This window comes from Methanogenium cariaci JCM 10550 (assembly GCF_001315945.1).
In the GTDB taxonomy this organism is placed as follows: Archaea; Halobacteriota; Methanomicrobia; order Methanomicrobiales; family Methanomicrobiaceae; genus Methanogenium; species Methanogenium cariaci.
Genome location: NZ_BBBG01000007.1, coordinates 1 through 103,086, shown reverse-complemented (window position 1 = coordinate 103,086; position 103,086 = coordinate 1). Strand labels below are relative to the sequence as shown.

General features: G+C 53.0%; 97 protein-coding genes, 6 tRNA genes and 38 pseudogenes. 80 read left to right on the top strand and 61 right to left on the bottom strand.

Going from position 1 to position 103,086, the window contains the following annotated elements; translation table 11 throughout:
• Both JCM10550_RS22575 and JCM10550_RS08145 read right to left on the bottom strand, forming a co-directional pair.
• On the bottom strand, nucleotides 1-55 hold a 55-nt coding region (locus JCM10550_RS22575), incomplete at its 3' end, for an aldehyde ferredoxin oxidoreductase C-terminal domain-containing protein (RefSeq protein WP_245618898.1).
• A 182-nt stretch (nucleotides 56-237) separates the two neighbouring features.
• Entirely contained in the window at nucleotides 238-423 is a 186-nt protein-coding gene (locus tag JCM10550_RS08145) for a hypothetical protein (protein ID WP_157200075.1), read from the bottom strand.
• 165 nt (nucleotides 424-588) lie between these two features.
• On the opposite strand from JCM10550_RS08145, the gene JCM10550_RS08140 reads away from it, so the two are divergent.
• Both JCM10550_RS08140 and JCM10550_RS08135 read left to right on the top strand, forming a co-directional pair.
• Nucleotides 589-1,386 (top strand): hypothetical protein, encoded by a 798-nt coding sequence (locus JCM10550_RS08140; RefSeq protein WP_062398336.1) that lies wholly within the window; start codon nucleotides 589-591, stop codon nucleotides 1,384-1,386.
• Between the two features lie 178 nt (nucleotides 1,387-1,564).
• Nucleotides 1,565-2,074, top strand: a complete 510-nt coding sequence (locus tag JCM10550_RS08135) for a GNAT family N-acetyltransferase (RefSeq protein ID WP_083475384.1) — start codon at nucleotides 1,565-1,567, stop codon at nucleotides 2,072-2,074.
• Between the two features lie 100 nt (nucleotides 2,075-2,174).
• On the opposite strand, the gene JCM10550_RS08130 is transcribed toward JCM10550_RS08135, so the two are convergent.
• Entirely contained in the window at nucleotides 2,175-2,507 is a 333-nt protein-coding gene (locus JCM10550_RS08130) for a type II toxin-antitoxin system PemK/MazF family toxin (protein ID WP_157200074.1), read from the bottom strand.
• Nucleotides 2,508-2,691: 184 nt separating this feature from the next.
• On the opposite strand from JCM10550_RS08130, the gene JCM10550_RS08125 reads away from it, so the two are divergent.
• From JCM10550_RS08125 to JCM10550_RS08115, 3 genes are all read left to right on the top strand, one after another.
• Nucleotides 2,692-3,564: a GNAT family N-acetyltransferase gene (locus JCM10550_RS08125; RefSeq protein WP_062398349.1), complete on the top strand. Its 873-nt coding sequence runs from the start codon at nucleotides 2,692-2,694 to the stop codon at nucleotides 3,562-3,564.
• A 196-nt stretch (nucleotides 3,565-3,760) separates the two neighbouring features.
• On the top strand, nucleotides 3,761-4,891 hold the full coding sequence (locus JCM10550_RS08120; protein WP_157200073.1) for a hypothetical protein: 1,131 nt from the start codon (nucleotides 3,761-3,763) through the stop codon (nucleotides 4,889-4,891).
• Nucleotides 4,809-5,273, top strand: a complete 465-nt coding sequence (locus JCM10550_RS08115) for a hypothetical protein (protein ID WP_157200072.1) — start codon at nucleotides 4,809-4,811, stop codon at nucleotides 5,271-5,273. Before JCM10550_RS08120 ends, JCM10550_RS08115 begins: the two co-directional genes overlap by 83 nt.
• Before the next feature lie 6 nt (nucleotides 5,274-5,279).
• Here the strand turns inward: JCM10550_RS08115 and JCM10550_RS08110 are convergent, their stop codons facing one another.
• From JCM10550_RS08110 to JCM10550_RS24755, 3 genes are read right to left on the bottom strand one after another with little or no spacing between them, the layout of a single operon-like run.
• The gene (locus JCM10550_RS08110) at nucleotides 5,280-6,527 is read right to left on the bottom strand and encodes a GntP family permease (RefSeq protein ID WP_062398328.1); all 1,248 of its coding nucleotides are present in this window, start codon (nucleotides 6,525-6,527) and stop codon (nucleotides 5,280-5,282) included.
• Nucleotides 6,528-7,145: a site-specific DNA-methyltransferase gene (locus JCM10550_RS08105; RefSeq protein WP_281175327.1), complete on the bottom strand. Its 618-nt coding sequence runs from the start codon at nucleotides 7,143-7,145 to the stop codon at nucleotides 6,528-6,530.
• On the bottom strand, nucleotides 7,142-7,228 hold the full coding sequence (locus JCM10550_RS24755) for a hypothetical protein (protein ID WP_281175329.1): 87 nt from the start codon (nucleotides 7,226-7,228) through the stop codon (nucleotides 7,142-7,144). The genes JCM10550_RS08105 and JCM10550_RS24755 overlap by 4 nt, the downstream gene beginning before the upstream one ends.
• A 305-nt stretch (nucleotides 7,229-7,533) precedes the next feature.
• Here JCM10550_RS24755 and JCM10550_RS08100 point away from each other — a divergent pair, with 305 nt between their 5' ends.
• Nucleotides 7,534-8,217: a YkgJ family cysteine cluster protein gene (locus JCM10550_RS08100; RefSeq protein WP_245618894.1), complete on the top strand. Its 684-nt coding sequence runs from the start codon at nucleotides 7,534-7,536 to the stop codon at nucleotides 8,215-8,217.
• Nucleotides 8,218-8,728: 511 nt separating this feature from the next.
• Here JCM10550_RS08100 and JCM10550_RS08095 read toward each other — a convergent pair.
• From JCM10550_RS08095 to JCM10550_RS18590, 8 genes and pseudogenes are all read right to left on the bottom strand, one after another.
• Complete coding sequence (locus JCM10550_RS08095) at nucleotides 8,729-9,142, bottom strand: S-adenosylmethionine decarboxylase (RefSeq protein ID WP_062398326.1); 414 nt, start codon at nucleotides 9,140-9,142, stop codon at nucleotides 8,729-8,731.
• 469 nt (nucleotides 9,143-9,611) lie between these two features.
• A pseudogene (locus tag JCM10550_RS08090) lies at nucleotides 9,612-10,636 on the bottom strand (ATP-binding cassette domain-containing protein).
• 14 nt (nucleotides 10,637-10,650) lie between these two features.
• Nucleotides 10,651-11,456: pseudogene (locus JCM10550_RS08085) on the bottom strand (ABC transporter permease).
• Nucleotides 11,446-11,973: a tRNA (N6-threonylcarbamoyladenosine(37)-N6)-methyltransferase TrmO gene (tsaA, locus tag JCM10550_RS08080; protein WP_062398324.1), complete on the bottom strand. Its 528-nt coding sequence runs from the start codon at nucleotides 11,971-11,973 to the stop codon at nucleotides 11,446-11,448. The pseudogene JCM10550_RS08085 and the gene tsaA overlap by 11 nt, the downstream one beginning before the upstream one ends.
• Nucleotides 11,974-12,163: 190 nt before the next feature.
• A complete protein-coding gene (locus JCM10550_RS24750; protein WP_281175326.1) occupies nucleotides 12,164-12,301 on the bottom strand; it encodes a substrate-binding domain-containing protein in 138 nt (45 codons plus the stop codon).
• 122 nt (nucleotides 12,302-12,423) lie between these two features.
• Nucleotides 12,424-12,822: pseudogene (locus JCM10550_RS24745) on the bottom strand (substrate-binding domain-containing protein); the annotation flags it as partial.
• Between the two features lie 398 nt (nucleotides 12,823-13,220).
• The gene (gene modA, locus JCM10550_RS08070; RefSeq protein WP_062398320.1) at nucleotides 13,221-14,045 is read right to left on the bottom strand and encodes a molybdate ABC transporter substrate-binding protein; all 825 of its coding nucleotides are present in this window, start codon (nucleotides 14,043-14,045) and stop codon (nucleotides 13,221-13,223) included.
• 481 nt (nucleotides 14,046-14,526) lie between these two features.
• Entirely contained in the window at nucleotides 14,527-14,853 is a 327-nt protein-coding gene (locus JCM10550_RS18590) for a hypothetical protein (protein ID WP_157200071.1), read from the bottom strand.
• Nucleotides 14,854-15,074: 221 nt separating this feature from the next.
• Between JCM10550_RS18590 and JCM10550_RS08065 the strand changes: the two genes are divergently transcribed.
• Complete coding sequence (locus JCM10550_RS08065) at nucleotides 15,075-15,929, top strand: TrmB family transcriptional regulator (RefSeq protein ID WP_062398318.1); 855 nt, start codon at nucleotides 15,075-15,077, stop codon at nucleotides 15,927-15,929.
• A 202-nt stretch (nucleotides 15,930-16,131) separates the two neighbouring features.
• Nucleotides 16,132-16,497 (top strand): class I SAM-dependent methyltransferase, encoded by a 366-nt coding sequence (locus JCM10550_RS22565; protein WP_245618892.1) that lies wholly within the window; start codon nucleotides 16,132-16,134, stop codon nucleotides 16,495-16,497.
• Nucleotides 16,498-17,466: 969 nt separating this feature from the next.
• Here JCM10550_RS22565 and JCM10550_RS08055 read toward each other — a convergent pair.
• Nucleotides 17,467-17,544: transfer RNA gene (locus JCM10550_RS08055), tRNA-Glu, on the bottom strand.
• Between the two features lie 200 nt (nucleotides 17,545-17,744).
• Between JCM10550_RS08055 and JCM10550_RS08050 the strand changes: the two genes are divergently transcribed.
• Together JCM10550_RS08050 and JCM10550_RS08045 are read left to right on the top strand one after the other, a co-directional pair.
• Entirely contained in the window at nucleotides 17,745-18,083 is a 339-nt protein-coding gene (locus JCM10550_RS08050) for a hypothetical protein (protein ID WP_062398315.1), read from the top strand.
• Nucleotides 18,080-18,355: a hypothetical protein gene (locus JCM10550_RS08045; protein ID WP_062398313.1), complete on the top strand. Its 276-nt coding sequence runs from the start codon at nucleotides 18,080-18,082 to the stop codon at nucleotides 18,353-18,355. Before JCM10550_RS08050 ends, JCM10550_RS08045 begins: the two co-directional genes overlap by 4 nt.
• Before the next feature lie 44 nt (nucleotides 18,356-18,399).
• Here JCM10550_RS08045 and JCM10550_RS08040 read toward each other — a convergent pair whose 3' ends face one another.
• Nucleotides 18,400-18,696 (bottom strand): hypothetical protein, encoded by a 297-nt coding sequence (locus tag JCM10550_RS08040; protein WP_157200070.1) that lies wholly within the window; start codon nucleotides 18,694-18,696, stop codon nucleotides 18,400-18,402.
• Between the two features lie 27 nt (nucleotides 18,697-18,723).
• Here JCM10550_RS08040 and JCM10550_RS08035 point away from each other — a divergent pair, with 27 nt between their 5' ends.
• The 12 genes and pseudogenes from JCM10550_RS08035 (at nucleotide 18,724) to JCM10550_RS07970 (ending at nucleotide 29,543) form a co-directional block, all read left to right on the top strand.
• Complete coding sequence (locus JCM10550_RS08035; RefSeq protein ID WP_218185154.1) at nucleotides 18,724-19,002, top strand: hypothetical protein; 279 nt, start codon at nucleotides 18,724-18,726, stop codon at nucleotides 19,000-19,002.
• Nucleotides 18,999-20,381, top strand: a complete 1,383-nt coding sequence (locus JCM10550_RS22560) for a hypothetical protein (RefSeq protein WP_157200069.1) — start codon at nucleotides 18,999-19,001, stop codon at nucleotides 20,379-20,381. The genes JCM10550_RS08035 and JCM10550_RS22560 overlap by 4 nt, the downstream gene beginning before the upstream one ends.
• A gap of 57 nt (nucleotides 20,382-20,438) precedes the next feature.
• The gene (locus JCM10550_RS19655; protein ID WP_245618890.1) at nucleotides 20,439-21,614 is read left to right on the top strand and encodes a hypothetical protein; all 1,176 of its coding nucleotides are present in this window, start codon (nucleotides 20,439-20,441) and stop codon (nucleotides 21,612-21,614) included.
• A complete protein-coding gene (locus JCM10550_RS08015; protein ID WP_172673813.1) occupies nucleotides 21,517-22,110 on the top strand; it encodes a V-type ATP synthase subunit E in 594 nt (197 codons plus the stop codon). Before JCM10550_RS19655 ends, JCM10550_RS08015 begins: the two co-directional genes overlap by 98 nt.
• Complete coding sequence (locus JCM10550_RS08010; RefSeq protein ID WP_062398300.1) at nucleotides 22,107-22,628, top strand: hypothetical protein; 522 nt, start codon at nucleotides 22,107-22,109, stop codon at nucleotides 22,626-22,628. Before JCM10550_RS08015 ends, JCM10550_RS08010 begins: the two co-directional genes overlap by 4 nt.
• Nucleotides 22,562-23,304: pseudogene (locus tag JCM10550_RS08005) on the top strand (V-type ATPase subunit). The gene JCM10550_RS08010 and the pseudogene JCM10550_RS08005 overlap by 67 nt, the downstream one beginning before the upstream one ends.
• Complete coding sequence (locus JCM10550_RS07995) at nucleotides 23,301-23,612, top strand: V-type ATP synthase subunit F (RefSeq protein WP_062398294.1); 312 nt, start codon at nucleotides 23,301-23,303, stop codon at nucleotides 23,610-23,612. The pseudogene JCM10550_RS08005 and the gene JCM10550_RS07995 overlap by 4 nt, the downstream one beginning before the upstream one ends.
• Nucleotides 23,609-25,398 (top strand): annotated as a pseudogene (locus JCM10550_RS20540) (V-type ATP synthase subunit A). The gene JCM10550_RS07995 and the pseudogene JCM10550_RS20540 overlap by 4 nt, the downstream one beginning before the upstream one ends.
• Nucleotides 25,395-26,783: pseudogene (locus JCM10550_RS07985) on the top strand (V-type ATP synthase subunit B). The pseudogenes JCM10550_RS20540 and JCM10550_RS07985 overlap by 4 nt, the downstream one beginning before the upstream one ends.
• Before the next feature lie 28 nt (nucleotides 26,784-26,811).
• Nucleotides 26,812-27,471 (top strand): V-type ATP synthase subunit D, encoded by a 660-nt coding sequence (locus tag JCM10550_RS07980; protein WP_157200062.1) that lies wholly within the window; start codon nucleotides 26,812-26,814, stop codon nucleotides 27,469-27,471.
• Between the two features lie 146 nt (nucleotides 27,472-27,617).
• The gene (locus JCM10550_RS07975; protein ID WP_245618888.1) at nucleotides 27,618-28,232 is read left to right on the top strand and encodes a LysE family transporter; all 615 of its coding nucleotides are present in this window, start codon (nucleotides 27,618-27,620) and stop codon (nucleotides 28,230-28,232) included.
• A gap of 183 nt (nucleotides 28,233-28,415) precedes the next feature.
• Complete coding sequence (locus tag JCM10550_RS07970) at nucleotides 28,416-29,543, top strand: GTP-binding protein (RefSeq protein ID WP_062398290.1); 1,128 nt, start codon at nucleotides 28,416-28,418, stop codon at nucleotides 29,541-29,543.
• On the opposite strand, the pseudogene JCM10550_RS07965 reads toward JCM10550_RS07970, so the two are convergent.
• Nucleotides 29,530-30,665: pseudogene (locus JCM10550_RS07965) on the bottom strand (tRNA (guanine(10)-N(2))-dimethyltransferase). The gene JCM10550_RS07970 and the pseudogene JCM10550_RS07965 sit on opposite strands and share 14 nt — an antisense overlap.
• Nucleotides 30,666-30,730: 65 nt before the next feature.
• Here JCM10550_RS07965 and JCM10550_RS07960 point away from each other — a divergent pair.
• From JCM10550_RS07960 to JCM10550_RS22555, 4 genes are all read left to right on the top strand, one after another.
• Nucleotides 30,731-30,808 (top strand) — tRNA-Arg (locus tag JCM10550_RS07960).
• Between the two features lie 54 nt (nucleotides 30,809-30,862).
• Nucleotides 30,863-31,612, top strand: a complete 750-nt coding sequence (locus tag JCM10550_RS07955) for a UbiA family prenyltransferase (RefSeq protein ID WP_245618886.1) — start codon at nucleotides 30,863-30,865, stop codon at nucleotides 31,610-31,612.
• A complete protein-coding gene (locus tag JCM10550_RS24740) occupies nucleotides 31,590-31,712 on the top strand; it encodes a hypothetical protein (protein ID WP_281175324.1) in 123 nt (40 codons plus the stop codon). Before JCM10550_RS07955 ends, JCM10550_RS24740 begins: the two co-directional genes overlap by 23 nt.
• 221 nt (nucleotides 31,713-31,933) lie before the next feature.
• The gene (locus JCM10550_RS22555) at nucleotides 31,934-32,194 is read left to right on the top strand and encodes a hypothetical protein (protein WP_245618884.1); all 261 of its coding nucleotides are present in this window, start codon (nucleotides 31,934-31,936) and stop codon (nucleotides 32,192-32,194) included.
• Here JCM10550_RS22555 and JCM10550_RS07945 read toward each other — a convergent pair.
• The 4 genes and pseudogenes from JCM10550_RS07945 to JCM10550_RS07925 form a co-directional block, all read right to left on the bottom strand.
• Nucleotides 32,191-32,798: pseudogene (locus JCM10550_RS07945) on the bottom strand (DUF116 domain-containing protein). The gene JCM10550_RS22555 and the pseudogene JCM10550_RS07945 sit on opposite strands and share 4 nt — an antisense overlap.
• A 100-nt stretch (nucleotides 32,799-32,898) precedes the next feature.
• A complete protein-coding gene (locus tag JCM10550_RS07940; protein WP_083475378.1) occupies nucleotides 32,899-33,963 on the bottom strand; it encodes an S-methyl-5-thioribose-1-phosphate isomerase in 1,065 nt (354 codons plus the stop codon).
• Between the two features lie 10 nt (nucleotides 33,964-33,973).
• A pseudogene (locus JCM10550_RS17070) lies at nucleotides 33,974-35,265 on the bottom strand (CoB--CoM heterodisulfide reductase iron-sulfur subunit A family protein).
• A pseudogene (locus JCM10550_RS07925) lies at nucleotides 35,258-35,750 on the bottom strand (gamma carbonic anhydrase family protein). The pseudogenes JCM10550_RS17070 and JCM10550_RS07925 overlap by 8 nt, the downstream one beginning before the upstream one ends.
• A 30-nt stretch (nucleotides 35,751-35,780) precedes the next feature.
• Between JCM10550_RS07925 and JCM10550_RS17065 the strand changes: the two are divergent.
• Nucleotides 35,781-36,244: pseudogene (locus JCM10550_RS17065) on the top strand (phosphopantetheine adenylyltransferase).
• Here the strand turns inward: JCM10550_RS17065 and pyrI are convergent.
• The 7 genes and pseudogenes from pyrI to JCM10550_RS07890 form a co-directional block, all read right to left on the bottom strand.
• Nucleotides 36,237-36,714: pseudogene (gene pyrI / locus JCM10550_RS07915) on the bottom strand (aspartate carbamoyltransferase regulatory subunit). The pseudogenes JCM10550_RS17065 and pyrI overlap by 8 nt on opposite strands.
• A gap of 3 nt (nucleotides 36,715-36,717) precedes the next feature.
• Nucleotides 36,718-37,621, bottom strand: a pseudogene (gene pyrB, locus JCM10550_RS07910) (aspartate carbamoyltransferase).
• 173 nt (nucleotides 37,622-37,794) lie between these two features.
• A pseudogene (locus JCM10550_RS07905) lies at nucleotides 37,795-38,524 on the bottom strand (rRNA adenine N-6-methyltransferase family protein).
• A complete protein-coding gene (locus tag JCM10550_RS07900) occupies nucleotides 38,521-38,865 on the bottom strand; it encodes a nascent polypeptide-associated complex protein (RefSeq protein WP_062398282.1) in 345 nt (114 codons plus the stop codon). Before JCM10550_RS07900 ends, JCM10550_RS07905 begins: the two are co-directional and overlap by 4 nt.
• Nucleotides 38,866-39,111, bottom strand: a complete 246-nt coding sequence (locus tag JCM10550_RS22550) for a PUA domain-containing protein (protein ID WP_245618896.1) — start codon at nucleotides 39,109-39,111, stop codon at nucleotides 38,866-38,868.
• Between the two features lie 48 nt (nucleotides 39,112-39,159).
• Nucleotides 39,160-39,257: pseudogene (locus JCM10550_RS22545) on the bottom strand (pseudouridine synthase); the annotation flags it as partial.
• Nucleotides 39,258-39,315: 58 nt separating this feature from the next.
• Complete coding sequence (locus JCM10550_RS07890) at nucleotides 39,316-40,722, bottom strand: DHH family phosphoesterase (protein ID WP_062398280.1); 1,407 nt, start codon at nucleotides 40,720-40,722, stop codon at nucleotides 39,316-39,318.
• Nucleotides 40,723-40,997: 275 nt separating this feature from the next.
• Between JCM10550_RS07890 and JCM10550_RS24735 the strand changes: the two are divergent.
• The 12 genes and pseudogenes from JCM10550_RS24735 to JCM10550_RS07845 all read left to right on the top strand — a co-directional run.
• Nucleotides 40,998-41,117 (top strand): annotated as a pseudogene (locus JCM10550_RS24735) (NAD(P)H-hydrate epimerase); the annotation flags it as partial.
• Nucleotides 41,118-41,169: 52 nt separating this feature from the next.
• Nucleotides 41,170-41,685, top strand: coding sequence for an NAD(P)H-hydrate epimerase (locus JCM10550_RS22540; protein WP_281175323.1), 516 nt, complete (start codon nucleotides 41,170-41,172; stop codon nucleotides 41,683-41,685).
• A pseudogene (locus JCM10550_RS22535) lies at nucleotides 41,586-42,185 on the top strand (NAD(P)H-hydrate dehydratase). Before JCM10550_RS22540 ends, JCM10550_RS22535 begins: the two are co-directional and overlap by 100 nt.
• A 180-nt stretch (nucleotides 42,186-42,365) precedes the next feature.
• Nucleotides 42,366-42,829 (top strand): annotated as a pseudogene (gene moaC / locus JCM10550_RS07880) (cyclic pyranopterin monophosphate synthase MoaC).
• A gap of 126 nt (nucleotides 42,830-42,955) precedes the next feature.
• The gene (locus JCM10550_RS07875) at nucleotides 42,956-43,546 is read left to right on the top strand and encodes a 50S ribosomal protein L15e (protein WP_062398278.1); all 591 of its coding nucleotides are present in this window, start codon (nucleotides 42,956-42,958) and stop codon (nucleotides 43,544-43,546) included.
• 158 nt (nucleotides 43,547-43,704) lie between these two features.
• Nucleotides 43,705-44,781, top strand: coding sequence for an RNase P subunit p30 family protein (locus JCM10550_RS17060; RefSeq protein ID WP_083475377.1), 1,077 nt, complete (start codon nucleotides 43,705-43,707; stop codon nucleotides 44,779-44,781).
• Nucleotides 44,781-45,526 (top strand): annotated as a pseudogene (psmA, locus tag JCM10550_RS07865) (archaeal proteasome endopeptidase complex subunit alpha). The gene JCM10550_RS17060 and the pseudogene psmA overlap by 1 nt, the downstream one beginning before the upstream one ends.
• Nucleotides 45,527-45,546: 20 nt before the next feature.
• Nucleotides 45,547-46,253, top strand: a pseudogene (locus JCM10550_RS07860) (ribosome assembly factor SBDS).
• Between the two features lie 50 nt (nucleotides 46,254-46,303).
• On the top strand, nucleotides 46,304-46,594 hold the full coding sequence (locus tag JCM10550_RS07855; RefSeq protein WP_062398276.1) for a 50S ribosomal protein L37ae: 291 nt from the start codon (nucleotides 46,304-46,306) through the stop codon (nucleotides 46,592-46,594).
• A 10-nt stretch (nucleotides 46,595-46,604) separates the two neighbouring features.
• Nucleotides 46,605-46,739 carry a DNA-directed RNA polymerase subunit P gene (locus JCM10550_RS17055; RefSeq protein WP_083475376.1) on the top strand — a complete coding sequence of 45 codons (135 nt, stop codon included), beginning with the start codon at nucleotides 46,605-46,607 and terminating at the stop codon, nucleotides 46,737-46,739.
• Between the two features lie 489 nt (nucleotides 46,740-47,228).
• The gene (locus JCM10550_RS18560; protein WP_157200061.1) at nucleotides 47,229-47,384 is read left to right on the top strand and encodes a KEOPS complex subunit Pcc1; all 156 of its coding nucleotides are present in this window, start codon (nucleotides 47,229-47,231) and stop codon (nucleotides 47,382-47,384) included.
• Nucleotides 47,381-47,746, top strand: a complete 366-nt coding sequence (locus tag JCM10550_RS07845) for a prefoldin subunit beta (RefSeq protein ID WP_062398272.1) — start codon at nucleotides 47,381-47,383, stop codon at nucleotides 47,744-47,746. Before JCM10550_RS18560 ends, JCM10550_RS07845 begins: the two co-directional genes overlap by 4 nt.
• Here JCM10550_RS07845 and JCM10550_RS07840 read toward each other — a convergent pair.
• Nucleotides 47,747-49,284 (bottom strand): annotated as a pseudogene (locus JCM10550_RS07840) (2-isopropylmalate synthase).
• A 162-nt stretch (nucleotides 49,285-49,446) separates the two neighbouring features.
• Here JCM10550_RS07840 and JCM10550_RS07835 point away from each other — a divergent pair.
• The 6 genes and pseudogenes from JCM10550_RS07835 (at nucleotide 49,447) to leuS (ending at nucleotide 55,948) form a co-directional block, all read left to right on the top strand.
• A tRNA-Tyr gene (locus JCM10550_RS07835) sits at nucleotides 49,447-49,556 on the top strand.
• 23 nt (nucleotides 49,557-49,579) lie between these two features.
• A tRNA-Asp gene (locus JCM10550_RS07830) sits at nucleotides 49,580-49,652 on the top strand.
• Nucleotides 49,653-49,880: 228 nt separating this feature from the next.
• Nucleotides 49,881-50,690, top strand: coding sequence for an A24 family peptidase C-terminal domain-containing protein (locus JCM10550_RS07825; protein WP_062398270.1), 810 nt, complete (start codon nucleotides 49,881-49,883; stop codon nucleotides 50,688-50,690).
• A 3-nt stretch (nucleotides 50,691-50,693) separates the two neighbouring features.
• Nucleotides 50,694-51,061: pseudogene (hisI, locus tag JCM10550_RS18555) on the top strand (phosphoribosyl-AMP cyclohydrolase).
• Between the two features lie 26 nt (nucleotides 51,062-51,087).
• A pseudogene (locus tag JCM10550_RS07815) lies at nucleotides 51,088-53,101 on the top strand (PINc/VapC family ATPase).
• A 70-nt stretch (nucleotides 53,102-53,171) separates the two neighbouring features.
• Nucleotides 53,172-55,948, top strand: a pseudogene (gene leuS / locus JCM10550_RS07810) (leucine--tRNA ligase).
• An 18-nt stretch (nucleotides 55,949-55,966) separates the two neighbouring features.
• Here the strand turns inward: leuS and JCM10550_RS07805 are convergent.
• Complete coding sequence (locus JCM10550_RS07805) at nucleotides 55,967-56,314, bottom strand: DUF5611 family protein (protein WP_062398268.1); 348 nt, start codon at nucleotides 56,312-56,314, stop codon at nucleotides 55,967-55,969.
• Nucleotides 56,315-56,462: 148 nt separating this feature from the next.
• On the opposite strand from JCM10550_RS07805, the gene JCM10550_RS22530 reads away from it, so the two are divergent.
• From JCM10550_RS22530 to JCM10550_RS07790, 4 genes and pseudogenes are all read left to right on the top strand, one after another.
• Nucleotides 56,463-56,711 carry a PAC2 family protein gene (locus JCM10550_RS22530; RefSeq protein WP_245618882.1) on the top strand — a complete coding sequence of 83 codons (249 nt, stop codon included), beginning with the start codon at nucleotides 56,463-56,465 and terminating at the stop codon, nucleotides 56,709-56,711.
• Nucleotides 56,712-56,821: 110 nt separating this feature from the next.
• A complete protein-coding gene (locus tag JCM10550_RS22525; RefSeq protein ID WP_245618880.1) occupies nucleotides 56,822-57,187 on the top strand; it encodes a proteasome assembly chaperone family protein in 366 nt (121 codons plus the stop codon).
• A 5-nt stretch (nucleotides 57,188-57,192) separates the two neighbouring features.
• Nucleotides 57,193-57,495 (top strand): annotated as a pseudogene (locus tag JCM10550_RS07795) (DUF473 domain-containing protein); the annotation flags it as partial.
• Nucleotides 57,496-57,655: 160 nt separating this feature from the next.
• Nucleotides 57,656-57,729, top strand: a tRNA-Arg gene (locus JCM10550_RS07790).
• Nucleotides 57,730-58,221: 492 nt separating this feature from the next.
• On the opposite strand, the pseudogene metG reads toward JCM10550_RS07790, so the two are convergent.
• A pseudogene (metG, locus tag JCM10550_RS07780) lies at nucleotides 58,222-60,246 on the bottom strand (methionine--tRNA ligase).
• A 145-nt stretch (nucleotides 60,247-60,391) separates the two neighbouring features.
• On the opposite strand from metG, the gene JCM10550_RS07775 reads away from it, so the two are divergent.
• Nucleotides 60,392-60,856 carry a hypothetical protein gene (locus JCM10550_RS07775; RefSeq protein ID WP_062398264.1) on the top strand — a complete coding sequence of 155 codons (465 nt, stop codon included), beginning with the start codon at nucleotides 60,392-60,394 and terminating at the stop codon, nucleotides 60,854-60,856.
• Nucleotides 60,783-61,082 carry a hypothetical protein gene (locus JCM10550_RS07770; RefSeq protein WP_062398261.1) on the top strand — a complete coding sequence of 100 codons (300 nt, stop codon included), beginning with the start codon at nucleotides 60,783-60,785 and terminating at the stop codon, nucleotides 61,080-61,082. The genes JCM10550_RS07775 and JCM10550_RS07770 overlap by 74 nt, the downstream gene beginning before the upstream one ends.
• Nucleotides 61,083-61,093: 11 nt before the next feature.
• On the opposite strand, the gene JCM10550_RS07765 is transcribed toward JCM10550_RS07770, so the two are convergent.
• The 6 genes and pseudogenes from JCM10550_RS07765 to JCM10550_RS22515 form a co-directional block, all read right to left on the bottom strand.
• The gene (locus JCM10550_RS07765) at nucleotides 61,094-61,792 is read right to left on the bottom strand and encodes an amino acid ABC transporter permease (RefSeq protein ID WP_062398259.1); all 699 of its coding nucleotides are present in this window, start codon (nucleotides 61,790-61,792) and stop codon (nucleotides 61,094-61,096) included.
• 3 nt (nucleotides 61,793-61,795) lie between these two features.
• Nucleotides 61,796-62,554: pseudogene (locus tag JCM10550_RS07760) on the bottom strand (amino acid ABC transporter ATP-binding protein).
• Nucleotide 62,555: 1 nt separating this feature from the next.
• Nucleotides 62,556-63,237: pseudogene (locus JCM10550_RS07755) on the bottom strand (ABC transporter permease subunit).
• A 152-nt stretch (nucleotides 63,238-63,389) separates the two neighbouring features.
• A pseudogene (locus JCM10550_RS07750) lies at nucleotides 63,390-64,194 on the bottom strand (ABC transporter substrate-binding protein).
• A 156-nt stretch (nucleotides 64,195-64,350) separates the two neighbouring features.
• Nucleotides 64,351-64,734 (bottom strand): hypothetical protein, encoded by a 384-nt coding sequence (locus JCM10550_RS22520; RefSeq protein ID WP_245618878.1) that lies wholly within the window; start codon nucleotides 64,732-64,734, stop codon nucleotides 64,351-64,353.
• Nucleotides 64,698-65,117: a hypothetical protein gene (locus JCM10550_RS22515; protein WP_245618877.1), complete on the bottom strand. Its 420-nt coding sequence runs from the start codon at nucleotides 65,115-65,117 to the stop codon at nucleotides 64,698-64,700. Before JCM10550_RS22515 ends, JCM10550_RS22520 begins: the two co-directional genes overlap by 37 nt.
• A gap of 237 nt (nucleotides 65,118-65,354) precedes the next feature.
• On the opposite strand from JCM10550_RS22515, the gene JCM10550_RS07740 reads away from it, so the two are divergent.
• A tRNA-Phe gene (locus tag JCM10550_RS07740) sits at nucleotides 65,355-65,428 on the top strand.
• A 780-nt stretch (nucleotides 65,429-66,208) separates the two neighbouring features.
• Here JCM10550_RS07740 and JCM10550_RS07735 read toward each other — a convergent pair.
• The 15 genes and pseudogenes from JCM10550_RS07735 to JCM10550_RS07670 form a co-directional block, all read right to left on the bottom strand.
• Nucleotides 66,209-66,460, bottom strand: coding sequence for a hypothetical protein (locus JCM10550_RS07735; protein WP_157200059.1), 252 nt, complete (start codon nucleotides 66,458-66,460; stop codon nucleotides 66,209-66,211).
• On the bottom strand, nucleotides 66,457-66,939 hold the full coding sequence (locus tag JCM10550_RS07730) for an AAA family ATPase (RefSeq protein ID WP_281175328.1): 483 nt from the start codon (nucleotides 66,937-66,939) through the stop codon (nucleotides 66,457-66,459). The genes JCM10550_RS07735 and JCM10550_RS07730 overlap by 4 nt, the downstream gene beginning before the upstream one ends.
• Nucleotides 66,940-67,589: 650 nt before the next feature.
• Complete coding sequence (locus JCM10550_RS07725; RefSeq protein WP_062398253.1) at nucleotides 67,590-69,086, bottom strand: class I SAM-dependent DNA methyltransferase; 1,497 nt, start codon at nucleotides 69,084-69,086, stop codon at nucleotides 67,590-67,592.
• Nucleotides 69,087-69,114: 28 nt separating this feature from the next.
• Nucleotides 69,115-69,339: a hypothetical protein gene (locus JCM10550_RS07720; protein WP_062398252.1), complete on the bottom strand. Its 225-nt coding sequence runs from the start codon at nucleotides 69,337-69,339 to the stop codon at nucleotides 69,115-69,117.
• Nucleotides 69,340-69,419: 80 nt separating this feature from the next.
• Nucleotides 69,420-70,208 (bottom strand): annotated as a pseudogene (locus JCM10550_RS07715) (restriction endonuclease subunit S); the annotation flags it as partial.
• Between the two features lie 104 nt (nucleotides 70,209-70,312).
• On the bottom strand, nucleotides 70,313-70,879 hold the full coding sequence (locus JCM10550_RS22510; protein WP_245618872.1) for a type I restriction-modification enzyme R subunit C-terminal domain-containing protein: 567 nt from the start codon (nucleotides 70,877-70,879) through the stop codon (nucleotides 70,313-70,315).
• 20 nt (nucleotides 70,880-70,899) lie between these two features.
• Nucleotides 70,900-71,304 carry a hypothetical protein gene (locus JCM10550_RS22505; RefSeq protein WP_245618870.1) on the bottom strand — a complete coding sequence of 135 codons (405 nt, stop codon included), beginning with the start codon at nucleotides 71,302-71,304 and terminating at the stop codon, nucleotides 70,900-70,902.
• Nucleotides 71,305-71,456: 152 nt separating this feature from the next.
• Complete coding sequence (locus JCM10550_RS22500; protein ID WP_245618869.1) at nucleotides 71,457-73,175, bottom strand: DEAD/DEAH box helicase family protein; 1,719 nt, start codon at nucleotides 73,173-73,175, stop codon at nucleotides 71,457-71,459.
• A gap of 418 nt (nucleotides 73,176-73,593) precedes the next feature.
• Entirely contained in the window at nucleotides 73,594-73,731 is a 138-nt protein-coding gene (locus JCM10550_RS18550) for a hypothetical protein (protein ID WP_157200058.1), read from the bottom strand.
• Nucleotides 73,732-75,140: 1,409 nt separating this feature from the next.
• The gene (locus tag JCM10550_RS07695; protein WP_062398244.1) at nucleotides 75,141-75,590 is read right to left on the bottom strand and encodes a hypothetical protein; all 450 of its coding nucleotides are present in this window, start codon (nucleotides 75,588-75,590) and stop codon (nucleotides 75,141-75,143) included.
• Nucleotides 75,577-76,257, bottom strand: a complete 681-nt coding sequence (locus JCM10550_RS07690; protein WP_062398242.1) for a hypothetical protein — start codon at nucleotides 76,255-76,257, stop codon at nucleotides 75,577-75,579. The genes JCM10550_RS07695 and JCM10550_RS07690 overlap by 14 nt, the downstream gene beginning before the upstream one ends.
• 76 nt (nucleotides 76,258-76,333) lie before the next feature.
• Nucleotides 76,334-77,236, bottom strand: a complete 903-nt coding sequence (locus JCM10550_RS22495; protein ID WP_245618867.1) for a hypothetical protein — start codon at nucleotides 77,234-77,236, stop codon at nucleotides 76,334-76,336.
• Between the two features lie 145 nt (nucleotides 77,237-77,381).
• Entirely contained in the window at nucleotides 77,382-77,693 is a 312-nt protein-coding gene (locus tag JCM10550_RS07680) for a hypothetical protein (RefSeq protein ID WP_062398238.1), read from the bottom strand.
• On the bottom strand, nucleotides 77,690-77,935 hold the full coding sequence (locus JCM10550_RS07675; protein ID WP_062398236.1) for a hypothetical protein: 246 nt from the start codon (nucleotides 77,933-77,935) through the stop codon (nucleotides 77,690-77,692). The genes JCM10550_RS07680 and JCM10550_RS07675 overlap by 4 nt, the downstream gene beginning before the upstream one ends.
• 85 nt (nucleotides 77,936-78,020) lie before the next feature.
• A complete protein-coding gene (locus JCM10550_RS07670) occupies nucleotides 78,021-78,398 on the bottom strand; it encodes a hypothetical protein (RefSeq protein WP_062398234.1) in 378 nt (125 codons plus the stop codon).
• 120 nt (nucleotides 78,399-78,518) lie between these two features.
• Here JCM10550_RS07670 and JCM10550_RS07665 point away from each other — a divergent pair, with 120 nt between their 5' ends.
• From JCM10550_RS07665 to JCM10550_RS07655, 3 genes are all read left to right on the top strand, one after another.
• Entirely contained in the window at nucleotides 78,519-79,037 is a 519-nt protein-coding gene (locus JCM10550_RS07665) for a hypothetical protein (RefSeq protein WP_062398232.1), read from the top strand.
• Between the two features lie 62 nt (nucleotides 79,038-79,099).
• Nucleotides 79,100-79,432 carry a hypothetical protein gene (locus tag JCM10550_RS07660; protein ID WP_062398230.1) on the top strand — a complete coding sequence of 111 codons (333 nt, stop codon included), beginning with the start codon at nucleotides 79,100-79,102 and terminating at the stop codon, nucleotides 79,430-79,432.
• A gap of 630 nt (nucleotides 79,433-80,062) precedes the next feature.
• Nucleotides 80,063-81,199 (top strand): FRG domain-containing protein, encoded by a 1,137-nt coding sequence (locus JCM10550_RS07655; RefSeq protein ID WP_062398228.1) that lies wholly within the window; start codon nucleotides 80,063-80,065, stop codon nucleotides 81,197-81,199.
• Between the two features lie 128 nt (nucleotides 81,200-81,327).
• Here the strand turns inward: JCM10550_RS07655 and JCM10550_RS07650 are convergent, their stop codons facing one another.
• The 3 genes from JCM10550_RS07650 to JCM10550_RS19640 all read right to left on the bottom strand — a co-directional run bounded on the left by JCM10550_RS07650 (nucleotide 81,328) and on the right by JCM10550_RS19640 (nucleotide 83,948).
• Nucleotides 81,328-81,684, bottom strand: coding sequence for a DUF2513 domain-containing protein (locus JCM10550_RS07650; RefSeq protein WP_062398227.1), 357 nt, complete (start codon nucleotides 81,682-81,684; stop codon nucleotides 81,328-81,330).
• Nucleotides 81,685-82,876: 1,192 nt separating this feature from the next.
• Nucleotides 82,877-83,602: a site-specific integrase gene (locus JCM10550_RS07640; protein ID WP_083475373.1), complete on the bottom strand. Its 726-nt coding sequence runs from the start codon at nucleotides 83,600-83,602 to the stop codon at nucleotides 82,877-82,879.
• Nucleotides 83,514-83,948 (bottom strand): tyrosine-type recombinase/integrase, encoded by a 435-nt coding sequence (locus tag JCM10550_RS19640; RefSeq protein ID WP_172673809.1) that lies wholly within the window; start codon nucleotides 83,946-83,948, stop codon nucleotides 83,514-83,516. Before JCM10550_RS19640 ends, JCM10550_RS07640 begins: the two co-directional genes overlap by 89 nt.
• Before the next feature lie 435 nt (nucleotides 83,949-84,383).
• Here JCM10550_RS19640 and msrB point away from each other — a divergent pair, with 435 nt between their 5' ends.
• Both msrB and JCM10550_RS07625 read left to right on the top strand, forming a co-directional pair.
• Entirely contained in the window at nucleotides 84,384-84,881 is a 498-nt protein-coding gene (gene msrB / locus JCM10550_RS07630) for a peptide-methionine (R)-S-oxide reductase MsrB (protein ID WP_062398220.1), read from the top strand.
• 10 nt (nucleotides 84,882-84,891) lie between these two features.
• A pseudogene (locus JCM10550_RS07625) lies at nucleotides 84,892-85,573 on the top strand (2,5-diamino-6-(ribosylamino)-4(3H)-pyrimidinone 5'-phosphate reductase); the annotation flags it as partial.
• 33 nt (nucleotides 85,574-85,606) lie between these two features.
• On the opposite strand, the gene JCM10550_RS22490 reads toward JCM10550_RS07625, so the two are convergent.
• A complete protein-coding gene (locus JCM10550_RS22490; protein ID WP_245618865.1) occupies nucleotides 85,607-86,065 on the bottom strand; it encodes a hypothetical protein in 459 nt (152 codons plus the stop codon).
• Between the two features lie 107 nt (nucleotides 86,066-86,172).
• Here JCM10550_RS22490 and JCM10550_RS22485 point away from each other — a divergent pair, with 107 nt between their 5' ends.
• The 6 genes and pseudogenes from JCM10550_RS22485 to JCM10550_RS19635 all read left to right on the top strand — a co-directional run bounded on the left by JCM10550_RS22485 (nucleotide 86,173) and on the right by JCM10550_RS19635 (nucleotide 88,861).
• The gene (locus tag JCM10550_RS22485) at nucleotides 86,173-86,583 is read left to right on the top strand and encodes a hypothetical protein (protein ID WP_245618864.1); all 411 of its coding nucleotides are present in this window, start codon (nucleotides 86,173-86,175) and stop codon (nucleotides 86,581-86,583) included.
• Between the two features lie 11 nt (nucleotides 86,584-86,594).
• Nucleotides 86,595-86,855: a hypothetical protein gene (locus tag JCM10550_RS22480; RefSeq protein ID WP_245618863.1), complete on the top strand. Its 261-nt coding sequence runs from the start codon at nucleotides 86,595-86,597 to the stop codon at nucleotides 86,853-86,855.
• A gap of 175 nt (nucleotides 86,856-87,030) precedes the next feature.
• A pseudogene (locus tag JCM10550_RS07605) lies at nucleotides 87,031-87,716 on the top strand (2-oxoacid:acceptor oxidoreductase family protein).
• Between the two features lie 87 nt (nucleotides 87,717-87,803).
• Nucleotides 87,804-88,157: a hypothetical protein gene (locus tag JCM10550_RS07600; RefSeq protein ID WP_062398212.1), complete on the top strand. Its 354-nt coding sequence runs from the start codon at nucleotides 87,804-87,806 to the stop codon at nucleotides 88,155-88,157.
• Nucleotides 88,158-88,296: 139 nt separating this feature from the next.
• Nucleotides 88,297-88,533 (top strand): hypothetical protein, encoded by a 237-nt coding sequence (locus JCM10550_RS07595; protein WP_157200054.1) that lies wholly within the window; start codon nucleotides 88,297-88,299, stop codon nucleotides 88,531-88,533.
• A gap of 148 nt (nucleotides 88,534-88,681) precedes the next feature.
• The gene (locus tag JCM10550_RS19635) at nucleotides 88,682-88,861 is read left to right on the top strand and encodes a hypothetical protein (protein ID WP_062398208.1); all 180 of its coding nucleotides are present in this window, start codon (nucleotides 88,682-88,684) and stop codon (nucleotides 88,859-88,861) included.
• A 13-nt stretch (nucleotides 88,862-88,874) separates the two neighbouring features.
• On the opposite strand, the gene JCM10550_RS22475 is transcribed toward JCM10550_RS19635, so the two are convergent.
• Nucleotides 88,875-89,153: a hypothetical protein gene (locus tag JCM10550_RS22475; protein ID WP_062398206.1), complete on the bottom strand. Its 279-nt coding sequence runs from the start codon at nucleotides 89,151-89,153 to the stop codon at nucleotides 88,875-88,877.
• An 82-nt stretch (nucleotides 89,154-89,235) separates the two neighbouring features.
• Here JCM10550_RS22475 and JCM10550_RS07580 point away from each other — a divergent pair, with 82 nt between their 5' ends.
• The 6 genes and pseudogenes from JCM10550_RS07580 to JCM10550_RS07565 all read left to right on the top strand — a co-directional run bounded on the left by JCM10550_RS07580 (nucleotide 89,236) and on the right by JCM10550_RS07565 (nucleotide 91,561).
• On the top strand, nucleotides 89,236-89,541 hold the full coding sequence (locus JCM10550_RS07580; RefSeq protein ID WP_062398204.1) for a hypothetical protein: 306 nt from the start codon (nucleotides 89,236-89,238) through the stop codon (nucleotides 89,539-89,541).
• Between the two features lie 81 nt (nucleotides 89,542-89,622).
• Complete coding sequence (locus JCM10550_RS07575; RefSeq protein WP_062398340.1) at nucleotides 89,623-90,144, top strand: ferritin; 522 nt, start codon at nucleotides 89,623-89,625, stop codon at nucleotides 90,142-90,144.
• Between the two features lie 138 nt (nucleotides 90,145-90,282).
• Nucleotides 90,283-90,558 (top strand): pyruvoyl-dependent arginine decarboxylase, encoded by a 276-nt coding sequence (locus tag JCM10550_RS24730; protein ID WP_281175321.1) that lies wholly within the window; start codon nucleotides 90,283-90,285, stop codon nucleotides 90,556-90,558.
• Nucleotides 90,471-90,713: a pyruvoyl-dependent arginine decarboxylase gene (locus JCM10550_RS24725; protein ID WP_281175320.1), complete on the top strand. Its 243-nt coding sequence runs from the start codon at nucleotides 90,471-90,473 to the stop codon at nucleotides 90,711-90,713. The genes JCM10550_RS24730 and JCM10550_RS24725 overlap by 88 nt, the downstream gene beginning before the upstream one ends.
• Nucleotides 90,647-90,793, top strand: a pseudogene (locus JCM10550_RS24720) (pyruvoyl-dependent arginine decarboxylase); the annotation flags it as partial. The gene JCM10550_RS24725 and the pseudogene JCM10550_RS24720, both read left to right, overlap by 67 nt.
• A 204-nt stretch (nucleotides 90,794-90,997) precedes the next feature.
• The gene (locus JCM10550_RS07565) at nucleotides 90,998-91,561 is read left to right on the top strand and encodes a hypothetical protein (protein WP_157200053.1); all 564 of its coding nucleotides are present in this window, start codon (nucleotides 90,998-91,000) and stop codon (nucleotides 91,559-91,561) included.
• A gap of 67 nt (nucleotides 91,562-91,628) precedes the next feature.
• Here the strand turns inward: JCM10550_RS07565 and proS are convergent, their stop codons facing one another.
• The 3 genes from proS to JCM10550_RS07550 are packed head-to-tail and all read right to left on the bottom strand — an operon-like array spanning nucleotide 91,629 to nucleotide 94,496.
• Complete coding sequence (proS, locus tag JCM10550_RS07560; protein ID WP_062398200.1) at nucleotides 91,629-93,074, bottom strand: proline--tRNA ligase; 1,446 nt, start codon at nucleotides 93,072-93,074, stop codon at nucleotides 91,629-91,631.
• 11 nt (nucleotides 93,075-93,085) lie between these two features.
• Entirely contained in the window at nucleotides 93,086-93,655 is a 570-nt protein-coding gene (locus JCM10550_RS07555) for a stage II sporulation protein M (protein ID WP_062398198.1), read from the bottom strand.
• A complete protein-coding gene (locus tag JCM10550_RS07550; protein WP_062398196.1) occupies nucleotides 93,648-94,496 on the bottom strand; it encodes a DUF63 family protein in 849 nt (282 codons plus the stop codon). The genes JCM10550_RS07555 and JCM10550_RS07550 overlap by 8 nt, the downstream gene beginning before the upstream one ends.
• Before the next feature lie 13 nt (nucleotides 94,497-94,509).
• Here JCM10550_RS07550 and JCM10550_RS07545 point away from each other — a divergent pair.
• Nucleotides 94,510-95,601: pseudogene (locus tag JCM10550_RS07545) on the top strand (NAD(P)-dependent glycerol-1-phosphate dehydrogenase).
• Between the two features lies 1 nt (nucleotide 95,602).
• Nucleotides 95,603-96,040 carry a UPF0179 family protein gene (locus JCM10550_RS07540; protein ID WP_172673807.1) on the top strand — a complete coding sequence of 146 codons (438 nt, stop codon included), beginning with the start codon at nucleotides 95,603-95,605 and terminating at the stop codon, nucleotides 96,038-96,040.
• Between the two features lie 40 nt (nucleotides 96,041-96,080).
• Here JCM10550_RS07540 and JCM10550_RS07535 read toward each other — a convergent pair whose 3' ends face one another.
• Nucleotides 96,081-96,896, bottom strand: a complete 816-nt coding sequence (locus JCM10550_RS07535; protein ID WP_062398192.1) for an ADP-ribosylglycohydrolase family protein — start codon at nucleotides 96,894-96,896, stop codon at nucleotides 96,081-96,083.
• Between the two features lie 114 nt (nucleotides 96,897-97,010).
• Here JCM10550_RS07535 and JCM10550_RS07530 point away from each other — a divergent pair, with 114 nt between their 5' ends.
• From JCM10550_RS07530 to JCM10550_RS07495, 9 genes and pseudogenes are all read left to right on the top strand, one after another.
• Nucleotides 97,011-97,283: a UPF0058 family protein gene (locus JCM10550_RS07530; RefSeq protein WP_083475370.1), complete on the top strand. Its 273-nt coding sequence runs from the start codon at nucleotides 97,011-97,013 to the stop codon at nucleotides 97,281-97,283.
• 5 nt (nucleotides 97,284-97,288) lie between these two features.
• Nucleotides 97,289-98,898 (top strand): annotated as a pseudogene (locus JCM10550_RS07525) (tRNA uridine(34) 5-carboxymethylaminomethyl modification radical SAM/GNAT enzyme Elp3).
• Nucleotides 98,895-100,062 (top strand): annotated as a pseudogene (locus tag JCM10550_RS07520) (DNA primase small subunit PriS). Before JCM10550_RS07525 ends, JCM10550_RS07520 begins: the two co-directional pseudogenes overlap by 4 nt.
• Before the next feature lie 31 nt (nucleotides 100,063-100,093).
• Nucleotides 100,094-100,768: a hypothetical protein gene (locus tag JCM10550_RS07515; RefSeq protein WP_062398188.1), complete on the top strand. Its 675-nt coding sequence runs from the start codon at nucleotides 100,094-100,096 to the stop codon at nucleotides 100,766-100,768.
• Between the two features lie 64 nt (nucleotides 100,769-100,832).
• Nucleotides 100,833-101,111: a 50S ribosomal protein L44e gene (locus JCM10550_RS07510; protein WP_062398187.1), complete on the top strand. Its 279-nt coding sequence runs from the start codon at nucleotides 100,833-100,835 to the stop codon at nucleotides 101,109-101,111.
• A gap of 5 nt (nucleotides 101,112-101,116) precedes the next feature.
• On the top strand, nucleotides 101,117-101,308 hold the full coding sequence (locus JCM10550_RS07505; RefSeq protein WP_062398183.1) for a 30S ribosomal protein S27e: 192 nt from the start codon (nucleotides 101,117-101,119) through the stop codon (nucleotides 101,306-101,308).
• Between the two features lie 4 nt (nucleotides 101,309-101,312).
• A pseudogene (locus JCM10550_RS07500) lies at nucleotides 101,313-102,103 on the top strand (translation initiation factor IF-2 subunit alpha).
• A complete protein-coding gene (locus tag JCM10550_RS17035) occupies nucleotides 102,103-102,258 on the top strand; it encodes an RNA-protein complex protein Nop10 (protein ID WP_083475369.1) in 156 nt (51 codons plus the stop codon). Before JCM10550_RS07500 ends, JCM10550_RS17035 begins: the two are co-directional and overlap by 1 nt.
• Nucleotides 102,251-103,001: pseudogene (locus tag JCM10550_RS07495) on the top strand (proteasome assembly chaperone family protein). The gene JCM10550_RS17035 and the pseudogene JCM10550_RS07495 overlap by 8 nt, the downstream one beginning before the upstream one ends.
• Nucleotides 103,002-103,086 lie beyond the last annotated feature (85 nt).

The window sequence follows — 103,086 nt, the reverse complement described above, 5'->3', positions numbered from 1 at the left end:
GGGGTGTGGGCACTCCTTCGTTGTCCCATTCGCGTTCTGCATAATATTCGTCCAGCAGGGGCTGCGTTCCCAGATCCGTCCTTTCGGCGCACCGTCCGGGAGGGTGTCATCAGCTTTTGTGTATCCGACAGTGAGTATAAATAGTTTCTGGATATCCAGATACGTCCCCCCCCGATCTTCAGAAATTTAGCTGCACGGATCTCTGTTCCCGTTGTTGTGGACATAATATCTGCGCAATCATCTGCATTCAGGGCAAAGGGGGTAAAAAGGCAGAGACCCGATGTACTGCCGTTTCATTTCAGCATCTGTTTCCTGTATGGAAATTTCCCCCCCTTCCCCCCCCAAATCCACCCCCCCCGGCAATCTTGTTGGTGCATCCATCCATGATTTCTCATCGGCGGGATATCCCCCCCTGCTATCCATATATAGATTCCCCCCCTGTGTCATGTTTTAGGAAAATGACATTTTCCCGGCATATCTTTATCCTGAATTTAGGAAGGAATACATAAATACGGTGAAGCATGACAGAGGAGATGTCTGTCTTTCCAAAGGCAAGGATGGAGGATGAACAGGAGAGGGGAAGTCCATATGAAATCAGTCAGGCATATCTACGCTATTGCTGCAGCAGCGATTCTGGTTCTTTGTATCTGCATGCCGGTTTCTGCGGCAGGAAATGTCAGCATCAATGCCGGGCAGGGTTCCGGAACCGGTTCTGGGGGCGAATCGGCCGGGCCTGCAAATGCCAGTCTGCAGGACAGGGAGGTGCAGGATCAGGAAAGGATTACGGTACGGGATCAGGAACGGGTGCGGGTCGAAGAATGTAGTCCGGATGAAGCATGCAATGCAACACGTCTGAGGGCAATGGTTACGGAACGAAACCAGATATATCTGCCCGGGCCAGATGGCAGCTTTCCTCCTCTGATGATAACAGAGAGGGCAGCATATGCATTCCGGGCAGCAGCACCCCCCCTTACGAGTGCGAATGCACCTGACCTGATCCGGCTTTCTGAAGAAATAAATAATTCTGTCAGATACGCACTACAGAATGAAGAACAAATTCGCTCGCAGAATCAGTTCATGGTCTTTTTGTTCGGGGGGGGCGACCAGGCATCCGCAGATGCCATGATGCAGCACGTGGTCCAGAACCGTATCCGTACAGAAGAGATGAACCGCCTGATCGACGAGTGCGGCTGCGACCCCCCCGAGACAGCGGCTCTTCTCAGAGAACAGGTGCAGGCGATAGAACAGGAACAGGCGCGCTTGAAGGGGTGGCGGCTGCAGAAAAAGGCAGACGAGGACTCTTTGGTATCTTCGGATGAACGGTATCCCGGCCGGTTTTCTTTGGCACCATCCTCATCCCTGTTTTATTCAATTGTGTCTGGCTGAATAAACCGGGGAGTATGGCCGGAGCTGCCGCGGGGCAGAGGGGCCATCTGTCATCTGCGACACCACTCCCACATTCTCTTGTTTCATGTCAGGATATGCCCGGATGTTACCGACTGTGGAAAAGACTGTTCCAAAATACTCATTGGTGTGGCAGACAGTATGTCTTTCCTGATTATACATGATAACTGCTGACGAACATAGAGAGAGGGCGGGCCTGAAGATCAGGGTTGCGGTGCTTGCTGACGGGGGGGAAATGATTGCTGCAAACAACAGCAGAATCGCATGTGAAACAGAAGGGCGTGTGCTTGATAGTAAGACGGTACGGGATGGAACCTTGTCTGTTCTGGAGGATCCGGCGAACGGGTGGTACCTGGTGGCCGAATACAATGATACCGTGGCCGCCCAGTGCCTGATCACGCTTGAATGGAGCGACTGGAGAAACGGGCATTGCTGGTGGATTCAGAGTGTATACGTTGTACCTGAGTTTCGGAGAAAAGGAATATTCTCTGCGATGTATGCATGGATCTCTGCTGAAGCATGCAATTGCCCGGACGTGGTGGGACTGCGTCTGTACGTGGAACAGGATAATCTACCTGCCCATGAGACATACCGCAGCCTTGGGATGAAGAGAACACCGTATGTCATGTATGAAGATATCTTTCAGGAAAATGACAAAGAAGCTGAATAAATCCTGAACAATCTGTTTTGCCCGAATCACGAACCGGCTGTACAAATAATCGCGGCGGGATACGCCTCCTCCCTGTTATTTCTGCTTTTTCACCGGGAGGTTACCGGCATGAACGGGCACTCTCCAGGACTGTCCTGAAATAATCCGACTCCAGTGTCCCTTTTTTATACCGGATGGACCGTTCGCGGATCGTTCCTTGTTTGTGAACCAGAATATAACTATCTTCAAAGAGGTCAAGGCCGCCTTCCCGGAAATGATGGAGGGAACATGCAAGGGCAGGGCTGCCTGACGGGGGGGGACGGGATGTTACCGGGCAGACCTGCATTTCTTCTGCTTCCGCAACAGAGAGTATCACAAGAGGGCGCGGATAGGTGCTGTTTCCCAGACGAAACGGGGGGGCCAGAACAATATCTCCCGGTCTGCAGCCTTTCATGCTATCAAATCCGTCTTCTGAGATGAAAAAATTCACGGATGAGGAGGTGGTGGCGGCAACGGGGGGGTGGAAACGGAGATGATGAAATCGTGTCTTTTGCTGGCCCGGAGAGAGACAGTCATATTTCAGAAGGATAAAATGGCTTGGAGATCTTTATTCATTTCATACACCGGATATGACCGATATGACCAGAAAAGACAGAACAGATGTACAGATGCGCAATGCCACAGAAGACGACGTGCCCGTGTTTATTGAATGGGCCCGACAGGAGGGCTGGAACCCCCCCGGCATCCATGACGGGGAATGCCACTATGCAGTGGATCCGGATGGCTGGTTTGTGGCAGAGCAGGACAAAGAGATCGTGGGCACACTGGTGGTGACAAATTATGATCCATCATTCTCATTTGGAGGGTTCTATATCATCCGTGAAAGTGCCCGTGGACATGGTGTCGGCTGGAAGCTCTGGATGCATGGGATGGCCCATGCAGGAGAGAGAAATTTCGGCGGGGACGGCGTCTTTGAGATGCAGAACAAGTATGCAGAGAATGCTGGACTCATCTATGCATACCGGAATATCCGCTGGCAGGGTAGGGCAGAAGGGCGTGCACAGCCGGACCTGGTACCGGCAACAGAACTGCCCCTAAATGTCCTGTCAGCATATGACAGAAAACATTTCCCTGCGAACCGCAGCAGATTTGTGGAACAATGGATCTCACGGGACAATACCGGGGGGGCACGTGTATTTCTGTATCCGGATGAATCCATCGGCGGATATGGGGGGGTGATCCGCCGCTGTTTTGAAGGATATAAAATCGGCCCGGTCTTTGCTGACACGCCCGATATTGCAGAGAGTCTTCTTGACGGCCTCACGGAATCGGTAACTGGAGAGATATTCTTCTTGGACACCCCCCCCGAACCAAACACTGCTGCGGTGGCAATGGCCCGTGACAGGGGGGGTATGGAGGAAGTCTTCGGAACCGCAAGAATGTATTCCCGGCACGTGCCGGTGCTACCGCTGGAGGAGATATTCGGAGTCACGTCATTTGAACTGGGATGAGAGTCTGATCCGATTTTTCATAATTTTTTGAGACTAAAGTCACCGATTCCGTCGTTCCCCCAGACAGTGTTGGTGTCCTTAAAGGTATGCCGGAGAGTGACCCGACCATCTCACAGCCCTTCTGTTATCAGATAGGTTCATTACCTTTTCAGAAGATGATAAGACTCTGGTTGATAGGTATCAGATTAGGGAAGGGGTGAAAATACTGGATAAGCATAGTGTGTATGATGTGTCCGGGGCAGCAGTCGGCCTCGCGGACCTCCTTAAATGCGATAATGAGGGTGAGGTCTTTTGTATCGACGGCGACCCCCCCAGATACTGTGGCCGGATATTTTATGAAAACCAGCTTACTGCAACACTCTTTCAAAAGATTACCGCAATGGTGGCAAATCCACCGGATGCAGGCATTATGGATCACCGGGAAGAACATGAGTCCATTCTGCTGGCGTGGCCAATCTCTGTGCTCTTTGATTCGCCCCCCCTCGGGAGCAGGAATTTTATTGGATACAGCATGCCTCTCGTTGATACTGAACTCTTCCGGGAAGCGCACTGTTGTTATGATCCGCAGGAATCAATCAGGGAATTCGGCAGTGCCTTTTCCTGGAGATATCTCCTTACTGCAGCCTACAATATCGCAACCATAACCGATGATATTCATCGGCACGGACACTGTGCGGGGAATTTTTCCGACACTACAATCCTCATTGCCCACACCGCCGCGGTCGCGTTCATCGACTGTGAATCATTTCAGATTCGTGACTCCGCCTCAGGCCGGGTATTCCCATCCGTTGCAGGAACCAAAGAATACCTACCTCCAGAACTTCAGGCGACGGATTTTGCGGAAGAGCGCCCGGACTGGTATTATGGCGATCACTTCGGGCTTGCGGTGATGATCTTCAGGCTTCTTATGAGAGGTGTCCATCCGTATCAGGCGGAAGGCGAGGGTGTATCCGGCCTCCACGGCATTGAACAGAAGATACAAAACGGGGTGTTTGCCTTTGCCTCACCCGACAAAAATATTCACCCTCCCTCCTCTGCACCGGATTACCACATTATACCCCCCCCGTCTCTCCGGTGTCTCTTTTCACGGTGCTTTGTTAATGGCATTGCAGAACCAAACCGCCGTCCTTCTGCCGGGGAATGGAAAGACTGTCTCCTCTCGGAGATAATGGCAATGAAACACTGCAGGGTGAACACAAACCACTGGTTCGGGGGGGGCCACCTTGCGACATGTCCCTGGTGCAGTGGGGGGGCAGGACATCGTTCCGGCCATTTCCTCTGTCTCCACGCCGTCTCTTTCATCCCCCCCTACCGGTGTCCCGAATGAGGTGTATGACACAACAGAATATCGCGTGCCGGAATATGATGTGGGAATCACGGATACGCCGGCTGGCCATTTTGCCATGCTACTCCCTGAGCCCCCCCATGTGACCATGCATGATGTGGCCCGCGGGATCACCATCCCCCCCTGCCGTCTGCCGGTGACAGTGGCCGGGGATGGTCAGCTTTTGATTCATGTGACCTCCGATGTTCCCTGGATTGAGATTGCAAACGCTGCGGTTACGGTTGAGGGGGAAGGAGGCGTGCATGTCATCCTTAATACCGGCGCGATGAATGGCAATGGATTTCAGAAGGGGCGGGTCATGCTGAGTGCAGGTGACATCAGAGAAGAAATTTTTCTGTTCGTCTCAGTTCTGCCAGAACTCTGAATTGTTTCAGCCGAATATCAAGAGAGTGATACCCGCGGTGATCGTTCCTGCACAGAACAGGGGGGGCACAGTGTAGCGCATAGTGACGTCCCGTACACTATCGCCTGTTGTCCGGCGTATCAGCCAGAAGAAGGGATCGGTTACGAAACTGAACATCATGCACCCTGCTGCGATCATCAGGACGAGAGGGAGGGCAGGGACTGTGGTCACGATCTCAGTTCCGGCAAGCAGGGATGCGGTGATGACCGCTGACACGACCCGTGATCCCTGCGCGGCCTGGAAAAGTGCTGCAATGACAAAGGCCACAAGGATTGCCGGAAGAATAGTGGTGAGGGACGGAAGGGCAGCAGCAATGCCCCCTTCTGCTGCGACCACTGCCCCAAGGCCGCCAGCACCGCAGAGATCAAAGATGATGATGCCAGCATGTTTCGTACCGGATTCCAGTGCCGGGATGCGGGATGCCGCCGGTGAGAGGATGGCGGCACCGCAGAGGCCGGCAAAGAGTGCGATATTGATGTTTGCGAGAATGGAAAGGGGGGGCGTGATGATGTGGCCGACAGCAAGGCAGGCAACCGGCAGCATAACCGGGATCCACGCCTGCCTGCGACTGCCGGGCGCGGTCTCTTCGCTCTCCGGGCTGCCAGCGCTGCATGCATGCAGCCGCCCGGAGAGGTATGCCACAATGATGAGGGCGACTAGGGAGAGGGGAAGTGCGACCTGCAGGTAACTACCGGCAACAAAATCCCCCCCCGGCTGCAGACGGTTTGTTATCGCATACGTAACCGGAAGTGGGTAGAGAAAGACAAACGATATGACCGACCCGCAGGCGGCTGCATAGTAAAGCGCCGTGGTGCATTGCAGTTTTTTGCGAATGCCCGCAAGCACCGGTGTGAGAACAAGAAAGGGGGTGATGCAGCACATCATCGGAATTGAGAGCAGGTAGCCAGCGAGGGCGGCAGCGGAGACCGGCCGGTGGGTGACCCGCCCGATATCCTCCACGACACGCTCTGCACCACCGTCCTGTTTCAGAAATTTAGCGATGACGGATCCACAGTATACCGGTATGCCAAGGAGGGCAAAGAGTGCCCCCCCGGCACCGCCCGTAAATGCCGAAATCGCACCCTCGCCCATGCCGGTGAGCAGGGCAAAAAAGAAGGCACCACCCGTGAGGGTGAGAAACGGCGGGATGGCATGCCGGGAAGCCACGAACGCGATGATCGTGATGGTGAGGATGAGAGCGATGATCGGATCCATTTATACTCTCGGTTGGGTACGCCTTTGAATCCGCTCCTCTGCACAGTCGCAGTATTCCGCGTCGATATCAAATCCGATGTAGTGCGCACCGAGGGTGATGCATGCAAGGGCGGTATTCCCGATGCCCATGAAGGGATCGCAGACGACGGTATCCGGGGGGGTCTGGCCGTGCAGGCGGATGCACATCTCCGGCAGTCTCTCCGGGAAACTGGCGGGGGGGTGCGGGCGGGACGACCGGATGGTTTTGTAGGGGGGGATAAACCAGACATTGCCCCGGTCTCGCAGATCCTGCGTTGCCTGTTTCCAGCGGCCGATATTGGTCTTGTCCTGATATTTTACCCCGACTGCAAGTTTATCCAGTTTTGTGCTGCCTGTCGGGGGGGTGAAATGAAAGATATGTTCATGGCACTGGCTCAGATACCGGTCTGAATTTACCGGCTGATAGTGTCCGACTGATATGTCATCCCGAATGGCCTCATAGTTGCCCACGTCTTCCTTTGCAATGGAGACCGACTTCACCCAGTGTATCACATTCTGGAGGATGAAATCCTCCCTGAATTCCTGCATGACATCATAGGGCACCCATGGTTCACGGGGGGGTTTTCCGCCGACATTCAAAAAAACGAGCCGTCACTGCGAAGGATGCGGCGCGATTCATGCGCGATGCGATGCATCCAGTCCAGATATTCGTCATAGGGCATCGTGTCGTCATGGGTCGCATATGGTTTGCCGATATTGTAGGGGGGGGCGACGTGACAACGATGTCCACGGAGCCGCTTTGCATCAGTTTCATGCCCTCAAGGCAATCCATCCGGTAAATCCGGTCGGTCTCTATGTATGACGGTATCTTCATTCGCAACCCTGTATCTATCTGGTATATTTTCCACTCATCGGATTTATGACGCGTGGTTGGTGAATGCCTGCCCGTAAAGAAAGGGGGGAAATATTTTCAAAAAGAAACATGTCTCCAGGTGAGAGAATCTCAAAGGCAGTACTTCATAGACGGTTGAGTGGACTAAAGGAGGAGCGTGAGCTTCTTGAAGAATATCCAGTGGAGGAGTATGCAGAGATCGTATGCGAGACCGGGTTTTCCTGCACCTGTTGCGGTCGCTGTTGCACGAAGGCAGTCAATGACCACGTATTTTTACTGGATGATGATGTGCGCCGCATCAGAGAGGCACATCCGGATGTCATGGTGCCCGCACCATATTTTGAGGCATGTGACCAGAACGGGCGGTTCTTTGTCTCCGGGTATGCCCTGAAAACACGGGACGGAAACATCTGCACATTTCTGAATGAATCCGGCCGGTGCCGGATCTACGCAGACCGACCCTTAATCTGCCGGGTGTATCCATATATGCTACACCAGGAGGCAGATGCATCCGGAGACCTGCGCGTGTGTCACATCTCCGGTCTGAACACCCACGGCGAGTACAATACACCCATGACCCCTGAAGAGGCGTCAGCAGTGGCAGAAGAGACAATGCGCTACGAAAAGGAATACCTCGACCATCAGATCCAATTCTTCCGGGCACTCATCGCTCTGTTTGAAAAAGATGGGCTCCGATATGTCCGCCGGACATATGATCTTGCAATGCAGGACTTCTGCCGCGGTGAAGCGGTGCCGGTCATGGTCTATTGCAATGGCCAGTTTGAAGAGATGTCTGTCTCCCCCCCTGATATGTATTAATCCGGCATAGCGGCCGGAAACATCCTTTTTTATCTACCGTCCGGCAACGGGTGACCCAACCACCAGTACACTTTACGGGAGGCGTGCACAGTGTATGGAATAATAACGGACCATGTATCTATATGGATAGGTCTGACAGAGAGCTAATGTCGTCTTTCCCTGTTGCAGCCCTTGGCTGAAGAATACTTTCACCCCCCCGCCCGGCGGGTATTTTTGAACAGAACCGATCAAGTAACAGATGGGGGGGATGAGGACACCCCCCCATTCAACACCTCCACATGCGAGGGGGGGAATTCACCGCAAATCAATTCCTTTCGTATGATTTAAGTCTGATCCAGACTTCAGATTCACATGACCTTTTTTTCTTTTTTTCCGGCACCGTATGGAGAAGGAGAAAGACAGTTCTCCAATCTATAATGAGCAGTGCAGAGGGAATACAGGTTTGACAAAATAGTATGTGCAGGAGTGTACTCCTACAAAAAAACGAGAATACGACCCATACGGGCCGTATTTAAATTCTGAACAGAACCTGTATGCTACAGGATTCGGCTTCAAAGAAATCTTTACAGAATTCTCCCATGATCTCGGGAGGATATTCCTTGCAGCTGAAGATATCAAGGTATGCCGCGTTTGTTTCATTGGCAAAGTGACCCGATATCAGCGAGGTTTCAATCAGCTGGGTCATGGAATATCCGGCAACCCGTTCATTCGGACCGAAATGTACGACCTGTGTCTCACCAAATCGTTTCATGTCAATGAGTTCGCACAGTTGCACGACAAACTCACGAATCATTTCCGCATCCCGGATGATTTCCGGGTTACATTTCTTGAGGTCGACTGCGGTCGCAAGACCCCAGGCATCTGACTCTCTGAATTGTCTGATGATTCCTTCATCAGATGTGGATACTACTGCTGTCTGTTCCATGCCTACTCCGACATAATGTTGTATCAATACATCATTTAATTGAAGATTTAATGGTTTTGATGAATATATTCTTGCAGAAATCCGATATTTCGGACAATTAGCAGTTAAATTAGATTTTATGCCCACTAAATTTTTATTTTTTGAATTAATCCAATTAACGACTGTTTTAATTATTAATATCTATTATGGAATTAACTAAATATATTCGATTTTGCCATAAATGAACCAAGTACGCCCCCCCACAGTGTTTTAAATTACTGACGGCAGACCGGCAATACCGGGGGATGCCGGAATTTAGATGCGCAGATCAAAGTGCGGGATGTCTGCATCATGGTCCAGTATGGGGTTTTTCTAGGAGGGGCTGCGATGAGGTGCCGCACCATATGGAACATATGAGTAATATCTGGATAAAAAAGGGTGATATCAGAATATATGCACGGAGCGTGCCATCACAGTAAGATATATCGTATCACCCACTTCTGCTCCAAGGGAGTACCACCCCCTGTCGGGTAACTGCGGCAATGAAGGGCAGACCCGTATCTACGTTAATCCTCACCATTGATCCATTATCCGCCACCCCCCCGGTGATAATGCCCGCAAAGGAATTTCGTGCAGTGGACTCGACCGGAGTGCGGGAGATCATGATATCCTCCGGCCGGATGGTGGCGGTGACATCGGCATTGTCCGTGCAGAGGGACGAACAGATGAGGTGTGCACCATCTGTTCCGTTCACAGTGATCTCAGAAAGGCCGTCTGCTACCGTGCAGGTGCCTCGGAAGATGTTCTGCACACCGACGAACTCCGCAACAAAATCGGAGTTTGGGTGCCGGAAGACCTCGTCGGGACTCCCAACCTGCATGATTGTTCCTTGGTGCATCACCGCCACCCGTGAGGCAAGTGAGAATACCTCCTCAAAGTTATGAGTGATATGGATGATCGTTGTCTGATAGGTGGCATGCAGGCGTTGTAACTCAAACCTGAGGCGCTCACGTGTCTGGCCGTCCAGGGCACTCAGAGGTTCGTCCAGGAGCAGGATGGAGGGTTCGAGTACGATTGCCCGTGAGATTGCCGCACGCTGCTGTTCTCCGCCGGAGAGGGTGTTCGGGTAGCGGTGTAACAGATGACCGATACCGAATATCTCTGCCACCTCACTCACTTTTTTTGCAATCTCGTCCGGGGGGGGCAGTTTCCGGTTCTTCAGGCCAAACCCAATATTCTCCGCAACCGTCAAGTGGGGAAGAGCATGTAGTCCTGATAAACCATGGTGATGTTGCGTTCACGGGGAGGCACAAAGGTTACATCCCTGCCATTGAGAGAAACCGTGCCCGAGTCAGGGGGGGGATACACCCCCCCGGCAATGGTCTCCAGAAGAATGGTCTTGCCGGCACCGGTGGGCCCGATGATGACAAAGTATTCTCCGTCCTCAACCGTGAGGGAGACATCGTCCAAGATAAACTCCCCCAGATCTTTAGATATATGTTCTATTGTCAGCATGATAGTCACCCGGTTTAGAATTTCGCCGATCCTCCAAAGTATTCAAAGACATAGAGGGATACCACCGATATCACCATCAGAATGATTGCAGCAGATATTGCCATCTCGAGTTCTCCGCAGGACATGTTCAGGAATAGGGAGATGGGTAATGTTTCGGTTTTCATCCGTGTGGCGCCCGCGATCATCAACGCCGCCCCCCCAAATTCACCTATGCCCTTTGCCCAGGTGATCACCGCACCTGCGAGAAATCCGTTCACTGCCATAGGTAGGGTCACCCGCCAGATGGCCTGCAGGTTGGTGCAGCCGAGAGTGCAGGCCACATATTCATACCTGGGAGAGATGTCAGTGAAGGTGGAGCGCATAATCCGCAGCATAAACGGCATGTTCACGAAGAACTGAGCGATGATGATGCCAAGTGGTGTAAAGACAAAGACAATACCGATGGATTCAAGGAAATCTCCGATGGGAGTCGTCCCAAAGAAGAGCAGCAGTCCCACACCCGCGACCAGCGGTGGCAGTGCAAGGGGGGGAAGATCGAGGATGGTACTCACGAAACTCTTTCCCCAGAAATCATACCGGGCAAGTGCATAAGCGGCAGGGACTGCAATCAGTATGCACAGGAGCGTTGATATGATGGATGTGACAAGACTAAGGTAGATGGCAAATTGGATTTCCTTGGTCATCAGGGATTCAATCACTGCTGAGGGGGGGATGGGTGGGTTACCACGAGGAGCAGCAGGGCGATGATAAAGCCGGTAAGCACAAGACCCACGGCGATGCTGAGAATTTTCACCCAGTTGCGTCGCAGGTCACTTCTCACGATTGGTTCTCTCCTTGTCTCTTAGGCCTTTTGGGGTGGCATTCCACGCACCGATGTCGTCCATGTGGGTGTTGTCCACCCATCCGTTCTCAACCTCCTCGCGGTGGTCAAACTGGTGCACATAGGGTTTGATATCAATGAGCGGCGTTCCGTCCAGAATGTCCACCTGTTCAATCTCAAGGATATTGTCATGGACGTCCAGAAGTCGCACAATGGAAAGTCCAATGGGGGGGTTGGGGGGGCGGTTGAAGTGGCGGATGGCAAAGATGCCACGTTCCTTTTCTCCGTCCAAAAATGGCTTTTGGGTCAGGTTCTTGCCGGTAGCCCGGTCAAAGTGATACAGGAGAATCAGGTGTGAGAATGATTCAATGTCATGGAGTCCTTCTGCAAACTCTTCAAAAACTTCCACTTTTCCACGTGAAGGATTGAATATCCCCCCCTGGATGGGGGGGGTGTTTTCATGTACTGTGTGTTCTGAGTGGATGATGCCAATTGGTTTGAAAATGATGTCTGTCATAATAATTTACCTTCTTACCTCATTTTTTGATTGTTTTTGCCTTAAAGAATGGTTTATGGATATATGCAGGCCCTGCCATTGAGATTTTTAGGTCATTATTTGTATCGAAATGCCCGGCAGATGTCAACGGATTTTCAGGCTCTGCAGATATCATGCTAAATAATTCCTGTAATTCCGGAAAAAAAGTGATTCAGGCATCCCCGTATTTTGCAGATGGGTATGTCTCGAATCCATGTTTTACAAAGATGGCTTTTCCTTCATCGGATGCGACGAAATCAGCAAATGCCTTTGCTTCTGCCGGGTTGTCGGAGAATGACAGGGTGGCCACCGGGACGACCTTGACAAATCCTTCTTCCTGGGGGGGATGTCCACCTGTTCGACATTGGAACCGCCGAGGAGGTCCTCCCAGATGATGGCAGCGTCTGCCTGCCCCATATTCATATAGACAATCAGTTCGTTTACGGTGGCGGAACGTACGATGATGTTGTCCTGCAGGTCTTCCCAAAGTCCTGCCTTATCATAGATCTTCTTAGTGGCCTTTCCGACGGCATTAGCGGTGGGTTCACCAATGGCGACCGTCACGCCGTCTTCAGTGAGGTCTTTGAGGCAGGTAATATTCTTCGGATTGCCGGGTTTGACTGCAAAGGCAAGTACATGATAGATGACATCCTCGCTTTCGCTAATAAATCCCTTTTCAGCGGCAGAATCTAGATATGCACGTGCACCGGGCATGTAACAGTCACCCTCATTGAGAAGTTCCATCTGGGAGAGCAACTGTGCTGACCCGGCGAAGGTGTATTTGATCACGGTGCCGGTCTGTTCTTCGTAGACCTGTGCAATTTCATCCATTGGTTCACGCAGTCCTGCACCGGAGTAGACAATCAGTGACTTTTCTTCAGTGGTAATCTGTCCTGCATCGTTTGCAGGTGCTGCATCTGAGGTGCATCCGCATACCATGCAGAAACAGAGTGCTGCTATGATGGCAACAAATGCCCAGCAATTTTTACTCATGTGAGTAACAATTGGGCGTGATTTTTTAAATGGGGGGGTGAGTTTTCCCGACGAGTTAATCATATGTGATTGATGATAATTCTGCCATATTATTGGCGCTATTTTTTGATTAAAAGGTATTTTATTAATTATTTGTGTTTTCATCAGATTTTTAAACCAGCATGTGAAATTAGTGGCGCGCACAGGCTCGAATAAATAAACCAGAGTATTTGAATTAAGGAAAAAAGAGAAAATGATTATGCATTCTCATACTTTGCACAGGGATATATCTCAAATCCGTGTTTCGCAAAGATTGCCTTGCCATCATCGGATGAGACGAAGGTAGCAAATGCCTGTGCATCATCTGGGTTCTCTGAGAATGAGAGGGTGCCGACAGGGATTACCTTGATGAACCCTTCGTTAATCGGGATGTTGACCTGTTCAAGGTCTGAGTTATCAAGAAGGTCTTCCCAGATGATTGCTGCATCGGCCTGTTCCATGTTCATGTAGACAAGCAGTTCATTGACAGTGCCGGACTGCACTACAATATTGTCCTGCATGTCCTCCCAGTACCCTGCCTTCTCTAGCATCTTCTTTGCTGCCTTGCCGACGGCAGGGCCAGTTGGTTCACCTATGGCGACACGGATGCTGTCATTGGTCAGGTCTGCAAGGGTGGTGATGTTCTTCGGGTTTCCGGGTGCGACAGCAATGGCGAGCACATGATAGATGGTCTGCTCACTGGAATTGATGAATCCCTTCTCATCAGCGGAGTCAATGTATGACTTTGCACCAGGCATGTAACAGTCTCCTTCCTGGAGAAGTTCAATCTGGGAGAGCAGTTGTGCTGATCCACTGTAGGTGTACTTGATCTCAGTGCCGGTCTGTTCCTGATAAACCTGGGCAATCTCGTCCATTGGTTCACGCAGTCCTGCGCCACAGTAGACGACGAGTGATTCTACGGACTTGGCCTCTCCTGCAACAGGAGTGGTGTCAGCAGGTGTGGCCTCGGATGTGCATCCGCAGACCATACAGCAGGCAAGTGCTACGATAAGGAGCACTGCCGGGAGATAGTTTCTACTCATATGTTCTATTCTGTGGTTTCTGGAATAAATGAGGATTGGATTGCTCTGCAGTTAAATGAATTAAGTTAATTCATATCTCTCGTGTCATTCCATAATCAGAAATATCTCATGACTGCTCTTCTCCTCACAGGCAATGATTCATGAAAGGCATTGTCAGTGTGAAAAATAGAAGATATCCGGGAATTGTTTGAATCGCCGGTTGGGTGATAGAATGTCATCATTGACATTGTGATCATGGGCATGACAGTCGTTTTGATAATTCTGATGTAGGGTATTTTATGGGATGGTTTGAACGCTCATTTCCGGGATTTCGCATCAAATATATGTCCGGGATCATCTGTACCAGGGATTTAATGGGTGCTGTATCACTGATGTTCATCAGTAAAAAAATGATGTGTGTATGATTTGATTCACCCTGGGATTGGTGTGCCCTCTTCGGTTGTTTGGATTGTGCACCTGTTGGAGATGATTCCATTTCTTTTCATGCATTCCCTGTAGGATTTCTGCAGGGAGTACATGCAGTGCAACATTCCATGCATCCTGAATGTGAGACGGGTGAATGAATGGTATGCCTGTGGTTTACAGGATTGATTTTAGCTGGTCGCTCCTGAGAATAATCGTTTATCAGGCTTTGGATAATATGGAGAGCCAATTCCGTGTCGGAGAAGCCAATCATTGGAATTCCACAGTTCCTGCTGAATCGCATGAGGTTTTCTCTTGATGCAATGGCGATAGAACCAGGATCTACTTCAATTCTCTCTGGAAGAATCTGATGCATTCCCGGTGATGTGATTTCTTCATTTTCCATGAAATTCCTATGGAGATACTCGATACAGTTCCGTACGTAGAGAGGGGGGGGATAATTCCTGTATCTGTCCAAATTTCATCTGTCCGGTGGTCTGAATACTGTGGGAAGGTGATTTGGTGCGGTATGTCTGGTGTGGTCAAATGGTATCTCTCCTCGCGGTGGCCATACATACGTTGATAGTTATTTGATATATACCAAATACAACTATGGGAGTTGCAAACATGAATTATATCACTTCGACCCTCCGATCTCTGGGATTTACCGAATATCAGGCAAAGGCATATGTGACACTGGTGGGATTTGGCATTGCCACCGCACGCGAAATTCATGAGAAAAGCGATGTGCCACACGGCAGAATATATTCCGTTCTGAAAGATCTGGCAGACAAGGGATATGTAAAAGTGCAGGAAGGCACACCGACCTATTATCAGGCAGTTAACCCGGGGGGGGAAGTGATCGGAACCCTCAAAGGGAAATTCAATGAACAAATTGATGCATCCATTGCAACCCTGAGTGAACTGCATTTTGAGACAAAAATCGAGTCACCGTTCTGGTCTATTCACAGCGAGTGGGGGGGAGTTAGAAACCGGATGAAGACGCTCATCCAAAATGCAAAAGATGAGATCATCATCTTCGCTGATAATCCTGAATTTCTCCACAAGACCATTCCTGAAATAAAAAAGGTGCACAAACGGGTGAATGTCACGATTCTCTCGGAAAATAAAGACTTCTACCGGCATATGCAGTTTCATGTTCATGAACCCGGGGGGGAGAGACTGAACGCTTTTTTTGATGAACTTCAGCGTGTGGAATTACCGGGCGGCATTTCCGTACAAGAACATGAACATCAGTTCTTTATGATTGTAGATGGGAGGGAGGCAATATCAGTCTCAACCTCTCCCGGGAAGATCCTTGGAACAGTCATAAAAATGCCTGTTCTGTCGTTTATGATGACCACACTGTTCAAACTTCTTGACCCTGCCATCGGAGCCGGACTGCCCGCTTCACTGCGTGAGGATGAACCGGGAAAAAGGCAGGAGTATGGATATGGTGATACTTCTGGGAAGACCTTGTGACCGGCGTTCCGGCATCATCTCCCCCCCGGTGTGCATCAAGCGGCATGTAAGAATATCTCCTGCGCGACCACAAGGGAGATATGATCCTATTTCCAATCGGAAAATGATGGATCAATCATTCATTTTTACCATTTTTGAGGGTCTGCCCAGGCAGGGTCCCGGTGACGACAGATGTACAAAAAAGGCATTTGAACGAACAGGTGTGAAAGCAGATGCGAATATTCTGGATATCGGATGCGGAAGCGGGATGCAGACCATTGCACTTGCAGGACTGTGCAGGGAGTGCAGGATTACTGCTGTTGATATTTATCAACCGTTTTTGGATGTTCTCAACGAGAGGGCAGCAAAGAGAAACCTTCTGTCACGGATAAATATTGTCCCTGCTTCCATGGATGAACTTCCTTTTGAAAAGGAAACATTTGATCTCATCTGGGCGGAAGGATCCATATTCATTATCGGAATCGGGAATGGAATCAGTCAGTGGAAAAATTATCTGAAACCGGGCGGAAAAATTGCATTCACTGATGTGGTATGGTTTTCCAAGACCCCCCATCCCGGGAATGTGTAAATTTCTTTGAGAAGACATATCCGGATATGAAAAAGGAGAATGATGTCTGTCGGATTCTTGAGTCGGAAGGCTATTCAAATATTCAAACATTCAGGCTCCCGGATTGTGCATGGTGGGATGATTACTATACGCCTCTTATGAAGAGAATTCCGAAGTTGAAAAAAAAGTATTCTGGCACAGAAGAAGAGGAAATGCTGGATCATATTCTGACTGAGATTGAGATGTTTGAAAAATACCCTGCGGAATATGGCTATACATTCTTTATCGCCGAAAAAACGGCACGTAATTGTCGGAATAGCCAATATAAATTCATTTTTTGGCCCGGTAGAAATCCTCTAAGAAACCGGAATTGCATCGAGGATATCTCAACCCATGGAATTCCGATTTATTCCGGGGGAAATCACCCGGATGTGCTGTTTGGTGACCCCCCCTGCAAGCTACGGAATATAATTCGCACCCATCCGGGCAAAAATCCCACAATCTGATTAAGAAACGATTAAATAACCCATAACAAGCTTGCGCCTGGGAATATTGTGTCCACACAGAAGCCCTGAGATAGCTGATCTCAGTCGAGACGATCCATATGTCCTCCCAAAAATATCTGACAATAGCGACCCCCTAATAGTCCCCGATAAATCGTAATTTTTGCAGATAAAAGGCATTGCAGCGATATTTTCTTTGCAGGAAAAATGAGCAAAAAATACGCCCGTTTTACCCTTAAATTTCCAAACTCAGAGGATCAAAGAGGGGGGGCAAAAAACAGAGATGATGCAACAAGAATCTGGTTTCCGATATTCATCTGATGATTCGTTTATGTGCGGAGATATTCTTTCGCTTCATAGCATTTCTCCAGAGCCAAAATTTCAGCTTCAGACACGGAAGCAGACAGGATAACTGCATCTGATGAGTTGTATGCAGTAAATACAATGTATTCAAAACAGATAAATCATCAAAACAGTCGCAAAATGATGCTGATATGGGGATTCGAACCCCCCCAGTCGCAGGAGTGAGAGTCCTGCATGATTGGCCGGACTACACTATATCAGCAGTGTTGTAGTGCCTACTAAGATAGGTCTGGTTCTTACTTAAATTTACGTATTTGTCATTTGAGTTTTACCGCTCCGGCGATCAACCCGATGGTAAACCCATGTCGGTCCCTCAACAAAAAATCGGCCCGTCCCTCCCTGCAGGGGCGAAATGCTTAATGACTGGCGGGGGGGATATCAACACACAGGAGGGGGGGTTGTGTGCCATTCCAGGAGATCGTCCGTATCCGGGAGGCAGAGGCAGCGGCGCTTGCCGTCATCGAACAGGCACGCGCCGAAGCGGATGCCCACATCCGTCAGGCCCGTGCCGATGCCCGGGCGAAAGAAGCAGACGCCAGAGAACGGGCCGAAGCTGAAGTGGCGGCGGCGATCACCGCTGCAGAAGAAGAGGCAACCGCCGAGGCGACGAGAATTCATGCAACGGCAGCAGCAGAGATGGCAGGTATCCAGGACGCAACCGATGCCGGACTTGATGAGGCCATCTCCTTCATTGTCGGGGGGGAGGTGACCGGGGGGGCATGCTCAGACCCGCTGAGATGACACGGCTCACCATAGGAGTGCACGCTGCAAAACGAGATGCGATGGTCGCCGCCCTGCACGAGGCGGGGGTTGTCGAACTGCGACCGATCGTTGATGAGGCACCGCTCCGCGAACTGGTCACCCCCCCATCCCCCCCGCGCTCACCGGTGATCCCCCCCGACATTGCCGCAGCCCGCTCCCGTATCGAACGGGCCGTGGAAATTCTTGCAACAGTCACACCGGAGAAAAACCCGGTGGTCGCCCTGCTCTCCCCCCATCAGACGAAAAAATAGCATTCCCCCATCACCGACGCTGCGTCCGCCCTCGAAGCGGCGGCTCAGTTCTCCGACATCACCGACACCATCATCGCCCTGCATACCCGTGATACTGCCACAACAGAACGTCTGGCACGGCTGGATGAGGAAGAACAGATGCTTCGCCTGCTGCTCCCGTTCGGCATCGAACCCGGCCAGATTGGCCAAACCAGTCTCCTTGCGGTGCGGGCGGGAATCATCCCGGCGGGTGTCTGTGTCGATACGGAGACATACCTGAGAAAAGAGATGCCGGAACTCGCGATACCGTTTCTGTTCTGCGGCACGGGAGACCAGCGACAACCGTCGTTATCATTACGCACCCGGATGCGTCAGTGGAGGCAGACCGGGTGCTTCGGACACTCACATTCCGGGAGTTCACCCCCCCGGAGACCGCGGAGGGCACGGTATCAGAAGGCATCACCGCCATACAGACCGAACGAAACCAGCTTCGCCAGCAGCAAACAGAGATCCGCTCCTCCCTTGAAGAACTGGCCCGGATCCATCTCATCCCGCTTGAGGCGATGGCAGAGGAGCTGGGCGTCATGCGGGAGCGGGAGGATGCCGCCCCCTCTCTTGGGAAAGACCGGTTCTCTCACCGTCATGCAGGGCTGGGCCAGGTCCGATGACCTGCCACGGATACAAACGCTTTGCGACCGTTCGACAGGCAGCCTCTCCTTCTACACCACCGCACCTGCCACAGGCACGGTGCCGTCGGCCTTCGACCACCCCCGCTGCTTGCGCCCTACGGATTTCTCACCGCCATGTTCGGGATGCCCGCATACGGCAGAATCGACCCACACTCTTCCTGGCACCGGTGCTTGTCCTCACCTTCGGGATCATGCTCGGTGATGCCGGGTATGGCCTTTTGCTCGTTCTCATCGCAGCGCTCCTCCTCCGCGGAACCGGGCATACGCCGGGCACCACCCGCGACCTTGCCCTCGTCCTCTCTGCCTGCGGTGCGGCGGGCACTATCTTTGGTCTCTTGATGGGGAGCGTCTTCGGCAACCTGCCCGCCTTTTTTGGCATCACCCTGCCGTTTACGCTCATCGAACCCCTCAATGACCCCCCCTCTCCCTCCTCCTTCTGGCGCTTGCATCGGCATCGCACACCTCAACCTCGGTCTTGTGATTGCCGCATCCGAACACCTCCGGTGCAACGAACGCCGAACGATGCTCTATTCGGAAGGCACCTGGTTTCTGCTCCAGCCTGTGCGGCTGTCCTCATCCTCACCTTCTTTGGCTGGGCCACATTCTCATCCCTCATCATCGCACTTGCCGGGGGGGCCGGGGGGGCAATGGTCGCTATCGGGGGGGGTATCCTCCGGGATAACGGCCCGCTCGGCTTCTTCTCCCTCACCGGCTACCTCGGTGACTGGCTCAGCTATTCCCGTATCCTTGCGCTCGCCCTCGCCACCGGTGGCATTGCGATGATGATCAACATCCTCTCCGGGATGATCGCCGGAGTCGGCCCCCCCGTCTTTCTCATCATTGGCATACTCTTTGGCATAGCAGGGCATGCAGCAAACCTCGTCCTGCAATGCTCGGAGGATTCATCCATGCACTGCGCCTCCAGTATGTGGAGTTTTTCGGGCGGTTCTTTGACGCAGGTGGCAGGGCCTTCTCTCCCTTTGCAGCACAGCGGACGCATACGATGCCACCGGAGGAATGCGATGCCCGTTGATGCAGGCACCATTCTCGCCGTGACCGGAGCGGGTCTTGCCGTCGGCCTCTCCGCCATCGGGTCGGGCATCGGTGTCGGCATCGCCGGTGCGACAGGGGCGGGTGTCATCGCGGTCAGGCCGGAAAAATTCGGACGGGCACTCGTCTTTCAGGCAGTGCCCCCCCAGACCCAGGGCATGTACGGCCTGCTTGTCGCGGTTCTCATCCTGCTTGCAACCGGTGTCATCGGCGGTGGGGGGCGGGGGATGTGCCCCCCCTCCCCCCCCTCGGCCTTGCCGCGGTCGGTGCGGGCCTTGCAACCGGCATCTCCGGATTCTCAGCGATAGGACAGGGGGATTGCCGCATCCGCAGGCATTGCGGCCACCGCCGAGCATGACTCTGCGATGGGCAGGAGCCTAATCTTTGCCGTCATCCCGGAGACCCAGGCCATCTATGGCTTGCTTGTCGCCATTCTCATCATGGCCTTCAGCGGACTTCTGACCGGCGACGCGGCGGCGACCGAGGCGACCGGCCTTGCCGCCATCGGATGCGGTCTTGCGGTGGGCATCGCCGGACTCTCCGCCATTGGCCAGGGCATCGCCGCTGCGGCAGGCTCCGCCGCCTCCGCCGAGCATGAAGAGAGCTTTGGAAAGAGTCTGGTCTTCTCGGTAATACCCGAGACACAGGCGATATACGGTCTTCTGGTGGCCATTCTCATCATGGCCTTCACCGGTATGATTGCCGGGGAGCCTTCCGGGAATCTGGCCCTCGGGTTTGCCGCCATCGGGTGCGGGTTTGCCATCGGGCTTGCCGGCATATCCGCCATCGGTCAGGGCATCGCCGCTGCGGCGGGCACCGCGACAACCGCCGAGCATGAGGAGAGTTTCGGCAAGAATCTCGTCTTCTCGGTGATACCCGAGACGCAGGCGATATACGGCCTGCTCGTTGCCATCCTCATCATGGTCCTCACCGGTATGATCACCCGCGATCTCACCGCCACCCTTGCCGCCGGGTTTGCCGCCATCGCCTGCGGATTTGCCGTAGGCTTTGCCGGCATCTCCGCCATCGGTCAGGGCATCGCGGCATCCGCAGGCATTGCCGCCACCGCTGAAAACGAGGAGATGTTCGGGAAGGGACTGGTCTTCACCGTCATCCCGGAGACGCAGGCAATATACGGCCTCCTCGTTGCCATCCTCATCATGGCCTTCACCGGCATGATCACCCGCGATGTTACGGCAACGGCCGCCGCGGGTCTGGCCGCCATCGGTGCCGGTTTTGCCGTCGGACTGGCCGGTCTTTCTGCCATCGGTCAGGGGGGGATGACGGCCGCCTCCGGCATCGGCGCACCGCACAGCGGCGGGAGGCGATGGGGGGGCAAGCCTCGTCTTTGCCGTAATGGCAGAGACCTTTGCGATATTCGGCCTCCTCATCGCGGTGTTAATCATGTTCGGCATCGGGCTCTTCGGAGGTGCGTGAATGGGCGTGGAGGAGATCATTGCGCGGATAAATGCGGATGCCGACGCAGAGGCCGCCCGGATACGGCAGGTGGCAGCAGACGAGGCGGCCCGTATCCAGCGTGAGGGGGAAACGGCGGCAGAGGCGGCATACACCACCATCACCGCGGACGGCAGGAGGGAGGCGGCGGCCCGGCAGAGAAGAATTATCGCACGAGCACAGCTTGCCGCACGGGGGGGCAATGTGCGGAAAACACGAGAGGAGGGCATCACCCGGTGCTTTGCCGGGGCCAAAGAGCATCTCTCTCTTCTGCCCCCCCACCTGCCAATCTATCCCGATGTGCTACGTCACCTGATCACAGAAGGACAGGAGGTCATCGGGCCGGGAACGCACGAGGTGCTCTTCCGGGAGGAGGATCAGGATGCCGCAGAAACGGCACTCGCGGCATTCCCGGATGTCACCGCCGCCCTGCTGCGTGAAACAACGACTGACCGCAGCGGGGGGCGGCATTGTCATCACCTGCCGGATGCACCGGTGCGACCAGCGGATCTCCGCCAGATGCGAGCGAATGCGGGAGCGTTTGACCCGGGAAACAGCGCGAATACTCTTTGGCGGCCATGACTAACCTCTCTCTCTCATCCCTCTTCTCCGATCTGCTCTCCGGGGGGGACGGTGCAACCGCACTCCTCGTTGCGGCCCTCGCCATTGCTATCCTCATTGGTCTGATGCTCGCGGCATCGGCCGGATACTTTCGCATCATCCTGAATATTGCCGTCTTCGCCCGGCCGGATGCACGGGTGCGGGCGATAGGCAATCCGATGGTGGACCCGGTGACAGCTGCTGTCGTGCGTGAGGCGCATACCCTGCACGATCTCTTTGACCGCTTCCGAACCGCCGGCCACCCCCCCTTTCCTGCAGTAGGAGAGATGAACATAGACATCGCAGAACGGACCATCCGCGGGTATTATTACGCAAAGGTGATGAGCCTCAGTGAGAATGTGCCAGACAGTGTGCGCCATTTCTTTGCGGCATACGGGAGATGCTTGTCGCACGGGAGGCCGCCGGGATCATCATGGGCCGGGCCGGGAACATCTCTCCCGCAGACCTTGAGCAGCGGACCTCTTCTGCCGGCCCGTTAACACCGGAACTGGTGCGCAAGGCCGCTCATGCCGCAGGGCCCGAGGATGCGCTCAACCGGTTTGCCCAGACACCCTTCGGGCCGGTGCTTGCCGCCGCATACCGTACGGCGGCAGGTGACCCGGCCCGTTTCTCTGCACGGGTGCAGACTGCCCTGCTGGGGCGCCTCTCTCTTGCGGCCCGGAGTGTGGACATCTCCCTCTCACCGCCGGTCACCGAGACCGCCGGCCGGATGATCGATCTGGCAAACATCCGGGCATTAATTCGTGCCCTCTCGCTGGGTATGGGGGGCGAGAGGAGACTGGCCGTCACCTCATCCCGGAGAGGGTTTGAAATCACCGGCGACCGGTTGGAGCAGGCAAGACGGGCCGGTTCCCTGCCGGACCTCATACCGGCACTGGCGGGGGGACACGATATGAACCATATCTCTCCCGTTATCCGGAGGCAGTCAGAGATGAGAACATCCCTGTTTTAGAGGCAGCCCTTGACCAGTGCATGCTTGACTCAGTGCGTGCGGTCTCAAACCAGTATCATCTGGAGAGCGGCCCTTTGCTCCGCTACATCGTCACCCTCGGATATGAGGTACAGAATATGCAGGCAATCGCTGGAGGGGTTGCCGTCTCCCTACCGCCTGAAGAGATTACACAGCTGCTGGTGCTGGAGGAGATGAACGAATGAAGATCATTGCCATCGGTGACCGTATGATGGTGGCCGCCTGCAGGGCGGGAGGTATCACGAACAGCATCGTCTGCCGTGATGCAGAGGAGGCACGCCGTGCCCTTGAAGAGGTGCTGACGCATCCGGACACCGGTGTCGTCTGTGTGCTGGACCAATATCTGAAAGATATACCGATCCCTTCACCGAAGGAGGCGTACCCGGTTATCATCGGCATTCCCGGACCGGCAGGCCCGGTTCACGGTGAGGATGCCGTCTCTGCCGCGGTCAGAAAGGTCGCGGGCAGGCATATGCCGGGGGCAGGCCCATGACCGGCCGCATCATCCGTATCACCGGTCCGGTGGTGGAGGCGGACCGTATGCGGGGGCGCTCATGTATGAGGTGGTTCGTGTGGGGAGGCCACCCTGATCGGCGAAGTCATCGAGCTCTCCGAGGATGTGGCGACGATTCAGGTGTATGAGGATACCACCGGACTTGCCCCCCGGGTGAACCGGTGGAACGAACCGGCGCCCCCCCGCTCTCCGTTGAACTGGGCCCCCCCGGCCTGCTGGGCATGGTCTATGACGGCATCCAGCGTCCGCTGGAAGTGATACGGGAAGAGATGGGCGCATTCATCATCCGCGGCGCCGCGTTCCCGGCTCTTGACCGGCAGCGCACCTACGCATTCACCCCGACGGCCGCACCGGGCACTGCGGCCACACCCGGCACGGTTATCGGCACAGTAGAGGAGGGCAGGTTTACGCACACCATCCTCGTCCCGCATGGCAGGAAGGCACTTTTACCCGTGTGGCAGGTGCCGGAGAGTATACCGTGACAGCCGATATCGCAACCGTTCAAAGCAATGACGGAACAGAGACGCCGGTTGCCATGCTCCGCCGCTGGCCGGTGCGGGTGGCACGACCGGTCGCAGAGAACCTGAAACCCGGTGACCCCCCCTGATCACCGGGCAGCGGGTTCTTGATTCCTTCTTCCCCCCCATCGTCAAAGGCGGGACGGCGGCGGTGCCCGGACCGTTCGGTGCCGGAAAGACCGTGGTTCAGCATCAGCTGGCCAAGTGGTCGGATGCGGACATCATCGTCTATGTGGGCTGCGGGGAGCGGGGCAACGAACTCGCAGACGTGCTGCGCCAGTTCCCGGCCCTCACCGACCGAAGAGCGGGGGGGAGCCCCCTGATGGAAAGAACGGTTCTTATCGGCAACACCTCGAATATGCCGGTGGCCGCACGGGAGGCCTCGGTGTATACCGGCATCACCATCGCCGAATACTACCGTGACATGGGCTATGACGTGGCCTGATGGCCGACTCCACCTCCCGCTGGGCCGAGGCGATGCGGGAGATCTCCGGGCGTCTGGAGGAGATGCCGGGCGAGCACGGATATCCGGCCTATCTCGCCTCCCGGCTGGCGTGCTTCTATGAACGGGCAGGACATGTCCGGGTGCTGGGCCCGTCCGGGAGGACGGGTTCGGTCTCGGTCATCGGTGCCGTCTCACCGCCGGGTGGGGGGGACTTCTCCGAACCGGTCACCCAGAACACGCTCCGGGTCGTCCGGGTATTCTGGGCACTGGACGCGGACCTTGCCCATGAACGCCACTTCCCCCCCGCGGTCAACTGGCTCACGTCCTACTCCCTCTACCCGGATGACGTGGAAAGGTGGTGGAACGAGCATGTGGGCGACCAATGGGGGGGGAGATGCGCAGGAGCATGATGACCATTCTCCAGAAAGAGAGTGAACTCGAGGAAATTGTCCAACTGGTGGGACCCGACGTGCTGCCGGAGGACGACAAACTCTCCCTGCATATCGCGGAGTATATCCGGGAGTCATTTCTGGTTCAGTATGCCTTTGACCCGGTGGACACCTTCTGCGCCCCCCCCGACAAGCAGTATATGATGATGCAGCTCATCACCGATTACGCCCGTTACGGCAGGGAGGCGGTGGCAGGCGGCATGCCAGTCTCTGCAATTGCAGCCCTGCCAGTAGCAAAACACCTGTTGCGTCTCGGTGCGATTCCGGATGCCAACTTCCGGGAGTATTTTGAGGAGACCGAACGCCGGATGAAAGACGCGTTCCCCACCCCCCCTGACGGAGAGAGACTATGACCTCGCCCGCACGGGAGTATACCTCGGTCGTCCGGGTGGCTGGCCCCCCTGATGGCTGTCTCCGGTGTCGGCGATGCAACATACGGCGAGGTGGTGGAGATTCGTCTGCCGGGAGGCGAGAGACGCCGAGGGGGGGAGGTGTTGGAGAGCCGTTCCGACCTCGCCATCGTTCAGGTGTTCGGTGGGACACAGGATCTTGACACCGAGATCACGTCGGTCCGGTTTACCGGATATCCAATGCGCATGGTCGTCAGCCCCCGATATCATCGGCCGAGTATTTGACGGGGGGCTGCCGCTCCGGCTGACGGCGGCGGGCCGGTGATTCCCGGAACGGTGATGGACATCGCCGGTTCAGCGGTCAACCCGACCGCCCGTGCCTACCCGGAGGACTGCATCGAGACCGGCATATCGGCAATCGACGGCATGAACACTCTTGTGCGGGGGGGACAGAAACTGCCGATATTTTCCGGTGCGGGACTGCCACATTCCATGCTTGCCGCCCAGATTGCCCGGCAGGCCCGTGTCCTGAGAAATCACGAGGAGTTTGCCATTGTCTTTGGTGCGATGGGGGGATCACCAACGAGGAGGCACAGTTCTTTCTGGATGAATTCGAGGATACCGGCGCTCTGGAGCATGCGGTGCTCTTCATCAACCGTGCCGATGACCCCCCCGCCATCGAGCGTATCATCACCCCCCCCGCCTTGCCCTGACCACCGCGGAATATCTCGCCTTTGACTGCGGGATGCATGTGCTTGTCATCCTTCAGGACATCACCGCCTACTGTGAGGCATTGCGTGAGGTCTCCGCCGCCCGTGACGAAGTGCCTGCCCGCCGGGGGGGATATCCCGGATATATGTATACTGACCTTGCCTCCATCTTTGAACGGGCCGGGCGGATTCACGACAGGAAAGGGTCGATCACCCAGCTGCCCATCATCTCCATGCCGGATGACGACATCACCCATCCGGTGCCGGATCTGACCGGCTACATCACTGAGGGGGGGCAGATCGTCCTCTCCCGTGACCTCCACCGCAAGGGCATCTACCCGCCCATTGACGTCCTCCCCCCTCTCTCTCCCGCCTGATGGCCGGGGGGGTATCGGAGAGAAGAAGACCCGCAAAGATCACGGGGGGGCGGTCTCAGACCAGTTGTATGCCGCCTATGCTAAGGGGGGGAGACGTCTGGAAAGCTTGTCACCGTCATCGGTGATGAGGGGCTCAGTGACGCGGACCGGCGCTACCTCTCGTTTGCCGCACGGTTCGAGCGGGAATACATCGGGCAGGGACGAGCCGGGGGGGGCGCAGCATTGCCGAGAGCTTGATGCCGCATGGAACCTCCTCTCCCTCTTCCCGGAGGAAGAACTCAACCGCATCCCGACCGACTGATTCAGACCTATCGCGGGGGTGAGAACGGGTGAGCAGGCAGAACATGCGGGGTGTCCGGCCCACCCGGATAGAGCTTTTGATGATCAGAAAACGGATCGTGGTGGCAGAGAAGGGGGGGCATGAACTCCTGCAGGAGAAGCTGGATACGATGGTGATGGAGTTCTTCCGCCTCCGGGAGAGACGAGAGGGTCTGCGCATAGAGACCGAGGCGGCCTTTGCTACGGCATACCTGCCCCCCCTGCAGCGTGCCGGAATGCTGATGGGACAGCGCGGGCTGGAAGAAGCCCTTTCCCTGACGAGCCCTGCTGAAGAGATTGATATGGGCACCGTCACCGTGATGGGCACCCCCCCGGTGCCCGCGATCACGCTGCCGGAACCCTTCCGCGACTGCCGGGAACCAGGGTATCCGCTTGCCCTGCCCTCCGCCCATCTGGATGCGGCATACCACCAGGGCGAACAGGCGGTGAAGACCGCCCTCCGCCTTGCGGAACTGGAAGGATCTCTCGTGCGTCTGGCAGACCAGATCGCCGTGACCCGGCGGCGGGTCAATGCCCTGGCAAACATCCTGATTCCCTCGCTGTATAACACCGCCGCCTATATCGAGGACTATTTGGAAGAGATGGAACGGGAAGACATATTCCGGAGAAAACGGGCAAAAATGTCCCGTTCCGGAGGGCTCCTCCCGTGAATACTGAAGATTACAGCCGAATCTTTGTTCTGCTCCGGCTCGCAGGCGCTGCAGCGCTTGCAATCGACGGGATCGTATTTCTGCTCGTCTTGGTATGACCTGCCTTGCCCTGCCTGCCGGTAGAGAGAGGTGTTTTTATCGATTCCGTGGGAGCAGCACTCATCATTGGATTTGTGATCGGGCTTTCCGGGGCTCTGGCACCCGGCCCCCCCACCCTGATTGCAACCATTCGGGGATCCATTCGTGAGGGGTGGACAGCGGGGCCGAAGATCTCTGCAGGGCATGCAGCCATTGAAGCGGCGGTTGTTCTGGTCATTATTGCAGGTATTGCAGCGGCCGCAGAGACCATCTCCGTTCCCGTTGCCCTTGCAGGTGGCGCTGTTCTGATGGAATTTGGTTTTCTGACGGTAAAGGAAAGTATGAATGCGGGCATTGCTACCGATGCCACCGGATCCGCCGAAAACCCGTACGCCGCAGGTGCGATAACCAGTGCGGCAAATCCTTATTTTTGGATCTGGTGGCTCACGGTGGGAAGCAGTCTTGTCCTGGAGGCCCTCGCCGCAGGGCCTCTGCTGGTTGTTGCCTTTATGGCCGGGCACTGGGCCTCTGATTTTGGATGGTTCAGCCTTATTGCTGCGGGGAGTGCCCGGGGAACGTCCGTGCTTTCGGTCCGCCAGTACCGCATTGTTCTTGCAGCCTGTGGAGTGTTTCTCATCATCTTCGGAGCATCCTATCTCTTCAGAACGGTTTCCGGGTGGTGAGGCGGACCTGTGATAGTGCGGAGGATCCCTTCCGGGTGATTCCGATGCATGTCATCTCGTTTTGGGCTTATTTGATGAAACAAAACCCATCACATGGATTTCTGTGACAGCAGATATTCTGCACAAAAACCGGCAGATACACTATCCATAAGTAGTGTCCCGCCGATATGTATAGCACCACCAATGGCCACAATCGAAGACGAAATAAAACTCATCGAGGACGAAATTCGCAATACCAAATATAACAAAGCGACCTCCGGGCATATCGGAAAGCTCAAGGCAAAGGTCGCCCGCCTTAAAGACGATGCCGTCTCCCGTGCCATGGCCTCCTCCGGCGGCGGTGAAGGATATTCGGTAAAGAAATCCGGTGACGGAACCGTTGTCCTCGTCGGTTTTCCGTCTGTTGGTAAGTCCACACTCCTGAATAAACTGACCAACACCGAGAGTGCATCTGCGTCCTATGCATTCACCACCCTTACTGTTGTGCCCGGTTCCATGGAACACAAAGGGGGGGCAAACATCCAGATTCTCGATATCCCGGGTCTGATTGCAGGAGCTGCAATGGGTAAGGGACGAGGCAAGGAAGTAATTGGTGTGGTACGGGGGGGTGCTGACCTCATTCTGCTTCTGGGTGATGTCTACAATGAAAAGCACATCAACGTCCTTATCAGGGAACTCTATGACGCCGGTATCCGCCTGAATAAAGAAAAACCGGACATCACCATATCGAAGAGGGGGGGATACGGCGGTCTCCGGTTCAACACGGTCGGAAACACGGGCCTCGATATCGATGATATCCGCCCCCCCCTGCTTGCCGACAACAAGATTGTAAATGCCGACATCCTGATTCGCGGAGAGGTGACACAGGACGACTTTATTGACGCGATGTTTGGCAACCGTGTCTATGTGCCAGCGTTCTTTGCCGTCAACAAGGTTGATCTGGTCGACAAGGAGACCCTGGCCCAGATCGATGAGGATGTAACGGAGCGCTTCGGCCGTCCGCCCATTCTTCTCTCTGCCGTCAGCGGATACAACGTTGAAACCCTCAAGGATGAGATATTTGATCAGCTGGGTTTCATCCGCATCTACATGAAGCCCGTGGGTGGCAAGGCGGATCTGGAAGAACCGCTGATCATCCGAGAACCGGCGACCGTGGAGGCAGTCTGTACAAAACTGCACCGGGACTTTGTCGAGAAATTCCGCTATGCAAAAGTGTGGGGGGGCCCGTCAGTGAAGCATGACGCCCAGCGGGTCGGCCTGTCACACCGACTCATTGACGGCGATATCCTGACCGTTGTTACTCGCGCGTAGATACCGTATCCCTGAGCACAGACAGGGGGGGTGCATCTGTTTTTATTCCCCGCCCGTCATAATGGGTCCGTGATGCCTGATATCCTGCATCACGGATGGCGGCAATGACCGTCTCCATCGGAGACGGTGAGGTATGCCAGAGTTTGGCAAGCCGGTGGTAATTGTAGAATGCCGGGGGGGTGGGCAGCTCTTCATCCAGCAGGGTGACCAGCCGTGCGAGCACACTCTCTCCCTGCCCGTCAGCCTCCAGATCCGCTGCCAGCTGTGCGAGCACCTCGTGGTTGTTGATGGGGCCCACCCAGAGGGGACCAATCCTACTCATTTTGGCACCGCACTCCGGGCATTCCTGCACGGACGGAAGTAAGGCAGCCTCGGATGTATGCCACGGGCACGCGGGGCACTGGTGGATATACCCCCCCATATTTTTGAGGGCCTTGTCCCCCCCCTGCCCGCACCGTTTGTCATGCGCAGGTGGAGGCGGACGAAGTGCTCCCGTGCAAAGCAGAAGAGCGGTTCAACGCCGCGGTCGTATTTTACGGTCTCGCGCACGACAAATCCCAGAAGCAGGCGCAGGCCCACCTCGCTGTGATATTCGTTATTCATCGGGCGGGCACCATACCGGCGGATGCCTGCCTTCAGGTGTGCCCCCGCAGAGGGGGGGGCGGTGTCGGTGGCGGTGACAAAGAGGTAGTGACGTGCGCTGGTGGCCGCGATATCCACAAAGGGTGCGGGTGTGCCAAACGGATCGAGGTCAACGACATCAAACCGTTGTCTCAGCATCACCGCCCTGCAGTCCTCTTCGGTAACCGTGATATCACTCTCCGGATACAGAGTCGCGTTCTTCCGGATCAGGGCCGCTGCCTCCGGACTGTAGTCATTGATCGTGACCGGTATGCCCCCCCGTTCGTGTGCCACCCTCAGGCCGCGGACGCCGGACGCGGCCATGGCGTCAAAGTATGATGACACTTCCAGCTGACGGAGAAGGTAGTTCGTGCTGTCGCGGTTCAGCCGCATCCGGTCATTAAAGAAGACCGGCGCACTTCCGGGCGGGAATGAACTGTTCTCGTCCTGTTCGGGTATAAAAAACCGGGTACTTCCTTCCATAACCTCTCTGTCGCTCATCGCATCTGAAACGTGGTGGTTCGGAAATCTTATACCTTCTGATGTTGAGTATTATAGGCACAAGTGGGCTTGTGGCCTAGCCTGGATAAGGCGTTAGCCTCCTAAGTTAATGATCAGGGGGGGTTCAAATCCCCTCAAGCCCGTTCGTTATTCTTTTTGACAAATTTAATCCGAAATGAACGGCAATACCTTCGTACATGGGTCTTCACGGGTATCTGCAGATCATACGCCCGGTCAACGCACTTGTCGCAGGCATTGCCGTCCTGCTGGGAGTGCTTGTCGCAGGAGCGGAGGTTACGCCGGGTATGTCCCTGCTTGTTCTGTCGGTATTCTGCATCACCGGCGCGGGAAACGCCGTCAATGACTATTATGACCGTGATATTGATGCAATCAACCGCCCTGATCGGCCGATTCCTTCCGGCGCCGTCAGTATGAGAGGGGGGGCTGCTGTCTACAGCGCCGTCCTCTTCCTCACGGGCATTGCCTGTGCGGCACTCATCCACCCGGCATGTTTTGGCATTGCCTGTATCAACTCTGTTCTTCTGGTGGCCTATGCCGCCCGGCTGAAGGGAGTCCCGCTGGCAGGAAACCTCGTGGTCTCATATCTGGCAGGCAGCATCTTTCTTTTTGGCGGTGCCGCTGCGGGCCTGAACGGTCTCCTGGTGAATCTCCCGCTCGCGGGCATCGTCTTCTTACCGATGACAGCCCGCGAAGTCCTCAAGGATGCAGAGGATATCGAGGGTGACCGGGAAGGGGGGGGCCCGCACCCTGCCGATGATCATCGGTGTCCTCAACTCCTGCCGTATCGCAGCCGCCCTTGCAGCAGGGGGGGCAGTGGTGCTCAGTCTGTTACCCATCATGCCCTGGTGGAACCTCTGGTATCTGGCCATGATTGCTCTGGCAGACGCGGTCATCCTTTTTGCCGTGGCATCCTCGGTCAGATGTAGCACATCTGCCGGTGTCCGGGAGTCAGGCGCGACAAAAATGCTCAAAACAGGAATGTTTGCCGCACTCGCCGTGCTGATCCTCTGGGCCATGATCGGCTGACCCAAAGACAGGGACAGAGAGTAGAATTAATAATCTTTGAAAGGTGAGATTTACTCAATGAAAGTTTACCGGCAGGGAGACAATTTTATTGCACCGAAGGGATCCTTCTTTGACGGTAATGTAAAGATATCCGGCAATTTTATTGTAGCTTCTGACACCCACTTCTGGGGGGGACGCCTTGACGTGGATGGCACCTTGAACTGGGGGGGCCACGTTCTACGGTGGGGGGGGGCATCACCTGTACGAATGCCGTCATCGGGAATCAGGTGCGCATCAAGGGCTTCCTCAATGTCATTGAGAATGTAACGGTCTGTGATGATACGTGTATCGAGAGTCTGCATGCGGGAGGAGATATCATGCTGCGCCCCCGGTGTGCAGGTGGGGGGGACGTCTCATCGGACGAAACAATATTCGTGTGCGGTAAGATTAAATCCGGAAAACTGACCGGAAGAAATGTAAAAGTGGTTGGAAACGGCCCTTAAACGACCGTTTTTTCGGCATCCGTGCCTAAGAGGGCAACGTCGTATACATCCGGCCAGCTGACCAGCGTCTCCACACATCCGTCTTTTATCGTGACAACACCCATTGCAACGACACCTGCCTTGTCGCACATATCAATACCCTCTTTGACCTCCATCAGGCATCCGACACCGATGATTGCCTGCGGATGATATTTCTTGAACATCCGTTTGATAAGGGTTGATCCCGGCGCAATCCATACCTTATACCCAATCTCTTCGAGACGGTCAATATTCTCACCCACCTCACACCTGCCACAGCGCCTGCAGACCAGCCCTTCAGGAGTGAGGTGTGCCGGGCAGTCCGCTGCCCTCAGGCACTGCGGGATAAATATCGCCCGTTCTTCGATCGGAACTGCCTGAAACGACGAAGTCGAGAGGGTGTTATGCAGCCGGATGAAAAAAGCCGTCAGCTCCTGATCTTCCAGTCCGAAAAACCGGCATATGGCCTTGCTCATGCCTTCCGACATCACCAGTCCCGCCTTGAGCAGCCGGGGGGGGCATAGAAATGGCGATTGTGGATGGAAAGAAAGATGATCACCGTTACGATGAGCGGGACGATGACCATCAGCAAAAGGATCAGAAGGGTCACCTCACCAATGAGGTAGATCAGCTGATCCCACCATGGGGGGTGCCTATGACTGCCGCCGGGTCAAGGAGTTCCGGACTCATGATCGGTCCCTGCGGCCCGTTTCCGTGAGCTCGCCATAGGGATGCCGGAAGACACCACGGTCGGTGATGATCGCCGTCACCAGCGTGAGCGGAGTGACGTCAAAGGCGGGGTTTACGGTCTCCACCCCCCCGTCCGGCATCAGCCGACGGCCACCGCATATCGCCAGTTCATCACGGGCACGTTCCTCGATGATTACCCCCCCCGCTTCCGTCCTGTGGGTGTCAAGCGTGGAGTAGGGAGCTGCCACATAGAAAGGAATGACATGGTGCTGTGCACAGACGGCATGCATGTAGGTGCCGATCTTATTGAAGACCGCATCCGGAGTGATTCGGTCAGCACCGACCACGACGGCATCGATCATACCCCCCCTGCGCATCAGGTGTGCTGCCGCAGAGTCGGGGGGGATGGTTTTGACCGGTATGCCGTCTGCCTGCAGTTCATAGGCCGTGAGGCGCGACCCCCCCTGGTTCAGGGGGACGGGTCTCACAGGAAAGCACCGAGACGTGCTTTCCCGCCGCAACCGCAGAGCGGATGACGCCCAGTGCCGTGCCCCATTCGACGCAGGCAAGGGCTCCGGCATTGCAGTGGGGTGAGAACGGTGCAGGTGTCGGGCAACAGGGCTGCCCCCGTATTCGCCGATACGATGGCAGAGGGTGATATCCTCTGCTTCAATGGCCTGTGCCTCCCGCAGCGCCGCGTCACACGCAGCCGCAGGTGTCTCTTCCCGCATGGCGGTTCGCAGCACCCGGTCGATGCCCCCCCAGCCCAGATTGACCGCGGTCGGCCGTGTCGCCCGGAGATATTCCGCATCCGCTTCTACCACGTCCCGGAATGCCTGCCCTGCCACTTCCTTCCGGTGCGAAAGACAGGAGAGGACCACCCCCCCGTAACCGCCGGCGACCCCCCCCAGTGCGGGTGCTCCGCGGACTTCAAGGTGCCTGATGCCGTCTGCCAGACGTGTCACGGACTGCGTCTCCACGGTTGCCCGTTCTGCAGGCAGACGAGTCTGGTCGATATAGATGAGGCATTGTGCCCCGGTGTCCCATGTGATTGTTCGCATGCAGGTCTCCTTATTCTGCAGCGGCTGCGTCCAGAAATGCCCGCATTGCTGCTGCCTCCCCCTGTGTCACACTGTCAGGGATATCCTTTGGTGCCACAGCAGCACCGGCAATGTAGATGCCCCCGGCGAACCGTTGCGACCGGGGGGGCGCATTTCATATCTTTTTGCTCAAAGAAACCGTTTTCGTCCCGTTCGATACCGAACTTTTCTGCCAGTTCCGCCGCTCCGTCTGCCGGTTCAAGGCCCACAGAGAGGACCACCAGTCCGGGTTCCAGTCTCTCCAGCTCTGACGTCTCGGTGTCTTCCACCGGAAGCACCATGCCGGATTTCGTCCGGATAATCTCTCCCGGACGGCCCCTCAGGAAGCGAACCCCCCCCAGTTCCTGTGCCCGTACGTAGTATTCCTCATAGCCCTTTCCGTAGGCACGGATATCCATATAGCAGATGGTGACGGTGGTATCCGGGTTCTTTTCCTTGATGAGAATGGCGTTCTTTATCGCATACATGCAGCAGACACCTGAGCAGTAGGGCCGGTGTTCGGGGGGGATGTCACGGGATCCGAAACACTGGATAAAGACGATATGATCGGGTGATGTCCCGTCGGAGAGGCACTTTATCTTCCCGCCGGTGGGCCGCTTGCATTGATCAGCCGTTCAAACTCAAGGCTGGTAATCACATCCGGGTGGCGCAGATACCCGAATGTCGTCTTCTTCTCGGCATCAAAGGTCCGGTAGCCGGTCGCGATGACAACCGAGGCCACATGGAGCGTGACCTCCTGTTCTTTTTCTTCCCGGAGGATGGCGTCCTTACCGCAGATGTCATAGCAGAGACCGCAGTCAATGCAGTGCACCGCGTCACGAATGGTGATGTTGGGTACAACCTGCGGGTGTGGTTTGTATATCGCCTTTCTGACACCCACTCCGGCATCAAAGGTGTTATAGACCTCCACCGGACAGATATCGGTGCAGTCCCCACAGCCGTTGCAGGCATTCTCATCGACATACCGCGGGTGGCGGACGGCGGAGAGGGTAAAATCGCCCACGTCTCCGGTGATACCGGTGACCTCGGTGAGGGTATGCACGATTACATTAGGGTGGCGGGCCACATCCACCATCTTCGGGGGGGAGAGGATGCACATCGAACAGTCGTTGGTGGGGGGGAATGTCTTGTCCAGCTGGGCCATATGACCCCCCCAATGGACGGTTCGCGTTCGATCAAATGCACCCGGACACCATGGTCTGCAATGTCGAGGGCCGCCTGTATGCCGGCCACGCCGCCGCCGATGACTGCCACTTCAGCCATTGTTCGTCTCCCTCCCGAGTTTGACATAGGAACGGGCATTTTCCACGATGTGACTGATCTGTTCCTCTGATGCCTCCCGGATGACTTTGCCCGGCACACCCATCACCAGGGATCGGGGGGGGTATCTCTTTTCCTTCCGTCACGACAGAGCCTGCGGCAATGACGCTGTCTTCTCCGATGACGGCGTTATTCATCACGATGGCACCCATGCCAACCAACACCCGGTCCCGTATGACAGCACCGTGAATGATCGCACCATGGCCGACGGATACATCTTTACCAATGGTAACCGGGCACCCGGCGGTGGTGTGCACAACCGCATTGTCCTGTATATTTGAACCACCGAGGATGGCGATCCGGTCTTTATCGGCCCTGATGACGGCACCGTACCAGATGCTGACATCATCTGCGATGCTGACATCTCCGGTCACGGTTGCATTTCCGGCAATAAATGCAGGTGTTCCGGCAGAAGTATCGCTATTCATAATAAGGTATACGTATAACCTCACGCTCCAATGAAGATTATGGTAGGGGGGGCACATTCAGCCCGCTCCACGACGGCCATAAAAAGCTCATATCCCGTTCATTTGAGCTTGCCGGAAAAAACGGACACGTTATCGTCGGCCTTTCCACAGATACCTTTGCCGGCGGCAAGAATCATCCGATCTTACCCTATGAAGAACGAAAAAAGGGTCTTATTGCCTATATACAGGAGTCCGGGTATTCGGCAACCTGGAATATCATCCCCCTGAATGACCGCTACGGTGCCACCCTTGATACCGATTTTGACGCCCTCGTTGTCAGTGAGGAGACCTTTCCGGTGAGTCTTGAAATCAACCGTCTGAGAAAAGAACGCGGCAGAAAAAAGGTGGACATTCATCAGATCACCTGCGTCCTCGCCGATGACGGCAGATGGATATCAAGCACCCGGATACACCGGGGGGGTGAAATTGATGACCACGGACGGATGATCAGATGATATGGCTTTCAATATCCGTGGTGATGACCGTATCACAGTAGAGGCAGTGAAGACCTGCCTCCGTGACTTCAAATGAACTGTGAATGGGTTCGTTGGCGTTAGTGATGCATCCCGCATTGGTGCAGCGCACGATGCCGGAGAGGTGGGTGGGTATCTCAACCCCCCCTTCTTCTCCACCACAATATAGTCCCGGATGATGTTGATGGTGGCATGGGGCGATATGAGCGCGATCCGGTCCACCTCCTCTTTCGAGAGTTCCCGGTTGCTCACCTTGACAATATCCTTTCTGCCTTCCTGCCCCCCCCGGTCATGGAGGTCACATTGGTGGCAATGGAGAGTTCCTCATCTGTCTGACCGGTGATGCCCAGCACCCGCAATACCGTGAGTGCGGCACCGGCCCGGATATGGTCAATGACCGTTCCGTCTTTAATGGGGGGGCTGATCAAAAGGCCCCGTGGCTTGTCTTCCATTTTTCAGATCACCTCTTCCAGCATTGCCATTCTCACCGGCACCCCGTTGCGTGCCTGTTCAAAGTAGCGTGCACAGGGCATCGCATCGACACGGGGGGGGTCAATCTCCCCTGCCCGCGGCAGTGGGTGAAGGACGATCATCCCCCCCTCCTTGTGCCTTCCAGTATCTCAGGGGGGGTGATACGATAGCTCTCCGCCACACTATAGTAGGACGCTGCATCCGGGAAGCGTTCCCGCTGAATCCGTGTGGTGTACATCACGTCCAGATCAGGGACGACATCGGTGATGTCGTCATGCTCCTGCACCATGCACCCGCGCCGGTGCAGTTCAGCCACCAGACTCTCCGGCAGTTCCAGCGTGGGCGGCGCGATGGTGTGCAGCGTGACATCATAGTTGGAGAGTGCATAGGCCAGCGAATGTGCGGTTCTGCCGTACCTGAGATCACCTAAAAGACCGATATGGATCTTCTTCAGAGGCATCGACTGGCGGATGGTGTAGAGATCAAGGAGAGTCTGTGACGGGTGCTGCCCCGCCCCGTCTCCTGCGTTGATCACCGGCACCGATGCAAACTCGCTCGCGAGGCGTGCTGCCCCCCCTCCTTGGGATGGCGCAGAACAATGGCATCCACGTAACTGCTCACCACCCGCACAGTATCGGCCAGCGTCTCGCCTTTCGATATGGAACTGCCTTCCACACTGTCAACCGTGATCGTCGTCCCTCCCAGCCGGGAGACCGCAGATGCAAATGACATCCGTGTCCGCGTACTGGGCTCAAAGAAGAGGAGTGCGACTTGTTTTCCATCCAGTGTCTTTCGTATCTGCGGTGCCGCGTCAATGGCACCTGCCCGGGCAAGAAGATGGTCAATCTCCTCCCTGCCAAAGTCCTTTATTGATATGATATGTTTCATCAGAGGCCCGCCTCCGGTTGTAGCGGCAAAAGAATAATGAAAAACATACGCAGGGAAATGCACCAGGCATCTCTGTCTGCGATCTCCTCCATAGTCAGTACTGTGCGATTCGGGGGGGTAATAGAAGTATCCTGCAGGAGAGATATATCCGGAACAAAACAGACCGGAAGGTATTATTCCTTCCGGGCGACGGTGATATATCCGCTGTGGCTTACGCGCGTTGACGGACGGGTGCCCCGCTTTGTCCGTGTCAGTTCACGACCGATCAGTTCGTGACAGACGACATCGGTGAAGAGCGGCTCTGCGGTGTCCATGACAATGAACGTCTGTTCCAGAAACGGCGTGTAGGTGACAAGATAGCCGCCCGGCCGCAGCAGGGCATGGGCATGACGGATATGCGCCTCTGTTATCTGCAAATCCAGATGGACAACGTCATAGCTGCCTGCTGCATCCAGCATATCACCTGCAATGACCTGCACGTTCTCAAGGCCCGCCTCCTGAATATTTTTTTGGCAGACCTTGGCAAACTCCTCGCGGATCTCATAGGTGGTGACGGTCTTTGCAATACCACCAAAGAAGATCGAGGCAATCCCGCTGCCGGTTCCGGCATCCAGCACATCGTCATTCCGGTTCATGCCGGTCAGTGCACAGACCATCCCAATATCCTTGGGAAGCATCGGTGCGCCGGTACGTCGGGCATGGGAAAAGAAATCGGTCGGCCGGGGGAATCCGGATATAAAACGGGACGCCCAGATGCGTCTCGATAGTCTCGCCGGGCGAGGCATCCAGAAGGGCATTCAGGTCTATGATACCCTTGTCCGTCGAAAGGGTTCCTTCGCCGGCACGCACGTAATACTCCTTTCCCTCCCATATGAGAAGAACCCGCTGGCCTGTTTCGATCATGCGCTGGTGAGCCTGATAATTGCCTCTGCAATCTCGCCTTTTGCCGCGATGAGTGCGGCACGTGCTTCGTCCGGGGAGACCTGTGCCTGTTCTGCGACAAGCGACACGTCATCGTCCGGTATCTCCATTGCTTTCGGGGGGGTGAATACCGGTTCACTGCCCTGCAGCTGGTAGGTCTTGGTGCCCTGCATCGTGGTGACGACGACCTCGGCCGGCTCAAAGACATATTCTCCTTCGGTGGTGTAGATGACCACACGCTCGACACCTTCGATATCCTCCATCTTCATGCCGAGCTGTTTCATCATCTGTTTCATCTTTTTTGGGTTAACTCCGGGCATCATTTAGATCAACCTTCCTGACCGTACCTGTACTGCTCCACCGTAATTAAATGCCATCATCTCATCACCCGAGAGGAGCGCATTCCCGGTAGCGATGAGCTGATCATCGCCTGTGACAACGAGGACTTCATCTCCCGCCATAATTCCCGGATCCGCTGCGGTGACATGTTTTGCCATGGCGTTCTTGCCTTTCATCATGAACTCCGCCACCTCTTCGGTGACAGCAACCCGGTAGACGGGCGCGGGCAGATACTGCCAGAGGCGTTCCGCTCCTTCGATGGACAGAGTAAACCGCCCGTCATGTGCCCGGACGGTTGCGATACGCACCTTGTCCAGCATCACATAGCGTATCCGCTTGGTGGTGGAAAGTTTGAATGTACATTCATCGGGAAGAGGGCAGCCCCCCCTGCCCCCCCTCTCCCGAACTGATAATCCGCGATCGTCCGGACGCGGTTAATTGCGCTGTTTTGCGATAATTCTGTTGACACGTTCTGCAAACCCCCCCTCTTCGGCATTCCGTGGAATATATGCTCCCGCAGCTATCTTATGTCCTCCGCCGCCGCCACCAATTTCTTCAGACGCCGTGATGAGTGCGGCCTGCAGGTCAACGCCCCCCCGTTCCACCATGCGGGTATTGGTTCGCATGGAGACTTTCACCAGATCAGGGTCGTCATTGAGGTAGCAGAGGATCATAATCGGTTTCTCGTAGTCCAGTTTGGAGAGGGCCATACCCGCCCCCCCGATACCGACAATGGTGTCAGGGAACCGGTCGCCGACATGGATGTGCTGCATGTGGCTCAGTGCCGTGGTGCCGGTGTCAAGGATATGCTCCATCATCTCCCGGATGATCCGCTTGTGGTGGCGCAGCATCTCCTCGCCTTCCCGGTATGCCTGTGCCCGATCACCGGCACAGACCGCACTCCCCCCCACCCGCGGCTTGGCCCAGCGGCCGCAGGCATTGAGCATGGTCGCATACTCGGACGCGTTCCTGAGCGGCGTCCCTTTCGCTTCGTTTGGGAAGATGTAGTGTTCGGCAAGGAGGCGGGAGATATCCTGCCCGGTTGCAAGCATCTGCTGGGCGAGGCCGTTGATGATCGCAGACTTCTCGTCCTGATCCAGATCCTCCCATACCTGCTGCCTGCCGCCTGAGGTTCGCTCTTCTATCCCCAGTTTTCGGAGAAATGCCTCTGTCTTCAGTTCGTTATTGGATATGCCCGGAATAAACGGGTCGTCGCTGAACGTAAGACAGACCCTGAGAGGGCGGGTGGAGATACCGTAGCAGTTCAGTTCCTGCGGCACGATTCGTATGGTGCCCGCCCGCTCCCCGTCGGCCGCAATCTCCCGTGCGGGTCCGGTCAGACCGCAGTGCTCCCGCGCCATCATATCACCGACATTCCCAACGACGGCGTTCTGGGCGAGCACGCCGAGGTGCGGGTGTCCGGGGGGGTTCATCTCCTTTGCAACAAGATACCCGACACCTGCCGCCGAGAGCTGGGTGTAGCCATAGGGATGACCGTTTGCCTGCAGGTAAGGGGTCTCCACGTTCTGTGCGACATGATGATCGATAATGGCCACATCTTCGGTGCCCATGCCCCCCCGCTCCTCCAGCAGGTTTTGCTGCCCTGCCCCCCCGAGGTCGATGAAGACCTTCAGACTGCAGTCCTCCGGCACATATTTCATGGTCATGGGCTCAAGCTGACGTACGAAGACACTCTGTGCAGGAATCCCTGCATCCATGCATGCCTGCATCATGATTGCTTCGCTGGTGATGCCGTCTGCATCGATATGGGATATCACAGTGACTGCGTCTGCATCCTGTATCTGCCGGGCAACCGCCCGGACATCGTCTTCAAACGTCATTGCTGCGTAGAAGTTGTCATTACTCTCTGATGAAGGATGCCATCATGATGGAATGTTAATGAGGATGGACGGCAAAAGAGTCTGACAGGAAGAGGACGGATGCGATGAAAAAGAATCCCTGGCAGTATGCAATGGAATTCCGTGAATTTCGGGAGACGGGCTATATCAGCCCAGCGAGAATGCGGGTGGTTGACGCCAACGCACAGGCGCTGGGCGTCTCTGCCGTTCAGCTGATGGAGAGTGCGGGAAAAGGTCTGGCCGACTATGTGAGAGGCATGTCTCCCGGACAGGTGGTGGTGCTCTGCGGGAAGGGCAACAACGGCGGTGACGGGTTTGTCGCGGCCCGCCACCTCTGCCGGGACTGCGTGGTGACCGTCATCGTTCTCTCGCGTGATATACGAACAGAGAACGCGGCCCGAAACTATCGTGCACTCTCCCACTGTGGGGGTGTCGGTCATCATCGCCGATACCCCCCCGGATGCCGTTCGAGCATGCCGGGACCGGATCTCTGCAGCGGATGTCGTCATCGATGCGATGCTGGGCACCGGTATCACGGGAGCACTCCGGGAGCCATACGCCACCTGCGTCAAAGTCGTGCGGGATGTGGGTGTCCCGGTCGTGGCCGCGGATACCCCGACCCCCGGCCTGCCTGCCTCTGTTGTCTGTTCCTTTCACCGTGCAAAAGCAGGCGACCCCGTGGTAATCGAGATCGGCATTCCCGATGAGGCGGAGTACTTCACGGGGGGGCCGGGTGACCTGCTGATGGTGCCACAAAAGGGACATGCCAGCCACAAGGGGGGGCGGGCGGTGAGGTGCTGGTCATCGGCGGCGGGCCCTATCAGGGTGCGCCGTATCTCGCGGGCATGGCGGCCATCCGTGCGGGAGCGGATATCGTCCGGGTGGCAACCCCACATATGCTCCCCTGTCCTGATCTCATCGTCGAACAGACCGAAGGGCGGATGATCCGTGAAGAGGATACCAACCGGCTGGCAGGGCTTGCAACGCATGCGGATGTCACGGTATGCGGCTGCGGTCTGGGAACGGAAAGTCATGGGGGGGTCATCACCGACATCGCCCCCGGATATGGGGGGGCGGGCGGTCTTTGATGCAGATGCCCTCCGGCAGCCTCTGCCGGTCGCAGGCGATTCGATATACACCCCCCCCATGCAGGAGAGTTCTCCCGGATGACAGGCTTTCGTCTGCCGAATGACATCATCGGGCGGGGCCGCATGGTGCGCGATCACGGCCCTGCCGGGGTCACCCTTGCCAAAGGGCCGGTCGATGTCATCTCCGACACCAGCCGCGTACGCTTCAGCCGCACCGGCACCCCCCCGCATATGACCGTCGGCGGCACCGGAGATGTCCTCGCAGGCGTGGTGGGGGGGGCGCTCTTCTGCCGTCTCCCCGCATTTGAGGCAGCAGCCTCGGCGCCTATGTCAATGGCTGTGCCGGAGAATCCCTGATCGATCGGGGGGGCGACGGCCTTGCCGCCACCGATCTGCTCACCCGAATTCCTCTGGCCATATCGGGGAAAAACGGCGGCATGAGTAAGGCATATCATACTAAGTCGGATCATAACGAAGCATTTTGACAGAATATCCGGCACTGCAGTGACAGGGACCGGATATGGAGAAAGAGACAATATGCCCGAATTTTCTCATATCAATAATGACCGCGCCTATATGGTGGACGTGACGCAGAAGACCGATGTGCACCGTCTCGCACGGGCGGAAGGCCGGATTCACCTCCGTCCGGAGACACTGGAGGCCATCCGTGCAGGAGAGGTCATCAAGGGAAATGTGCTTGCAACAGCACGCATCGCTGCCATACAGGCGGTAAAACAGACCTCGTCACTGATCCCGATGTGCCACCCGCTGCCGGTCGGCGGAGTCGATGTGGATTTCCACGATGGCGACGGGTTTATCACCGCAGAGGTGGCCGTGCGGACATACGGCCGGACCGGTGTGGAGATGGAGGCCCTGACCGGTGTCAGTGTGGCGCTTCTCACCATATGGGACATGGTCAAATCCGCGGAAAAAGACGAGGACGGCCAGTACCCGGAGACATCTATCGAGGCATCCGCGTCACCGAGAAGCGAAAGTCCTGAACCGGTTACCCCCCCAGATATTTAATAGCCAAAGATCAAATATATGAGAACCGCCGGGTGTATGCCCGCTGGAAAAAGGGATGTGGCCATACATTACGGATGGCTGAACCTTCATGGTGAGAACCAATGTCAAAATCAATGTACTCCTATGTCCGTGAGGCATGGAAAAAACCCGACCAGTCAGAAGTCAAACAGCTTCTGTGGAACCGGATGCAGGTCTGGAGACGCGAAGGCAGTGTTGTGCGCATTGAGCGCCCGACCCGTATCGACCGTGCACGCACCCTCGGATACCGTGCAAAGCAGGGCATCATTGTGGCACGTGTCGGCATTCGCCGCGGTGGCCGAAGGAAGTCCCGCTACATCCGTGGACGCCGGACAAACCGCATGGGCATGCGCCGTGCAACCGCAGGAAAGAGCATCCAGCGGATTGCCGAAGAACGTGCCTGCCGCAGGTTCCGGAACATGGAAGTGCTGAACTCGTATTGGGTTGGACAGGACGGCCGCCAGAAGTGGTATGAAGTAATTCTCGTTGACGGGCACCACCCGGCAATCGTGAATGACCCACACCTCGGATGGATGGCAAACCCTGTTCACCGTGGTCGTGCCGAGCGCGGTCTGACCAGTGCTGGTGTGAAGGGACGCGGCATGCGCAAACGCGGAAAGGGAACCGAACACACCCGCCCAAGTATCCGTTCAAACGGAAACAAAGGGAAATAACCCTTTTTCTTTTACCACTGTTTTGCCGGGATAAATGTGGCAGTTTCCGGCTGACACGAATGATTTATTTCTGCCGCAGGGGGGTTTTATGATGAAAACTGCTGACGCATGTATCTATCCATACCCGGTAGGGAATACCACCCTCCGGAGACTCGCAGATGAACTTGAGCGACGGGGGCTTTACCGCTGCCGTTGCAGTTGGGATTCCTGCGGGCTGCACGGCAGGAAATGTCCGTTTCCTTTCGGGAGCAGAGATCACCGCAAAATCCGTGAAGTCCTGCAGGGATGCACTCCGCAATGCACCAAAGGCCGACATCGTGATGGTGCATGCGGGAGATGCCGCCCTGAACCGGGCGATTCTGGGGAATCTCCACCTGCACATTCTCCGGGGCATTTACCATACGGACAAGCGGGCCTTTGATCATGTCAGTGCACGGATGGCTGCAGACCGGGGCGTGGCCGTGGATATTGACCTGTCGCGTATCATTGCAGAGTCCGGCCCGCGAAGACAGCGGGCACTGGAACGGTATCGTGAAATCGGGCGTTTGTCCCAAAAATATGAATTTATGCTCACCATCTCCTCCGGTGGGCACTCCCTCACCAGCCTGCGGTCTGTCCGGGCATTCACGCTTCTGGGGGGGAAGGTGGCGGGGGGGCTTGATGAGGAGCAGGTCGATAGCGCCCTTGCCACCCCGGCAAAACTGATGTCACCCCCCCCGGTCCGTGGAGGTGATCGAATGAGACCCCCCCTGCCACCGACACAGCGGCCGAACTGGCGCTATATTGCAGCGGAGATGGTGCCGCAGTGGTGCCCCCCCGTTTCGGCACGGGATATGCACTATGCGATTCTGGGATGTGAGGCTTCGTTGTTTGGCGACAACGCCGCCGCATCAATGCGCACCAGTGTCATATCCTGTGACAGGGGTGTTGTGATCCTGCGCTGCATCCGGGGGGGTACAGAACCAGATGTGGAGACCGTGCTTGCAACCGTGACGAATGTGGATGGCACCCCCCCGGTAGCGTTGCACCCGTTTGCCACCTCCGGCACCATTCACGGACTAAAGAAAAAGATCACAACCCGTCCGCCACCCTCTGATGAGGGGGGGAATTGTGAAATCGGCGAAAATACCTATCGGATCCTCAGGATCTCAGGTCAAAAGGTTGATTTAGTTCAACAGGGTATTAAACAAACAACAGCACTGTACGTAAATACAGATGATTTGGAGGATTTCTGATGCAGCCAATGCAGGCACAAATGGGATATGACAGGGCGATTACGGTGTTCAGCCTGACGGCAGACTGTACCAGGTAGAGTATGCCCGTGAAGCAGTAAAGAGGGGGGGAACAACCGCAGTCGGTATCAAATGCAAAGACGGGGTTGTGCTCATCGTGGATAAACGGGTCAGCTCCCGTCTCCTTGAACAAACATCAATTGAGAAAATATTCAAGATTGACGGCCACGTTGCCGTTGCATCCTCCGGTCTTGTCGGAGATGCACGGGCACTTGTTGACCGGGCCCGGGTGGAATGCCAGGTAAACCGTGTCTCGTATAATGAATCAATAGACATTGAGACGCTCTCAAAGAAACTCTGCGACCATATGCAGACATATACCCAGTTCGGCGGTGCCCGCCCGTACGGCACAGCACTGCTGATTGCCGGTGTGAGTGACGGAGCTCCTCGCCTCTTTGAGACAGATCCGTCCGGCACCCTGCTGGAATACAAGGCAACGGGAATCGGCACCGGCCGCCCTGCGGTCATGAAGGTCTTTGACGAGAAGTACAGCGACGACATGGATTGTGCCACATCAATCAATCTTGGCCTTGAAGCATTGTATGCTGCAACAGAAGGCAAATTTGACGTGGACAATGTTGAGATTGGCATCATACCTCTCGAGACCGGCATGTTCCGGAAGATGACCAAGTCAGAAGTCAGCGAATATACCACCACGTTTGAACCGGAACAGGCTTCAGAAGAATAGGTGGGGGGGGAACCAGAGATATGATTCCGCTTGACCAGGCAGTTGTCGCACGGCTTGAGAGCCATGGAGAACGGTTCGAGATCCTTGTAGACCCTGACATCGCAGCTGCGATTCGGCAGGGTGACGAGATTCCGGTAGAGGATGCAGTGGCAGCATTGTACGTCTTTGAAAATTCGTCAAAAGCTGAAAAATCACCTGAAGAGACGCTGAAAAAGGTATTTGATACGGTTGAATTCGAACCGATCGCCGAGCGTATCATCAGGAAAGGGGGGGAAATTCACCTGACCTCAGAACAGCGGAAACGGATGACTGAGGAAAAGCGAAATCAGATTGTAACATTCATCTCCCGGAATGCGATTAATCCCCAGACAAAACTGCCTCACCCTCCCCAGCGCATTGATATGGCAATGGAGCAGGCGAAGGTCAGTGTGGACCCGTTCAAACATGTGGATGAGCAGGTAAAGGATGTCGTAAAGGCATTACGACCATTAATTCCGATCAAGTTTGCCGAGATGAAATTTGCCGTGAAGATTCCTGCCGATTATGCACCAAAGGCATATGGCGAAATCCGCACGGCAACAACCATCGAGCGGGACCAGTGGCAGAACGACGGATCATGGATCTGTGTTGTGCGCATCCTGCGGGTATACAGGAAGAATTCTACTCACTTATCAACCGTCTCACCAAAGGGGGGGACGCTGAAGTGAAGATTCTTGATCAGGATTAATAAAGGTTGAGAGTAAATATATACAGACATATCAGGGGGGGCAATATTACATGGCTAAAAAGAGAAACCAGAGAGCAAAAGGACGTATTACAGGAAGTGCAGGCAGATTCGGGCCACGCTATGGCCGGTTCCTCAGAAAACGTGTCAACGAAATCGAGACAGTATCACATGCGAAGCATGTCTGTCCACGCTGTGACACACAGGCTGTTGCCCGCAAGGGTACCGGTATCTGGGAATGCCGCAAGTGCGGTTTCAAGTTTGCCGGTGGAGCATATGCGCCGCAGACACCCAATCTGAAGGTCGCACTCCGTACGATCGAACGTTCACTGATCAAGGAGTAGTGACTCCGTCGTGTCTGGATACAAGTGTGCCCGGTGCAAGCAGAAGGTCGAGGTGGACATTAACGTCCGCTGTCCGTACTGCGGCCACCGAATTCTCTTTAAAGAGCGCGGGGGGGCAGGGATAAAATCCCTCAAGGCCCGATGAAGCTTGTTACAACATCACGGAAACCAGCTCCGGAACTGAGGACCTTGGGAAAGGACCTTGCATTCGCACTGGGGGGGGAAAATATTCCCCCCCCGTGGGAAGGCAGGGGGTTGATGAAGTATTATCCTGGGGAGATCCCGTTTTGGTCGTCTCACGCAGGGGGGGGAGAAAAACCCTGATTGAGACTTACGTTTCCGGTGAGTCGATATCCGGGATATTTTTGTCAGGATTTTCCGTATCCCGCCGGGACGTGCCTCTGGAAAAGGGACTCCGCACCGGCAGCGAAAAGGTGTATCATGAACTGGCAGAGTGCCTGGATATCACCGTACGGATGCAGGTGCAAAAGAGATCCTGTTTCATGGAGCACAGGCGAAAGGATATGTCCTCAGAATCGCAGAGAGACCACCGGGAACACAGAGCAGCGTTTCACATCAGGACGAGTAATCCTGACGTAGTATATGCGGCTGCGCTTCCGGAGATGGGGGGGACATGGGGGGGCGTTCATCCGCCTCACTCTCCCATGAGACGGACGGGAGACTTCTCCTGTCGGTGGAGGGAGAGGACATCTCCGCACTCAGGGCGGCAGTGAATTCGTATCTCCGGATAATTATGATTGCAGAAGAGATGCAGGAAGTATTGAAATGAATGGCGTTTCACCGAAAATTCAGAATCAGATTGCAATGATCCAGCAGGTCCAGCAGCAGCTCGGGACCATTATTCAGCAGAAATCACAGTTTGAGATGATGGCAAAAGAAGCCCGCAAGGCAGAGACGGAGCTTGGAGGCATCACCGATGACTCCGATGTCTATGTCACCATCGGAACCGTGATGATGAAGCAGGATCGCGAGAAGGTCATCGCCGACCTGACCGATAAGGTCGAGACATTTGAACTCAGAATAAAATCACTTGAGAAGCAGGAAAAAGCGCTCACCACCAAGTTTGAGCAGCTCCAGGCCCAGATAAAGGGTGCGCTTGAAGGTGCCCCCCCGGCACCCTCAATAAACTGATTATTCTCCTTTTTTCAACCGATAGACAAGGTTCAGTGCATTGATCATCGCCTCTGCCGATGCAAGGACAATATCGTCTGACGAGGCACCGGCATCGTAGATACTGCCCTGGGCATCCTCAACCGCAATGGATACGTGACCAATGGCATCACTCCCTCCCGATATGGCAGATACGGAAAACTCCTTTAACACGAGTTTTTCCGGGACGATACCAACGACCGCTTCATGGCAGCATCGACCGGCCCGTTTCCAATCCTACAGCAGACCGTCTCTTTTCCATTCACACTCGCCCTGACCGTGGCCGTTGCCATGATGTGATTTCCGTTGATAATGGCGATGTCATGGAGGACGATGATCTTTTCGACCCCCGCCCCGCCAATAACCATATCTGCAATCTCATAGAGATCGTTCTCCGTCACCTTTCTGCCGCGGTTTGAGACTTCTTTTACCTGTGCCACGATCTCGTCCAGTTCACTCTCCTGTACGACGATATGCGCATCAGTGAGCATGCGTGCGACGGCATGGCGGCCGACATGTTTGCCCAGTTTCAGCCTCCTGCGGTGCCCAACCATCTCCGGCGTCATGATGCCGGGTTCAAAGGTGCTGGCATCTGCAAGCACTCCCTGTGCGTGTATGCCGCTTTCGTGGGCGAAGGCATTCTCCCCCCCTACAACCGGTTGTATGGGGCCCACAGAGATGCCGGAGAAGCGGGAGACCGTCCTGGATGTCTCCACCAGTCGTTCGGTGCGGATGCCGGTTCTGATGCCGCATATGGACTCCAGTGCCATCACCGTCTGTGCGATGTCAGCGTTACCGGCCCGTTCGCCGATACCGTTGACCGTCACCTGTACCTGGGAGGCGCCCCCCTCCACCGCAGACAGGGTGTTGGCGACGGCCATGCCGAAATCATTGTGACAATGCACATCAAGCGGGCAGGCGAGGGCGTCTGCAAGGCCGGACACGAGTTTTTTCATGGACGACGGGGGGGATGCCACCCCCACAGTGTCAGGCACATTGAGAATCGTTGCCCCGGCGTCCACCGCCGCCCGGTAGACCTCTGTCAGTTCAGCCATACCGGTGCGGGTGGCGTCCATCGCCGAAAACATCACCTGGTCCGCATGGTCACGGGCAAAGCCGACAACTGACCGCGTGATGTCGACGACCTCTTCGTGGGTCTTCCTGATGGTGTGCACCCGCTGCACCTCTGATGTCGGGATAAAGACATGGATGATGTCTACGCCACAGTCGGCGCAGGCCTCTACATCCGCCCGGGTCGCCCGCGCGAGACCACAGATGTCACTCTCCAGTCCTTCTGAGATAATTTCCCGTACAAACCCTTTCTCATCGGCAGACGATGCAGGGAACCCGGCTTCAATGGCATGAACTCCAATATCCGAGAGCTGATGTGCGATAGTGACCTTTTCATCACGGGTAAATGACACGCCCGGTGTCTGTTCACCATCCCTCAGGGTGGTGTCAAAAACAGTTACGTTATTCCGAATACGTTTCGAATCGCCGAAGAAGGCGACCTGCCGCATCTCCTGCGACGATCCCGGTCTCGTATGGTTTGTGAGACATGATCCTCTATACGTATGGCGCGAATATAATGATTGGGTCGGATGAAATGGGGCAATATCCGATTCAAAACACAAACTATAAGGTCAGACGTGTCGTATATTGTAGAGCACCACGGCGCAATGCCCGCCTTAACTCAGACTGGTAGAGTGCGCGGCTGTAGTATAGTTTGCCGGAAGACGGTAACTGCGCGGCTACCGCGATGTCCCCCCCGGTTCGACTCCGGGAGGCGGGACTTGTCGAATGTGCGTGCGAAATGCCCAGGTAGTGTAGGGGCCTATCATGCAGCCCTGTCACGGCTGCGACACGGATTCGAATTCCGTCCTGGGCGTAACCCCCCCTTTTTAGAACCCGATTCTTTGTATGCGACAATACCCGAGAGATTCTCGGAACCGTTCCAGACTTTGATGAATCCGTATGTTTCGGATCAGCGCCCTTCGCGATTGATCGTAGTTCCTTTTTTAGAGAATCCGTGTCGATATTCACGAGCACCGGTCGTGTCTGCATGCATCCCGATCATGATTATGCATTAAAATGATACTACAGACAACGTATGAGTATGATCTACCAGACACTGATCATCTCTTCAGTGGCCATTGCCCTGACTCTCATCTACGCATCGGTTCTGGACCTGCGGGAACGTAGGGTCCCGTTTAAAACATGGTATCCCATGCTTGTTGTTGCACTTCCAATGGCGGTGCTCACGTATGCAGGATTATTCAGTGATTCCCCCCCGCGGTTTGCGCTGGGCCTGTTATTTTTGTCAGCGATGCTCTGTGTATTTTATTACGTCGCTTCCGCCTACCTGCACCTCTTCGGAGGTGCGGACGCATGGGCGATGATCTTCATTACCGCGTGCATACCGCTCTTCCCCGCCGAACCGTATGCAGGTTACCCGATCATCGCGTTCTTCCCCCCCATCTCGGTGATCATGAATGCCGTTCTGCTCAATCTGGTGACGCCTCTGGGCATATTTGCCATGAACTGCCTCAGGAAAAATCATGGTCCCCCCCTCCGCTACATGTTCGTGGGGGGGTTTCCGGTTGCCGGAGACACCATTCAGGACGAATTCGGTTTTGTCATGGAGGAGTTCACGGAAGGAGAGAATGGCGAGGTGACACGCCGCTACCTCTCGTTCAGAGAGGCGATTCGCAGAATGATCCGCGGAGAACGAAGACTATATACCCGGGATTTCAAACGAAATCCAAAGGAGTATCAGGAGGAACTGAGACTCTACCGGAAAGCGGGAACCGTCTGGATCTCCTATGGCGTCCCGTTCATCCTTCCCATTTGCGCGGGATTTATTTCTGCACTCTTTATTGGTGATATTATGACAATACTAATACTGGCACTATCGGGAGTTGTCTGATAGATGGATATTAAGTACAATAGTTCAGGACTGGTGCCTGTGATCACACAGGACGCAGAGACCGGGCGGGTGCTGATGCTTGCATATGCCAATACCGAGGCCCTCTCTTTGACCCGGTCCACAGGATATGCACATTACTTTTCCCGCAGCAGAGGCCGTATCTGGAAAAAAGGAGAAGAGTCAGGACATTTTCAGAAAATAGAGACGATACGGGTGGATTGTGATGCTGACACCCTCCTCTATATGGTGCACCAGACCGGTGTGCCCTGCCATACCGGATACGAAACCTGCTTTTTCCGTGAACTGGACGGAAAATCATCGCGCGCAGGCTGGTAAATCCAGATGAGGCATATGATAAAAAGGATGAGTGACACCATATTAGTCTGGTGATATTTTTATGATATTAGTACCCGATACAAGCGTTGTAATAGACGGACGCATCACCTCCATGATACAGGAGGGAGAATATAACGGTTATACAATAATAATACCGGAAGCTGTTGTGGCTGAACTCGAATCTCAGGCAAATCAGGGACGGGAAATAGGATTTAGCGGTTTGATAGAACTCCAGCAACTTTCAGATATGGCTGGCAAAGGAATCATTGAATTACAATATGTCGGAAAACGGCCCAGTCTTGAACAGGTGAAACTGGCAAGCGGCGGCGAGATAGATGCACTGATTCGCAATGTCGCACTGGAATACGACGATGTCAAATTTATAACCAGTGACATCGTGCAGGCAGAGGTGGCAAAGGCAAAAGGTCTGGACGTGCTGTATCTCAAACCCCCCCAGCCGGGAGAATTTTCACCCCCCCTGAGTATTGATCAGTTTTTTGATGAAACAACGATCTCAGTACATCTGAAAGAACGGGTAAAACCCACGGCACGAAAAGGAAATATCGAACGCTCCGATCTGGTAACACTTCGTGAAAATCCCCCCCTTTCCGAGTATGAACTCCGACAGATGGCCCAGGAGATACTGGAACGGGCCAAACGCGACCCTGACGGATTTGTTGAAGTCGAACGCAAAGGAGTGACCGTCGTTCAGATAGGTTCGATGAGAATTGCAATTGTGCGCCGGCCGTTCTCTGATGGCATGGCCATCACTGCGTTCAGACCGGTGCTCAGGGAGCAGTATGATCCTAAATCACTCGCCCCGGAAATTAAAAAGCACCTGTTACAAAAATCATCCGGCATTCTTATTGCAGGCCCGCCGGGTTCCGGAAAGACCACGCTCGCCCAGAACATCGCAGCCTTCCTTATGGAATCCGGACATCAGGTCTGTACGATGGAAAATCCACGTGATCTTCAGGTACCTGATTCGGTCACCCAGTTCTCCACACTTGACGGCAGCATGAAGAAGACCGGAGAGGTGCTGATACTCACACGCCCGGACCATGTCATATTTGATGAAATCCGCGTAGAGGAAGATTTCGAGGTATATACGGATATGCGCCTTGCAGGAGTCGGCACCATTGGCATCGTCCATTCCCGTACACCCTGTGATGCCCTGCAGCGGTTTATTAACCGGATTGATTTTAGTACTCTCGCAAACGCCGTCGACACCCTGATTTTTGTTGATGAAAATGCGGAGTTATCTGTGTACCGGATATCTTTGGTCGTAGGAAAACCGAGCGGGATGCAGGATCTCTCAAAAAATTGCCCGATCATCAGGCTATCACGTTGTGCAGATGATGCTACTGCATGTGAGGTATTCTGCTACGAAGGGCAGACTATTGTGCTGCCTGCAGAGATGCAGGGAGCAGCGCCTGCGCCTGCACCTGCACCTGCACCTGCACCAGTCCCTGCTCCTTCACACAAGAAAGAACAACAACCCCCCTGCAGCAAAGAAGATTAGCAAAGAGCCCCCGGAGGAGAAAAAGGAGGTGCCGCCGGAAGATGAAAATCTTGCGTGGAATCTGGCAGGACGTGAGATCAAACAGGAACTCGGGCGGTTTACTGACGGGCCAATAGAAGTAAAGATGCTCTCCGACAATAAGGCCGTCGTATATATCGATGACCGGGATGTGCCTGCTGCAATTGGAAAAGGAGGGAAAAATGTTGCAGGTATTGTCAATAAACTGAGTATCGGTATCGATATAAAGCCGTTTTCAGAATTCGGACCCGCAAAGGAAGAAGAGGCTCCTGCGGACGGCAGACCATCCGTGGAAGGTGTTTCTGCAAACGGGCAGTCCATTGAACTGAACGTCGACAAAAAGAACCTCACGGTGATGTCTCCGGAAAACAGCGGGAGAATCGTGGATGTATTTGGCGGAAAAGAGTACCTGTTCACGGCAACGGTGAATGATAATGGTGAGATCATCATATCAAAGACCAGTGGAATCGCACAGGACATGCTGCGCCGGTATAAGGAGAATGAGTCAATTCGCCTTAAGCCGGTAGGAAACTAACTTTATTTTTGGGAACAATATTTCAGGGATTACCTTTCAGATTGGGGCGATACACGTGCAATCATTTGATATGAAAAACTTTGAACAGAAATATAAAGAGATCTGGCGGTCGCAGTTTGAGTCCGACCCGAGTGCGAATAAGAAATTCTACCTGAACGTTGCGTATCCCTATCCGTCCGGGGCAATGCATGTCGGGCACGGCAGGACATACATTGTGCCGGATGTGATCGGACGTTTCTGGAGAATGAAGGGGTATCAGGTTCTCTACCCGATGGCGTTCCATGTGACCGGCACACCGGTGATCGGTATATCACGGAGGATTGCCGCAGGGGGGGATGAGAAGACCGTCAGGCTGTATTCCGATCTCTACCGCGTACCACAGGAGACGCTGGATACATTCACGGAACCGATGTCGATTGTTCGTCATTTCAGTCAGGAATACGAACGGGTAATGAGCCGCTGCGGTCTTTCGATTGACTGGAGACGGCGGTTTACCACCGTGGACCCGACCTACTCCAAATTTATTGAATGGCAGTACCTGCATCTGCACGATCAAAACCGGGTAGTACGGGGCGCCCATCCGGTGAAATACTGTATGGGATGCGACAACCCGGTCGGGGATCATGACCTCCTCGAAGGGGAACATGCAGAGATTGTCAAGTACGTGCTGGTGATGTTCAGCTGGAACGACTACATCATCCCCCCCTGTGCCACCCTCAGACCGGAGACAACGTATGGCGTGACCAATCTCTGGGTGAACCCGGACGTCACCTACCAGAAGGTGCGTGTCGACGGCCAGAAGTGGATTCTGTCCCCCCTGAAGCAACGGAAAAGATTCGCCTGCAGGACCATGAGGTGACACTGGACGGAGAGATTTCGGGTGCAGACCTCGTTGACCAGACCGTTTCCAACCCGCTGAGCGGTGACGTCCAGATTCTGCCCGCGGCCTTTGTCGACCCGGATATGGCGACAGGCATCGTGATGAGTGTACCCGCCCATGCACCGTTTGACTATATCGCCCTCCGTGACCTGCAGCAGCAGGGCAAATACCAGAATATTGTCCCGGTGCCCCCCCTGATCACGGTTGAAAGCTACGGCAGATGCCCGGCACAGGATGCGGTGGAACGCTCCGGTGTCAGTAACCAGAACGATCCGGCAATGGAAGTCCTGACTCAGGAAGTCTATAACGCCGAACATTCAAAAGGCAGGATGCTTCCGGAATATGGCGGGAAGCCGGTAAAAGAAGCCAGAGAGGAGATCGCTGAACTGATGCTCGAGCGCTACGGCTCTGCGGTGATGTTTGAGTTTGACAACCGGAATGTCGTCTGCCGCTGCGGGACACGAGTGTATGTCAGGATTCTGCAGGACCAGTGGTTCCTGAAATACAGTGATCCGGAGTGGAAGGAGAATGTCCACAACGATCTGGAATCCCTGGCTCTGGTACCTCCCGAAGTCCGGGCGGAATTCACCCGTACCATTGACTGGCTTAACGACTGGGCATGTACGAGAAGAGTCGGGCTGGGCACCAGGGTGCCATGGGACAAGGACTGGCTGGTTGAGCCGCTGTCCGACTCGACCATGTATATGTCCTACTACACCATCTCCCATAAGATCCGGAAGATTGATCCGGCACTGCTCACCCCCCCGGATGTGTTTGAGTACATATTCCTCGGCAAAGGGAACCCGCAGGGCATTCCCCAAGAGACGCTTGATGACCTCAGGCAGGAATTCCTTTACTGGTATCCGTATGACTACCGGTTCTCCGCGAAAGATTTGATCTCCAATCACCTGACATTCCAGCTGTTCCACCATGACGCCCTCTTCCCTCCAGAACTGCGGCCGCAGGGCATGGTCATCTTTGGCATGGGTCTTTTGGAAGGCGCCAAGATGTCTTCCTCGAAAGGAAATGTGATCCTGCTGGAAGATGCGCTGGACGAATTCGGTGCGGACACGGTGCGGATGTTCCTTGTGGGCAGCGCCGAACCGTGGCAGGACTTTGACTGGAGAAATGAACTGGTCTCGTCGGTACGCAAACAGATCGAACGGTTCTGGAACACTATCAACGAGGGTATTGGATGCGAGGACACCTATGACATCGATGCATGGGTGCTGTCCCGCATGCAAAAGCACATTGAGATGACGACAGAGGCCCTTGAATCGTTCCAGACCCGTCAGGCACTACAGGAGGCCTACTTCAGCATTGAATCGGATCTGAAGTGGTATCGTCGCCGTCTTCCGGAAGGTATACGCAGTTCAGCGGTTCTGCACACCATTGCATCGGCATGGGTCCGGCTGCTTGCGCCCTTCATCCCGTATACCTGTGAGGAACTCTGGACAACGGTCGGTTCAGGTGAACCGGTTGCATTCGCACCCTGGCCACAGGCAGATTCGTCCCTCGTCAACGAGGGTCTTGAACTCTCTGAAGAACTGCTGTCCCGGACTGTTGAGGATATTGAATCCATCATGCGTCTGATCCAGATCGATACCGAATCGATCACTCTCTACGTGGCACCCGCATGGAAGTGGGACATATTCCGGATCATTGCCTCTGCCTCCGACCGGAAGAAGGTGATGGGCGAGATCATGAAGAACGAGGAGATGAGAAACCGGGGCAAAGAGGCAACGGATGCGGCAAAACAGATCACCAATCAGATACACCGTTTCCCGCCGGAACTGGTCTCCACAATTATGGAAACCGGGCCGGATGAACTGACCGTGTTCAGTGAAGTAAAGGACTTCCTTGAGCGTGAGTTTGGCGTCTCGGTCTCGGTCGTCAGTGCTGAGGAGAGCAGTCACCCCAAGGCACGGGCGGCGCTGCCATTTAAACCGGCAATTGTTGTGCAGTAAAAGAGAAAATAAAAAAAGTTATGCCGATTTTTTGGCAGCTTTTTCTGCATTCTTTTTTCGTTCTTTGGTGTTGTATCCGGTCACAAGCTCAAGGTACTGCCGGAAGCGTTTGTTGGTATCGAGTACAACCTCGTTTGCCTCTTCCTCACTCAGACGATCAAATATTGTCATGTCCGAGTCGGAATCCACAATGAGCGTTTTTCCTTTTTCACCGGTGTATACTTCAAAACGCTTGAACGATCCGTATGTGATGGTATAGTGTCCCTCATGTTCCTCTGCTGTCTCACCAAAGAGTTCTGTCAGACCGTCTACCATCCGGAGGGCAAATTCTTTGGTATATCCCCTTTTAATTGGATATTCCTGCATACCAGATCTAGGACGTCAGACAATATGAGTGTTGGTTCTTGATCATATCCGCAATCGGATCATAGCATTATTCTCCCCCATACGGACATCATTTTTATACTTGTGTCTACTCATTACCCTTGTAGAGGTCTTGAGGACGGTGATGAAGATGGAGGACATCAGAAATCAAAATCCAATCGACCGGAAGGAGAATCTCATTGTGCTGCTGGGGTTCCCCCCCGGCAGCGGACTTGTTGGGAGTATTGCGCTTGCTCATATGATCGATGAGCTGGAGTTTGAGCATATTGGAAATATCACCAGCAAATATTTCCCACCACTGGCAATGATGGTGGACGGCATCGTCAATGCCCCCGATGCGGATATTTCAGAAAGACCAGTATGTTCTCGTCATATCTGATGTCCCCCCCATTCATCCGGCGATCTGCTATGAGGTGGGAAACGGCATTCTGGAATGGCTCTCTGCGTTTCCGGTGCAGGAGGTGGTGATTGTGGCAGGGATTGTAACGAATGATGTTGAAAAACGGGTATTCGGGGGTTGCAACAGAGGAAGCAGGACTGGAAAAGATCCGTGACAAAACCGAAATTCTGCCGATGGGAAGTATTACCGGAATTGCAGGGACAGTCCTTACGGAATGTAAGGTAAACGGGTTACTGGCAACCGGACTGATGGGGGAGTCGGTGAATGCCCCGGACCCACGGGCCGCTGCGGCAGTAATGACCGTGCTGAACGAATTGTTCGGATTTAAGGTGAGTATCGATCCCCTGATTGAACAGGCAACGGAGATTGAAGCCTCGTTGCAGCAGATGGCCGAACAGGTGGAACGGGCAGAACAGCAGCCGGTGAAGAAAGAACACCTTCCGATGTACGGGTGATGATGATGGACTGTACGCTGAAGTGTATTGCACTCACTGGAATCGGACCACATATTATTGAAGAACTCAAGAAAGGGAAGCCACGCACACTGGAACTGCAGAGTGCGCATAATCTGATCTCTCTTACGGTAACATCACCCGGTGACGTGCTGTTGCTGACGTCGGTTGATCTCGATGATTTTACTGCCGGAGACCGGGGGGGCATTATTGTGCAGGTGATCTCGCTGACGATAAATATGAAGAGGCTGGTTGAATATGCGGCGCCATATCATTATGAGGAACGGGAGAGAATGTCGGCACGGATTCAGGTGCGATACCTGAACGGTGCGATGGCAAAGTCTGTGGATGGTACCGGCTGGGGCGAGCCACCATTGTGGAAGTGCTGCGGCCCTCACATTATCGTGCCGGATGAAATCAATTCCATTCATTTTATCTTCCCTGAAAACAACCGTGTAGAGCAGAATATTTGGATCTGTGGCTTAGCAGGATATAGCGCCGGGCTTCTAACCCGGATGTCGGGGGTTCGAATCCCTCCAGGTCCGTTTTCATTTTTCTCAGGTTTGTATTCTGCAACGTTTGATTGGTTATTATCCAGACGGGAACGGTTTTTTGTCTTCGGTTTCAGGAAATGGACATTTTTCTTTCGGTCGGTGCCCTCCCTGATTCACCCACCCTTTGGTAACCCTCTGACCACCCTCTCTGAAACCCGGTGTTGACGAATTGGAGGGTGGAATGGACATATTTCCGGCCCATTTTTCTGCCGAAAAAATACGCACGAAATGCCGAGTATTTGGTCGAAATCCAGCGGATTGTAGACTATTAAGGGATCTCTGTTGACGGATATTTTGGTAGGATGGATGGGTCGTCTCGGCAGAGATCCGCCCCCTCCATGCGTCTGTGTGGATCGTATTTTCCCGGCCATATGTCCATAGGATGCACCATAAAATCGCTATGTGGCCACCGATGACAGAAGTGCATTCAAACTGACGGGAATCGTGAATGGATGAAAAAAAGAGTATTTTCAGGGGGAAAAATCACAGGACTTTTGTTCCGGGTTCCACGTCCTCGTTTGGAATCAGGAGCGAGGCATTGTCTCCTGCCGCAAGGATCATGCCGTCGCTCTCTACGCCAAAGAGTTTGGCTTTCTTGAGGTTTGTCACCACGACAACGGACTTTCCAACCAGTTCTTCCGGCGTGTAGTGCTGGGCGATGCCACTGACGATCTGGCGCTCTTCATCCCCAAGATTCACCTGAATCTTGAGCAGTTTCTTTGACCCTTCAATCTTTTCTGCTGCAAGAACCGTTGCAACCTTCATCTCAACACGTGCAAATTCGTCGATGGTGATACGTTCTTCTGTCTGTATTTCAGTATTTTCGCTCATTTCTGCTTCCTCTATTCGTTTGTTCATAATTTCGTTCAGGGTATCCCGCGTCTCGTCCTCAATTTTCGCAAATATAATAGACGGTTTGGGAAGATTATGGTGCGCAAATCCTTCTGTTGCTTCTGCAATCTGGTGCGCGGTGACGCTGTCGGTATATCCCAGCATCTCCCATGCCTTCTGCGCCTCTTCCGGGATCAGTGCATCAAAGAGCAACGTGCAGGCCTTGGCAATCTGGAGACAGTTGAGGATCACCGATTCTGCTGCCGCCCGGTCTTCTTTGATGAGTTTCCAGGGGGGGCATTGTTCTGAATATAGGAGTTGCCATATGAGGCAAGCGCCATCATCTCATCGATGGCATTCTTGAACTCATACCGTTCCATCTCCGTTTTGACACTGTCCAGGGTTGCCTGAATCCTCTCGCAGATTTCAGGGGCAGGCGCACCTTCCGGAATGCCTCCCAGTTTGTTTGCGGCAAAATGCAGGGTCCGGTAGAGGAAATTGCCCAGAGTGTCCACCAGTTCGTTATTGATCCGTTCCTGGAAGATTTCCCAGGAAAAGTTGAGCTCCTTGGTGTGCGATGTATAGGCCAGCAGATAATAGCGGAGATAATCTGCCGGAAGTCCCTGGTCAAGGTAATCGTCATTCGTCCAGACGACATATCCCCCCCGTGACTTGGAGAAGGTCTTGTCATTTATTTTGACCATGCCGCTTGCCACCACAGCATCCGGTGTGGCATACCCGGCACCCTTCAGGATGGCTGGCCAGAAGACACAGTGGTGTAGATGATATCCTGCCCGATAAAGTGCGTGATGGGCTGACTGCCCCCCCGCCAGAACTGTTCCCAGTCGCCGTTGTTCTCTTCCGCCCACTCCTTGGTGAACGCCATGTATCCAATCGGTGCGTCAACCCAGACATAGACCACCAGGTCTTCATTGCCGGGGGGGAATTTCACTCCCCAGTCAAGCGTCCGGGTGATGCACCAGTCATGCAATCCTTCTTTGAGCCACCCGATGGCATAATTCCGTGCATTTGTCGTGCCGCCCAGTGTGGGCAGGTATTCCTGCAAGTACTCGCTGAAATCCCCGAGCTTGAAGAAATAATGTTCCTGTTCTCTCATCTCGCTTTTTCGCCGCAGACCTTACAGACCGGGTGGGTAATTTCACCGGGCTCCAGGTGTTTGCCGCATCCCTGGTCGCATTCATCTCCCCCCCGCGCATGGGCACCGCAGTGGGGGGGACAGATGCCTTCCACATACCTATCTGGCAGAAACATCTGACATTTGGGGGGGCAGTAGCTCTGGCTGATCGTTTTCTGATAGACATGTCCGTTGTCGATGAGTGACTGAACCATCTCACGTGCCAGCTGATGGTTGGTGGGGGGGTCATCCGTCATACCAAATCGGTCAAAGATGACATTCATCCGTTTAAATGTCGAATCAAAGTGGTCATGATATATTTCGGATATTTCACGGGGGGGAGTCTTGCCGCTCTGGTCGGCGGATATGACGATGGGAGTCCCGTGATTGTCTGAACCACAGATAAAAAGGGCCTCTTTACCGGAATGGCGAAGATAACGGACATAGAAGTCCGCAGGGACATAGGTACGCAGGTGCCCGATATGGCAGTGCCCGTTGGTGTACGGAAGTCCGCAGGTTACCAGCAGAGGTGAATCACTCATGCCTAATTTTTTAGCCGTTGATGGTATAAATACATAATATCAATGAATAAACGCAGACATCTCCCGGTTCAATCATTCGGGGGGGGAGGAACCCGACCCGGATATCCCCGCCCTTGCCGCCTGGGCGGCCCGGCAAAAGGGGGGGGTGGGATGCGACCTTCTCTCGTTTAAGGTTGAACGTTCGCTCCGGGATCAGGCAGGACTGGACCGTCTGGCATACGGGGGGGGCATGTACTATGCGGACCGGGTGCGTGATTCCGTGGGCGGCATTCGTTCCGGATTTCTGCGCGAAGAACCCTGGATGTCTCCGGAATCACTCCGCGATGACGCTTCGCGCGCCGTTGCCTGCTCAAAAAAGGTCTGGGCCGTGCTGCCGTCCCCGCTGCAGTTGAAGGTGGAAGACGGCATCTTTCACGACCGGGAGGACTACGAGAGCAGCCTCTGTAACATCTACTGCCTCCTGATGCGGGAGATGCGGGACGCCGGGGGGGTATACGGGACAGTCATTATCGGCGAACAGTTCTCCGCTCTGGAGCGTGAACTGCTTCCCGGAAGACGAGTGCTGCTCCACGCTCTTTCCGGGAATACCCGGGCTTGCAGGGATTCTTGAAGTCCAGAATACTCTGTCCCTTCCCACACACCGCCTTCGGGTCATTCCGGACCTGCTGGATGCATATGAGATCCGCTCCCTGACCGTGATCGACGGGAAAGAACAGGATTTTGCAGGACTTCTTCCGTATTTTGATCCCGAAGACCTCATCGCAGGAGGATATGCTCCCGATGGCGGACGAGAATACTGGGAAGACGTCTCGGCACACGCCTTTGTTTTTGTCTGATACAAAAAAGATTAGAGAATATCCAGCATGCTCCGGCCGGACTGGGTCATTCCCGGCACCGCCACCTTTCTTTCGATGAGCATGACGGCAATCGTGGTAATGGTCACGAGAAGCAGATACCCCAGTCCAACGGCCAGAAATACCTCGGTATATGCAAAGTATTTCGTTGCCACCATCTTTCCCGAACCGGTCAGTTCAACGACGGTGAGCATGTAGGCAAGGGACGAATATTTGATAAGATAGATAAACTCGTTGGAGAGTCCCGGGATGGCCCGTATGAGTGCCTGGGGGGGAAGAATAATGTGGCGGACGGCCTGCATCCGGGTCATGCCGAGTGCCTGTGCCGCAATCATCTGGCCTTCCTTGACCGAACTGATCGCACCCCGGATATACTCGGAGTTGTAGGCACCGTTGCACATAATAAACCCGACCAGCGATGCGACAAAGGCCGAGAGGGTAATCCCAACTGAGGGCAGTCCAAAATACAGGATAAAGAGCATCAGCAGGAGCGGTGTTCCCTTAATAAACCCGACCGCACCCTTGCACAGGAGAGACATGGGTTTGGACCCGTAGACCCGGCCGACCGCGACAAGAATGCCCAGAATAAGACCAAACGGGGGGGCGGTAATGGCGATCAGTTTTATCGTGACCACCAGCCCGTCCATCAGGACGGAGAGTAGGATCTGGAAGATAAACGCAGACTGGTCCATTCCTTAATCACCATCGATATGGTCGGACTGGCCGATGAAATCCCTGCAGCGCTCAAACCTCGTGTCGTTCATCAACTCATGGGGGGGATCCCTGCTCTTTTATCTCACCATGCTCCATGAACATGATGCGGTTGGCGACAGAACAGGCAAATCCCATCTCGTGGGTGACCACAAGCATCGTCATCCCTGCCAGAGCCAGTTTCTTCATGACCTCAAGGACCTCACGGGTTAATTCCGGATCCAGTGCCGAGGTGGGTTCATCAAAGAGGATGACATCCGGGTCCATCGCAAGGGCACGGGCGATGGATACCCGTTGTGCCTGACCTCCAGAGAGTTCTGCCGGATAGTGCTCGGCCCACTCCTCCATGCCCACCTGCCGGAGTTCCTCGAGGGCTTTTTCCCGGGCCTCCTTTGGCTTCATCCCCCGGACTTTGATGAGGGCGATCTCGACATTGCGCACCGCCGTCAAGTGGTCGAAGAGAAAGAAGTTCTGGAAGACCATGCCAATTTTCTGCCGGAAATGATTGATATTCTTACCTGAATTCGTGACTTCTGCATCCCCGAGCCATACCGAACCTGATCGGGCTGGATGAGGAGGTTGATGCAGCGCAGAAGGGTACTCTTTCCCGTACCGGACGGGCCGATGAAACAGATGGTCTCTCCTCTTTTCACATCAAATGAGACCCCCCCTTTCAGTACCGCTAAATCTCCAAATGACTTGTGAATATTTTCAACCCTGAGTATTGTCTCGTTATTTTTCATATTATGCAGCTCCTGTTCCGAATCCGGGTATCTCTATCTTCTTTTCAATCATGTGGAGAGCTCTCATCCCTGCAAAGTTCAGGAGGATGAAGATACCGGCACAGACGAGATATAACGGCATGGTGACAGATGTATTGGAGACCGCCTGCGATGTCCGTGTCATGAGTTCCATTACCCCCCCGATGGCGTAACAGATGGAAGAATCGGTCAGGATATTCGGATACTCGTTCGACCATCCCGGAAGTGCCACACGCACGGCCTGCGGCAGTATGACATGGCGTATGCTCTGAAGTTTTGTCATTCCCAGAGAACGTGCGGCAATCATCTGCCCCCCCTCACTGACCGACTGTATGGCCCCCCCGCGAAGATCTGTGACTGGTAGGCAGCACCCCTCAGCCCCAGCACAGTGGCGCCGACAACGAATGCCGGAACGTCCAGTCCCAGTCCCGGAAAGATACCGAAAAAGAACAGGAACAGTAACACAAGCACCGGAAGACCACGGAAAAACCATACAAAAACGCCAACGAAAAAACGGACCGGACGCTTCCCGTATACCTGCCGACTGCCATCGGCAGGCCAAAAAGCACACCCAGAAGCAGTGCAGACCCGACAAGTCCGAGGGTGGCAAAAATTCCCCCGATAATATATGGGAACCATTCTGTGATTACTGCTAAGAAACCCATTGAAAACCCTTGAAATCCCGTTTAATCCGGAACACATTCACTACGCTGTGCGAATCTATACAGCAGAATATGTACCTACAGGATATACTGGGCGGTAGTATGCAATAGAAGTTGTGGAGTGGTTTTCCTCCACCATTTTCTGTCTGTTCCGACTAAGCCATTTCGTACTTGGTCTTCAGTTCTTCCCAGTAGGGGGTCTGCCATGAGTGCGGTGATACCTGCATTCATGGTGTTTAAGAGTTCGGTGTCACCCTTCCGGATGGCCACACCATACTCTTCGCCGGTGTTGATCTCACCAACGATGACAATGGGCTTTCCGGCGATTGCCTCAAGCATAGGGGGTTTGTCATAGATTGCCGCATCGATGCGCTTGATCTTCAGGTCTTCTGCTACCAGAGGGAAGTTCGGGTACGTGGCCTTCAGGTTCTCCTTGGGCATGAGATCGGTTTCGATGAGATTCTCTTCAATCCATATCTGACCGGTGGTACCGCTCTGTGCACCAATGACGAGGGTGCCGTTCTTGAAGTCATCAAGGGTGTAGCCCGAGTCTTCATGCACGGCAACCGACTGGTTCACGATCCAGTAGGGAATCGAAAAGTCTACCTGTTCTTTTCTCTCCGGGGGGGTGATGGTCATTCCTGCATAGACCATGTCAATCTTGTTGTTCATGAGTGACGGAATGATGCTGTCCCAGGCCATGGGCTGGATTTTTACGTCAAAACCCTGATTTTCTGCGATCCATTTGACGGACTCGACATCAAAGCCCTGTGCATTTCCATCAGAGTCGATAAACGCGTAGGGAGCATAATCCCCGTCAATACCAACAATGTAGACGGTCTTATCCGAGATGTTCACCTGCGGTTTTGCAGGTGTATCATCAGATGACGTGCAGCCGGCAAATGCGACTGTCACTGCCATGATGAGAACAAGAACCAATCCCAATCCTTTGTGATTCATCAGATCTATTTTTGTTGAGAAATCTATTATGTTTTATGAATTGTGCACAAAAAAAGAGAAGGAGAATGGGTGTATGTAATCAGGGAAGAGCATCCGCAACCCGAACCAGTTCATCGAAACAGCCGGCTTTTTTCAGGAAAAACAGGGAGACTTTATCTATGAAGTCAGGGTGAACGTGCCGCCTGCCGCAGGCGGGTGTCCGCCGCCGGAGAATTCGCGTGCAATGAGGTGACTGACGGGAACGGCTGAACGTATGGAAAACCGGCCGTTTGTCCCGTATACCACCTCAATGTCAGTTTGGTAGAGATCCCGGATCTCGTGGGCGGTCTCACTGGGATAGCCGTACATCGGGGCAAAGGCAATTTTGTAGCGGGATTCGATGATCTTCATCCGCCGGATGCTCTTTTTTATCGCATCCTGTCGTTCTTTTTCAATCGTTTGGTACTCTTCCTCTATCCAGTCATCCGTGATGATGCCTTTCGCGAGGCGGTCGCGAACCGGATTCAGATTGCGTCGCTTTGTACAGATCTGACCCAGCATTTTGCACGGGGGGGATCCTCGTTTTTCCAGAGGTCGTAGTCACAGACGACCCGGGCGACTTCTTCCGCAGTCTTATCCCCCGGCAAAAGATCCCCTGCACATACGGCCGCAGCGCAGCGTGTGGTGTCCACCATGCAGGTCACACCGGTATGTTGAATCGAGAGCAGTTCCTCATCCGTCCAGCGGTGATGGTCGCGCCAGCAGACCTCCCATCCGTTCTTTATCGCCTTCTTCACCAGTTTATCCGCATCCTTGCAGTAGCCAAGGTCAGAGATGCTGAGGAGGTGACCTTTTCCCGGCAGTGCGCCGATGTCACGCAGGAACGACGGGAACGAACCGACGGACGACCAGATGGTGAATATGCCATCGGGGGGGTATTTCATCCGGTGCACGGCATCACATCCCGCTGCGTCAAGATCGTTGTGCGAGAGATGTACAACCTCTGTTTTCCGTTCAGAGACTGCTTTCAGCAGATTTTCTCTCCCGGAATTTGCGTTTCCCTTTTTGTCCCCCCCATGATATTGGTATAGTTTGGAAGTGGTGGAATAAATATCCTGACTCGCTTACCCGGACACAAATCGATGGTATTATATCCAAGTGCTACCAATCTTAATATCCAAGCCTTAGTAGCTCAGATTGGGAGAGCGCCAGACTGAAGATCTGGTTGTCGCTGGTTCAAATCCGGCCTGAGGCACTCCGCGCCTAAGTATAATGCCCAATGGGAAAAAGAAGTGCGTTGCGCTAATTTTTTTCAGAAGGATGAAAATTATTCTGGCACCCCCCCTTTTTGTATGTTTGACGTGTGTTTTCAGTCGTCATATTGCGCCTGTGTTGCCGTATTTTTACAATCTCATAGATACTTATGTCATGCGGCGCCATGAACTCACGTGCCGCTATACGCCCTGTGTTGCTGCGTGATTGAGTGAAATTGGTGTGTTCATTCATCGGATGGTCATTACCCTGCATCCCTGCTATGGCGAACACACGTTTTTGTGTGCGCTGGTGGTTGAACTTGCTCTTATCGGGCGTTCATACGTCCGATTTCCGGACGGAATCTGTGAATTGCTCTCACATCGATTTAGCAGCGTGCTGTTGTCTCCTGTGTGTGAGACGATAAACAATTGGGCGTGCTCCTGAAATGGCTCTCACGTGGTGCTGCATGGATGCCTTTGCGAAGTGTAGAGTTCGTGTAGTATATTTTGTTGGCCAGGGGGGGGCGGGATTGGCCCGTGTGTTGCATGGTTGGTGCGTCTGGTGGAGTCCTATGGGGGCTGACAGCGGTGTTGTCTGCCTTAGTCTTCCTGCAAGACAATTCCTGTGAAGATAATTGGAATCATGTTACTGTAAATTTGCAAGAATTTATCTCACGTTCACAATGGTCTGCTGGCCTTAAATTTAGCCAACTACTGAGGTACATATCGAGGTTTTTACTCCCAATTTCATGGAAGATCTAAAAGATGTGGTTCGGTAAGCATCAGGCATCCACCGTTCCGCTGAATGACGGGAAATCACACTCATATTCTTCCACTGCGAGCAAGACATGCTCTTGTGTCACCGTATCCTCTCCTTGTTTCTCTGCTATTTCTCCTGCACATCTTAATATATCAATTGCTTCCCTGGCATTGCCAGTAGCCTCTGCAGAGTATGCAGCACACATCGGAATAACAGGTTCTTCCAGGACTCCCTCATGGAATGCTACTCGCCGATCTTCGAGGATTTCAGTCAATTGCTCCTTGGTGTATGAGGGGGGGTGATCATGGACAGGCTACCGAACGACGACAGAATTGCCGGGTCGAGGAAGTGTGTAAATCTTACATTTTTCAGCATCCCCACAACGGACACAAACCGATTGTCTTTGAGGTGTCCACCTTCAGCGACCCGCGAGAATTCGTAGAGGATATCAGGTTTTTTCATTAGATCAATTTTGTCGAGAACCAGTATCATCGAAAGTCCTTGTTTGTTGAGAGTGTCCCAAATCATGTTAAAATATTCTGGGATAGAATACCCTCTGCTGGAAACGTGCATATCCGGATTGAGTTCCCGGAGAATACCGGTTAGAACCTTGGATGCAGGCCAGTTGTCCACCGTGAGACTGACCACCCTGACATTGGAGACGTCTTGTTCTTTGAGGGCAATGAGATACTTCCGCAGAACATATTCAGTCACCGTGGATTTCCCTGTCCCTGCCATTCCGTAGATGAGGATATTGCGGGGGGGTGGCTCCCCCCCGCTGTGTAAGGTTTGAATGCCATTGCCATATGACGTATTTCTTCCTCTCTGCCGAGGGGGGTTTCTCGGGTGTGTATTGGATGGATAACACGGTTTTGTCCTTGAATATTCCCATGATCAGTGGTCTATGTATCGGCATATAGCATTTAGCAATGTGAAGTGTCGGTTCCCCCTGAACATCCTTATCTTCGCATTCTTGGATTGGGTTTGGTGGAAGAAAAACTAAAAATCAAAGTAATGATCCTTGGGATTTTGGATTTAGATTTTTGTGTCTGTCTCAGAGTTCCATCTGGAAAAATAGGGTGTCTGTTTCGGTGAGATATTATATATTAGAAAGGCAGACCTTCGCTTATAAGGAACTCTGTACCTTCGCGGACACTACCACACATCCATATCCCACCCCCCCGGTCGTCTTTGATGCCAGGACCTTGTCGCCCTACACGATCCAGACCGTCAACGAGTCGTATATCACATCCATGTTCTGAATGCAGGGCGACACTGCACCATGTGGCTCATATGTAGTATATGCGGGGGCTGCTTTCAGAGGAATTGGAACAGTTTTGGCAGTGATAGCATGGTTTACTGGATTTTGACGATATCCTAAGTATGATAAAAAATATTGGGAATCAACTATTTTTCAACAATTCCCGCAGCTCATCAAGATTCACCAATATCTGCTTCTCAATACCCTCAATCTTCTCAATAATCACTTCAGGAGGGTCATACTCAATCTCTTCATATTCAATCTCTTTGTACCGCGAAATTGAAAGGTCGAAATTATTCTCCTTGATCTCCTCAAACGGCACATAGAAGCACTTGCCCTTCCGGTCTTCAGGCACTTCATCTCTCCGGCCCCTGAAATGCTCAATAATATCAGGGATGTCACCCTTTCCGTCAATGAGCGTCCGTTTGTCATCCAGTGAGAAACCATCTGCCTCCATATCATAGAACCAGACCTTCTCAGTCGCTCCACCCTTGGCAAAGATAAGCACAGCGGTGGAAACCCCCCCTGCATACGGTCTGAAGACACCGGATGGCATGGAGACAATACCTTCGACCTGGTTCTCCTCAAGGAGCATCTGCCGGAGTTTCTTATGCGCCTTTGAACTCCCGAACACAACGCCATCCGGCACGATCACCGCACACCGCCCGCCAATCGTCAGGAGGTGAATCATCCGTTCCACAAACAGAAGTTCGGTCTTTGTCGTTGGAAGGCTCAGAATGTCACTGATATCGCTCTTATCGATACTCCCCCCCTTGAACGGAGGATTGGCAAGCACCACCGAATACCGCTCCTCCTCATTGTAGAGCTTGGAGAGCGTATCCTTCTGCTCAATCTGTGGTGCCTTAATCCCGTGGAGCATCATGTTCATGAGCGAGATGCGGGCCATCGTGGAATCAAAATCATATCCATAGAACGTATCACTCCAGAGCTTCTCCCAATGCCGCTGGTCAGTGATATTATCCCCCCCGATGAGATTGTGGTATTCGCCCTCACTGTCAACCTCCAGCATATCGGGGGGGCTGGTGTATTTCCGGATGATATATTCATAGGCGTTGATCAGGAATCCTGCCGTTCCGCAGGCAGGGTCACATATACGGTCATTGACATCCGGTTCAACCAGTTCCACCATCATCCGGATGATATGCCGGGGGGGTGTCCGGAACTGTCCGTTCATACCTGCAGTGGAGAGCTGGGAGAGAAGATACTCGTAGATGTCGCCCTGTGTATCACGGTTCTGGGCGGTGATATCCATCTCATCGATAAGGGCAACCGCCTCCTGCAAGAGGGACGGTTTCGGGATGATGAAGACTGCATCCCGCATCTGCCGGGTGAAGAGTGTCTTCTCCTCGCTGTGCAGGTTCTTGATGAACGGGAAGACAACATCACGGACGTGCACGAGCATCTGCTCGGCAGGATAGTGCTTCCAGTTCGACCACCGGCACGCATCCTTTCCCTCGAAGACGGACGTATATTCGATATCCCGTGCCCGTGCACGGTTCTGCTCAACGACATCCATGTCCTCCAGCCGCTTCATGAAGATGATGTAAGACATCTGTTCGATGGACTGGAGGGGGTTTGACATCCCGCCGCTCCAGAAGCGATCCCAGAGGGTGTCAATCTTTGATTTTAATTCGGGGGGGCTAGTTTCATATAGTCAATTCTCCAATGAAAGCTTTGGACATTAGGTACCTCACAAGATCAGCAGAATTCTTCTCAGAGTGAATTATTTTCTTGTGAAGAACATCCATTAATTGAATAATTTTTGCAAAGTTATTTTGTAATTCAATGGGTGGCAACAGAATTTCCAAGGATTTTACATCCCCCCCTTGATTAATACTAGCTTGATTTACTGCTTTCTTGGCCTTACTCATAATTTGGTTTCTGACATATTGTGTGCACAATAATGCAGTAATGTAGCGAGGATCTGCTATTTCAGTATCGATATTCAATCTCATAATGTTTGATTCAAAAACAGTGGTTCATACAAAATTTCAATTAAACCACATTTTCCAAGGTACTCTATGCTATTGACACGATTAATTAAAATATCTTCAATTACCAAACCATATCTCTCTATTTCAGATTCAGAACATTTCAAACGCTTTAAATTTTCGAGTCCATATATTTTGCCATCATAAAATGAATCAATTCGCATGATTGGGGTTCCATCCCCCCCATAAAAATCGGATGACTTATAGAGTCCATTTTGAGGACTTTTAAGTAGAATTTTATCGAAGGAACATTCTTTCCAAGTGTATGGATTAGAGGCAGGATCACCAAACATATCCAGAAAAACGCTCTGCACCAGCTTCTGTATGAGTGCATCTACCTCTGCCCGAAGGCGTTGAGTCGCCTCTGCTTTTTCAAGGATGTCAACAATCTTGCGCTGTGTTTCGAGGGGGGGTGGAATAGGGATATTCGTGTTATCAAAATCTGATTTCACTATGTGTTTCATTGTTGATCCATGGCTGAATTTTTTCATATCTTCGAGAATATTCCGAATTGCATAAATGAAATAATTCTTATCAACAATATTTAAATCAGGAATAGCTTTGAAAATATGCTGATTCAATACAGCATCTCCTCGTTCCCAAAGGAACACGCCCAGAGAGGCAGACCACGATATTAAGATGTCTCCATTTTTCAAAAAATATTTACTATCAGCTTCGCCGTTGTAATAGTTGAATTCTTTAAATTGGTTTGTTAAATTTTGAATTCTAACAATTGGCATGCCAGTTTTTGTCCACTCTGAGGCTTGAAAGCGCGGCCATTAATATATACTCCAATATCCCCCAATCTCTTCCATTCCCACCCCTCAGGCAACTCCTTCTTCACCACTTCTCCTCATGCCTCCGCAACATACAATTCCTGTTCCAGTCCCTGGCATATGCCAATGAACGCCCTGAGGTCGCCCTCGTCAAACATCGGCAGCGGTGCGTTGATGCCAAAATTGGTGAACGGAGCGTCCCAGAGATCTGTCATATCTATGTGTTTTTTGCGCATAAATACCGTCTGAATCGTCCTGATGAAGTGGAGCTGGTCGGCGGTGTAGTGCTTGTTGTTCTCAGCCATAAAGGTCTGGAACGCTTCATCGATCTTCTTTTTCGGGTCGGGTGCCCGGTAGAGTCCCAGGACTGATTTGATAAAATCAACAAGCGTCCCCCCCCGTGGCTGCCGGTAGCCTTTCTGCAGGACTTCCTCATTGATATTCACCCCCCCGGCATCCGTGAGGGTTTCTTCCAGACGGGTGAGGTCGGTTTCGGTGATGGCTTCATCGTTTGCAATCTTTTGGATGACAGGGTCTTCGGTCGCCATCTCGCGGATTCGCTCTTCCACCTTCTTGACAAATGCGGTGACATAGGGAGGGGGGGCATCCTCATTCACCTCCCAGATGCTGCGTTTCTCAATCACATCTCCCATGTCGATAACAATCATCGGGGGGGAGTTTCCTTTGACATGTACTTCATCAGCGGTGCGATATCAGACACAAGCATCCGGGTATCCTCGAACGAAAGACCCTTCCAGAACGACCGGGAGAGCACGTCATCCAGCTGGTCTTCCTTCTGCCGGACTTTTTCAAGATTACGCGGGAGAAGGTCAACCATTTCAGCGATGGCGTTCTTCTGCCGTTCTATTTCCCTGTCATTTCCTTCTAGGACAGCAAGCGTAAGACGCTCAGACTTGATCGTAAAGGACGCTTCCTTGAGATTGACACCCATCTGGTAGCGCATCAGGGGCATCATATGGGATGTCAGATACGCAATCGGGTCAATGGCAACATTGTCCCACAACTTTGGAGAGAGTGCTTTCTGTATTTCCTGCTCGTGTTCCCGCACACTTACAGAATCTGACGGGAGAGCACGGATGTCATCCTCGATTTTTGCCCGAATAACCGCAGCATGTTCCTCATCTCCTGCCTGTATCAGGTGGTCAAGCTGTTTGACCCGCAGGAGAAAGATCCGGCTGGTAATCGCTTCAATGGGTTCGTTTATCCTCCTCCTGGGTTCATGTTCCAGTAATCAAAATTATTCCAGAAATCGAAGACCTTGAAATACTCCTTCTTCCCGTCCGGGAGCCAGTCACGGTGTTTGCATACCGAATCCGCCCGTGTCCCTCTTCCCAGCATCTGCCAGAATTTGATCTTGGAAAAGACGGGTTTTGCAAAGACAAGGTTGCATACCTCCGGCACGTCAATGCCGGTGTCCAGCATATCGACCGAGATGGCAACACGGGGAAATGACTCCTTCTCAAAGTCTTTGATGAGATCCTGTGCACGGGAGTCCTCAGAGACAATGATGCGTGCCAGATTCCCCCCCTTATATTCAGGATAGAGGTCATTGAACGCCTCATGAAGGCGGTTCGCATGCTTCTTTGATATGGCAAAGAAGATGGTCTTTGCAGGAAGGGTGCCGGTCTCATCCATCTGGCAATTATCCATGAACTCCCGGACGATTGCTTCAGACGTTCCCTTCACGGCAATCTTCTTCTCCAGAACAGAGCCATCAAAATCAATTTCATCCGGGTCGATGCCCTGTTCAATGAGACGGTTCCGTTCGGTCTCGCTCAGGTCTGAGGGCTTCACCCCCCCTTCAATCTGGAAGTGGGTCTGAGCACCCATGATATTCTTGCGGAAGTCACAGAGGATACCGTCCTTCACCGCCTCTTCATATGAGTAGAGAGCGGTTGGTGCCTGGTTATCACACCCGAAGAACCGGAAGGTATCCCGGTCAACAAGGTCTGCGGGCGTTGCAGTCAGCCCAATTTGTATGGCATCGAAATAGGTGAAGACATCCCGCCATTTATTATAGATACTGCGATGTGCTTCGTCAGAGATGATGAGGTCAAACTCACCGGGTGAGATGAGATACTGACCGTTTTCATCTTTCTGGGTATAAATTTCCTGAAATGTCTGGATGGTGGAGACATAGAGCCGCTTTTCCTTGTTGAAATTCCCGTGCAGGATTTTGTCCTTCGCCTCCTGCGGGAAGAACTCCTGAAACCCTTTGTTCCATGCCTGATCACGAAGTGCCTTTCTGTCTGCAAGGAAGAGCACCCGGTGAGCACGGTTCTCCTGCATGAGAGCATCGATAATTGCCATTGCGACACGGGTCTTCCCCCCCGTGCCCGTAGCCATCACAATCAACGCTTTCCTGTGGCCCTTCTGGATGTGCTCCACTATCCGTTTGACATTCTCGATACTCTTCGGGCGGTCAACAATATCGGTATTGACTCCTCTCGGTGTATCCGGCTGAACCTGTTCATTCTGGAAGCGAAGCCGCTCAAGGTCTTTGCGGGCGTAGAACCCGTTCACCATCCGGGGGGGAGGATAACGCTGCCTGTCCCAGAACTTTATTTCATATCCGTTTGTGAGAAAAATGAAGACATCCCGGCCCGTCTGGCGTTTGATATCATCGGCATATTGTTCGGCCTGCTTTTGACCGATTTCGGGGGGGTCTTTTGATGTCCGTTTTGCCTCGATTACAGCAAGAGGATTTCTCAGACTGTCCAGCAGGAGATAATCTGCATATTTACTTTCAAAATCGTTCTTGAGCGTTTCGTCAACGGTCTTGTAGTCACAGGCATTGAAATCAGACTGCTTTGTATCAACCTCCGGGATGACATGCGAACGGCTGTCAACATCCCAGCCCTGCTCTTTGAGCCGGACATCAATCTTTTGTTTCCGCGTCTGATTTTCATTGAGATCCATGCGTCACTCCGTTTTGGTTAGATATTGAATGAAAAATTAATTCAAGTTAATAATTGACTCGTTTGGCACCATACATCAACCTTATGGAATCTGTTTGATATTTCTCAATAGTCATCAACAATACTTCAACATCGACAGAAAAGAAAAATGAGACAGAAATCTCATACAGAAAACGTCTTATTTAGTTGATCCCACGCCATCAACCGTTCAACAACGTGTTGATTGAGGGAAAATGGCTTCCCGTTCTTGGCATTCTGCTTCAGTTAATGAAGAGTCCCTTTTGAATATCCACCTTTCAATCGTCAGACCCTTCGGTTCGGGTCGTCTCCTCCGGCGGGGGGGTCTCTGGACCGCCAGCGCTGCTGGTCTTGGTGGTGCACTCGGTGAGTTCATCCGCAGAGGATCCACTCTCCACGGCTCACCATGAGCTGTGCACAAATGGCGGTGACGGGGGGGTCGGCCCGCTTGAGTAGTGCATTGTAGGTCTTACGGTCTTCCGGGGGGGGCGGTCAGTCTCCTGTGCAGCAGGGACTGTGGTGCCTGCATCTGCTCGCATTGCCCGCCAAGGTTCTGGCGGTGTCTTCGGCCTGCTGATGCACCTCATTATTCATGTGAACACAGCCAGAGTTACAGTCAGAGTTGCGGGTGGGATCGCCTGCCATGATCTTCCTGATTACTGTTTCAATGCCCGTGTTGTCGTCCCTGTCTGCATCCCGCAGGCCTCCTCTCGTAGGGTGCGGATCTGGTCGTGGAGGTCTTCCCGGATCTCTTCCAGCATATTGGCTTTGCATTCAAAGGCGGCGGTGTTGGTTACATATGCAGTTATCGTGACATCATCCAGGGGGGGGCGGTGGTAAGTATCATCTGCTCACACCTCTTCCGGTTCAATCCCGAACGCATCAGCGTAGCATTACATATTCGTCGATCCGTCCACTTTCCATGTTTGTCACCATCCAGCAATGATGAGAACATATCATGGATGAAATCTTATATTTTGTATTTGTCTTCCTGAGGCACTTTTAGGTTTGGGAAGATGCTCATGTTTGATGAATGCAATAAATAGGGATTGTAAAAGAAAAGTATAGTTAAGAGCCGTTCTTTAGCAGGGATAGTTGGGATGAACCAACAGCCACATCATAATGTTCAAAAATTAATTTGAACATTGTTCTAATTGCAATACTCTCGACTATTTCAAGTATCCCTGTCTTAACGATATTTGCTTTCATTTTCTTCAAAATCCTCTTTAAATTATTCTTAAAATTCGTTTTAAAAATCCATCTATAGATGACTGGAGAAACTATCGCAACTATCACTGCCAGCCCGAAGGAGGCTGTAATAGTAAATTATTGGTCATTATTATTTGTCCCTTTCTGTTTTAAGGCTTGAGTCTCCCCCCCATCAGTGCCCGGTAAATGTTAAATTGCCGTGGGGGTAGCATTCCTCAAAGACATAAAGAGGATAGGGCTTATCAATCCTCGTCCCTTTTTTACGGTGTCCGAAATGTGGATCATAGGCTCACTTCTCTGGGAGGCAATAGAATAGCGTTAGAATCACATGTCATATCAACCACCTCAAAAATAATTCTGTAAGGCTTTACTCATCGAAGGTGAGCACGTCCCGTAGGCACTCGGTGAAATACATACGGGTTGATGTTCATGGTCCGTGGATCTGCCTGGCGGTCTGGATTGCAGATGAACCTGAACATATGATTCATTTTAATGGCTACAAATTTTTGATTGGAATTGAATGATTCTGATATTTTTAATTGAATCAATTATTTTAAAAATAGAGAACAATCATAGCATGCTATGGGAGGGTGCCTCTCTAAAAGTTGCATGTGAATGAAGGGGTGTCCCACTCTTCATTAGGTGCAGGACACTTCCCGAGAAGACAAACGGTGTTTCGCTCTCTTCTCCCGTTTATCATGCGGGCAGCATCACCGGCGGGATCTCAAGGTTCATGGTTTTACCTCGCCGGTGGTCGCTTTGCCCACTGTCCCCCCCGGCTTTTCCCTGCGTTGCCCACGAGTGGGCGTGCCTGTATTGGCTCCCGGTTCTGATTTTGTGGGGGGGTTGGCATTGTTTTTTGGTGTCCCTCCGGTTCGCTTTGCCCATTCCCAGACTGTGAGAGAGATGGAGTGAGACGGGTGCAGATCTCCCTTTGGTATTTGTCTTCTCTCTCCATCTCCTTGTTGGGCAAAGTGTTATTATTATAATTATTATTTATTATTATATTGGTTAGATTAGGAAAAGAAGCGCCATACGTGCCGATTATCGCTTTGCCCATTTGCGGGCAAAGTGTGGGAAAAGTGCGGGCAATGTGGGCAACGAGGGATTTTTCTATGATGTCCGGTATAAGGGAAATGCCGCCATGGCTGTTCCATGCAATATATGCTCTCTCGTCAAGTGTATTCATTTTTCGTGGTTGAACGGGTTACCCCCCCATCTGTTCCGGGTATTGATGTGTTTTTCTTCTCAAATGTTAGCGCAGGGCATTTACTGAGAAGTCCGGGGTTGTGGTTCCTGTCTTTCCTCCCGTGTATGGCCCGGCGTACTTTATCGGTGGTAATGCCGGTTTTACTCACCAGTGAATTTAATGTGATTTTTTCCACCCTGTCTGTTGTCATCTTATACATTGCACCCAGTACGCGGGCCTCGTCCGGTGTGAGCTGTGTTCCCTGTGAACCCTCATCACCAAACAGCGCCGAATAAATTTCATATGCCGTGGCGTAGTCATCCATGCTTGCAACTATCCCGCGGTCTGGATCAATCTTCCTTTGTTTGTATCTCATGCGGGTGACGGCTTGGATCATGTCCGCAAATATTGTGGTGTTCCGTCGGTTTGATTCGGTATCATATTTGATCGCTTCTGAGAACCACACCCATACTGGTAGCACCTCAGAAGAGATCATTTCCCACATGTATCGGCACACGGTGAACCGTGGATCTTTTTTGGCACCCTCTGCCAGACTCCTGAGAAAATGTTCAGTAAATGCCCGATCTGCCTCTTTGCTGTCGTCTACGTATGGCTGTAAGCACCGGTTATGGAACTGATCGTCTGTGGTATCTTCGGTTGCTGCCAACCACCAGACACACCGAGCGGGAAAAATGTGGGTTGTTGGTTTGCCGTTCAAAACCGTATGGTGCTTATACGGTTTCCTAATGTCCGATGTGGCACCCCCTGAACAATTCCTGCAATGCGTCACTCATCTCCTTGTCATCACGAACAATGATTGAACCTTCAGGGTGGTTGTGATATAACAGCGCCTTATCAGAAAGGCTACCTTCAACCTTACACCTGTCGGGCATCTGCTCAAGAACCGTATCATACGTGCTGCTCTTCCCTTTCCCAGAAGGGCCGATAGTAAGAACATGTAATCCCTTAGAGGTCGCCACCACACGAGAGGCAGCACATAAATAGCAGCATTTGGCCACAATATCATCACCCACGTGTGATGTATGGAACACTTCCAGAAAGTAGGCGAGGGGGGGATCCTCTTCAGTGAGCACCCGTTCCGCCTCTGCCAAGACTTCGGGGTCTGCCCCTTCTGGTTCTGGTTCGGCTGTTGCACGTGCAGGGATGGGGCCTCTTGGCCCGGTGGCCTGCTGCTTTCGTTCCCGGTTCATCTTCTCACGCTGTGGACCGTATCCCCCCCGGCGGTCGAGTGCATCGAACACCGCGGGCCAATGTCCTTCCAGGCATCCGGGTCCGGCTTCCGAACAGTCGATAATTCTGTCTGCCACAGCGAGGGCCTCCAGTGGCCCGCCTCCACTCTCGTGGTGCCAGCACCTCCATTCATTCTTATGGGGGGGGTTTACGCTTAGGTTGGTGCCGGTATCCCCTCCATGAATGGGATGGTTCCCGATGATCTCATCTCCTCGGTATTGTGGGTTTTCAGGCATCAGGAAGTCCGTTACCTTCAATCCCAGACTTTCCGATATATTCGCTGAATTGTGCCTCTGTGGGGGGGCGTCGGTGCGGGCCTCTGCGGTCCGCTTTGTCTTGGCCTTCTTCTTGACGTCGTACCGGTCAATGAATGCCCGCACCTTCTCCAGAGGCACGGTGACGGGGGGGCCACGTCGTTGGTGATCTCGTAGGTCTTCCCGGTGTCCGGGTGGATTGAACCGGGGCCGACGACATAAGTCATAGAGTCAGGCCCGCGGACGTCACCCAGGTCTTTGTCTGTTGCTGTTTTCAGGACTGTCTTTATTGGTGGCAGGTCCGGGCATCTGAAATAGATGTGGGCTCCCGGTATCGGTGCCGCCCGGTGCTGACCATAAAGGAATTCTCAATCAGATCAGAAAAGAAGGGTTCGTCATAGAGGGCGGGGACATTGTCAGCATCCAGTACGCAAAGATCACCGGTCACCATCACGCCATAATTACCACCCTGCCTGATGTGCTGAAGAAGGCGGGGCGAGTCATGTGCGTAGTTCTGTTCCTTCCAGTATTCAAGTGGTTCCTTTCTCTTTGGTTTCAAGAGGATGAACCGGCACCCGTGCAGCTGCGGCGGAATCACAACGGGTGATTATCTTCTGGGGTTGGGTCGTCCCCCCCTCCTTCCGGCGGTTCTGGTGGTTTGGTGGTGGCCCGGCACGGAACCTTTGGCGGTGTCCCCCCCACAGGCACAATGTCTAGGCCATTTGGGTCTGCTGCACGTAAACGGTTAGCTTCCCCCCCTCGTGTCATCTTCACGCCTTTGTAGTTGGTCACCACATCATCGGAGGGGGGGGTGCATGGGCCTGCATCCGTTCTGGTCACGCCATTGCCTCAGCAGGGATAAGGTTATATGAACACGGAATAAAATGGAGAGTGTTGCGGGGGGGTGTCATTTGATACCCTACTTTCATCTGACCGCCTCTTCTGTCTCATCGATTATTGCCCACTCACCACGCCTGATCAGCACGTTCGCCGTTGCCCGGTATAGCGGATCAAGTGCCTCTAGGACATCACGGCTTATCAGTCGTGGCCTGGCATTGTCCACGGGTTTCATATGGGTAGATGTAGACATTAGACTGCACCTCTGTCTGAGGCTGCTCCCCCCCCGTTCTGATCTTGCTGGGTCTGGGCGGGGGTGATTTCTGTTCTTGATCTCTGCTGCAAGGGCATTCCGGAAAGTCTCTGCCATATTGATGCCAGCTTCCTTAGCCTGCTGTTTCATTTCAAGAGGGACGTGTATACAGGTTTGCTCGTAGACCTGTCCGCTCTTTGTCACCATTCGCATAAATTTTATTATCTCATGAAGTTACATATAGCAATAGGATTTTCTACAATACTAGAATATTTGCTACTAGTATTATTGCTGTTTGTGAAATTGCTAATATGCCGTGAGAAGGTGAAATAAATGGAAACAAAACTCCCTAAAATTCCACATCCTAACTTCCATGATGTGACCCCCCCTGCCATGAGGAAAAAATTGACTCGTGCAATGATTGAAATTGTTCTCTCAGGTAAACCTGTCTGGAGCACAAAGCTTGAAGTGGACGGCGAAAAAATCAAACAAAGATCCGCAGTAAATTGGCTGAAAATTCTTGAAAATAGTGGGTATCTAAAATCAGAAATTGTAAGAAATTGCAAAAATAGTGAAAGAAGGGATTATTCTCCGACCCTTGCAGGAGCTTTGTTATCATACAGTGAATTATTTATGCAAAGAGGGTGGGATAAAAAAGTCACGGCGGATATTATGGTTGGTCTGGAACCGCTTGTGAAATATTCATCGTTCATTTCTGCATGCTCAAGATCACATTTTTGGGAGGAATTGCAATCCTTAGTGGATATCGAAGATGATCCAAAGTATGCATACCTTGAAGAATGTGATTTTATGGATTTAGACCTAACACGGGGGGGGCATTTAAAGCATTAAAGAGATTTGAGGATGTAGGGGGGGCCTGTTTTGCAGATATAGTATATGGTGGTGCAGACATTTTGTTAAAATATATCAATCAGAGGCCAGAGGAGATAGGATATTTTAATGATCATCCTGATGAGTTTGATCAGAAATTAAATAAATCAATGATTGAGTCTTTCATTTTACATTCTGTCGATATGATAGAATTGTATGGCACGGAAAATAATCAATTATCTGAAATAGCAACTATGAGAATTTTGTTTGATGAGATACTTCCAGAATTGTATGAGAATATTGACTGTAAAAAGTTAGTTGAAACTCTACAATCGGAGTTGGAACGGCATTCTTTGTATTTTTACTGTTACAAATCAACTATTGAGCTACTTGAGAAAAATGTGAATAAAACTTGAAGGTTGCTTGTCAAATGATTGTCAGATGGTTGATACTTTTTGCTTTTTACTGTAAAGTACCTCTGTAGGGGCCATACAATATCTGAAATAACCGTGTGGAAGTTACATGGCAACTGGGTATGAAGAAGGGATCATGACCGGTCACTGTGGATGGCCATCAAGATTTATTTTTCCAATATCTTTCTGGTTACAAATTATAACGGGACCTGCGCCTGAAGGATAAAGGCCACCAGAGCTGCAGCAACCAATATCCAATATGTAACCAAGTCAAACGGAGAGGATAATCCGTTATTAGAAGGACAATCACTGCCGTGATGAAGAATCGAAAAACACCATTCATCAGGATAGAGAAGTGCGGGCCAGTCGTATGGCATGATGTTGTTTTTAGGGAGATGACCAAAAAGGATGCTCATTAATTTGCCACGGGGGGGTGTGTGGAGTTTTTGTCACTACTGGCAGGTGAATATTATTTGGAAAGAACAGGTTGCCGATGATATCGAAAAACTTGCCCGGTTGAAGGAGTGAACCCGGTACGGAGTTTTCATTTGCTTGTCAGTTCTATTCATTTGCTTGTCAGTTCTATTGTATGTTGTACTCAACCTTGTGCAGTAAGAATGTGGATGTGATCATGTGACCGAACAGGAAATTGAGTCTTCAGAATGGTCTAAAGCTGTAATAAATGTTACAGAATATCTCGAAAAGATAACAGAATTAACAATATGCGAATATGGAAAATTTGCCTTCCGAGGTCAGGGCGATATTTCACATCCTATTAGTTCCACAGCTGCAAGAAGACTTGGTTATAATCAACTAGGTGAAGATGCGCTGAAAAAATTCAATGACTATAACTGTGATTTGATTTCTAATGCAAAACTTAAGGGGTATGATAAGAAAGGAAACATCCCTCTGGAAGACCTTGAGCTTTTGGCAGAACTCCAGCATAATGGTGCTGCAACTGCATTAATCGATTTCACGTATTCTTCTTTGGTTGCACTTTATTTTGCATCTATAAATGATCCGGATAATGACGGTGTTGTACATATCATTAATACATCTGAACCTGAAAAATTCAAACCAATAAATGGCGATAATTCTGGGTGGAAATTTAAAAAATATTTGGAAGAAATGGGGGGGGATTTTCTTTGGGTGTGGGAACCTTCAGATTTGAATAATAGAATCCCTAAACAGCATTCGTTATTCATTTTTGGAAAACCTGAAATAATCGATGAATCGATAGAAAAGGTTAGAATTAGTGCAGATCAAAAATCCAAAATATTATTTGAATTACGGGATTTGCATGATATCAGTGGATTAACTCTTTTTAATGACATGGTAGGCTTTGCATCAGAAAATAGCTGTGAAAAACCATACTACTCCAAAGAATATTTGGAACAGATGAATAAAGCAAAATCAATGTATGTCACTGAGCAATCGAGTTTAGAAGAAATACTGGAATATGTGGAGAGAGCCCTAAAAATAAATCCTATTTCATACGAAGCTCTCATTTATTGTGCCAATATAAAAGATTGCTTAGAAGATTATCAGGGTGTAATTGAGATATGCGATCGGATTATTGATATTGAACCTGATAGTGCTACTGCCCTTATCTTACGTGCGAAGGCATATACTGAAATGCGTCAGTTTGATGATGCAATAAATGATCTGAGCCGTTCACTTGCAATAAGAAAAGACAATCCATACGCTGCCTTCCTTTTATCGCAATTAAAGGGGGGGAAGAAAAAATTGGAAGATTTGGCACACAAGTAATTCAAATCTAATTATTTTATGATATCCTGCTGGTCTAAATACCATAAAATACTCTCACTAGGATAACTAAACATGGAGGTTGAAGAAGGGTGAATAATACCTTTACTCAACCCGTTCTCACTCTCTAATTAAACGCCCATAGCATACTTGATAAGAAGTGCTGTGATAATATCGAAGGGAACAGATGAGATTTTATTTCCAAGTTCAGCCTTAACTTTCTTCCAAATACCGTCATCGCGGCAGTTATCAATGAAGTCATGGCCCTTTGGTGTCAGGTCTTTTATTACATAAATATAGGTATAGGATGGTCCATAAGTACGGTCACAAGAAGCATCAATCAATCCTTCATCAGCCATTATTTTCACCTGATAACTAACTTCATCCTTGTTGCTGTCATCTTGAAGATAAAGCTGAGTAAAGGGAAGATCCCGGCGGCTCTCTATTTCTAATAGAATTTCTCGAATGAGATCATAGTTGCGTTGCATAGACGTCTTGTTATGAAAGAGGAATGATAATTATTCCGAAAGTGTTTAAGAGGGGGTTATGTTGGCGATTAAATTTTAACTTACCCACATGAAGTCACTATGATCCCACTTTCATTAATTCTGACTTGCCTTTATTTACCGGGGGGGTGTATAGTATCTAAATACCGGAGGTGAAAAGGAGGAGAATTATGTGGTGCGTAATAAGTATGGTTTATCGTGTAAGGTTACCCACATTCCCCCCCGAAACAGGAACGGTAAAGAAGAATTATTCGTCTGAAAAAACAATAGATATTGTATAAGGAGGTAATTAAAAGAATTAGATAACAAAAACCAACAGCAGGTGCAACGAGTGCACCCATTATTGATAGAACAAATAATTTCGACAAAATATATTATGTTCTGTCACATTTAAGAGTTATCATAATGATCACGGTGACTACCGTCAAAGTCGTATTAACAGGAGACTTACGTGATAGTGCATATTTACGGGTTCACAGGGCTTTTAGTAATAATTATCACTGGAATTCTATCCTATCTCATAAGAGACAGGGTAGAATTTCATATAAATATTCAGAATTCCTTTAATCTGTTTTGAGTATTATGGGAGAACCTAAATTGGTTCTCCTCTACAACGAAATCCCGTTCTTCATTCACTTTCTGGCATTCTACCGGTTGTAAACAAGTACAGAACCTTAGCTGGAGTAGGAATGCACCGATTGCAGCAGCTGGCATTGTCCAGTATCCAATCTGAGATATCGGGGGGGTAGATAAGTGTGAGACAATGAGAATGAGAATCGAGGCGATGAAGAACCGGAAGCACCATTCAGCAGGGTATAGGAGGGTTAGCCAGTCGTATGGCATAATATTGTGGTTTGGATTTTCTTTATTATGGACCTTCATAAATAGAGAGAGTCGGGCGCAGGACTTATTGACATTGCCCGGCCGTCCGCACCATCTTCCATGCCTACCTCTCTTGCGTTAGATCATAGACGGAGCCGGGCCGTCACCTGCAGCTGGGGGGGACTCACCGGCAGGGCATACCCCTTCTTCTCCAAGAGAGACCCAGGGCGAGGGTGTAGGTAATGTATGTGTTGACCTTTTTCGGTGTCCATTTTCTCCGAGAGTTTGGTGACGCACTGGGTCCACGTGTGTAACAGAAGTGAGAATAAGAGAGGGGGGGTGATGTGCCCGTCTATGCGGCGCTGTCGGTCTCAGTGGAATCTTTGGCAGGGGGGCGGGCCTGTTCCGGGGCCTGCACTGCTCCACCCTGTCGGCCTGCCTTTATTGCCTCGATCTCCCGTGCTGCTTCCAGGAGGGTGACCGGGTCCTCTGTCATGATGTCTCTCAGTTCTGCCTTGACACCCTCTACGGTTGCCCGGGCCTCTTCAGAAAGTCCCTTACCGCATCTGCTACAGAACCGGGCACCGGGTGCGTTCACATAATGGCACTGGTCACACTGCACCGGCTTTAGCTTTGACTCTTCCCCCCCGGCATCCTCCGGCAGCTCTACCCCCCCTGCCATGCGTGCGAATGCCTCGTCTGCATCGCCCGGTGTGAGGTGGCTGTATATCTTCAGCATGTCGGTGGTTTCATTCCCCCAGAAGGTTTTCTTTAAAAGTGTCTCCTGCATGCCGTTTCTCAGGCAAAATGTAATGCGTGAATGCCGGAAGATATGCGGCGTGATCTTCCGCTCAATACCTGCCTCCTCTGCAAATTGTTTGATGGTCTTAAGGGTGTTCTGATATTTCAGTGGCTTATTGTGCAGGTTCAAAAACACATAGTTTTCAGGTGACGGATCGGGGTGTTCACTCTGCCACTTTGCGAGGGTGTCACAATACATAATGATCGGCACGGCCCGCTCCTTCTCGGTCTTGCCATCGGTGCGGATGCGGGCCCCCCCAGTCTGTGAACCTGACATCCTGCCATCTCATGTCGGCGCATTCCTGTATCCTGAATCCGCCCTCAAACAGCACGCTCAATAGTGCACGGTATCGAATGCTTTTTGCAGCGGATATGATTTTAAGGACCTCTTCCTCGTTGAGGATGTCCTTATCGGATTTGGTCTTTGTAGAGTATGCCGGGATCTTGATCTTCTGCACTTTCTTCAAATTAAGATCACTATACCCGTTCTCAATCAACCATACAGTGAACCGCTTCAGGATGCGTAAGAGATCGCTTTGAGTGTTCCGTGTGTATGGCTTCCCCCGCGAAGATATCCCGTTCTTGATCTTCTCCACGGCCTCGTATAGGTCCCCTATTGTCATCTCATCAATATCTGGTGTGTATTGCGAGACGGTGCAGAGATTGGATGCGAGTTTAAACTTTCGTTGCGCGGACAGGTCTTTCTGAGAATTGGTCTCGGATAGGAATTCCCGGATGTATCCGGCTTCCTTTTTGGAAATTCTGCCATCACTGATTGCATTTTCTATGGCCCGTGTTTCATAGGTTTGATACTGGTGCCGCGTTGCGTGAAAGGCATTTTTTTCCATAATTAGTGTGGGATTATATCGTATATAAAAATTTAGGGCATTATACTTATTTGCTGAAATCCGGCCTGAGGCACTTATTCTTTCATTTTCATTCTGATGAGCGCAAGGTATTTTTCGCTCTCTTGTTCTCCCGCACCCCGTCAGGATAGAAAAAAGTCTTGCCCGCTGCATGTCGGCAAGGTATTTCAGGGAGTGTGGACAGGTAGGTGCATGAAAACCGAGGACCACCTTCGGTTATGTGATGCGTGTGCAGGCACGACCTACTGCACCGCCGTCATACGCCGGACGGATGAAGAATGGAGGATACTGCTTCCTCCGGATGTGTATCGTGTTGCACGACAGGCAGGGACGGAAACACCCTTCAGCGGAATATATGCAGACTGCCATGACGAAGGAGTGTATGTGTGTGCCTGTTGCGGAACCCACCTCTTCTTTTCCAAAGATAAATTTGACTCCGGGACCGGGTGGCCGAGTTTTGCCCGTCCGGTCTGCCCGGATAATGTCGAATGGCATGAAGACCATTCCCACGGGATGGTGCGCACCGAGGTGCTCTGCCGCCGGTGCAGCGCACACCTCGGCCATGTCTTTGATGACGGGCCCCCCCTGCCGGACGGGACGCGGTATTGTATGAATTCCCTCTCTCTTTCCCTCATCACCTGTGAAATGCACGAATCTGATACCAATATGGCTAAATCCGGGCGTGAATAAATGGTATAATATGCGGCCTCATGTGTTTGTCAACGTGGCAATGAGTGCAGACGGGAAACTTTCAACGAAAGAACGCAGACAGGTCAGAATATCAGGAGAGACTGATTTCAGGCGTGTCGATCTGATCAAGTCAGAGTGCGATGCGATCATGGTGGGCATAGGGACCGTACTTGCCGATGACCCTTCCCTGACCGTTAAGGATGCGCTGCTCAAAAAAAGAGATTGGATGAAGGCCGGGATGAACACCCCCCCGTCCGTATTGTCATTGACAGCAGGGCGAGGACACCGGTGGATGCGGATATCCTTCATAAAGGTCCCGGCAGAAGGATCATTGCGGTTTCCGGTCTCGCAGCTCCGGAAAAAACCGCTGCCCTCTCACCATATGCCGACATTCAGATGTGTGGGGGGGACGAACAGGTCAATCTTTCCGCCTTGCTGGACTACCTCGGCACCCTCGGCATCCGGACGCTCATGGTGGAGGGGGGGGCGGCACGCTGATCGGCTCCCTCTTTGCAGAAGGACTGGTCGATGAACTGTTTACCTGTATCGGAAATATGATCATCGGCGGAGCGGATGCTCCCACCCCTGCAGACGGAACCGGGTATATCCGCGAAACAGAATTTCCCTCCCTTGTCCTCAGAGATATGCAAAGAATAGACGACGGAGTGCTTCTGCACTGGTCGGTTCAAAAAAGAGTGATAAATCGTAATCATCCTTTTTTCGCTTCAGTTTCTGGAAAGGACATCATCGTAGATGATGTAACTTTTGCCATCGTAGTAGGATACCGTGACGATGACCCGGTCGTCTCCCCGTGTCGCCTCTCCGTCATCCACCCTGAATACCGCCACGTCTTTTGAGTCGGGTTTCAGGGATTTGGTCGTTGTAACACCGGCACCCGAGATCACAACCACTTTGAGGGTATCGACCTGATCCTGCCCTTTTCCGCCCCGGAACGTGACGGTGATGTCACCGGTGATCGGGTCTTTTGACGCAGCGACCGCCACTAACTGGGTGCTCGGTACGACATCGGTGGGCTGGGGGGGCACGAGGTCGGGTGCCGCCTGCGTTGTCGGAACCGGTGTCTGCACGGCCGTGGGGGGGGTAGCAGTAGGGGAGGTCTCGCCGGAATCGGACGTGCACCCGGCGACACATACCATTCCAATGACAAGAACAATCAGAATCATTGATGCCTTTCTAATCATACCATTCCATACGGAAAAACGGTATTTATTCTTATCGGACCCCCCCTTCGGCAGGAGGTGCGGACAGAGAGATGCCGTATGTCCGGGAGATGACAAAAATGGGAAAATTAGGTACCTGGGAAATGAAACTGGCACTATTTCTGGTGGCAGCATCCGCAATCATTTACTCAACGAAGATGCTTCTGCTCCACAATCCTGAAAATACTATCAATTATCTCTTTAATGCGATAGGATTTCTTCCCATCAGTGTCCTGCTGGTGACCGTGGTACTCAACCACCTGCTGACCCTCCGGTCCCATCAGGAGAAGATGCAGAAACTCAATATGGTGATAGGTACGTTCTTTGCCGAAGTGGGGAACCATTTGCTGACCGTCCTTTCCGATTACGATGAGGACTCAGCGGTGCTGCGAAACAAACTGATCATCGGCGATGAATGGGGGGGGCAGACCATTTTCGCAGTGCATCAGCATCCATTCAGGACTACCCCCCCTTTTCGGTGAACTGGGACGAAATGGACCTTGCAAAACTGGATGCGTTTCTTATGCAGAAACGGGATTTTCTCATTCGTCTGCTTGAAAACCCCCCCGTCCTTCTGGAGAATCAGAAATTTACCGAACTGCTACGTGCCGTATTTCACCTGAATGAGGAATTGCAATGTCGTCCCGGTTTTGACTGTCTTCCGGAAAGTGACTGCCGGCATATCGGGGGGGAGATATTGACCGGGTTTATAAGGAACTCGTCAGCGAATGGGTCCGGTATATGGAGTATCTGAAGAACAGCTATCCCTACATGTTCTCTCTTGCTCTCCGGACTAATCCGTTTGACGAGGAGGCTTCAGCAATTGTAAAGTGATGCGTATGGTCTAAAATACGCAACCATTATGTATTGTCCCTCTCCATGCAGGTCCAGAGGAGATGACGGTTCGGTGAGTGAATGTTCTGTTCTGATTGGGGGGGAAAGGCGGGGGGGCCGGAATCAATCTTGCGGGCCAGACGATTGCCCGCATCTTTTCCCACCTGGGATATTATGCATATATGTACTATGACTATCCGTCACTGATACGCGGCGGACACAACTTTTCTGTAATTCGTGCCGGCACTCATCCGATCGGAGCACGCCGTTCGGGAATTGATATTCTGCTGGCAATGGATCAGACAACACTCCGGCGGCATCAAAACGACTGCAAACGGGATGCCCTGATCATTTACAACTCCGATATCATAACATCGGATACCGGTTCCGGTATCCCCCCCTGAAGAGCATCGTTGAAACGAATGAAGGGTCAACCGTCATGGGCAATACCGCGATGATCGGTGCTCTGGCTTTTGCCCTCGGTATGGAATGGGAGGATATCGCATCCGTCATTGCGCATGAGATGCCGAAATTCACCGAAAAAAATCTTCATATTGCCCGGGACGCCTTCCGGATGCAGACAGAGAAGAAAGTATTGCCGCGCCATGCGCAGCCACCGGGCATTCTCATCTCCGGGAATGAGGCCGTCGGTCTGGGTCTGCTCTCGGCCGGGCTCGACGGGTATATCGCATATCCGATGAGCCCTTCCACCGGCATCCTTCATTTCATGGCGGGCGCTTCCGCTGAGACGGGGGATACAGGTCTTCCAGCCGGAGAGTGAGATTGCCGTCATCACCATGGCGGAGGGAATGGTGTATGCCGGGGCAAAGACTGCGGTCGGCACATCCGGCGGGGGGGGTTCTGCCTGATGACAGAGGCCCTTTCCATGGCAGGCATGGCGGAAATTCCCATCACCATCGTTCTTGCACAGAGAAGCGGACCGTCCACCGGCACTCCGACGTATACCGCTCAGTCAGATCTTCACTTTGCGATTCATGCAGGTCATGGCGAGTTCCCCCGGTTTGTTGTTGCCCCCGGAGATGCACAGCAGGCAGTGGAATGGGCGGGCCATGCCCTCTCATTATCCTGGCAGTTTCAGGTTCCGTCCATCCTGATGACGGACAAGACCCTGTCGGAGGGATATACACGGTCGCCCCCCCGGAGTTGTTCCCGACACACCCGCCGGTGTCTCTGCCCTCCGGAAAAAGTGATGCATACCTGAGATACCGGAACACCGAAGACGGCATATCCCCCCCATACGCCTCCCCCCCGCCCCCCCTTTCCGGTCGGTTGTAAAAGGAAACAGCAAATCGCATGATGAACGCGGGATATCCGTTGATGATGGGATGGGGATCGCAGCCATGACCAAAAAACAGATGAGAAAACTTCCGTTGATGGCAGAGACGGTCTCCCGCCTGAACCCGGTGCAGATTTCAGGAAACCGCGAGGCTGACCGGTGTCTGATCGCATGGGGTTCAAACGCCCCCCCGCTCTGCCGTGAGGCAGCGGGAATTGTCGGGATAACATTCGTTCAGCCATTGTTCTGCACCCGTTCCCGGAACAGGAGATGCGTGAGGCCACCCGCAACTCCCGCATGACCTTCCTTCTGGAAGACAATTATTCTGGACAGTTAGCGGACATCTGTGAGGCGCACGGCATCCCCCGTTGACATCAGACTGCCCCGGTTTGACGGGCGGCCCTTCACCCTGGATCAACTGATGGAAGACCTGTGGGGGGGCTGGTCGAATGACCGGGGGGGAACTCATCACAGATGCACAGAACACCTGGTGTCCGGGATGTGGCAATTTTGGCATCGAACATGCACTCAAGGATGTCATTCTTCGTCTGGAAAAAAGGGCATACCCCGGGAACAGATGGTGCTCGTTGCAGGGATCGGGTGCCATGCAAAGATGGCCGATTACCTGAACATCAACTCGTTCTATTCCCTGCACGGGAGGGCGGTCTCCTTTGCGACAGGCATCTGTATGGCAAACCCGGACCTGAAGGTGATCTGCTGTGTGGGGGGGACGGGGGGGACGCCTATGCGGAGGGTATCGCCCATCTCCTGTTTGCCGCCAAACGGAATGTGAACATGACCGTTCTGGTGCATAACAACCGGGTCTACGGGCTGACCAAGGGGGCAGTTTACCCCCCCCACGTCTCCCGGCGCATACCACAGCAAATCAAACCCGCAGGATACCGGTGAGATTGCATTCAACCCACCGGAACTGCTGCTTTCAGCGGGCTGCAGTTTTATTGCACGGGGCTATTCCCGGCGGGGAACAGAACTCCAGGAGCTCATGCATGCAGGCATTTCCCATTCCGGGTTTTCCTGTATCGACATCCTCCAGATCTGTGCAAGCTATCTGGATAAAACAGAGGAGTATGACGCACAGGTGTATGTGCCGGCGGACCACCATCCGGAAGACTTTGATGCAGCCTGCCGTCTGCTACGGGAATACCAATATGACGATGCAGGAAAAATTGCGCTGGGCATACTCTTTCAGAAACAACGGGAGATATTCCACACGGGAACCCCTCACCTGCAGCAGACATATGCGGATAAACAGTCCTTTGTCACACGCTTTATCAACGGGCGCAGATGACTGCGAACCGATCCAACCATAGGTATATATGGCGCATTGTCAATGGGCGGTGCTGAGGGTGAACGAGGTGACAAAACACAAATGAATGGAAAAATTCTTGACGCAATCAATGAGCAGATCAAATGGGAACTGTATTCCTCCTATCTTTATCTGTCCATGTCCGCCTGGTATGATTCAATCGGGCTGCGGGGTTTTTCACACTGGGAACGAATTCAGGCAATGGAGGAGCGTGACCATGCCATGAAATTCTATGATTATGTCCTTTCCCGTGGCGGCATCATAGAACTTCAGGCCATTGACGCCCCGCCTTCCCTGTGGGAATCCCCCCCGGAAAAGGCCTTTGAATACCAGTATGAGCACGAACAGTCGGTCACCGCAAAGATTGATAATCTTGTTGAACTTGCGCATGAGGAGCACGATCATGCAACCTATAATCTGCTCCAGTGGTTTGTGGACGAACAGGTTGAAGAGGAGGAGAACGCACGCACCATTCTTGAAAAACTGAGTATGGCCAGTGATGAAATGGGCATGAATATTCTCTTTATGGTTGATAAGGAACTTGCCGCAAGAGGATACCATCCGCTGGTAACTCCGGATTATTAAATCGGTGACGATACCCATTTCTTTTGTTTTTGGCTATATACCGAATTATCCATCCCATCCGGAAAGGAATTTGTCTGTTTCTTCAATTTCCTTTAAGTGAGCATGCACCCAAACGTATATACTTATTTGGTGGACACTATGAGCGACAGATTTGTACCAAAACGTGTGTTTTTTACCTGTGGTGCCGGCCAGAGTCCGGATGAACTGACTTCATTTGAGATGGCATTGCGGGACGCATCCATTGAATGCTACAATATTGTTACCGTTAGTTCAATCCTCCCCCCCCGAAATGCAGAATCATATCAAAAGAGGAGGCACTCCCGGATATGCACGCAGGCAGTATTGTTTTCACGGTGTTTTCCCGCCTGTCTTCAAATGAACCACACCGGAGAATTTGCGCATCCATCGGGGTAGCCATTCCTGAGGATATGGAATCTCACTGGGGGGATATTTTACCGAGAATCATTCCTTTGGTCAGGGGGGGCCCAAACAGTCCGGAAAATATGCAGAGAAACTGGCAAAGGATATGTTTGGCAGTATATCCGAGAGTGCACTCAAGCAGACCATGAACGTGACGAAGAGTGCCGTCGTCGGTGATGACGGACAATGGACCTCGGTCATTGCAGCAGCGGTATTTTTAATGGACTGAACAAATCTGCCGGAAAATAAATAACTATATAACAGGATTCTTCTTTTTTACCCCAATTTTTGCACGTATTCGCACACATCCGGCATTATTAAATACCATAAGAGGGAATAAGAGAATGTCCTCTTTGGTGGTGGAGATATTAGATCCCCGCAGTAATCTTTTTTTGGGATAAATATATCTGTGTCAGGGCAAAGGAGAGAGCATATGCGCTTGATACTGTGTGCCGGAATGATTCTTTTCTGTGTAGCAATAACAACCATCTCTGTCAGTGGAGCCTCGTTTACCGTTGATCAGATTGTGACTGATGAATCCGGGAATGTCTCTCCCGGAGACGTCGTCCGGGTATCTGCCCGTGTCTCGTTTGATCCGTCAGGAGAGGTGACATTTCCGGGGGGGAGTGACCGGCTTGAGCTCTCTACCGCACTGACAAACCCCGAATGGCAGTATACCCTCACCGTTGACAATCATCCGGTTCAGACCTTTTCCCAGGAAAACGGAGTGGTATTTATCAACGGCTACTATCTCGAATATGCACAGGGCCGATCGGAGTATCTCTCGGTAGAGGTCAGCGGGGTGGTGCCGGTGGTGCCCGACGGGACGATTGACGCACTGACCATCACCCAGTACGATGAATTCGGCAATGTGCGAGGGGACGGGACATCGACCGTGCCCCCCCTTCTCGTGGATACCCGTAATGAGCCGACAACTCCTGAAGAGACCTCGGTTCCGGAGACGACAGCACCACTGCCAACGGCCACCCCCCCCTGAATGGTGCGGTCATCATCGGGGCAATCGCATCTGTCGTTGCCGGTATCCGGACAGGGAAAAAAGAGGATTAATAGGTCCGGGCAATGATTGCCGGACGTGCGGGTTTGCCGCAGATGATACAGGTGCCTTCGGTATCCGCGACATATTTGCTCTGAACATCGGTGCCCAGCACACTGACGTCAATTGCGGTTTCAATGGCGGTGGCGCATTCCTTACATCCGCACCACGGGATGACGGCCACGCCCTTGCCTGCTGCCTCACGTGCCTCGTCAAGAGAGGACGCGGGCACAATCTGTTCCTGCACCTTCTGCTCCGCCCGCTCCTTCAGTGTTTCCGTGAACGCGTCCATGACTGCCTGTATGCCGGGCAGCAGCGCATCCCTTGCGACGGTCTGTTTTTCTCCCAGCCGGGTCACGGTCATGACCACCCCGTTATCGATATCACGCGGGCCGATCTCAATTCTGAGCGGCACACCCCCCCGCATCTCCCAGTGATAATATTTGGCACCGGGCCGCAGGCTCCGGAAGTCGGTCTTGACCCGGTAGCCTGCCTCTTTGAGTTCGGTCTCGAGTGCTTCCGCTGCCGCACGAACTTCTTCTTCACGCTTTTTTATGATGATGGGGACAATTGCAATCTGCACCGGTGCGACGGCAGGCGGCAGGACCAGACCCTTGTCATCACCATGGGTACTGATAAGTGCTGCGATGCAGCGTTCTGATATCCCGTAGCAGGTCTGGTATGCCAGCTGCTGTTCTCCCTGTGCATCCTCATAGGTGATATCAAACGTACGGGAGAAGTGGTCACCCAGATGATGGGCGGTGCCGACCTGAAGGGTCTTCCCGTCGGGCATGACAACATCGGTTGCAAGGGTGTAATCCGCACCGGGGAACTTGTCCCATTCCGGACGGCGGGAGACGATGACCGGGACACAGAGCCGGTCATAGAACGTACGATACAGGTCCACCGCATCGTTCACCTGTGCCTCGGCCTCCTCCCAGGTGGCATGAACGGTATGTGCTTCCTTAAACGAGGTGATTTCCCTCAGGCGAATGAGCGGCCGTGTGTGCTTTGTCTCATAGCGGAAGGTATTCACGATCTGGTAGAGTTTTATCGGAAGATCCGCATGCGACCGGACCCACAGGGCGTACATGGGGGGGTATATCGCCGTCTCGGATGTCGGGCGGAGGGCAAGCGGCACATCAAGTTCACTCGTGCCCCCCCCGTGGGTGACCCAGTAGACCTCCTCTTCAAACCCTTTGATGTGCTCGGCTTCCTTCATGAACTCGTTTTCCGGAATCAACATCGGGAACAGGGTCTCGTCATGGTCTTTGTCCAGCAGTTCCCGGAGAATAGCATAGGTCGCCTTTCGCATGGCAAATCCGTGAGGATACCATACGTATACCCCCCCTTTCACCGGATACCGGACATCCATGATCTCTGCCTGCCAGAGAATGTCATTGTACCATTCACTGAACGTCTCTTTCGGCGGGAGTGCGCCCTTATCTTCCTGCATTACTCATTCACCTAGATAAATAACTGTATGATTTCGGGAGTAATAAACCCCTCTATAATCGCTGCGATTCCCAGAAGAGGCAGAACATAGACGAGGAATTGTTTTCCCATCCGGTGTGCCGCAGAGATGGCATCCCCGTTGCCATGCAATTCTTTCCAGAGCTCTTCTCCGAGCAGGATACCGAACATGCCCGCGAGTACCAGCGCAGGAATCTCAAATATGCCATGCGGCAATATTCCCGCAAGAATGACATACAGTCCCTGCTCCTGCCGGACGAATTCGACCACGATACCGATGATAAACCCGTTGAACGAGAGAATCAGTGCAGTTAACAGCCCAAAGGACGCTCCACCGATGAACAGGATAAGAGAGGTTTGAGTATTGTTTGCAAAGATGTTGAACGCAACAATCGCAGGATTCTCTGATTCAATATTGTTGAATACCTCCTCGTTCATCATGGCGACCAGTGATTCTCCCACCGAAGGGTCCGCATGCACGGCAAATGCCCCCCCGATAATCCCGGTGAGCAGGAGGATGCCCACCGTGACAATCGCGGCTGTGCGGTAACTGCCATCAAACATAGAGGATCATCCGTACCATATCCCGGATACCGGGCGCCATGCCGACAACGATCATCGCCAGAAGAATCAGGTGCCACAACTGGCTGTTCCCTTCCTTCCGGTACATCTCAAGCACGTATATGGCAGGGATGATCACCGCCAGCTTCAGGGCGAACATGGAAAATGCGGTGCCGGTGGCTTCGATGAGATGAGAGCCGACAACATGCACCTCCACGTAGGTCAGTTCATGGAGTTCGATACCGAAACTGGTCGCGCTGGCATCCAGCATGTGGCCGAAGATCAGCAGCTTGTAGAGAATATTCTCGGTAAACGTCCATTTTAATCCGTAGCGGAGCAGAGCCCAGACCGCAGTCGATGAGACGGCCGCCATCGTCAGTATTGTTACGAGCACCGTGAGGGAAATCTGTGTCTCAGTGATGCCGAAATATGCCAGAACGGCGGCGGCAATGATACAGGCGCAGACACCACCGGCAGCGTAGCCTTTGGTATAGGACGCAATCAGGCCCTTCTTTTCCAGTGTTCTTGAGATCACAAGCAGTGTGATGGTGATAAAAAAGACCACAAAGAAGATGATCGGTGTTACCAGAATGACATTCCACGGTCGCGGGATGATTCCCGTATCCTCGACAACACGCAGCAGTCCTCCGAGAACGACGAAGGGAATGGTCGAAAGAATAAATTGCTGGTCGATGTCAATCCCCCCCGTCTTTTTCAGCCACCGGTATACGAGGTATACGGCAAGAATGAGGATGATGGCATAGGTCAGAGTATCGACAATGGTATAGGGTTCTCCGTTTAGTGTCGGACCAACGTAATATTTGTATATAAAATCCCACATCATTTAATGATAGTACATGAGTCCTGACGGTATAAAATTACTCAAAACACCTGTTTTGGATAAATCTAAATGGATGCAGCTGCCGCGTGATGTGATCATCGGCCATGACGTGCTCACACAGCTGCCGAAGGTCTGCGAAGACCTCCATGTCTCGGGTTCTGTCGTCGTATTCAGTGGAAGGGGGGACCATGAACGTCGCAGGCAACCGGGTGCTTTCCCTGATCAATGAGGTGGCCGATGCGGAACTGTTCATTGTCGATGCCATCACCCCCCCGGACGTGATCACCGAGGCGGAAGAGGCGGGATGCGGTGCGGATGTCTTCGTTGGTGTCGGCGGCGGCAGGGTCATTGATACGGCAAAGATTGTCTCCTACAACTGCTCCCGTCCGTTTATCAGCATCCCCCCCACCGCAGCGTCTCATGATGGTATTGCGTCATCACGTGCGTCGGTGCCGGTGAAAGGGGGAGCGTATCGCTTGCGGCAAGCCCTCCCATCGCCCTCATCGCCGATACCGGTATCATCGCCGCAGCACCCCACCGTCTGCTTGCAGCCGGGTGTGCGGATGTGATCTCCAATTACACGGCCATCCTTGACTGGGAACTCTCTCACCGACTCCGGGGGGGCGAACCCCTCTCCGAGTATGCCATGGCCCTTTCGCGCATGACTGCAGAGATCATCAGTAAGAATGCCGACCTGATCAAACCCCATGCCGAAGAGAGCGCATGGACCGTCATCAAGGCACTGCTCTCCTCCGGCGTGGCGATGAGTATCGCGGGTTCGTCACGCCCGGCGTCAGGCGGAGAACACAAGTTCAGTCATGCCCTTGACCAGATCGCGCCGGGAAAAGGGCTGCATGGAGAACAGTGCGGCATCGGTTCCATCATCACAATGTACCTGCACGGCGGTGACTGGAGAGGTATCCGAAACTCCCTGAGAGCGATCGGGGGGGCGCCGACAACGCCAAAGGAGATAGGTATTGACGACCATATGGCGGCACGGGCCCTGATTCTTGCCAAAAGTATCCGTCCGGAACGGTTTACCATTCTGGACATGGGCATCACCGAAGAGGTGGCGGAGCAGCTGATCGCGATGTTATATGAGGAATGAAATGACCGATAAAGACGAACACACAAAGATTACGCTGATAGGAAAAGCACTCGCACAGGAGGGCATTGAATTCGTGTACAAGGGAGAGGTCCATGCATGTGAAGGCTGCAGGCTCAAAAAGGTCTGCCATAACCTGTCACCCCACCAGAGATACCGCATCGTCGGGGGGGTACGGACCAATACCCTTCATTCCTGCCCGGTCCATATGGATGGTGCCTACACCGTGGAAGTGGTGGAAGCCGCCGTCCCTGCTGCGGTCCCTGCAGAGCGCACCATTCTCAATTCAACCGTTGTCCACAAGGGGGGGGATGCACGCACCGTGACTGTGTCAACTTTGAACTCTGCAATCCGGAAGGAATTGTACCCGGCGAGGGATACCGCATCGCCGAGATCGATAACGGAACGATTCTCTCCTGCAAACTGGGGGGGAAGAGGATGAAACGGGTTCTTTTGAGCCCCTTTTGATCAATCTTTTCTTATCATCCACAGGCTTCGGCGCAGGAGATGACCGCATCGATTCCTTCAATATTCCTGAGCCATGCGTCAGGCAGGGCTTCAATACCATATTCCGCACCCTTCAGTGCACCGGAGAGGGCGGCAATGGTATCGGTATCTCCTCCCAGCATGACGGCTCCGGTAACCGCATCCTGAAACGAATCACTCATGAGGGCAAGGGAAAGGGAAGCGTGCAGGGTGTCGAGCGCATCCATGGACGGGCGCAGCGGGTAGTCTTCCGGGGCAGCGATACGTGCACGGACTTCGGCAATTTCACAGGATGCAATGGCCCGGTCCCGTGCACGGGCGAGGCTCTCACCCCGCAAAAGACAGGAGATGACGGTGTTGAACACGGCCGACGCCTCGCAGGCGACCGGGTGGAAATGGGTGATGCGGGATGCCGCAAGGCTGCAGGCCCGGACAGACTCCGGCGGGTAGCAGATCCCGATGGGGGGGACGCCACGCATCACACTGCCGTTTGTCCGGCCCAGACCCTTCTCCTCAAAGAGTGTTCGTGCCGCTTCCAGTGGAGCGCATCCGGTTTTGATCCGGGTAAACACCTCCCCCGATGTCGGTCCATAGAACCGCGGGTCCCGATCATATTCCTCTATCAAAGCATGTATTGCATCCATCGAGTCAAAACGCCCGCATTTCAGCAGCGATTTGGATATTGCAAGTGTCTGCTTCGTGTCATCCGTAAACTGACCATAATTCCCCGGATTTACTCCGAAATTGCCGGGTTCGAGGACATTGTGTTCCGGTGGGGGGGGCCCCCTCAAACGGGGGGGCGCCGAATGCATCTCCGAGGGCCAGTCCCGCGAGTGCTCCGATTGGATGTGAAAACTGCGATATAAAGATCACCAATAAACTATATGCATTCCTGATTAGTAGTAATTCTAAGGATTGGTGATCTGGTGCAAAAAGAGGAACTTCTACATCTTCACATGCTCTTTGTCCATGTGAAAAAATACTACGAATCAACGTACGGCGATGAGGTTTGCACACCCGGGTATGATGCTTTTTCCATCTCCCCCCCGGTGCATATTCATAAAAATAAATCCTGTCATAAGGAAGCAATTCTGACGCTGGGTGACGAACTGGTTTCATACCTGAAGTCCAAGGGTCTCGCTTCACTTGAGTATCAGGAGTATTCATCCCCCCCTGATGAGATTATTGCCGGTAATTAGGCAGTATGCAGGACAATGATATTTTCCGGGAAATTATTTCCCGGCTCTCTTTTCCCGGGGTTACCTCGTCAGATGTGCAGAAGATAAAGATTCAGACGGCCAAGAAGTACGGGCTCTCTGCCATTCCCAAAAATTCCGTCATACTTGCCGCGGCAACCGACGACGAATTTGAGGCAATGCGCATCATCCTCCAGGTAAAACCGACCCGGACACTCTCCGGCGTGGCACCGGTTGCGGTGATGACGTCACCCCCCACCCATGCCCCCCATGGCAAATGTCTGCCCTGTCCGGGCGGGCCGGACCATCCGTTCGGGTCACCCCAGAGTTATACCGGGGGGGAGGAACCGGCGGCACTTCGGGGGGGCCGCCAGTATGCATTTGATCCCTACGTGCAGGTCCGTCAGCGACTGCTTCAGTTCGAACTCCTCGGCCACCATATCGACAAGGTCGAACTGATCGTCATGGGCGGCACGATGACCGCCCGTGACCCGGTCTATCAGGAATCATTTATGGGTTCGTGCATCCGTGCGATGAACGAGTATGGAGGCGATATCCTTCCGGATGACGGCGCCCCCCCGTATGAGGAGCTGTGTCGCAGGAACGAGACCGCCCGGGCACGCTGTATTGCCGCAACATTCGAGACGCGTCCGGACTGGTGTAAACAGGAACACATCGACCGTATGCTCTCCTTAGGGGGGGTGACGAAGGTCGAACTCGGCGTGCAGCAGCTGAGAGATGACATTCTCGCATACAACCGTCGCGGGCACGGGGGGGTTGCAGAGACGATTGCGGCAAACACCCTGTTGCGGGATGCCGGGATAAAGGTCGGCTTTCACATCATGCCGAATCTGCCTTCCGCAACGATGGCCGATGACCGCTGGATGTTTGAAGAGCTTTTCCGGAATCCCTCATACCGGCCGGATTTCCTGAAGATTTATCCGACCCTGGTCACTCCGGGTTCGGAGATTGAATCCCTGTGGGAGGCAGGGGGGGCCTACACGACCTATCCGGAGGAAGACCTGATTGACCTGATCGCATTCGGAAAGTCGTGCATACCGGAATACACCCGTCTCCAGCGGGTCCAGCGCGACATTCCGGCACGGCTGATCGTCGCCGGATCGCATCACAGCAATTTCCGGCAGCTCGCCCAGAAGAGATTGCTAGAGACCGGGGGAAGCTGCCGCTGTATCCGCTGCAGGGAAGCAGGCCGCGCTCCGGCACCCGCAGAGGAGGCGGTGCTCGACACACAGACATATGCATGCTGTGGCGGTAGCGAACATTTCCTGTCGGTAACGGCATCCGACTCCCTGATCGGGTTTGTGCGTCTGCGTTACCCCCCCGGCAATCCCTGGCGGACCGAACTGACAGAAAGTGCGATCATCCGGGAACTGCATGTCTACGGCTCCCTGGTTCCTTTGGAAAAGAATGCCACCGCATCCGGGGGGGAGTGGCAGCATCGGCAGTACGGCACAGACCTTCTGAACGCGGCGGAAGAACAGGCGGCATCAGACGGCTACCGCTCGGTTGCGTGATGAGCGGCATCGGAGTCCGGCCATATTATGCCAGACACGGATATGAACGATCAGGCCCATATATGATCAAGAGACTTGGATGAATCCTGCCACGCGTGAATATATCAGACAGAAGTTTGCGGCCTATTATGCACATGCCCCCCCGGTATTTGTGCCGCCATCGCTCCTTCAGCGTGAATGGGGATTTATCTCCTTTGATGAGTCAAGAGTGCCGATGCGGCGGCATATGGCGTTTCAGTCGCGGGAAGAACTGGCGTCCTATGTGCGGGTGACCGTGCCCCGCCACATGTATTTTTCCACGGCATACTACGAACTCCCGTCAGCGCCGACGATGAACGATAAGATCTGGTCCGGTGCGGACTGATATTTGATCTGGATGCCGATCATATCGTCCAGAAGGTATCCTACGATACGATGCTTGCCCGGGTAAAGGACGAGACCCTGAAACTGGTGGATATGCTCACCGATGAACTCGGATTTTCAACAAAGAGTATGTCGCTGGTCTTTTCCGGCGGGCGCGGATATCACATTCATGTCCGGGATCTTGAGATACGGGAATGGGGGGGCAGTCCGGAGCGGCGCGAGCTGGTGGATTATGTCTGCGGCATTGGCATCGACCCGGGGGGGTGATGCTCAGTGCCCATGCGGGAGCAGGCGGCGGCTGGCCCGCACGCTATCGGGATTCCCTGCGCGAAGAACTGCAGCGCATCCATGATATGGGGGAAAAGGACGGGATAAAGTATCTCGCATCCCTGAAAGGGGGGGTGGGGGGGAAGGAATCAGCACGGTCGCTTGTCGAGGGCATGGACACGCTGACCGGATCGTTAGACGACCTCTCCTCGGCGGCACCGCTGATGAAGAACAATGCGCTTCGTGCCATCATTGGAGAGGATTATGAACCGCTGAGACACCTGATTCTCTCAAAGGCCGCCCTTACCGACGAACCGGTGACCACCGATATCAAACGACTGATCCGTGCGCCGCGCTCCCTGCATGGCGGTTCAGGGTTCCGGGTCACCGAACTCGCTTCAGTGGCGGATCTGGAACGTTTTGATCCCCCCCTCGTGGATGCCGTCGTTGACTTTGGCGGAGACATGGTCTCCGTGGAATGCCCGTTCCCTCTGACAATGCCTATGTCGGGTCAGACATATACGATTAAGAAAGGAAAAAATCGGGTGCCGGATGAGATGGCAGTGTTTCTTTGCTGCCGGGGGGGCATCGGAGAGCTAACAGGTTCCGGTGCCTGATCCATCGAATGGGGGGGTGAGTTGATTATATATGGAGCTTGAAGACCTGCGGATAGTTGTTCTGGATGAGCGGGAAAGCGGAAAACTCACATCGATATCCGCGGATATTTTTGAAAAAGGACAGCTCAGGTTACGGGAACTGTATTCCGAGGCCCAGTCTGTCGACAATTTTCTTACCGATCGCGGATCTGATCTCATGCGTGAGATTGACAGCCTGAAGGTAACCCTGAACGACATTTCCCGGGAACGGTTTAAAAAGATCCTGAAGATGGCAATAGGCCAGATGGACACGCACTACGTGGACCCTCTGGATCTCCGGAAGATGATCCCCGAAGAGCGGGAGATGTATGACGAGATTCAGGCAGCCATTACCGCGTGCAGGCATGCCCTCATCGATGGCGCATCGCCGAAGAGGACACCTGTTGTCCGGACCGTTCTGCCTCCTGCTGAAGAGGAGGTAGAGATAGAGGTAGAGGAAGAAGTGCCCGCACCCTGCCCCCCCACACTGCAACCGGATGAAGAAATACTCCCGGAGGAACCGGAATTACCGGAGACTGCCGGGGGGGATATGACCTGGTTCATATCCTTGATGATATCGAACCTTTTATGGGGGGGACTGACGGAAGAATATATAGTCTTATTAAAGATGACCTGGTCTCGCTTCCTCTGGGGGGGAATGCGCAGGTACTTTATGAACGCAACATAGCCTTAAATATTAAGGTAAGCAAATAATATTGGGTTTCAATATCCACACACAGGGGGCTTATTCCATGAAAATGCCAACGAAATTTAATACCTACTGTCCTTATTGCAGGAAACACGAGATCCATGAGGTCGAAAAGGTGAAGCGCGGGAAAGATATGCATCTTCACTGGATCGATCGGCAGAAAGCACGCCGCGGGAAAGTCGGAAACCGGGGTAAGTTCTCAAAGGTACCTGGTGGCGACAAACCAACGAAGAGAATCAACGTACGCTACCGGTGCACAGCATGCGGGAAAGCACACCTGCGTCGTGGCGTAAAAGCGGGCAAATTTGAACTCACGGAGTGATTAGAATGGTACGAATCAACAGAGAGAACCGAAGCGCTTTCTACAAAGTAAAGTGCCAGGACTGTGAAAACGAACAGATCATCTTCCAGCGGGCAAGCACCGTCGTCGACTGTGTTGTCTGCGGAAGTGTACTTGCAGAACCATCCAGCGGAAACGCGAAGGTTCATGCTGAGATCATCGAAGAGTTAAGTGAGTAATCCCATGCTAGAGAGAGAATGGCCCGACGAAGGTGAACTTGTCGTCTGCACGGTTGCGAATGTAAAGGATTTTGTTGCATTCGTAACCTTGGACGAATATGAGGAACGCGAAGGCCTGATCCCTATCGCTGAGATAGCCAGAGGCTGGATTAAGCACATCAGGGATTATGTCCGTGAAGGTCAGAAGGTCGTATGCAAAGTTCTCCATGTTGAAAGATCAAAGGGCCATATCGATCTCTCTCTGAAGGATGTAAACGATCATCAGCGCAAAGAGAAGATCCATGAATGGAAGAATGAGCAGAAAGCGCTGAAATGGGTCTCATTTGTCTCAAAGACATCCGGCACTGATGAAGAATCAATACAGAATGTCTTTTACCGTGAATATGGGGGGGCATTATTCCCGGTATTTGAAGATGTCATCACGGATGAAAAAGCAACTCTCGGCCGTCTGGACCTGGACAAAAAGGTTGGAGACGCACTGATCGAAGTTGCCCAGGAAAACGTAAAATTATCCAAAGTTACCATCACCGGCCATCTGATTCTGACATCAACAAAACCGGACGGTGTCAATGTCATTCGCCGGGCATTGCGCAGTGCTCAGCCACGATTGAAGGGGGGGTTGAGATTGAACTGGTGTATGTTGGTGCTCCCAAGTACCGGGTAAAAGTAACCGCACACGATTACAAATCCGCTGAAAAGGCCATCAACAAAGTTGCCAAAGCAGCAGTTGGTGTTGTTGAACGTGCAGGCGGCACCGGCGAGTTTGTCCGGAAAGCACGCTCTGGTAAGAATTAATGGTCGGAAAAATTAGACGATGCCCGTCTGATGGAACCTATACCCTCAATTTTTCCTGTCCGCAATGCGGAACGGAAACCCGGACGGCACATCCGGCTCGGTATTCCTCACAGGATCGATTTGGAAAATATCGACGGAGAGTTCGTTATGGATGATATTCGTATAAAAATGCTCGCCGATGAGACGTATCACGCTGATATTCTTATCGAAGGTCTTCCCGGTGTCGGCCAGGTGGGAAAACTTGTTGCCGAGCACATGATTGAAGAATTTGGTGCAGAAAAGATTGCAGAGATCACGTCCATCTTCTTTCCTCCGCAGGTGCTTATTGATGAAAGCGGCGTCGCCCGTCTTTCACGCAATGAAGTCTACCTCATCAATACCGATGACTACTCGATTGCATTTCTGATAGGGGGGGATGTGCAGAGCGCATCTGCAGAAGGACATTATCTGCTTGCAGACGCGTATCTTGACATCGCCGAGGAACTGGGAGTAAAACGTATCTATACGCTCGGAGGCTATGGGACGGGCCAGTTGCAGGAAGAGATCAGGGTATTCGGTGCAGTCAGTGACGTTGCCCTACGGGAGTCCGCTGAAGAAGCGGGAGTGATTTTTTCAACGGACGAACCGGGCGGCGGCATCATCGGCGCATCCGGACTACTCCTGAGTCTGGGTGCCGAGCGCGGAATAGAAGGCATCTGCCTGATGGGGGGAGACCTCCGGCTACATTGTTGATCCAAAGAGTGCCCATGCAGTTCTCGGCATCCTGAGTGCCCTGACCGGCCTTGATATCGACGACACGAAACTTGAAGAGCGTGCCGTTGAGATGGAAGGTATTGTCGAGAAGATAAAAGAACTCGAGAACGCAAAGGCCGAAGAAGAACTCAGCTACATTGGCTGAATGCACCTACCGATCACAAACATTTCCGCCCTCTTTTTTTCCGGTATCTTTGAGTGCATGGGTGATCGATCAGGGGCGGTACATG

What these genes read in the sequence shown, in the direction of transcription:
- JCM10550_RS08145 (WP_157200075.1), bottom strand. Translation starts at nt 423, where the DNA reads ATGGATAGCAGGGGGGGATATCCCGCCGATGAGAAATCATGGATGGAT.
- JCM10550_RS08140 (WP_062398336.1), top strand. Translation starts at nt 589, where the DNA reads ATGAAATCAGTCAGGCATATCTACGCTATTGCTGCAGCAGCGATTCTG.
- JCM10550_RS08135 (WP_083475384.1), top strand. Translation starts at nt 1,565, where the DNA reads ATGATAACTGCTGACGAACATAGAGAGAGGGCGGGCCTGAAGATCAGG.
- JCM10550_RS08130 (WP_157200074.1), bottom strand. Translation starts at nt 2,507, where the DNA reads ATGAAAGGCTGCAGACCGGGAGATATTGTTCTGGCCCCCCCGTTTCGT.
- JCM10550_RS08125 (WP_062398349.1), top strand. Translation starts at nt 2,692, where the DNA reads ATGACCAGAAAAGACAGAACAGATGTACAGATGCGCAATGCCACAGAA.
- JCM10550_RS08110 (WP_062398328.1), bottom strand. Translation starts at nt 6,527, where the DNA reads ATGGATCCGATCATCGCTCTCATCCTCACCATCACGATCATCGCGTTC.
- JCM10550_RS24755 (WP_281175329.1), bottom strand. Translation starts at nt 7,228, where the DNA reads ATGCCCTATGACGAATATCTGGACTGGATGCATCGCATCGCGCATGAA.
- JCM10550_RS08095 (WP_062398326.1), bottom strand. Translation starts at nt 9,142, where the DNA reads ATGGAACAGACAGCAGTAGTATCCACATCTGATGAAGGAATCATCAGA.
- tsaA (WP_062398324.1), bottom strand. Translation starts at nt 11,973, where the DNA reads ATGACAGACATCATTTTCAAACCAATTGGCATCATCCACTCAGAACAC.
- modA (WP_062398320.1), bottom strand. Translation starts at nt 14,045, where the DNA reads ATGAGTAGAAACTATCTCCCGGCAGTGCTCCTTATCGTAGCACTTGCC.
- JCM10550_RS18590 (WP_157200071.1), bottom strand. Translation starts at nt 14,853, where the DNA reads ATGGAAAATGAAGAAATCACATCACCGGGAATGCATCAGATTCTTCCA.
- JCM10550_RS08065 (WP_062398318.1), top strand. Translation starts at nt 15,075, where the DNA reads ATGAATTATATCACTTCGACCCTCCGATCTCTGGGATTTACCGAATAT.
- JCM10550_RS08045 (WP_062398313.1), top strand. Translation starts at nt 18,080, where the DNA reads ATGACACGGCTCACCATAGGAGTGCACGCTGCAAAACGAGATGCGATG.
- JCM10550_RS22560 (WP_157200069.1), top strand. Translation starts at nt 18,999, where the DNA reads ATGACCTGCCACGGATACAAACGCTTTGCGACCGTTCGACAGGCAGCC.
- JCM10550_RS19655 (WP_245618890.1), top strand. Translation starts at nt 20,439, where the DNA reads ATGGGCAGGAGCCTAATCTTTGCCGTCATCCCGGAGACCCAGGCCATC.
- JCM10550_RS08010 (WP_062398300.1), top strand. Translation starts at nt 22,107, where the DNA reads ATGACTAACCTCTCTCTCTCATCCCTCTTCTCCGATCTGCTCTCCGGG.
- JCM10550_RS07995 (WP_062398294.1), top strand. Translation starts at nt 23,301, where the DNA reads ATGAAGATCATTGCCATCGGTGACCGTATGATGGTGGCCGCCTGCAGG.
- JCM10550_RS07970 (WP_062398290.1), top strand. Translation starts at nt 28,416, where the DNA reads ATGGCCACAATCGAAGACGAAATAAAACTCATCGAGGACGAAATTCGC.
- JCM10550_RS07955 (WP_245618886.1), top strand. Translation starts at nt 30,863, where the DNA reads ATGGGTCTTCACGGGTATCTGCAGATCATACGCCCGGTCAACGCACTT.
- JCM10550_RS07940 (WP_083475378.1), bottom strand. Translation starts at nt 33,963, where the DNA reads ATGCGAACAATCACATGGGACACCGGGGCACAATGCCTCATCTATATC.
- JCM10550_RS07900 (WP_062398282.1), bottom strand. Translation starts at nt 38,865, where the DNA reads ATGATGCCCGGAGTTAACCCAAAAAAGATGAAACAGATGATGAAACAG.
- JCM10550_RS07890 (WP_062398280.1), bottom strand. Translation starts at nt 40,722, where the DNA reads ATGACGTTTGAAGACGATGTCCGGGCGGTTGCCCGGCAGATACAGGAT.
- JCM10550_RS07875 (WP_062398278.1), top strand. Translation starts at nt 42,956, where the DNA reads ATGTCAAAATCAATGTACTCCTATGTCCGTGAGGCATGGAAAAAACCC.
- JCM10550_RS17060 (WP_083475377.1), top strand. Translation starts at nt 43,705, where the DNA reads ATGAACTTGAGCGACGGGGGCTTTACCGCTGCCGTTGCAGTTGGGATT.
- JCM10550_RS07855 (WP_062398276.1), top strand. Translation starts at nt 46,304, where the DNA reads ATGGCTAAAAAGAGAAACCAGAGAGCAAAAGGACGTATTACAGGAAGT.
- JCM10550_RS18560 (WP_157200061.1), top strand. Translation starts at nt 47,229, where the DNA reads ATGGGGGGGCGTTCATCCGCCTCACTCTCCCATGAGACGGACGGGAGA.
- JCM10550_RS07845 (WP_062398272.1), top strand. Translation starts at nt 47,381, where the DNA reads ATGAATGGCGTTTCACCGAAAATTCAGAATCAGATTGCAATGATCCAG.
- JCM10550_RS07825 (WP_062398270.1), top strand. Translation starts at nt 49,881, where the DNA reads ATGATCTACCAGACACTGATCATCTCTTCAGTGGCCATTGCCCTGACT.
- JCM10550_RS07805 (WP_062398268.1), bottom strand. Translation starts at nt 56,314, where the DNA reads ATGCAGGAATATCCAATTAAAAGGGGATATACCAAAGAATTTGCCCTC.
- JCM10550_RS22530 (WP_245618882.1), top strand. Translation starts at nt 56,463, where the DNA reads ATGGAGGACATCAGAAATCAAAATCCAATCGACCGGAAGGAGAATCTC.
- JCM10550_RS22525 (WP_245618880.1), top strand. Translation starts at nt 56,822, where the DNA reads ATGATGTTGAAAAACGGGTATTCGGGGGTTGCAACAGAGGAAGCAGGA.
- JCM10550_RS07765 (WP_062398259.1), bottom strand. Translation starts at nt 61,792, where the DNA reads ATGGACCAGTCTGCGTTTATCTTCCAGATCCTACTCTCCGTCCTGATG.
- JCM10550_RS22520 (WP_245618878.1), bottom strand. Translation starts at nt 64,734, where the DNA reads ATGCTGGGTCAGATCTGTACAAAGCGACGCAATCTGAATCCGGTTCGC.
- JCM10550_RS22515 (WP_245618877.1), bottom strand. Translation starts at nt 65,117, where the DNA reads ATGAAATACCCCCCCGATGGCATATTCACCATCTGGTCGTCCGTCGGT.
- JCM10550_RS07720 (WP_062398252.1), bottom strand. Translation starts at nt 69,339, where the DNA reads ATGAGTAAGGCCAAGAAAGCAGTAAATCAAGCTAGTATTAATCAAGGG.
- JCM10550_RS22500 (WP_245618869.1), bottom strand. Translation starts at nt 73,175, where the DNA reads ATGGATCTCAATGAAAATCAGACGCGGAAACAAAAGATTGATGTCCGG.
- JCM10550_RS18550 (WP_157200058.1), bottom strand. Translation starts at nt 73,731, where the DNA reads ATGCGAGCAGATGCAGGCACCACAGTCCCTGCTGCACAGGAGACTGAC.
- JCM10550_RS07695 (WP_062398244.1), bottom strand. Translation starts at nt 75,590, where the DNA reads ATGAATACACTTGACGAGAGAGCATATATTGCATGGAACAGCCATGGC.
- JCM10550_RS07670 (WP_062398234.1), bottom strand. Translation starts at nt 78,398, where the DNA reads ATGCGAATGGTGACAAAGAGCGGACAGGTCTACGAGCAAACCTGTATA.
- JCM10550_RS07665 (WP_062398232.1), top strand. Translation starts at nt 78,519, where the DNA reads ATGGAAACAAAACTCCCTAAAATTCCACATCCTAACTTCCATGATGTG.
- JCM10550_RS07650 (WP_062398227.1), bottom strand. Translation starts at nt 81,684, where the DNA reads ATGCAACGCAACTATGATCTCATTCGAGAAATTCTATTAGAAATAGAG.
- JCM10550_RS07640 (WP_083475373.1), bottom strand. Translation starts at nt 83,602, where the DNA reads ATGTCAGGTTCACAGACTGGGGGGGCCCGCATCCGCACCGATGGCAAG.
- JCM10550_RS19640 (WP_172673809.1), bottom strand. Translation starts at nt 83,948, where the DNA reads ATGACAATAGGGGACCTATACGAGGCCGTGGAGAAGATCAAGAACGGG.
- msrB (WP_062398220.1), top strand. Translation starts at nt 84,384, where the DNA reads ATGAAAACCGAGGACCACCTTCGGTTATGTGATGCGTGTGCAGGCACG.
- JCM10550_RS22490 (WP_245618865.1), bottom strand. Translation starts at nt 86,065, where the DNA reads ATGATTCTGATTGTTCTTGTCATTGGAATGGTATGTGTCGCCGGGTGC.
- JCM10550_RS22485 (WP_245618864.1), top strand. Translation starts at nt 86,173, where the DNA reads ATGACAAAAATGGGAAAATTAGGTACCTGGGAAATGAAACTGGCACTA.
- JCM10550_RS22480 (WP_245618863.1), top strand. Translation starts at nt 86,595, where the DNA reads ATGGACCTTGCAAAACTGGATGCGTTTCTTATGCAGAAACGGGATTTT.
- JCM10550_RS07600 (WP_062398212.1), top strand. Translation starts at nt 87,804, where the DNA reads ATGACAGAGGCCCTTTCCATGGCAGGCATGGCGGAAATTCCCATCACC.
- JCM10550_RS07595 (WP_157200054.1), top strand. Translation starts at nt 88,297, where the DNA reads ATGACCAAAAAACAGATGAGAAAACTTCCGTTGATGGCAGAGACGGTC.
- JCM10550_RS19635 (WP_062398208.1), top strand. Translation starts at nt 88,682, where the DNA reads ATGACCGGGGGGGAACTCATCACAGATGCACAGAACACCTGGTGTCCG.
- JCM10550_RS07580 (WP_062398204.1), top strand. Translation starts at nt 89,236, where the DNA reads ATGCATGCAGGCATTTCCCATTCCGGGTTTTCCTGTATCGACATCCTC.
- JCM10550_RS07575 (WP_062398340.1), top strand. Translation starts at nt 89,623, where the DNA reads ATGAATGGAAAAATTCTTGACGCAATCAATGAGCAGATCAAATGGGAA.
- JCM10550_RS24730 (WP_281175321.1), top strand. Translation starts at nt 90,283, where the DNA reads ATGAGCGACAGATTTGTACCAAAACGTGTGTTTTTTACCTGTGGTGCC.
- JCM10550_RS24725 (WP_281175320.1), top strand. Translation starts at nt 90,471, where the DNA reads ATGCACGCAGGCAGTATTGTTTTCACGGTGTTTTCCCGCCTGTCTTCA.
- JCM10550_RS07565 (WP_157200053.1), top strand. Translation starts at nt 90,998, where the DNA reads ATGCGCTTGATACTGTGTGCCGGAATGATTCTTTTCTGTGTAGCAATA.
- proS (WP_062398200.1), bottom strand. Translation starts at nt 93,074, where the DNA reads ATGCAGGAAGATAAGGGCGCACTCCCGCCGAAAGAGACGTTCAGTGAA.
- JCM10550_RS07555 (WP_062398198.1), bottom strand. Translation starts at nt 93,655, where the DNA reads ATGTTTGATGGCAGTTACCGCACAGCCGCGATTGTCACGGTGGGCATC.
- JCM10550_RS07550 (WP_062398196.1), bottom strand. Translation starts at nt 94,496, where the DNA reads ATGATGTGGGATTTTATATACAAATATTACGTTGGTCCGACACTAAAC.
- JCM10550_RS07540 (WP_172673807.1), top strand. Translation starts at nt 95,603, where the DNA reads ATGACCGATAAAGACGAACACACAAAGATTACGCTGATAGGAAAAGCA.
- JCM10550_RS07535 (WP_062398192.1), bottom strand. Translation starts at nt 96,896, where the DNA reads ATGCATTCGGCGCCCCCCCGTTTGAGGGGGCCCCCCCCACCGGAACAC.
- JCM10550_RS07515 (WP_062398188.1), top strand. Translation starts at nt 100,094, where the DNA reads ATGGAGCTTGAAGACCTGCGGATAGTTGTTCTGGATGAGCGGGAAAGC.
- JCM10550_RS07510 (WP_062398187.1), top strand. Translation starts at nt 100,833, where the DNA reads ATGAAAATGCCAACGAAATTTAATACCTACTGTCCTTATTGCAGGAAA.
- JCM10550_RS07505 (WP_062398183.1), top strand. Translation starts at nt 101,117, where the DNA reads ATGGTACGAATCAACAGAGAGAACCGAAGCGCTTTCTACAAAGTAAAG.
- JCM10550_RS17035 (WP_083475369.1), top strand. Translation starts at nt 102,103, where the DNA reads ATGGTCGGAAAAATTAGACGATGCCCGTCTGATGGAACCTATACCCTC.